Genomic DNA, 115343 nt, shown 5'->3' with positions numbered 1-115343 from the left:
CCGCGTGACCTCGGCCCCGCGGCTCCTCAGGTACCGCTCGACCGCGATCGACACCGCCGTCAGACCCACCACCGTCACAGTGAGACCGGGTACTCGGAACTCGCTCGCCGGCCACACCAGCATTTGCACGCTATGGCCCGTGACCTCGGCGGGCCGGTTCAGCGGACCGGACGGATATCCGCCCCCGGGCCGGGGCACCCGGCCCGCCGCGGTGAGCGCGTCGAGTTCACGGCGCGCCCGCGCGGCGCCGATGCCTCGCCGCACGGTGCGAACCATCCCGACCGGAAGTGCGGCGGCGGCACCCAGCGAACGGAGCGGGGAAGCGGCGGCCGGCGCGGCCGCACGTGCCATGCGTCCGGTCGCTGCCCCCTCGGCGGCAAGGTCTCCGGCGGAGCGCACGGGTTGCGTGAACAATGCGCGGGCGATCCGGGCGGCGCCGCGACCGTCGACCAGGGCGTGCGATATCTGCAGCACGACCACTGTCACCTGCGCATCGGGTGCCGGGCTGTCGCAGATGCCGCGGAAAATATGCAGCAGCCAGGGATATTGCGTCGCGTCGACCCCGGTCCCGGCCGATCGCCCGACGGCGGCGAGCAGTTCCGGCCAACTGGGTGCAGCGAGCTGGTGTCGTACGACCTGCGCGGGATCGGGCTCGGCGGGGATCCACGCCGGATAGGTCAGGCCCGTGGGATCGTCGCGCAACCGAACCCGCAGTTCGGGGATGCCCGCGCAGCGGTCCAGAATTTCGGTGCGCAGTTCGGAGTCATCGCGGGTGGATTCCGCGAAGCAGTAGAGAAGGAACTGGTCGTTGCGTGTCCGCCGCGACAGCCAGTACATGGTCGCGTCCGGAGCTGACAGCGAAATCACCGGCCGACCCTAATCGACGTACCTGCACCGACAGGCAAAGGCCCCGGACCGCCCGGGTCCGGGGCCGTACTGCCTGATATCGGGAAAACCTCAGGCGCCGCGGAAATCTCCTGCCGACACTCCGGACAGGAACTCGGCCCAATCGCCGGGCGCAAAGGCCAGCACCGGCCCGTTTCCGCGGTCCTTCGTATCCCGGACCGCGACGTTGCCGTCTACGAGAAATGCCACCTCCACGCAGTTCCCGTCCGGGCCGCTGTATGTGCTCTTCCGCCACACAGCACCCGTCATATCCACCTTCACGGCACTGCACTCCTTCGCTGCGTCGATAACGATATTGATTCCTGCATAGTTCCTGACTAGCTGGTATCCGGTGGAAGACACCGAATACTCGATGCACGCGCAGATAGCGAGCAAATATCCGGTTTGCCAGGATCGGACTCGCACTGTCCGCGAACACATCTGACGCGATGGCTCAAACCCCTTGTGAGCGGCCCCGCACCCCGAACACTAGCAGGTTCGTCCCGGATTTGCCGACCTCTTGCCAACTGAGCCAATACCGTTGCCAATCCCGCTAACGTGGCCCATTGCTACACAATTGCGGACTTATAAGGACGACTTTGCTCAAAAATCTCCGAAATGCATAGGAATGGACCAATGTGATTATTACGTGATCCGCAGTTCACCCTTTGTCAATCCCCCTGACGCAAGCTCCAACGGGGTGGAGCGCGATGATGGCTTCATGCCCGAACGCGATCGCGACGACCAGGGACGCGCCACCAATGCCAGGCCCCGCGACCGGCTGGGACGTCCGCTACCCCCGGGTTCGCCCGGCATCCCGCGCATACCCGACGACCTGGACCTCGAACCAGCCGAAGCGCTCGCCTACGCTCAGCGCCTCCTGGACCAGGGCTTGGCCTTCAACGCCCACGAAGTACTGGAATCGGTCTGGAAGAACGGACCGGATACCGAGCGGATGCTGTGGCAGGGGCTCGCGCAGTACGCGGTCGGCCTGACCCATATCCAGCGCGGGAACAACAAAGGGGCCCGGACGCTGCTGCGGCGCGCAGTCGAGCGGATCCGCGCATTCGACCCCGCGGCGGCCGGCCATCCGAGCGGCAGGCTCCCCTACGGACTCGACGGCCCCGGTCTCATCGCCCACGCCGAGTCCTTGCTGGCCCAACTCGGCGAAACCTCCCCGGCACCCGCCACCACAGCGGCAGCCGAATCGTCCGCACTCATGCCCCGGCTCACCCGCGACCTACCATGACGGTGATGCCCATAGACCGCGCGACCACCCCGCTCACGGCCGGGGCCGGCCGGTACGCCCCGAGCCCTTCGGGCGATCTACACCTCGGGAACCTGCGGACCGCACTGCTGGCGTGGCTGTTCGCCCGCACCACCGGCCGCCGCTTCGTGCTCCGGATCGACGATCTGGACCGGGTCCGTCCCGGCGCCGAAGAACGCCAGCTCAGCGATCTCGCCGCCCTCGGCCTCGACTGGGACGGCCCCGTCCTGCACCAGTCCGACCGGCTGCAGCGCTACGACGCGGCCGTCGATCGGCTCACCGCGGCGGGCCTGACCTACGAATGCTTCTGTACCCGGCGGGAGATCCAGCAGGCCGCCGCCGCACCGCACGGACCACAGGGCGCCTATCCCGGCACCTGCCGCGATCTCACCCCCGCCGAACGCGACCGGCGCCGGGCCACCGGACGTCCCGCCGCGCTGCGGCTGCGCTCGGCCCGGACAGATTTCGAGATCACCGATCGGCTGCACGGAAAGTACCGCGGCCCGGTCGACGACCTGGTTCTGCGGCGCGGCGACGGGATCCCGGCCTACAACCTGACGGTCGTGATCGACGATGCCGAACACGGTGTGGACCAGGTGGTCCGCGGTGACGATCTGCTGCCCTCCACACCGCGGCAGGCCTATCTGGCCACCTTGCTGGACCTGCCCGTCCCCGAATACGCCCACGTCCCGCTGGTGCTGAACACGACGGGACAACGCCTGGCCAAACGCGACGGCGCGGTCACTCTCGCCGACCGGCGCGACCGCGGCGATTCCGCTCGGGACGTGGTCGGCATACTGGCGGACTCACTGGGTCTGTCGGGCGGTAGCGCGGACGAACTGCGCGCCGGATTCGATCCCGGCCGGCTTCCGCGTACTGCCTGGGTCTTGGCGCCCGACAGCTTGGTGTCCACGGCCGACGGTCCGTAACCTGGCCTGCGACCGGGTCTTTACGATTTTCGAGTTCAGGCAGGCGAGATGACCAGTGGCGGGTACCACCCCAGCAACCACCCCCAAGCCGGGCAACCGTACGGGCAGCCGCCCCAGTACGGCGCCCCGGGACCTTACGCACCACCGCCCGGCCCATCGCAGCCTCCCGGACAGCACCAGCCCCCTGGACAGCAGCCCCCGCCCCAGAAACCGCCCCGGCCCGCCTACCAGCAAACCATTCATCCGCAGCCGCAGTACGGCGGAAGCCGGTACGGACAGTTCGATCCCGCGTTCGGCGTCCCGGGCAAGGTCTGGCCCCGCTTCGCGGCGCGGCTGATCGACAACCTCATCATCGCGCTCCCCCTGGCGATCCTGCTGAATTTCCTCGTCATGCCGACGATGGGCGGCGGCTTGTCCGGGATGTCGGTCAGCTACGCGATCGTCTTCGCCGCCACCCTGGTGTACTTCGTGCTGATGGAGAGCCGGACCGGGTCGACACTGGGCAAGAAGATTGTCGGCCTCAAGGTCGTGGCACCGAACGGCGCACCCACGGTGCCGCCGCTGGTCTCCCTGAAACGCAATGTCTACCTGGCGGTATCGATTATCCCCTGCCTGGGCTGGCTGGCCGGATTCGCCCTGATGGTCTATATGGCCGCCACCATGGACAAGGACCCGAACAAACAGGGCTGGCACGACAAACTCGCCGGCGGCACCCAGGTTCTCGAAGCCTGAACGGCCGCCTGCTAATACGACGATGTGACGAACATCAGCACAACGTAGAGCACCCAGATCACGATCACGCCGACACCGGCCCAGATCCCGCCCAGCGCAAGACCGCGGCCTTCCTGACCGCTGTCACGAATCTGGCCGAGTGCGATCACGCCCATGATGATTCCGGCGATGGCGCCGATTCCACACCCGCAACCCGCCAGCGAGCTGATCAGCGAAGCGATCGCCAATCCGTTCGTGCCCCGGCCGGCCGGATAGCCGTACGGCTGATAGCCGGCCGGGTATCCGGCACCGTAGGGCGTCGCCGGAGGATATGAAGGATTCGCGGGGTAGGGGTTGGATGGGGGCACGGCCGGGGAGGGCGTCGCGGGCGACGGCACGGAATACGACGGATTCGCGGGCGGCGGAGTAGCCGGCATCGGGGACGGTGCCGGACTCGACGGGTACGACGGATAGTTGGAAGGTTCGCCCGCGGACGGCTGCGCGTTCGCGGGGTCCGACGAGACGCCCGACCCCCCGTACTGCTTCCACCATTCGTCGGAGTTACCGGGGTTCGTCATGCCTACACCCTATTCGAGAGTCTGATTGGATAGCCGGGTGGAAGATTCGAACAAGCCCCCGTTACCCGGCAAGTCTGGACACCCCGCGCCCGTTCACGCGGCCTACGCCCAGGTGGCGCGGGGGTACTACACACCGATCGTCGTATTGTTCACCGCAACGCTGCTCATCTCCAATATCTGTGCCACCAAGGGGGTGCAGTTCTTCTCCGAGAGCTCCCTGAAGCTGGGCCCACTGGAGATACTGCCCATCACCACCGACGCCGCGTTCTTCTTGTTCCCCCTGGCCTATGTGCTGGGTGATGTGCTCAGCGAAGTCTACGGTTTCCGCGCCACCCGGCACGCCGTGTTCTACGGGTTCAGCGCACTGCTGGTGATGGTCGTCTGTTTCGCCATCGCGATCCAGCTGCCGCCGGCCGTCTTCTACGAGAACCAGGAGGCGTTCCGCAGCGTTATCGGCACCACCCCGCAACTGGTGGCGGCCGGGCTGGCGGGGTATGTCGTCGGCCAGCTGCTGAACTCCGCGACCCTGGTGCTGATCAAAGAGCGGACCCGCGAGAAGCACCTGTGGGCCCGGTTGATCGGGTCGACCGTGGTCGGCGAACTCGCCGATACCCTGATCTTCTGCTCGATCGCCGCGACCGCCATCGGTATCGACAGCTGGAGCCAGTTCGTCAACTACGTGATCATCGGTTTCCTGTGGAAAACCCTGGTCGAGGTGCTGATGCTCCCGGTCACCTATCGGGTCATCGGTCTCCTGAAAAAACATGAGCCGACCTACGCCCCCACCGAGGTCACCCCCCTGCGCTCCTGACTCTCCGGTGTCCTCAGCCCCGCGCTGGGGACACCGGATCATCCCTCTGTGCCGCCACGTGGAACATCCCACGGCGCGGAGCCTACGAGGTACGCACCCTCATGTCCGGATGGTCCACGGGTGGGGCCGCCCCTGGGCTGCCCCGAGACCGCGGTCACCGAACTCAGGGCGCGGTGATCCGGCCCTTCCAACGCCCCAGCGCCTCCGCCCGGAACTCGTCGAAATATCCCCCGTCGATACTCGCCCGGATCCGATCGACCAGCCGGATCGTGAACCGCTCGTTGTGGATGGTGCACAGGGTCGAGGCCAGCATCTCCTTGGCCTTGAACAAGTGGTGGATATAGGCGCGGGTGTAGTGCCCGCAGGTGTAGCAGTCGCAGGTTTCGTCGATCGGCGTGAAATCCCGTTTGAACCGCAGCGTATCGATATTGAAGCGGCCGGCCTCCACATAGATCCCGCCGTTGCGGCCCACCCGGGACGGGTTCACACAGTCGAAGGTGTCCGCACCCGCCTCGATCGCGGCGAACATATCCTCCGGTTCGCTGATCCCCAGCATATGCCGCGGTTTGTCCTCGGGCAGTTCGTCGCAGCACCAGCCGACGATGGTGCCGAGGTTGTGCTTCTCCAGCGCACCACCGATCCCGTACCCGTCGAACTCGGTGCCCCCGGCACCGCGGATCTCGGCGAGCTCACGGGACGCTTTGCGCCGCAGGTCCTCGTACTGCGCGCCCTGCACCACCGCGAACAGCGCCTGATACGGCCGGTGCGTACGGTCGGCGGTGAGCCGTTCGTGCTCGTCGATACACCGCTGCGCCCAGTGATGCGTGCGCTGCACCGATTTCTCCTGGTAGCCACGGGTGTTCATCAGAGTCGTGAGCTCATCGAAGGCGAACATGATGTCCGCACCCAGCTGATGCTGGATCCCCATGGACACCTCCGGCGTGAACCGGTGCTTCGACCCGTTCAGATGCGACCGGAAGGTGACCCCCTCGTCGTCCACGGTGGCCAGCCGTTCCTTACCTTTGGCGATCACATCATCGTTCTGCACATCGACGGTTTCCATCGCCAGCACCTTCTTGAACCCGACACCCAGCGACATCACCTGGAAACCGCCACTGTCGGTAAAGGTGGGTCCGGGCCAGTTCATGAACGCCGCCAGCCCACCGGCTTCGTCGACGATATCCGGGCCGGGCTGCAGATACAGGTGGTAGGCGTTGGCGAGCAGCGCCTGCGCCCCGAGCTCACCCATCGCCTCGGGGAGCACCGCCTTCACGGTCGCCTTGGTTCCCACCGGGACGAACGCGGGCGTGGCGACGGTTCCGTGCGGGGTCTCGATGGTCCCCGTCCGGCCGTGCCGGCCGCCGTCGAGGCGGGTACCTATGCTGAAAGAGAAACCGGCGCTGTCGGACACGCCCGCCATCCTCGCAGGCAGTGTCAACAGGGCACGAGCGAGGGCCGACGATCGGTCCATCAACCGACGCGGAGGCCGGAGCGGAGGCGAAGGTATCGCGCTGCCGCCTCCGGGCCCGACCGGCTCATGCTGTGTCGATAGGCATGAGCCGGGGCCCTGCGTGGTGACGCTGCGCTGCCGCCTCCGGGCCCGACCGGCTCATGCCTCGACCGCGGCCGCCGCGAACTGCGCGCTGTAGAGGCGGTAGTACGCGGCCTCCCGCGCCAGCAGTTCCTCGTGGGTGCCCTGTTCGACGATATGGCCGTCCTCCATCACCACGATGAGGTCGGCGTCGCGGATGGTGGAGAGCCGGTGGGCGATGACGAAACTGGTCCGGTCCCGGCGCAGTTCGGCGGTGGCCTGCTGCACCAGCAGCTCGGTCCGGGTGTCCACCGAACTGGTGGCCTCGTCCAGTACCAGGATCGTGGGTTTGGCGAGGAACGCCCGGGCGATGGTGATCAACTGTTTCTCACCGGCGCTGACCCCGGTGCCCTCTTCGTCGATCACGGTGTCGTACCCGGCGGGCAGCGAGTGCACGAACCGGTCCACATAGGCGGCGCGGGCGGCGGCGAGGAGATCGCCCTCGCTCGCCTCCGGGTCGCCGTAGGCGATGTTCTCCCGGATAGTGCCCTTGAACAGCCAGGTGTCCTGCAGCACCATTCCGATCCGGGAGCGCAACTGATCCCGGCTGAGCGCGGTGATATCGACCCCGTCGATGCTGATCGTGCCGGAATCCAGTTCGTAGAACCGCAGCAGCAGATTGACCAGGGTGGTCTTCCCCGCGCCCGTGGGCCCGACGATCGCCACGACATGACCCGGTTCAGCGACGAGCGAAAGCTGCTCGATCACCGGTTGCTCCGGCTTGTAGCGGAACGAGACATCATCGAATTCGACCTGCCCACGTCCGGGCGGCCGGATGACCTCCTTCGCCGGGTCCGGGCTCTGCTCGTCGGCATCGAGGATCTCGAAGATCCGCTCGGCCGAGGCCACCCCCGACTGCAGCAGATTCGCCATGGCGCCGATCTGCGTGAGCGGCTGGCTGAACTGGCGCGAGTACTGGATGAACGCCTGGACCTCGCCCAGCGACAGCTGGCCGGAGGCCACCCGCAGGCCACCGATCAAGGCGACCAGCACGTAGTTCAGGTTCCCCAGGAACATCGAGGCGGGCATGATCAGGCCGGAGATGAACTGGGCCTTGAAACTGGACTGGTACAGATGCTCGTTGCGCTCGTCGAATTCGGCGCCCACCTGGCGGCTGCGACCGAACGCGGTCACCACCTCATGCCCGGTGTAAGCCTCTTCCACCTGGGCGTTCACCAGCCCGGTGTACTTCCATTGGTCCCCGAAATGCGGTTTGGAGCGCTTGGCGATCTGCGCGGTCACCACGATCACCGCGGGCACGGTCAGCAGGGCGATCAGCGCGAGCAGCGGCGATATCCAGAACATCATCCCGAGAATGCCGAGCACCGAGAGCAGCGAGATCAGCAGCTGACTCATCGTCTGCTGCAGGCTCTGCGAGATATTGTCCACATCGTTGGTGACCCGGCTGAGCACATCACCGCGGGGGGCGGAATCGAAGTAGCTCAGCGGCAGCCGGTGGATCTTGTCCTCCACATCGGACCGCAACCGCTTGATCGTCCGGTTGATCAGATCGTTGAGCAGGTAGGCCTGTAACCAGCCGAACAGCGCCGCACCCAGGTACAAGACGAGAACCAAGATCAGCACCCGGCCGACCGCCGAGAAGTCGATCCCGACCCCCGGCACGACATCCATTCCGGAGAGCATGTCGGCGAAGGTGTCCTGCCCCTGCGCCCGCAGCCCCGCGATGGCGTCGTCTTTGCTCACTCCCGCCGGCAGCTGCCGGCCGACCACTCCGTCGAAGATCAGGTTGGTGGCCTTGCCGAGCAGGTACGGCCCGGCGATATTGAGCACCACCGAGATGACACCGAGCGCGACGACCACAATCACCAGCCGCCGTTCCGGCGCGAGCCGCCCACCCAGCCGCTTCAGCGACGATTTGAACGATCTGGGCTTCGCGTCGGGCGCACCCGCCATCCCCGGTCTCATCTAGCCTCCCTCGAAGCGGGTACATGCGGTCGGCGGAGGCCGCAGCAAGTACGACGAATCGCACCTACTCGGAGCGGAAACATGCGGTCAGCGGAGGCCGCGGCGAAGGCGGAGGTATCGCAGTATCGCATCACTTGGCCTCCTCCACGCTCAACTGGGATTCGACGATCTCCCGGTACTCCGCGCAGTCGCGGACCAGCTGCTCATGTGTTCCGAGGCCCACCATCGCACCGTCCTCCAGCACCACGATCTGGTCGGCGTCCCGGATCGTCGCGATCCGCTGCGCCACGATGATCACCGCGGCGTTCGCCGTCACCGGCCGCAACGCTTCGCGCAGCCGCGCATCGGTGGCGACGTCGAGCGCGGAGAAGGAGTCGTCGAACAGGTACACCCGCGGCGAGCGCACCAGGGCCCGGGCGATGGCGAGCCGCTGCCGCTGCCCGCCCGAGACGGTGGTCCCGCCCTGCGCGACCGGTGTTTCCAGCCCCTGCGGCATCGCGCGCACGAAGTCGGCGGCCTGGGCGATCTCCAGGCAGCGCCACAGGTCTTCGTCGGTGGCCTCGGGGTCGCCGTAGCGCAGGTTGCTCGCCACGGTGCCGGAGAACAGGTACCCCTTCTGCGGCACCAGCCCGATCCGGGAACGGAGTTCGTTCAGGTCCAGGTCGCGCACATCGGTGCCGCCGAGTAGAACGGCGCCTTCGGTGGCGTCCATGAGCCGCGGGATCAGGTTGAGCAGTGTGGTCTTCCCCGCGCCCGTCGATCCCACGATCGCGGTGGTCTGCCCGGGTTCCACCCGGAAGTCGATACCGCGCAGGATCGGTTCTTCGGCTCCCGGGAAGCTGAACCCGGCGGCACGCACCCACACCTGTCCCGGGTCGCCCTGGAACGGCTGGGGTTGCCCGGGTGAGCGCACCGACGATTCGGTGTCCAGCACCTCCGTGATCCGGTCCGCCGAGACCGCGGCCCGCGGCGCCATCATGGCTAGGAACGAGGCCATCATGACCGCCATCAGGATCTGCATGATGTAGGAGAGCAGCGCAGTCAGCGACCCGATCTGCATATCGCCGGCATCGATCGCCTTACCGCCGAACCAGATCACGGCGACGGAGGTCACGTTGCTGATCAGCATGACCGCCGGGAACATCAGCGCCATCAACCGGCCCACCCGCACCGAGATATCGGTGAGCTCGGTATTGGCCACATCGAAACGCCAGACCTCGAGCCGCTCCCGGACGAAGGCGCGCACCACCCGGATACCGGTGATCTGCTCCCGCAGCACCCGGTTGACCTCGTCCAGACGGGTCTGCATCAGGCGGAACGCGGGCACCATCCGGGCGATGATCAAACCCATGCTCAGCGCCAGGGCCGGTACCGCGATGAGCAACAGCCAGGACAGGCCCAGATCTTCGCGCAAGGCCATGAAAATGCCGCCGACGCACATGATCGGGGCCATCACCGCCACGGTCGACGCCATCACGATGAGCAACTGCACCTGCTGCACATCGTTGGTGTTGCGGGTGATCAGCGAGGGCGCGCCGAACACCCCGACCTCGCGGGCCGAGAAGGTGTTCACCCGGTGCAGCAGCGCCGCCCGCAGGTCCCGTCCGGCGCCCATCGCGGCCTGCGCGGCCAGCAGTACCGAGGACGCGGACGCCACGATCTGGACACCCGACACCGCCAGCATCCGCAGGCCGGCGGTCCAGATGTAGCCGATATCGCCCTTGGTGATGCCTTCGTCGATCAGGTCGGCGTTGAGACTCGGTAGATACAGCATGGCGATCACCGAGATCAGCTGCAGCACCACGATCCCGGCCAGCTGTTTCCGGTAAGGAACGAGGAAACTTCGGAGCAGTCGGATCAGCATGATGATCGAACGCTACCGTCCGGATCCGCGGAGCGCGCCATAATTTCCGGTGGGTCCGGCGGCGCAGTGCCGGCGGGTTCGCGGCGGGCCCAGGCGCCCGGATCGGCAGTCAGCGTTTCCACGAATTCCGGCAATCCACCGGAAGCGATATCGGCCAGGGTGACGTTCTCGAGAACTGTGCGGATATTCACCCGTAACGCGATCCACACCTGCTGCAACGGCTCGGCGGCACCGGGATAGCGCACTTCCTCGGGTCGCATCCCACGCACCGAGGCGAGGGGCCCCTCGATCGCTCGGATGATATCGGCGATGGAGATATCAGCGGCCGGACGTGCCAGCCGGTATCCCCCGTCGGGTCCGCGGCGGCTCGTCACCAGGGCGGCGCGGCGCAGGTCGGCGAGCACGCTCTCCAGAACTTTGGGCGCGATCTGCTGGGCGGCCGCGATCGCTTCCGCTTTCACGGCCGCGGCCTGATCAGCTGCCGTGATCTCGAGCAGTGTGCGCACGGCATGATCCACCTTCGCGGTGATGTGCACGACGTACCTGACCTTTCCGCTGTGCTATCGCACGTCCGGTTGCAGAGCCGCGATCGCCGCTTCCAGCAGCGTCGACTCCACCACATCATCCCCCGCCTCGGGTGCTACTTCGTTCGAAATCAGGGCGACGGTCAGAATCTCCATGGCCGCGCTGGCCCGCAGCAGCCGTACCGGTGTGGGCTCGGGCCCGGCCAGCCAGTTCCGCAAGGCCTTGTTGGCGTCGACGATCACCGGGTATTGGTCGGCCACGGCGTTGACGATGGCCACCGCGTTGCGCACCATCATCTCCCCCGCGTCCCGGTGCCGGATCATGGCCCGGATATAGGTGCGCAGCACCGTCCGGCGGCCCTCCGCATCCGGTGCGGCCATGGCCTCGACCTCGTCGGCCAGTGCGCGCAGATCGTCCAGCAGTGGATTGATGACGGCGACCAGCAGTTCCAGTTTCGACGAAAAGTGATAGTAGAGCGACGGCTTTGTGATTCCCACCGCATCGGCGATCTCGCGCAGGCTGGTCTGTTCGAAACCTTTACTCACGAACAGCTGTACGGCGGCGTCCAGGATGGCCTGCTTGGTGTCCCGACCTGCGGTAACGTGGTCTTCAGTTCGCCGATTCGCCATTCTCGGTCCTCTCGTTCTCCCGGCGTCGCGCCCGGTGTGCCGCCGGAAGTCGAGCTTGTTCCTCCGTTTAACCTCCCGGTAGTCTACCTACCGTACGGTAGATACATTGGCGTCCACCGTGTAGGCGGGTCCACACGATTTTCGCGCACCGAGGCACCGGTCTCACCGCGCGATCCGGTCCGCGAAAGCGACGTCGGCCGTCAGTTCGTCACAGCACATATGACCAAACCGTCTCGGCCTCGCCAAGGAGAAATCCCTCGTGTCCGTATTCCTGTACAGATGGGGAAAGTTCGCTTTCCGCCGGAAGTGGATAGTGCTGCCCGTATGGGCGCTGATACTGGTGTTACTCGGCGGGGCGGCCGCCACCCTGGCCAAACCGTTCCAGGACAGTTTCGAAATGCCGGGTCTGCCGTCGGAAAAGGCCACCGGCATCCTCGAGGAACATATGCCGCAGATGGCCTCGATGTTCAGTATCGACGCCATCACCGGCACGTATGTGATCGCCGCGCAGAACGGCACACTGGCCGACGAACCCAATATGACGGCGCTGGACGCCCTGGTCCAGCGGCTGAACGAGCTGGACATCGTCGATCACACCGAGCCGATCGTCAACCCGGTCACCGCCACCTCGATGATGCCCGCGAGCCAGGAGGCCGCGAAGGAACAGGCCGAGGCGGCGGCGAACCTCGCACCCGGTGAGGCACCGCCGACGCCGGAGCCGAACTGCCTCGACGGTCGGAACTCCCCCGAGTTCAAGGGTCTGTGCGGTGGCGCGCCCCTGAACGTCTTGAACGAGAACAACCCGCAGACGGTCGCCGTGATCGACGCGAAGTTCACCATGCCGACCTTCTCCGATATCACCGAGGAGAACCGGCAGGCCGCCGAAGCCATCGCCCAGGAGGGCCGCAACGCGGGTCTCACCGTCGAAATGACCGGCGCCATCGTGCAGACCCAGCCCGAATCCGGGCAGGCCGAGATGATCGGTATCGGGGTCGCGCTGATCGTCATGATCATTGCCTTCGGCGCCATCGTCGCGGCCTTCGTGCCGATCATCACCGGGATCGTCGGCGTCGCCTGCGCCGGTGCCCTGCTGCTGACCGGCACCTCGCTGACCGAGGTCCCGACGTTCACGCCGATCCTGGCGTCGATGATCGGCCTGGCGCTGTCCATCGACTACGCCCTGTTCATCGTGTCCCGGTACAAACACGAACTGGTCGTCCAGGACTCGCCGGAAGAGGCCGCGGGAGTCGCGGTGGGCACCGCCGGTTCGGCGGTTGTCTTCGCCGGCCTCACCGTGGTGATCGCGCTACTCGGCCTGTCCGTTGTGGGCATCAGCTTCCTCACCGCGATGGGTATCGGCGGCGCCATCGCCGCCGGGTTCGCCGTGCTGGCGGCCATCACCCTGATGCCCGCCCTGCTCGGGGCGCTGGGCAAGTCGCTGTTCAAGCCGAAGATCCCGTTCGTGGCCAAGCACGATCCCGAGGACGACAACTCCGTCACCAACGGTATGCGCTTCGCCCGGTTCATCGCCCGGGTGCCGGTGCTGACGCTGATCGCCAGCGCGATCGTGCTGGGCGCCCTCGCCGCCCCGGCTACCCAACTGAACCTCGGACTGCCCGGCGGCGACAGCATGCCCGAGGATTCCTCGGTCCGTAAGGCCTACGAACTGCAGACCGAAGGCTTCGGCGAAGGTAAGAACGGTGCCCTGGTGGTGGCGGTCGATCTGTCCGAGACCCCCGAGGGTGAGCGCGACGCCGCACTGGCCGCCCTGCGCGACCAACTGGCCGGCTACGAAGGCGTGGACTACCTGAGCGTCGCCCAGCCCAGCCCGGACGGCCGGGCGGCACTGTTCCAGGTGGTACCCGAATCCGGCCCGAACAGTGCCGAAACGCAAGACCTGGTCGAGCACGCCCGGGACGCCGAAGCCGCACTGCAATCCCAGTACGGCATGGAGTACGGCATCACCGGCCAGACCGCCATCTACGCGGATGTGAACAGTGTGCTGCTGACCAGCATCATCCCGTACCTGGCCATCGTCGCCGCGGCCGCGTTCGTCCTGCTGCTGCTGGTGTTCCGGTCCATCCTGGTCCCGCTCACCGCCGCGCTCGGCTTCCTGCTGTCGATGGCCGCGACCTTCGGTGTCACGGTGCTGATCTTCCAGGAGGGTGCCTTCGGCCTGGTGAAGGACACCCATCCGATCATCAGCTTCCTACCCATCGTGCTGATCGGCCTGGTGTTCGGCCTGGCGATGGACTACCAGGTCTTCCTGGTGACCCGGATGCGCGAGGAATTCGTGCGCGGCAAGGACCCGAAGGAGGCGATGATCAGCGGCTATCACCATGGAGCGCGCGTGGTCACCGCGGCCGCCGTCATCATGATCTCGGTCTTCGGCGGTTTCATGCTCTCGCCCGATATCACCTCCAAATCCATGGGCTTCGCCCTGGCGGCGGGTGTTTTCTTCGACGCCTTCCTGGTCCGGATGGTCCTGATCCCGTCACTGCTGGTGTTGTTGGGCAAATGGGCCTGGTGGATGCCGGCCTGGCTGGACCGGATCCTGCCGGATATCGACGTCGAGGGTGCGAAACTGCGCGAACTGCAGAAGCGTGAGAAGCCCGCGGCTGTCGAAACGGAACCCGCCGGGGTCTGAATCCCGCGAATCGAAAACCGGCCGGCGCCCACTCGGGCGTCGGCCGGTTTCGTTCATCCGGGGCCGCTCAACGCCATGCGGGCACTTCCGGCAACTCCCGGGGCAGATTCTCGTCCACGCCACGCCCGAGCAGCCAGGCCAGCAGCGACGCGGCCGGTGCCGCCACGGTCCGAGCCGGATCACCGGACCCGATCACAGCCCGGAACCCGGTATCGGTCGCGTGGATCTCGAAGGGCTCCGCGAGCTCACGCCCACTCAGATCGGCCGCGACCTCGGCGACCAGGTCCGCCACGAAATCCGCCGGCCACTGCGCGGGGGTGTAACCGGCACCGAGATCGACATGGTGAATCCGCAACTCCTGCAACCGCATCCAGGGGATCCGGTCCGCCCCGACCGGCCGTCCCTGCCGGGTCCGGACCTCGGCCTGCCACTGCTCCGCGGTCAGCACCCGAGCCATTCCGGTCAACCGATCCGCCGACTCCACGAGGTCGGATCGCTGTTCGGCGAGCGAGCGCGGCGCCCCGAGTTCGATATCCGCGTCACGCAGCGCCGTGCTGGCGTACTGCGGCGTCTCCACCCCGGTATGCGCCCAGAGCAGCAGATTGACCAGACTGTCGGCATTGCGCGAAATATGCGCGAGTACATGACCCCGGGTCCAGCCCGGCAACGCGGACGCGGCCGCGACCGCCGAATCGTCCAGAGTGTCTACGGTGGCGAGCAAGTCGGTGGTCGCTTCGGCAACCTCCCCCATGCGCCTGGTGAGTACTTCGATGAAATCGCTGGGCACGCCACCGACCCTAATCGGCTGAGCCGCTCGAGGACCATCACAGACCCGCACGCGGCCGCGGCGAAGCCGCGGTACGCCCGGCACCGGGAACCCACTGGACTCCAGGGTTTTCGGGCCCGGACCGGTCCAGCCAACAGCGAGCCTGTCAGCGTCCCAGCGCCGCCTGTACCCGGTCGGCCGCGCACACCGGGTCCTCGTGTTCCCAGACCCGGACCACCTGCCAGCCCGCCGCGACCAAAGCCGCGTCGGTGGCCCGGTCGCGTGCGACATTGCCGGCCAGCTTCTCCGCCCACCAGTCCGCGTTGTTCTTCGGATCGGTCGCGTGCACCGGGCAGCGATGCCAGAAACACCCGTCGACATACACCGCCACCCGCAGCCGGGGAAATACCAGATCGGCCCTGCGGCGCTGACCGCGCAACGGCGCCCGGTCGACGAAATACCGGATCCCACGCCGGTGCAGCTCCCGCCGCAGCGCCAGCTCCGGTTCCGTATGTGCCCGCCGCTGCCGCGACATCCGTGCGCTGGTAACCGGGTCGGTGGCCGGGCGATCGCTGCTGCGGCCGGGTTCGCCGGTCATGCCGCCCAGCCACCCATCCGGTCCAGGTGCGCCTCGACATCGTCGAGGAAACCGGCCGGGAACCGCAGTTTCCCCATCCCCGTACGACGCAGGAATCCGGCCGTGGCGCGGGCCGAGAGCAGTTGGGTGTCGGTGAGGAAGAACCGCAGATCCTCATAGGGCTCGTGGACGGGCCACGGGGAGATCGGCACTTCGAACACCTGGCTGGAATGCCCCCAGGCCGCACCGGGCCACGGGCTGCCGGGCGGCAGCGGGATATGCCCCGGGATCGGGTCCGCCGGCGCTCGCAACCGCGACCCCACCCAGGACGCCATCCGCACACTCACCGCATTACCCACCAGCTTCCAGCGCTGCCCGGGCCGGAACCCCGGCGCCGCCAAAGCCGGCTCGGTCCAGCCCGGTGCGAACCCCTGCAGTCGCTCCCCGTCGGTGATACCCGGGGTCACGATCTCCCCGGACGGCAGCAGCACCGCGGGCGCGCTCGGGATACCCAGCCCGGACCCACCCTTGAGAGTGGGTATCGCATTCACCACCCAGCCCAGGCCGCGCACACCCTCGGTCCAGTAGAAACCGCACGGATCGCTGTCGACGGACCCCAGCAGACGCGGGCCCGCGTCGTCGGCGAACAGGACGGTGCGCGGATCCTCGGTCCGCGAAGCCAGCATGAGCACCCGGTTGCGCCGCTGCGGCAGGCCGAAGGCCCGGGCGTCCACCACCCGGTACGCCCAGGTGTAGCCGAGATCGTCGAGGGCCTCGGTGATATGACGCATGGCCGCCCCGCGCCCGAGTTGCAGCATGAACGGCACATTCTCGATCAGCAGCCAGCGCGGGCCGCGTTTCCGGCGCACCAACCGGAACACGTGATCGACCAGGCTGGATCGGGTCCCGGTGATACCGGCGGTACGCCCCGCCTGGGACAGGTCCTGACACGGGAAACCCGCGGCCACCAGCTCGGTTTCCGCCGGTAACGCCCGCAACCGGGTGATATCGGCATGTAGTTCGGCGTCGGGGAAGCGCGCCGCCAGCACTTTCTGAGCGCCGGGGTCGATCTCGCACAGCAGGGTGCTGTGCCAGCCGTGGGCTGCCAGCCCGAGCTCCAGGCCTCCGATCCCGGCGAAAAGCCCCACCATCCGCGCGCCCGCCACGAGGTCCTCTCTCCATCCGGTCCGGCTCCGGAAGCGAGATTACTCTGCGCATTCCACGGGGCCGGCAGTGTCCGGCGGGCCCCACCCCCGGCAGACCCGGGTCGATCGAGTCACGCCCCGGCCCTCGGCCGGCAGAGTCGCGCCCCCACCCCGCGCCACCTGCCCGGACACATCCGCTGCTTCCGCGAGTCGATCATCACTCCGGTGAGTTCCATTCCGCGGCAAGACCATCGAAACCGCTGGTCAGAGCGGTTGGATGGGTGGCTTTCGGTCCGCTGCGCCGGCCGCCTCGTCTGGCAGGATGGGCGCCATGAAGTATCGCGTCGGACTGGCCGCCGTCGTATCGGGCGCTGTCGCCCTGTGCGGCGCCGTCGCGCCGAGCGCCGCGCAGGCGGGACCTGAAGAACTGCACCCCGCACCCACTCGACCCGGTACCGGCTCCGCCGAGGATCCCGGTCCGGTCGAGCAGGCCGAACCGGTCCCGGCGCCGCGGGCCGCCATCGTGGGTGTGGAACCGGTACACGAACGCCTGATGCGCGTTTTCATCGACTCCCCCGCCATGCACCGCACGGTCCAAGTCCTCGTCCTGCTGCCCGCCGACCGCAACACCCCCCGGCCCACCGTCTACATGCTCGACGGCCGCAGCACCCAGCCCGACAGCAACAACTGGCTCGACCGCGGCAATGCCGCACAGTTCTACGCCGACAAACCGGTGAACGTGGTCTTCACCGTCGGTGGCCCGGCCAGTTTCTACACCGACTGGCAGCGCCCCGACCCGGTGCTGGGCGTCAACAAATGGGAAACCTTCCTCACCGAGGAACTACCGCCGCTGCTCGACGCCCAATTCTCCGGAAACGGCCGCAATGCGGTGGTCGGGACGTCCATGGGCGCCGAGGCGGCCATGATGCTGGCCATCCGGAAACCGGAACTCTATTCGGCCGTCGGCGCGCACAGCGGATGTTTCTCCACCGGCACCGACCTCGGCCAGGCGCAGGCCCGCATGGTCATCTCGACCTACAAGGGCGACCCCGAGAACATGTTCGGCACCCCCGACGACCCGGCGTGGCTGGCCCACGATGTCACCCTGCATGCGGCCGCGTTGCGCGGCAAGAAGCTGTATCTCTCCTCCGGGAGCGGGACCCCGGGAGTTCACGATGTGCTCACCAACCCGGAGACCCCGTCCAGCGTGCTGATGGGCGGTCCATTGGAAGCCGCCACCGATTTCTGCACGCGCCGATTGGCTCAGCGCCTCGACGCTCTCGGCGTCGATTACACCGCCCACTTCCGACCGCAGGGCACCCACTCCTGGCCGTACTGGGCCGACGAGCTGGTCGCATCGTGGCCGACCATCGCCGACGGGCTCGGCATCGACTGATCGGCGGTTGCGCGCCGCCCACCCGCGACCCGGCGGATGGGCTTCGCAAGATGTGCGGCCCCTACGCTTTCGAGAAACGCGCAGCCGTTTCCGGAGCGGTGGCGAACCGCAAGAACAGATCGTTCTCGTGCGCGTCACCGGCAGTCACGCGCACCCCCTCACCCGCGAACGGGCGGATCAGCACCCCCGCCTCCGCACTCGCCTCGGCGAACTCCACGGTGGCCGCGCCCAGGTCGATCCAGACGAAATTCGATTCGCTCGGCGGCACCCGGTACCCCGCGGCCAGCAAACCGTCGCGCATCCGCTCCCGCTCGACGATCACCGTCTCGGTCCGGTCCAGCAGTTCGTGCCGGGCCTGCAACGAGGCGATGGCCGCCGCCTGCGCCACCCGGCTCACGCTGAACGGGATATGCACCTTGAGCAGCGCCTCGATCACCTCCGGTGCCCCGACCGCATACCCCACCCGCAGCCCGGCCAGCCCGTACGCCTTCGAGAAGGTCCGCAGCACCACCACATTCGGCCGCGACCGGCCCAGCTCCACCCCATCGGGATGATCCCCGGGCAGCCGCAGATACTCGTAGTACGCCTCGTCCAGCGCCACCAGGACATGCGCCGGCACCCGGTCCAGGAACCGCTCCAGCTCGGCCTTGCCCACCGCGGTACCGGTCGGATTGTTCGGGTTGCAGAGGAACACCAGCCGGGTCCGGTCGGTGATCGCCGCGGCCAGCGCATCCAGATCGTGCACATTATCGGTGAGCGGCACGGTCACCTCGGTCGCGTTACCGACCTGCGTGATGATGGGATACGCCTCGAACGAACGCCAGGCGTAGAGCACCTCGTCGGCCGGGCCGGCGCAGGTGATCTGCACCAACTCCTGGCACAGCGCCACACTCCCGCAGCCGACCGCGATATTCGCCGGCGTGACGCCGAGGAACTCCGCCAGCGCTGCCCGCAGTTCGCCGGACTGATTGTCCGGATAGCGGTTGGCCAGCTCCACCGCCTCGGCGATGGCTTTGCTCGCGGCAGGCAACGGACCGATGGTGGTTTCGTTGCTCGCCAGTTTGACCGCGCCGGGATGGCTGCGGCCGGGAACGTACGCCGGAATGGAATCGAGGTCCGGCCGGATGTGCGCGGTCACGTAACGAGCTTAGTTCCGATCTCGATCGCGCCACGTTCGGGCTGTTCACCTGCCAATTCTTCCCGCTCCGGGGATATCGCCCTACGCTGGGAACATGTCGGGCACTTATGACGATATTGCGCCGTTGCGGCGTCACGAGCCGGGGACCGCCGGAAACGATCAGGAACCGACATCGGCCACGACCGGGCCCGAAACCGGCGAACACGTACCCATCACGGTGATCGAACCGGACGGGTTCGCCCGCGGCGGAATCGTGCTGCTGCACGAGTCGCAGGCGTTCACCGGATCATTGCTGGCGCTGATGCACGCCCTGGCCGGCGAGGGCTGGCTGGTGATCGCACCGAATCTCTTCCACCGCGCCACCGCCTCCACCGCCGGAGTTTTCGGCGACGAACTGTTCGAGGATTTCGACGCCTGCTTCGACTGGCTCACCCACCGCGGGGTCTTCCCCGACTGCATCGGCGCCCTGGGTTTCGACACGGCCGGCACCGCGGCCTTCCTCGTAGCGACCAACCGTCCCATCGGCGCCGCGGTCAGCGTGGCCGCCTCCGGAATAACCTCTCCCCTGACCGATCAGGCCGAAGCCCTTGTGACCGCTGCCCCTCGCCTGCAGGCCCCCTGGCTCGGCCTGTTCGGCGCGGAATCGACCACGCCCGCCGACGAGGTGGACCAACTCCGCGACGCCACCGCCCGCGCGGCGGTCGCCAGCCTCGTCGTGAGCTACCCGGGCCTCCTGCACCGCGCCGACCAACCCGGCGACAACGAAGACGACACCGACGAACTGATCGACTCCCAAACCCGCATTTTCGACTGGTTCGACAGCCACCTACGCTGATCAACCAGCCGTTTTGCAGTTTCATACCAGGCTCGGGTAGCCTTTCTGCTCGGCGGTTCGAAAGGACCGGTGCCCTCGAAGAGAAGGCTCCAGGAGGCGTGCCAGAGCGGCCGAATGGGACTCACTGCTAATGAGTTGTCCCTTCACGGGGACCGGAGGTTCAAATCCTCTCGCCTCCGCCACGCCCGGTTCACCGGGCGACAACTGAATACGAGCATGCGCCCGTAGCTCAACGGATAGAGCATCTGACTACGGATCAGAAGGTTAGGGGTTCGAATCCCTTCGGGCGCACTTCACTCGAGACCAGGCCCATGCCCACGGGGGCGTGGGCCTGGTCTCGTTTCGTCATTTTTTGCGGGGGCGAAGCCCCCGCGCCCCACCCGGAGGGCTTCGCCCCCGGACCCCCTCTGTGGATGGTTGCGTTTGTGGGGTCAGTTGCGGAGCGCAAGTGTGGTCTGTTCGGAAACGAAGTCGTTTCCTGATCCGCTGGCGCAGATGGGTCCCGCTGTATGCACAGGCGGACCTGTACGCACAGCAAGCCTCTGCGCCCTGGCCCGCCCTACTGCGCCCGGGTTGCCGCTCGTTACCGATGGTGGGATCGGCCTTGCGGTCCGCTGCGGGGGAGAGTCACCGAGCGTAGGCGTTTCAACGCTTGCGGGCCCGCGCCTGCCTGGTGAGTTCGGTTATCCGGTCGGGGCGGTGGGAATTGTTCAGCTCGGCCACCAGCTCGTCGGGGCACAACTCGTAAAGGTCGCCCCACCAACGGCAAGCCTTGTTGTCCCATACGCGGTATCCGCCCGGCACGCCGCGTGCCACGTACCGTCGCCGAGCCATACCGGAATTCTAACGGCGCATCCACAGTCCTTGGGATCACTCATCCAGGTGCAGACCACGAACCGTTCACGAGACAGCTTTGCGCGACCTCCGGCCACGTGGCCCGGGACGGTCTTGCCCGTCGACAAAATGGAAGTTACTCTCAAAAAACAGTAACTTCCAATGAAGAGAGACTGTCATGTCAGCTCTGCTCTATCGGATCGGGCGGTTCAGTTTTCGCGCTCGACGACTCGTCCTCCTGTCCTGGGTGCTCCTCGTGGTCGTCCTGGGGGTCGGTGCCGCCTCCCTGGCCGCCCCCTCCGCGACGACCTTCAACCTGCCCGGCACGGAATCCCAGGAAGCTTTCGACCTCCTCGAAGAGCGGTTCTCCGAAGTGCCCCTCGACGGCGGCTCCGCTCAGATCGTGTTCATCGCCGAGGACGGCACGGTGAACGATCCCGCGCAGCGCCGGAAGATCACCGAGGTCGTGCAGGCGGCTGCCGGAGCGTCCGAGGTCGCGGCCGTGACGGGGCCGTTCGACAACGGGCTGATCTCGCCGGATCAGCGGATCGCCGTCGCCGAGGTGACCTATGCGGTCTCCTTCGAAACGGTGCGCGATTCGAGCCGGCAAGAGCTGATGGACCTGGTCGAACGGAGTGGTTCGGCGGAGCTGCGCGTCGCTGTGGGCGGGGACGTGATGGAGCTGATGCCGGACGTGAGCAAGGAACTCATCGGATTGCTCATCGCCGCCGTGGTGCTCGTGATAACCCTGGGTTCCCTGGTTGCCGCGGGGATGTCGTTGATCGCCGGGGTCACCGGCGTCATGGCCGGACTTCTGGGAATCCTCACGGCCACAGCATTCATGGACCTCGGAGTCACCACCCCGATCCTCGCGCTCATGCTGGGGCTCGCCGTCGGTATCGACTACGCGCTGTTCATCGTCTCCCGCTACACCCATGAGCTGTCCCGGAACCCGGACCCCGAGGATGCCATCGGCCGAGCCGTGGCGACAGCCGGATCCGCGGTGCTCTTCGCCGGGATGACCGTGGTGATCGCGCTCGCCGGGCTCAGCGTGGTCGGTATCGGACTACTCACCGAAATGGGTCTCGCCGCGGCGGTGACCGTAGCCATCGCCGTGCTGGTGGCGATCACGCTGCTACCGGCCCTCCTCGGATTCGCCGGACGCCGAGTACTGCGGCGCGGTCTGCGACGGCAGTCGGCCGAGGGTGTCACGGGAGCCACGCCCGGCCGGTTCACCCTGGCACCCCGCTGGGCGGCGCTGACGACGCGGCGACCGGTGACGACCCTGATCGTCGCGCTGATCGGGCTCGGCATCCTGGCACTTCCCGCGCTGGACCTGCGGCTCGGCGTCCCGGACCAGGGCACCTACCCGGAACACACCACGCAGCGCCAGGCCTACGACGCGATCTCCGCGGGCTTCGGTCCGGGGTTCAACGGCCCCCTGCTGGTGGTAGTCGACCTGGCCGGTGCGCAGCAGCCGGCGGACACCGCGCAGCGGGTGCATACGGAATTGGCCGGGACCGAAGGGGTCGTCCTGGCCGCGCCACCGGAATTCAACCCCGCCGGAGATACGGCGATTATCGGACTCGTCCCGCGCGGCGGCCCCGACAGCGAGGAGACCGAGCAGCTGGTGCAACTGCTGCGCGGCAGCGTCGCCGACACGGTCGGCCAGTTCGGCGCCCGGATCGCCGTCACCGGAACCGCGGCCATCATCATCGATTTCAGCGACCGGATGGCCGAGGCGTTGTGGACCTATCTCCTGGTGGCCATCGGCCTGTCGTTCCTGCTGCTGATGGCCGTATTCCGCTCTGTCGTCGTCCCGCTCAAGGCGACCGCGGGTTTCCTGCTCAGCCTCGGCGCGACCTTCGGCGTCCTGGTGGCCACCTTCCAGTGGGGTTGGCTGGAATGGCTGGGAATTCACCCCACCGACGTCGTGGTGAGCATGCTGCCGATTTTCATCATCGGTGTGGTGTTCGGGCTGGCGATGGATTACGAGGTGTTCCTCGTGACCCGGATGCGGGAGGAATACGTGCACGGCGCGTCGGCGACCTCGGCGATCCGGACCGGTTTCGGTCACGGGGCACGCGTGGTCTCCGCGGCCGCGATCATCATGGTGAGTGTGTTCGCCGGGTTCGCCTCCGGTGACGCCAGCGATATCGTGCAGATCGGTGTGGCGCTGGCCGCCGCGGTCGCCGTCGATGCGTTCGTGGTCCGGATGACCATCGTCCCGGCGGTTCTCGCACTGGTCGGGGACAAAGCATGGTGGCTGCCGAAGTGGCTGGACCGGATACTGCCGGACCTGGATGTCGAAGGCCGGAACATCCACGGGCAACCGGCGCCGGACACTACCGCCGACGAAGACTCCGGTTCGTTTGTCCGGTCGGTCGAGGGTTCGGCAAGATGATGTTATGAGTACCGGCGGCCTGCGAGAACTCAAGAAGAAGCGCACCCGCGAAGCCATCCAGGATCACGCTTTGCGCCTCTACCGGGAGCAGGGGTACGCCAAAACCACGCTGGAGGAAGTAGCCGCCGCCGCCGAGGTTTCGCCGAGCACGCTGTTCCGCTACTTCCCCACCAAGCCGGATACGGTGCTGTTCGACCGGGTGGACCCCATCTTCCTCGAGAAGTTCCTCGCAGAGCCCGCCAACCTCCCACCGATCCAGGCCGCACGCAACGCCCTCCTCGCCGTACTCAACAGCACCGAGGTAGACATCGCGACGGTAGAAACCACCCGGATGCGACTTATCGCCACCGTGCCGGAACTCCGCGCGGCCGTCCTGCAGAAAGTGGAGACGGACCTACCGCCGTTCATGGAAGCCTTCGCTCAACGCGTCGGCCGGGAACCGGACGATCCACGCGTCCGCTACTGGACCGGCGCGGTGGCGGGCGTAGCCCTGATGGCCTACCTGCGTGCGGTCGACAACGGCGAGGACATCTACACCGTCGTCAACGAGGCGCTGGAATTCCTGGAGAACGGCATGCCCCTCTGACACAGCCGGGTCCGTCCACGGCAAGCCCCATCGGCCCCCGATGGCCATAAACCTGATCGGTTTTGCACGGTTCAGATCAAGAACCAGTAAGAAGCATGGTGAATCCTCGGCTGCGAGAGGTGAGAACTAATCCCCGGTAGGCGCTGTAGGTGTCGAATGGACGGATGACAGGCAGCATGACAGCGCAACCCTTTGCCGGGTCTACGCGCGCGGGGATCGGGGGCGGATATTGACCGACGAGAAGAGCACTTCGGCCGAGCCCGCCGCCGGCGGAGAGTCGATGCTGGAGAGCCGGCGGCGGTCCCCCGCTCCCTACCTCAATCCCTACCTCGACGATCTCATGTGTGAGGGCGCGACTGTTCTTCTGGCGGGGGCCCGCTCCCGCATTGTGGCGCACAGCTCACGGGGCAAGCTCGATATGCCGACAGGACACGTGGTTGCCTGCGAGCCCACGCGGTTCTTCGACGGCATACCGTTCACCGAAACGATCGCACCTGGCCGGTACGAGGTCCAGGAAATCGTTTTGCGTGATCCGGACTCGGGGAATGAATGGACTCCGGTGGTAGCAGTTCTGCTGCGCGTCTCCGAGGCCCCGGCGGTGTCATGGGAGATGGCCGTTCGCGCCGGACAAGATCCACGAGCGCTGGAAGACGGCGGGTTCTATGGATTCGATGGGGTGCTGTCGCCCGGGGATCCTTCGTCGACGCCGAACCGTTCAGTGCGGCAGGACAGTTGATCAACCCCGTCAGAGAGCAGTCGGCGCCCCTCCGGGAATGGGCCAGGGCGGTGGCGCGGGGCGAGGAGGACCAGCTACCCAGCTATCAGTGGCGCCGGACGGTAGAACGCGGTTTGCAGGATCCGGGCGGGATTCGCGTGCCCGGCACGGACCACAACATGATCGCCTACCAGTGTCCGTACGTCGATGAGAGCTACCCGACGTGGATCGGCCGTGATTCCGAAGGTGCGATCGTCTGTTTCCTCACCGACATGCTCACCACGGCGCCCGACGACCTCGGCCGAGTGAGGGCATGACCGCAACAGTGGCGAACATCGCCGGCCAGCGGCAGAAAGTGGCCTCATGAACGGGCACGTCAAGCTATAACTGCGACCGATATCTGGGATCGCGGTGACCAGCACCGCCCTTATCGTGGATCGGTTGCATCGGTCAAGCAGGTCCAGATCACGTTCGACTACGCAGAACCCGAGCGCGTCGCCCGCTTCTGGTGCGAGGTACTGGGCTACGTCGTACCGCCGCCGCCGGAGGGTTTCGCTACCTGGGACGATTTCGATCGCTCACAGCCGCCGCAGCGTCAGGGTTCGTCGTTCGCTTGCGTCGACCCCTCGGGAGTGGGTCCGCGCCTGTACTTCCAGCGCGTGCCCGAAGGCAAGGTCGTCAAGAATCGGGTGCACCTCGACGTGCGGGCCGGCACCGGTCTGGTAGGTGAAAAGCGCCTCGCCACACTCGAAACCGAATGCGCACGACTGATCGCCCTCGACGCTGTGCGCGTACGGCTACTGACCGCCGATGGCTACCACGAGTCGTGCATCGTCATGCAGGACATCGAGGGCAACGAGTTCTGCCTCGATTGAACCGGTCCATTCTTGACCAGAAGCGGACCCTGTTATCGCTGGTCATCGATCTCTAGGGGTCCGATCTGTTCATGACCACCCCTTTATAGGCGGCCGATGGACCGTCCCAGTCGCCCCGGAGGGGGTGTTCACCGGCTGTTCGTTTGCGAATGGGATCGACAATTGTCAATATCGATGCATGTCTAAGTCGCAGTTGCCGGTGGGGCCGGTCGAGGCGTGCAATCCGTCTCCGCGGGTGCGGGAGCCGTTGTCGGCGGATGCCGCCGGGGAGTTAGCGGTGGTGTTCAAGGCACTGTCGGACCCGATACGGCTGCGGCTGCTGAGCTCGATCGCATCGCGGTCCGGGCAGGAAGCCTGCGTGTGTGACCTGTCCGAAGGTATCGATCTGACCCAGCCGACGATCTCCCACCACCTGAAGGTCTTGCGGAGTGCCGGCCTGTTGACCAGTGAGCGCCGCGCGTCGTGGGTGTACTACCGGGTCGTCCCGGAAGCCCTGCGACAACTGTCGGATGCGCTGTCGCTGGAGGCCGGCGCGCTCGCCGAGGTGAACGCATGAGTACCGAGATCACCACCACGACCAGCGGCCGGCCGGGCGTGGTGGGAAAGCTCTCGACACTGGATCGGTTCCTGCCGGTGTGGATCGGTGTGGCCATGGGCGCGGGTCTGCTGCTGGGCCGGGTGATTCCGGGGCTCGGGGACGGGCTGGCGGCGGTGGAGATCGACGGGATCTCGCTGCCGATCGCGATCGGGCTGTTGATCATGATGTACCCGGTGCTGGCGAAGGTGCGCTATGACCGCCTCGACACCGTGACCGGCGACCGGCGGCTGCTCATCGGGTCTCTGGTGCTGAATTGGCTGCTCGGGCCCGCGCTGATGTTCGCCTTGGCGTGGCTGCTGTTGCCGGATTTGCCGGAATACCGCACCGGCTTGATCATCGTCGGGTTGGCGCGGTGTATCGCGATGGTGATCATCTGGAACGACCTGGCCTGCGGGGACCGGGAGGCCGCCGCGGTGCTGGTGGCGCTGAACTCGATCTTCCAGGTGATCATGTTCGCCGGTCTCGGCTGGTTCTATCTGTCGGTGCTGCCCGGCTGGCTGGGCTTGGAGCAGACCACGATCGACACTTCCCCGTGGGAGATCGCGAAGTCGGTGCTGATCTTCCTCGGGATCCCACTGCTCGCGGGCTATCTGACCCGCAGGTTCGGGGAGCGAGCGAAGGGCCGTGACTGGTACGAGTCGACGCTGATCCCGCGGATCGGGCCGTGGGCCCTGTACGGGTTGTTGTTCACCATCGTGGTGCTGTTCGCCCTGCAGGGCGATCGGATCACCTCCCAACCCCTGGATGTGGTGCGGATCGCGGTGCCGCTGCTGGCGTATTTCGCGGTCATGTGGGGCGGCGGATACCTGCTGGGCGCGGTGATGGGACTGGGATACGAGCGCACCACCACGCTGGCGTTCACCGCGGCGGGCAACAATTTCGAGCTCGCCATCGCGGTCGCGATCGCCACCTACGGTGCCACCTCCGGCCAGGCCCTCGCCGGTGTCGTCGGCCCATTGATCGAAGTCCCGGTCCTGGTCGGGCTGGTTTATGTGTCCCTGGCACTACGCAACCGGTTCCGCGATACCGCGACCCCGCACGAGGCACGCTCCCGGTGACCACGGCAGTGAAGGTGTTGTTCGTGTGTGTCCGCAACAGCGGTAAATCACAGATGGCGGCAGGGCTGCTGCGCGCCGCGGCCGGTGATCGCATCGAGGTGCATTCGGCCGGCACCGATCCCGGCGTACGGCTGAACGCACTATCGGTGGCCTCGCTGCGGGAGGTCGGGGTCGATATCGGCGGTGAAGTCCCGAAGCCGGTCGATCCGCCACTGCTCGCGGTGGTGGATCTGGTGGTGGTCCTGGGCCGCGAAGCCGAACTCGACGCCCCTGCGGGTGTGCGGGTGCTCCGGTGGGACACCGACGAGCCCTCGGCGCGCGGGATCGAGGGGATCGAGCGGATGCGGCTGGTCCGTGACGATATCACCGCCCGCATCCGTGCTCTGGCCGCCGAATTCGACTCAACTATCCAGCTTTGACCGTCCTTCTGGAGCATCGGATCCTGATATGACCGAATCCCCCATCCCGGTATCCGCGTTGCGCGCGGATTTGAGTATCGACCAGCATGTGGCGTTGAAAACCGCCGCGACCCGGTTGCAGCGGGAGTTCGACGGCACTTTCGGTGTCGAGACGATCGAGCGGTTCCTGCACTCCTCCTATGAGCAGTTCGCCGGCCGCGCCACGATCGTGAACTTCCTGCCCCTGCTGGCCGAGCGGTTCGCGCGCCAACGCCTGCATGCTTTGGCCAAAGTCGAAGGCCTCACCCACACCGGCACTCCGACCGTGCTGTTTTTGTGCACCCACAACGCCGGCCGCTCCCAGATCGCCCTGGGCCTGTTCACCCATCTCGCCGGTGGGCATGCGATCGCCTGGTCCGGTGGCAGCGAGCCGGGCGATGAGATCAATCCGGCCGCGGTCGAGGCGATGGCCGAGATCGGGATCGATATCACTGGTGAGTATCCGAAGCCGTGGACCGAGGAAATCCTGAAAGCCGCCGACATCATCATCACCATGGGCTGCGGGGATGCCTGCCCGGTGTATCCGGGTCGTCGCTATGAGGATTGGGATCTGCCCGATCCCGCTGGTCTCGATGTCGCCGCGATCCGCCCGATCCGCGCCGAGATCGAAATCCGTGTCCGCGCCCTGCTCGCCGAGCTCGACGTCCCTACCGCGTGAAAGAGGCCGACCCATGACCACTGCACCAAGTGTGTTGTTCGTCTGTGTCCACAATGCCGGGCGCTCCCAGATGGCCGCCGGATTCCTGGCCCACCTCGCCACCGGAGCAATCGAAGTCCGCTCCGCCGGCAGTGCTCCGGCCGAGACCCTGAATCCCGCCGCAGTAGCGGCGATGGCCGAGGTCGGTATCGATATTGCCGGGCAGACCCCGAAGGTCCTGACCCCCGATGCGGTGGAGTCCTCCACGGTCGTGATCACCATGGGCTGCGGCGACAGCTGTCCGGTATTTCCCGGGATCAGCTACCGCGACTGGGATCTGCCCGACCCGGCGGGGAAGGGGATCGAGGCGGTGCGCCCGATCCGCGACGAGATCCGTTCCCGGGTCGAGGCATTGATCGCCGAACTGGCGCCCACCCGCACCTGACCGCGGGCGCTGTCCCCAGAGATTTCCGGTCATCGCAGCCGGACGGTGGCCTCACCGGTGGCTTCCAGGACCGCGGTCCGCAGACCGCGCCGTGCGAGGTGGTGGGCGCCGGCCAGGCCGGATTGACCGCCGCCGATGATGACGGCGTCGTAGTCGTATTCGTACGTCACAACGTCTCTTTCTTCGTGATGGTGAGTCCGGTGCGAGTCGCGATGACCGCGGCGAGGGCCGCGATACCGCCGAGGACGAGGTAGGCATGGGCGTAGCTGCCGGTCCAAGCCGAAAGCACCGTGCCCGCCCACGGCGCCAGCGCGGAGATGATCACCACCGGGGCGGACAGCAGCCCGTTCAACCGGCCGTAATGGGTTGCGCCCCATCGGTCGGTGATCGCGGTGGCCTGGATCAGAGTGAAGATGCCGCGCACCAACCCGGCGCCGATCGCGACCGCGATCAGCGCCACCACCCCCGACACCACCCCGAGCAGCGCTGTGGTGACGGCGAGCGCGGCGAGGACCACCACGGTGCGGACGGTGACACCGGTGTAGCGGGACAGCGGCAGATACCCGAGACGGCCCAGCACCTGCCCGGCACCTCCGAGCCCGAGTGCCCACGCGGCTAACGAGGGGCTGAACCCTTGTTCTTGTACGAGGGCGACGAGGTTGAAGATCCCGGCGAAGCTCGCGAACGCCGCCAGGCACATCGTCACGACCAGCACAGCGAAGCGCGGGCTGCGCGCGATCCCGGAATGATCGGCATGCGCTGCCTCCGCCGGTGGCGGCGGGGCGGGCCACGGAGCCCGCAACCCCAGCCAGTGCACCGGAATGGTCAGCACCGCCAAGACGGCGGCGAGCACGAGATAGGTGGCGCGCCAGTGGGTGTGACCGTCCAGGGCGGCGGTGACCGGCGCGAACACACTGGACGCCAGGCCCCCGGCGAGGGTGAGGACCATAAGCGCGGTTACACGCTCAGCACCCCACCAGCGGGTCAACGCCGCGAATGCCGGCGGATACAACACCGCCCCCATCGCCACCCCAGCCGCCAGCCAGCCGAGATAGAACACGGCCAGGTTCGGGGCAGTCGCGATCGCGATCAGGGCGACGACACCAAGCAGCGATCCGGCGGTCATCACCCGGCGCGGACCGACGCGGTCGATGACCGCACCGACCGGGATCCCGGTGAGGGCGGTGGCTAGTTGGCCGAGCGAGAAGGCAGCAGTGATCACCGGCGCCGACCAGCCGGTATCACGGGTGATCGACCCCGACAACACGGGGAACGCGTAATACAGGATCCCCCAACTGGATATCTGGGTCAGGCACAGCACCGCCAACACCCGGCGGCGCCCCGCCCGCGGCAACCCCACCGCCGCGGGCGCGGTATCGATCTCGGTCACCTCCGGCAACCGGGCCCTACTGGGCGGCGGCCGGCGTGCAGCACGCCACCCCGGGCTCCGACTCCCGGGCGGATTCGGTATCGGTGGGAGCGTCGGTGCCGCAGCACGCCTGCACCGCCGCACCATCGGTCATCTCGGCGAACACCGGAGCCGCACCGAAATGCTCGGTATCGGCAAGGACGGTGTAGACCTCCCACCTCTCCTGGTTCGGGCCGGTTACCCAGACCTTGTCCTGGGTGGCGAAGCAACACGTGGTCGCGATCTGCTCCTCGGTGAACAATCCGGCATCGGACAGACGCGCGATCTCGGCGTGCACCTTCTCCGAGGAATCGACCTCCACCCCGAGGTGGTTGACACTGCCGCCCTGGCCCAGGTTCTCGATCAGCACCAGCTTCAGCGGCGGTTCGTCGATCGCGAAATTCGCATACCCCGGCTTGCGCTTCGCGGGCTGCGCACCGAACAGGGTCGAGTAGAACCCGACCGCTGCTTCCAGATCATCGACATTCAGAGCGAGCTGCACACGAGACATGATGACCTCCAGTAATGTTACATATATCGAAGAGCCGACAGGGTCGAGTGTGCCACCTTTTCGACATATGTCAATATTCCGGTAGGATCAGGACATGCCCAAAGCACTGCCCGTCATCGACACCACCGCACCCGTCTGCTGCGCCCCCGTGGCCGCCGGCCCGGTCGACGACGAAGCAGCCCTGCACGTCGCCCTCCGCTTGAAGGCACTGGCCGACCCGGTGCGCGTGAAGCTCATGTCGCTACTGCTGGCCAACCCGGCCACCGGCGCCAACGGCGGCGACCTCGCTGAAGCGGTCGGTCTCAGCGAATCCACCGTCAGCCACCACCTCGGTCAGCTCCGCAAAGCGGGCCTGGTCCAATCAGAGCGCCACGGCATGAGCGTCACACACCGCGCCCACCGCGATGCCCTCTCCGCGCTGTGTGTGGTACTCGACCCCAACTGCTGTCGGTAACCACCGCCATCCGGCGCAGGCGCGTGCGATCGAGAGGGCCGGACCGGTGCGGATAGTTTCGGGGTTGCATCCCACACCGGGGTTGCACGCTCGCGCCGCGGCGAAGCTGGCCGAGGTCGATGCCGAGTTCGCCGCGGTACGTGACAGGTTGCGTGCGGCTTCGGCCGCCGGGTGCGACGACCTGTTCACGTGCAGTGAAAGCCCGGGCTGTCCGGTGCCTTTCGATATCGACGCCGCCTACGGCGGCACCGGCGGATCGCTGTGAGTGCTGAGCCGAGGCAGCGTCGTCAGGGCGACCAGGCGTCGGGTAGGTGGTCCTCGACCTCGAGTCGTGTCAGTGGCAGGACGGCGTCGTCCGGGCTGTCGACCAGCATGGCCAGCTCATGATCCGGTAGTGGTCCGTGGCCCGGGTCCGCCGGCACCACCTGTCCGGTGAACGGGAGGCAGCGGCCGATCCAACGCCAGCCGTCCGCATCCCGCGACCAGTAGTCACCGTGTGCGTCCCGATAAATGCCGGGTTCCTTCGGGACATACATCTGTCAGTCCTGAATGCCCGCTGAGTTCGCCAGCGACCGCAGCCCTTTACTGGCGTAGCGCTGCTGCTGGGCCGCAGTCTGGATCGCGGCCTTCACTGTGCCCGAAGCCCGGAAATGCTGGGGCGCCAGCGCGCGCGCCGCGTACAGCTCTTCGATCGCCTCGTCCGGTCGCCGGTTCAGTAGGTGCGCGCGGGCGATATCGAGGTGAAAGTATGTCTCGCGCTCGGCTGCCATACCCTGCGGGATCGCCACCGTCTCGGCGATTTTCAACGCCTTACCAGGCTGGACCAGGTCTACAGCAGCGGCGATCGCGTACAGCTTTACGTTGGTGGGCCCGACCACCGTCTCGTACACGACACGCTCGCCCACCGATTCTGCGACCTTCGCAGCCTCAGCCAGATGTTCATCCGATGCGGAGCCGTCCGCCTGCGACGCGGCGATCACGCCCGCCCGCATGTGCAAGGCGGTCCACACCGCGGCCGCATTGGGGTCCTGGTGGATCATCGGTTCGATCTCGCTCATCGTCCGGTCCAGCAGGCGCAGCGCATGTTTGCCCGCGCCTATGCGGGTGAGCGCCGCGGCCCGCAAGTAATGGCACGTCGCCATCAGCAATGGGTCGCCGCTACGGTCGGCCGCCCATTCCATTCGATCCATCGCCGTCAAAGACAGGTCGGCGTATCCGAGCTTGTGCGCCAGCGTGTTTCCGGCGCGATAAGCGTCGGCAAGCAGGGCGTATGCAGGCTCCCCGTATTCTGCGCCGGCCGCCAACAGCTGGTCCACGAGCCCGGGCAAGGTCGCGCCGATCTTGTCGTACTTCGTGTCGCGCCGCCACTTCCCGAGCTGAACCACCTGGGCACCGAGTGCTTCCAGCGGTTGAGATTCCATCTCGTCGTTCCACAAATCGGTGGAGGCGAGTGCCATATAGCTACGATTGCGTAGCTACGTAGCCGTAGCTATGCTGACGGCATGGCCACCGAAGCTGATCAACCGGGACGCCGCCGTTCGCTCGAGGATGTACTCGAAGCCTGCCGGGCGGCGGTGATAGCCGAAGTCACCGAAAAGGGGCTGGGCCGCCTTGCGATCGAGGGGGTGGCCCGGCGGGCCGGGGTGGCGAAGACCTCGATCTATCGGCATTGGCCGACGGTCGAGGATTTGCTGCTCGATGCCCTCGCCCATGCCCACCCGGTGGAGCAGGTCGCTGTCGAGGGAGGTGGGTTGCGGTCGGATCTGCTGGTTTCCATAGGACAGTTGGCCGGGTGGCTCGGCGCTCCTACCGCGCCTGCCGTCGCGGCGATACTCGCGGAGCGGCAGCGCCGGCCGGACCTCGTCGAAGCTCTCTACACCCGGGTTTTCGACAGCCACGGCCGCCGCTTCACCCGCACCGTCATCGAGCACTACGCCGAGCGCGGTGATATCGATCCCCGCCTGGTCACCCCTGTTGTCGTCGATATCGGCGAAGCGCTGGTGATCAAACACCAACTCGACACCGGGCAGCTACCCGACGCCGAAACACGCGCCGCAATCGTGGATCAGGCAATCCTGCCTGCGCTCGGCCGGCCGCGCATTCCCGAGGAAGGAACCACCACATGACGACCATCGAGCCCCCACCCGCCGCCGTGCAGGTGAACTGGGCGGAGCCGACGGGGACATCCCGGACCACGCTCACGACGCATCTGTGGACCGCCCCGCCGCTGCGTCGTGGATCCCCGATCCACGACAAAGCGTTCGACGCCCTGCGTGAACTGCGCGCCGATCTTGCGCGCTTTCTGCCCTGGTACAGCCAACCCCGGGTCGCGGTCCCCGAGCTCATCCCGCCGACCGCCGATTCCACCTCATGGAATTTCGACCTGCTCGACCCCTTCGTCGAGGACTTCGTCGAAGCCGCCGAGGGCCGGCCCGTCGTGGCGAACTTCGCGACCATCCCGACTTGGATGTTCGTCACGCCCGAACCCGTAGAGGTGTCCGACGACCCCGACGAAATCCATTGGGACTACGAACAAGGCACCGAATTGCGTGACCCGACCTTCCGGGAGGTCGCCGACTACTTCTACCGGCTTGCGAGCTGGTACATCGCCGGCGGTTTCACCGACGAGCTGGGCCGATGGCACGAATCGGGTCATCGCTACCGCTTCGCCTACTGGGAAGTGCTCTGCGAGCCCGATATAGGCCACCGGCTGCCGCCCGCGACCTACACCGCGCTCTACGACGCCGTGGTCGCACGACTGGCTCCGCTGGACCCCGAGATGAAATTCATCGGGCTGTCCTTGAGCCACATCCACCACGAGCCGGAGTACTTCTGGCATTTCCTCGACCCGGCCAACCACGCCGCAGGAATCCCGATCGACGCGTTCTCGTACCACTTCTACGCCCAACCCGAGATCGTCAACCCCTTCTCCGCGGTAGGCAACGCACCGAGCGACCACTGGCGCAATCTCTTCTTCTCCCAGGCCGACGCGTTCCTCGATCAGGTCCGGTTCATCGACTCCATCCGCAAGCGCCTGGCCCCCGGAACGGCCACCTTCATCAACGAGTTGGGTTCCTACCCAGCCGATGTCATGAACCCGGATCCCGATATCCCGGACACCTACTGGGCGCTGAGTGCCTCGCTCCAGTCCTATCTCTGGTCGAACCTCACCGCACTCGGCATCGACCTGGTCGGCATCGCCGAATTCATGGACTATCCCGGCATGATTCCCGGGGTCAGTCTCATCGACTGGGAGACGGGCGCACCCAATGCCCGGTATCACGCACTCGCTCTGCTGCTACGCAACTTCGGCAAGGGAGACGCACTGGTGACCACCACCACCGGAGCCCCCGGTTACCCCGACCCGCGGCTCCACGCCCAAGCATTCCTGACCGCCACCGGCGACCGAAAACTTCTCCTCGTCAACAAAACCGCCTACCCCGTCGCGGTCGCGCTACCCGACGACCACGGAAAGCCCGAACTCGAACAGGTCGCCGCCGCCGCGGGACACACGAACGTTTGCAGCGATGGCGTCGCCCAGCTCGATGCCTACGCCACTGCGGTCGTCTCCTATTGAGGCAACACGCCGTTCCCGTCGAGACCGGGGCTCGTGAATGACGTGCGATAACACTCGTTGCGGCCCCGGCACATCCCTCGAACCACGCGGTCTCAACCGGTGACCATGGGAACGACGTAGGTGCGGGCGAATTCGTCGAGTTGCTCGTCGGAGTCCAGGGGCACCAGGCCCGTGGGGCAGAGGATGAACGAGTGGACCAGGCGGCACACCAGTTCGGCGCGAGTGAGGAGGTCGGCGGGCTCGACGAGGAGGCCGGAGTCCGCGGCGCGGCACAGGGCGGTGTGCGTGGCGGCGACCGACATCGCGAATACCGGGGCACCCTCGGTGGTCAGTTTCTCCAGGAGACGTTCCGGTTCGACGACCAGCATGCGGTTGACCAGGGCGTGTTCCCGCCAGCGGGTGATCACCGTGACGAAGATGTCGGCAATCAGGTCGTCCAGGCGTTCGTGGCGGGTGGAGATCGCGTCGACCTCGGTGAGGACCGCGGCGACCTCGCGGCTCACCACCGCCTGGACCACATCGTCTCGGGAGCCGACGCGGCGGTATATGGTGACCCGGTCGACCCCGGCTTGGCGGGCGATGTCCTCGATGGTGGTCTTCTTGACACCGAACTCGCCGAATCTGATCAACGCCGCGTCCAGAATGCGGGCTTCGATACCATCCTGCAGCCCAGGGGACGATGTGTACGCGGCGGACATGAGATAACGCTAGCAAGTGCTCGCTCGGCACAGACACCTATCGGTCAGTACCAAACACCATCTGGCAGACGCAATATTGCAACATTGCCATTAATTATGTTGCCATGTACATTCGGCAAATGGTGCAGACCAGCCAAGCATCCGCTTGTTTTCCTCTGGTATGGCGTCCCGCGATCCGACTACTACCCGGGATCTGCTGATGGGTACCCAGGTGCCGGCTCGCGGCTTCCAGATGTTCGGTGCGGCGGTGGACGTATGCCGTTCGATCTTCGTCACGCACCGGCCCGCATCGGTGTTACCGCGATCGAAGATGCTCTGGCACAACGGTTTCAATCGCCGGCTCGTCGTCGCCGCGATCCAGCGCGAAGCGGTCGATGTGGTCGCGGTGATCCTGGTCGACCCCGACGGCGATCCGCTACCGGCCTGGCTGCCCGGCGCCCATCTCGACGTATTCCTTCCCTCTGGACGGCAACGCCAATATTCGTTGTGCGGGGATCCGCGCGACAGGTCGGCCTACCGGATCGCCGTCCGGCTCATGCCGCACGGTAAAGGCGGGTCGATCGAAATCCACGAGAACCTGCGCAGCGGAGACCTTCTCCGGGTCCACGGACCCCGCCACACCTACCCCTTCCTCGATGCCGGCGAATACTTCTTCGTCGCCGGCGGAATGGGAATCACCGCGCTCCTGCCCATGGTGCGGGCGGCCGGCCCACGCGGCACGCTGATCTACACCGGTCGATCCGCGGATTCGATGCCGTTCCTCGACCAAGTGCCCGGCGCCGTGATCCGGCCCGATGACGAGTTCGGCGCACCCGAAATGGCAGATCTTCTCGCCTATGCGAATCCAGGCGCGGCCGTCTATGTCTGCGGACCCCCGCTGATGCTGGACGCGGCGATCCGCGCCCTACCGCGCGTGAACCCGACATGTTCGCTGCACCTGGAACGCAGTCCTGGGGCCCGCACGGCCGCGCCGCATACAGCGACGGTCCACCCGGCCCCCTGATTTCGGCGGCACGGCGTACGTCGGCTGCGTCCACAGTCGTCCATACGACCACCCGGGCTAACGCGTGAGTGCCCGGCTGATCTCGGCCAATTCCGCATATTTCGATGTCCCGGCGTCGTCGCGGAATCGGGTATTCGGGCCGACATCACACGTCCACACGCCCGCGTCATCCACCGTCCAGGTCTCGTCACCGCAGAACTCTCGCTCCGTCAGCAGCGCTACCGCCTGTCGCTCGGGGTCGGTGGCGCCCTGTTCACGCAACGCGCTCGCCACGATCTCGGCGGCATCAACCGGCCGGTCCGCATCCGCCAGCATCGGCAGCAGCGCCAGCAGCCGCGCCCCGGGCCGCTGGATCCCATCGGTTCCGGCCGGCGTGGCGGCATCGACGAGCTCCGCCCAGCGCAACCCACCGTAGGTGCCCTCCATCTCCGCCGCGCCCAGCACGATCGTCCGCTCCTGACCAGCGGGACGGAGCAGGTACCGCACCGAATACTCGTACTCTTCGCCCGGCGTCAGCGTGTATGTCTCGTACACGATGAAGATCTCGTGCTCCCCGGCGAGTGGGATGCGCAACACCGGCCAGCGCGTGGGACGGGTGAGCCGCTCGTCGCGCATCCGGAGAAACTCCTGGTAGGGCACACCGAAGAATTCGTACGCGTCGAGGACCGTCCCACACAGGTGGTATGACCAGAATGCGGGGTCATCGGTCAACGCGGTCGCGTTGTACAACTCGGCGCCGGGGTCCGGCTCATACGCGGGAATATGCACGCTGCCATCTTGACCCGAAAACACAACACGGACGACCGGAGGTGTAGCACCAAAGGAAAGGCCCCTCATCTGCCGGAGCAGTGAGGGGCCGAAGCGGTGGCGGAGGGATTTGAACCCTCGGAGGGGGGTTACCCCTCACACGCTTTCGAGGCGTGCTCCTTAGGCCGCTCGGACACGCCACCGCCCGACACATTACCGGACCAGCCCCCGATCCCCGAAATCGGGCGTCGACCTGCGCATCCGTACCCGGGTCAGCGCTGGGAGCGGAAGAAGTCGTCCAGGATCGCCGCGCACTCCGGCTCGAGAATTCCGCCGCGAACCTGCGGGCGGTGGTTGAGGCGGCGGTCGCGGACCACATCCCACAGCGAACCGACCGCACCCGTCTTCGGCTCCCACGCGCCGAACAGCAGCCGGTCCACCCGGGCCGCGACCAGGGCGCCGGCGCACATCGTGCACGGTTCGAGAGTCACCGCCAGGGTGGTTCCGGTGAGGCGCCAGCCGTCGCCGTGCACCTCCGCGGCGCGACGCAGGGCCAAGACCTCGGCGTGGGCCGTGGGGTCGCCGGTGGCTTCCCGCGCGTTGGCCGCACGGGCCAGCTCCTGGCCCATGCTGTCGAACACCACCGCGCCGACCGGGACGTCCCGCGGGTCGGCGGTGCGGGCGGCGGCCAGCGCCGCCCGCACCATCTCGGTATCGGAGAGCGGGCCGCTCACCTCAGCGGGGCAGTTTGTCGAGTACCGCGGAGAATTCCGAGGCGAAACCGAGCCGCTCGGCGATCATCGCAAGCTGCTCGTCGGGGTAGAGGTCGGTTTCCGCGAGGATCACACTGAACACCGGTTCGGGCAGACCCAGGTCCGCCAGGATGCCGAGGTCACCCTCCTCCCACGGTTCCGTATCGTCCAGATCGTCCGGATCGATATCGGGGATCTCGATATGCAGTTCCTCCAGGACATCGGCCGCGATGTCGTAGTCGATCGCCGCGGTCGCGTCCGATACCAGAAGCCGGGTTCCGCTGGGGGCGGGCCGGACCACGATGAAGAACTCGTCATCGACGTCCAGGAGTCCGAAAACCGCCCCGGCGGAACGAAGTGCTTTGAGCTCGTTCTCCGCGGCGGACAGTGTGGTGAGCGCGGCCGGTGTCAGCGGACTGCATTTCCATGTACCGTCTTCCCGGACAACGGCCACCGCGAACCCTTCGACGTCGTCGTAATCGTCCGACGTCGCCCTGTTCGTGCCCGAGCGCTGTGCTGCCATGGGCGCAACGGTAGTCGGCCCGGGGCGGTTAGATGAACTCGTATGCGAATCTGTTCCGGTGACTGCTGATGACCATAGGTCGCTCTGTGTTCTCGGGACAGGTTTGATCGGCGGATCGCTGCTGCGTGCGGTGTCCGCGGCCGGATATACCGCGTGGGGATACAACCGGTCGGCCCCGGGCGTGGCGGCCGCCCAGAACGCCGGTTTCGACGTGACCGGCGACCTCGCCGCGGCACTCGAGCGCGCCGCCGAGACCGATGCGCTGATCGTGGTGGCGGTGCCGATGCCGGCAGTGAACCCGATGCTGGACGCCATCTCGCAGTACGCGCCGCGCTGCCCGCTGACCGATGTGGTGAGTGTGAAATCGCCGGTGGCGGTCGCGGTGCGCCGGTATGGCCTGGAAGAACGCTATGTGGGCGGGCACCCGATGGCAGGCACCGCCGAATCGGGCTGGCAGGCAACCGATCCCGACCTGTTCCGCGGTGCCGCCTGGGCGGTGGGGGTGGACCCCGGCACCGATCCAGAGGCCTGGACACGGATCACTCGTCTCGCCCTTGACTGCGGATCGGTGGTGGTCCCGGTGATCGCCTCGGAGCACGACCGCGCCGTGGCCCGGATATCGCACCTGCCGCATGTACTGGCCGAGGCACTGGCGGTGGCCGGGGCGCGGGGCGGGGACCTCGCACTGGGGCTGGCGGCGGGGTCGTTCCGCGACGGCACCCGGGTCGCCGGAACCGCACCCGACCTGGTGCGCGCAATCTGCGAACCGAACTCCGACGCCCTGCTGGCGGTACTGGACGAAACGCTCACCGCGCTGACCGAGGCGCGGGAGGCACTGAGCGCGCACACCTCCCTCGACGAACTCACCGCCGCCGGGCACGCGGCCCGGGAGCGTTACGAGTCCGCGCAGCGCTGGGAGATCACCGGTATCGAGCCGGGTGCGCCGGGCTGGCTGGAGAAATTGCAGGAAGCGGGGCGCGCCGGTGGGGTGATCACCGGCCTCGATAACGAGCCGGGCCCGGGGTAACCGGTCCGGATTCGTTCGGCCAGGCCCGGGTAGGCGAGGACTCCGCAACCGGCCACGCCCGATCCGGGCCGTGCGACCGGATCCGGAATCGCTGCCCCGGCTCAGATCCGTGCGGCCAGCCCCGGGTAATCGAGGACGAAGCCGTCGGGGTCGACGGTGAGTGTCGCACTGGACACCGGTGAGAGCACGCTGATCCCGTCACCGGCGCTGCTGTAGGTGAGATCGGCTTCCTGCACCGTCAGGTCGGGCAGACCTACGTAGACCACGGGGACCTGCACATCCTCCATCGCGTGCTGCAGACCGAAACGACGGATGGGCAGCGTGTTGAAGAACGGACTGAGCACCACATCGGCGTCCAGCGCACCACCGAACGCCGAACGGACGTGGGCGCCGGTCGCGTCCACCAGCCAGTAATTCTCTTCGTCGCGGGCGATCGAGGCGTGCCGCTCCCCGGCCGCGGTCGTACTGCGCAGCGATAACCGGGTGGTCGCCCCGTTCTCGTCGGTGACCAGATCGTAGGAGGCACTGAACGCCGGATGTTCGCCGCAACCGCCACCGATGATGCGCCCGCTCGCCCGGATACGGTTGCCGTTGAGCGTTACCCGGACCGATTCCATCCGCGAGCCGTCGTGAGAGCGCCAGGTCAGCACAGCGGGCCACCGCGCCGGCTCCGGCACGGCGTCCGGACCAGGGGTTCCGTCGCTCGTTTCTGTCACGTGTCCACCGTACGCAACCGCCCGGCCGACGCAGCTGAAGATTCCGGCCGTGCCGGGCAAGGCCACCGCATTACTCCCGGTTCGAAGGCCATCGGTTCCGACGGGCCACCGCAGTCTCCGGACCCCGTCGAGCCAGGTACCAGCGGTCGTCAGCGCGACCCGGCACGCCGCTGATCGATAGCCGTGGCGAAGTCCGGGTGTGCCGACACGATCAAGTGATCGGTGGCGTCCGACAACCAGACGTCCGCGAAGTAGCCGGACCTCGTCCACGCAACCACGGCAACAGCCAGCGCGACAGGAAAACATCCCGGCACGGCCGCGAGACCCAGCGGCACATAGAGCTGTTCGATCCCGAGAACGATCGCGGCCGCCAGTGCCGCGCCCGTGAGCACGACCGCCAGCATCGCTAGCAATGCAATTCGCCGGAACCGCCTGACTTCACGCATGCAGAGCTCACAGGTTGGGCACTCGAACCGGAGGCGTGCCTGGACCCCGTAATTTCGCCGAGGCTGTGTGGGCAGCCTGAAGGACCTCAGGAACACCCGCATGGTCGGCAGCTCCGAACCCGGCAGTCCCATGGAGTTCACAACGAAAGACCGGCTTCCGACGGAAGGCAGCCCGTGCTCACTGCATACATCGGGCAATGCCTCGACCAGGATCAGCTCCAGCGGAGCGTGGGAGACAGCCGACACCCGGTCCGCGTCCACCGCTGTCTCGAACAGCACCTTCGGCCGTCCGGTCACTGCAGCCACCCGTTCTTCCGACGCTCGCTGAAGTAGAGATCGTCCTCGTCGGGTTCGTCGGGTGTGACGACTTGGTCCTTGTAGGACTTCCGTCGCACCGAGGGCGCGGCCGTGACCGGGGGAGGCGGCAGTTGCGGCGCAACCGGAGGTGCTGGTGTCGGCGGCGGCTCGACCGGCCGGAACGGCGAGAACAGCCCCGGCGGCTGATCACGGAGTTGGTCGAGCTCGGCTCGCCCCTGCGCGGCGAGCCGCTGTCGCTCGTCCTCCGGCATATCTGCGAACTGCTGCATTGCCGCGGGCATGGTCTGATCGAGGACCACATTGAACGCGTCACTGCGCATCAATTCCCGGGCACTGCCCTGTCCGTCCAGGATGGCGCGGATCTGGTTCTTCAACTGCGGATCCGCCGTCCCGGCCAGGATGACCCGGAGGGCCTTCGAGAGTTGGCGCGATACCGCGACGTCGCCCCGCGCGAGATCATGTATCGGCTCCGGTGAACTCACATCACGCTCCGGGGTGGTCGTAAGTCTGCTGGGGCAGCGCGGTCAGGTCGGCGGATTGGATGGCACCTGCACCTGCGTAGACCAGCCCGGCTATGCCTTCCAGGCCGATATAGATCGATGAGAACGCCGCCACGATAAGACCGAATTCCTCGATGACTTTGAGGGTGGTCAACGTAGCGGCCGCGACCAGTGCCGCCGTCGCGACAGCCCCGACGCCCGTGGCCGCGGAAATCTTCACCGCGGCCCATTCGATAATGGCGACGGCCGCCAGATCCAAGAGGGTCTGCACCGAATCGCCGATCGTCTTGGCACCGTAGTACGCCGCGTTCGCCAAGTTCTTGATCTCGTCGGCGATGGTGTTCAGCGAATCGACCTGCGCCGCGACGGCGGTGGACAACTCCGAGAAGTAGGTCTGAGCGCTGATCGCTGCGTTGCCGTCCCAGGTGGTATCCACGGCCTTGGCCGCATTCCCGATCTCGTCCGAAAAACCCGAACTGTAGGCGGCAAGATTCTCAACGGCCTTACCCGCTTTCTGAAGGGCCTCCCAGTCGCCGGAGATCTTCTGCGCGAACCACTCCACCGGATCGACACCGAGCACGTTCTTGCTCCAAGTGCACGCCCAATAGGTCGGTGAGATCTCGTTGGCGGTGACGAGGAACTCGAACTTGTCGTTCATCGGATCTTCGAGCGCGGGCTCGACCAGCTTCTCAGCGGGCGCGCCGGCCATTATTTGCCCCCCGGATAGGTGCGATCCAATGCCGCGGCGTTCGTTTTGTCCGTGGTCCGGTACATCTGCGCCACGGCCGTCAGTTCGGTCGCAGCGGCCTCGGCCAATCTGCCCAGCGCCTCATAATTCGGTCTGAGCTTGTGGTGTGCCTCACTGACGGCACCGAGACCGACGCGGATCAGCCCACCGTCGCCCCACACAGTGTTGTCGACCTTCAGCCACTTATCGATGTACGCGATGGCATTTGCGTTTTCGTCCGCCAGCTTCTTCAAACTCGCCGCGAACTTGTCGACCTCATCAGGATTGACCTCGAGCTCTTCGGCCATCGGAACCCCTCCCTTCCACGGCTCCCACACCGCGCTTTGCGTCGGTATACCCTGACACATCCGGGTATACCGGGCAATCGGTCGTTCGACGGTCCCGACCGCCGTGGCCCCAGCAAGTCATGCTGAGCAACCCCCGCAGCGGTCGACCGCAGCTGGCCATCGGGCCAGCCCCTAGCTGCGATTTCTGGCGGAGACGGAGGGATTTGAACCCCCGGTCGCTCTCACGACTCTCGCTTTCAAGGCGAGTGCATTCGGCCGCTCTGCCACGTCTCCAGGGCCTTGATGTTAACCGATCCCCCCGGCCGCGCCCGAAATCCGGCCGTCGGCCACCGGCGGACCGGCGGCCTCGGCGTCAGCGCGGGACGGCGAGCAGGTCGCGGGTTATTCCGGCGAGGTCGGCGCAGCCGGAAAGACCCATGGCCGAGTCGAAATCGGCGAGCAGCAGGCGCAGGGCGTGGCGCACACCGGGCGCCCCGGCGATGCCGAGGGCGTAGGCCCAGGGGCGGCCGTAGCAGACAGCTTTGGCGCCGAGGGCCAGCGCGGTCAGGACATCGGAGCCGGTGCGGATACCGGAGTCGAACAGCACATCGGCGCGGTCGCCGACCGCGGAGACGATCGGGCCCAGGGCGTCGAGGGCGGCGATGGAGTTGTCGACCTGGCGGCCGCCGTGGTTGCTCACCAGCACGCCGTCGGCGCCGGCGTCGACCACGAGGCGGGCGTCGTCGGGGTGCAGAATCCCCTTCACCGCGATCGGCAGATCCGTCCATTCCCGCAATTTGGCGAGGTCGGCGGGCCGCAGCATGTGGTTGCCGAACAGGCCGACCCAGGTGAGGATCGCCACCTGCATGGCCTCCGTGCTCTCCTCCGGCGCGGCGGGGAGCTTGGCACGGAAAACCGGGTCGGAGAGGTAGTTCGCGATGCCCTTGCCCAGCAGGAAGGGCAGATGGGCGAGTTCCAGGTCGCGGGGGCGCCAGCCCAGCGCTGGGGTATCGACGGTGACCACGATCGCCTGCGCGCCCGCCCGCTCCGCGCGCCGGACGAACGATTCCGCCAGCTCGTCGTCGGCCGGCCAGTACAGCTGATACCACCAGTCCCCGGCCACCTCGCCGACTTCTTCGATGGTGGCCGACGAGGCGGTGGACAGGATGGTGCCGACCGCGAGTTCCTTCGCCACCCGAGCTACCTCTACCTCGCCTTTCTCGTGGAGTAACTCCAGCACCCCGACCGGCGCCGTGAGCACGGGAGCGGCGAGCTTGGTCCCCAGCACCTCGACCGAGGTGTCGCGGGCACCGGGCCCACTGGTACCGCGGAGCATGCGCGGAATCAGGCGGTGCCGCTCGAACGCCGACCGGTTGGCCACAGCAGTGCGTTCGCTGGAGGCGCTACCGGCCACGTAGGCGAAGGCGCGCGCGTCGAGCAACTCCCGGGCCCGGTCCTCGAAACCGTCCGCGGTCATCGGCAGTTCGGGCACCGCCCCACCCATGCCCTGCAGGTAGATCTCGTTCTGGAAGTCGATGAAGCTGCTCACCGCGCTCACGCTAGCCCTGCCGGGCGTGTCCATGGGGCATATCCCCTGGGCCGGACTCGCCCATACCCCGCGCCGGGGGCTCCGCGGTGATTTGTGTTGCAGTATGGACCGGTGCGCGCGATCAACTTGAACGGTTTCGGTGGCCCCGAGGTGATGGAGTGGTCGGACGCTCCCGACCCGGTACCGGGCCACGGCGAAGTGCTGATCGAGGTGGCGGCGGCCGGGGTGAACCGGGCCGATCTGCTGCAGCGGCGTGGCTTCTACGCCCCGCCGGACGGAACGACGCCGATCCCTGGGCTGGAATGTTCCGGTGTCATCGCGCAGATCGGCGACGGCGTGCGCGACTGGTCGGTGGGCGACCGGGTGTGCGCGCTGCTCTCCGGTGGTGGATATGCCGAGAAGGTCGTGGTGCCGGCCGGCCAGGTGCTGCCGGTGCCGGACGGCCTGGATCTGGCGGCGGCGGCCGGACTACCCGAGGTGGCCGCAACGGTCTGGTCGAACCTGGTGATGACCGCCGGCCTGCACTCGGGCCAGTTGCTGCTCATCCACGGCGGGGGCAGCGGTATCGGCACACACGCGATCCAGGTCGCGGTGCAGCTGGGTGCCCGGGTCGCGGTGACGGCGGGGTCGGCCCCCAAACTCGCGCGCTGCGCGGAACTCGGGGCGAGCGTGCTGATCAATTACCGGGAACACGATTTCGTGGACCTGGTCCGCGCCGAACACGGTCTGGGCGGTCCGGGCGCCGATATCATCCTCGACAACATGGGCGCCGCCTACCTGGGCCGCAATATCGACGCGCTGGCGCAGGACGGTCAGATAGTGGTGATCGGTATGCAGGGCGGGGTGAGCGCAGAACTGAACCTGGCCGCGCTGATGGCCAAACGAGGCACGGTCCGCGCGATCAAACTGCGGGACCGCCCGGCCACCGGACGCGGCAGCAAAGCCGACATCATCACCGAGGTACGGACCCATGTCTGGCCGCTGCTCGAGAAAGGTGCGATCGCGCCGGTCATCCATGCCGAGGTGCCCGTTGCCGAGGCGGGCCGGGCGCACGAAATGCTCGACGAGCACGAGACCTTCGGCAAGGTGATCCTGCAGATCGGGGATTACTGACCCGGCTCAGCCGAGGGCCGACAGTGCCCGGCCGAACATATCGATCTCGCGCCGGGTCGTGTACGGCGCGAGACCGATGGTCACCGCGCCGCCCTCGTCGTTGACTCCCAGCGCGTCCAGTAACCGGCTGCCACCGTGGGATCCGGCCAGCACGGTGATCCGCTTATCGGCCAGTTCGGCCGCGATCTTCTCCGCCTGCATACCGTCGACGGTGAAGCTGACGGTCGGGATCCGGGTGGACGCCCGGCCGATCACGGTCAGCCCGGTGATCTTGTCCAGGGTGCTCATCAGATGTTCGAACAGCTGGTCGTGGTAATCCTGCAGGGAGGTCACCGAAAGCTCCAGCCGCTCGCGCCGGGTGCCCTCGGCCCGCTCGTCCAGGCCGGCCAGATAGTCGATCGAGGTGGTGAGACCGGCGAGCAACGCGTACTGGTGACCACCCACCTCCAGCCGTTCGGGCCCCTTCGCGTACGGGTTCAACGCCATGGACGGGATCCGGTCCAGGAACGCCGGGTCCCGGAAAACCAGCGCTCCGACCTGCGGTCCGCCCCAGCTCGGCGCGCTCAGCGCGACCACATCGGCGTTCAGGTCCTCGATATCGATCATCGCGTACGGCGCGGCCCCTACAGCATCGGCGACCAGCAGTCCGCCCACCTCGTGCACCCGTTCCGCCGCGACCCGCACCGACGGCGCCGATCCGACGATCGGCGAGGCCGCGGTCAGCGCGACCAGCCGCGCGGTGGGCCCGATCAGCTCCTCGAACTGCCAGGCCGGCATCTCGCAGGTCTCGATCTCCACCTCGGCCCAGCGCACATGCGCGCCGTACCGGTTCGCGATACGCAGCCACGGCGCCACATTCGCCTCGTCGTCCAGCCGCGACAGCACGATGCCCGTACCCAGCCCCAGCCGGGAGCTCAGCGCTTCGGCCAGCCAGGACAGCAGCACCGCGCGGTCCGGGCCCAGGACGACACCGCTCGGGTCGGCGCCGACCAGATCCGCGACTGCCACGCGTGCGTCCTGCAAGATTTCGGCGCTGCGTTTGGCGGCCCCGTGGCGGCCGATATGGGTGAACGACGACGTGCGGAAACCGATCGACACCGCGCGCGAGACAGAATCCGGAACCAGCATGCCCGCCTGCGGAGCCAGGTTGATCCAGCCGTCGGCCAGGGCGGGGATCAGTCCCCGGACCCGCGCGACGTCGTAAGTCATGCAGGTCACTTTAAGGCCAGGGGCCGCGGCGCGGTAACCCTGGTCCGGCCCAGTGCGGGGACTATCACTCCTGCTACCACCACCAGCTTTAGCGCGTTCGCGGCGAACACGACATGATGGGGACCATGACGCAATCGGATGACGCATCGGATCCCGTTGTCGTGATCGGCCCCGAGGGCCGCCCGCTGGTGCTGCCCGCGGGTGCCGCGGGCGCGTCGTATCCGGACCGGGACGACGACCGGAACGACGCCGCGGACCGCGACAACACCGAATCGCTGGCCGATATGGTCGAACAACCGGCCAAGGTCATGCGGATCGGCACCATGATCAAACAGCTGCTGGAGGAGGTCCGGGCGGCTCCGCTCGACGACGCCAGCCGCACCCGTCTCGCCGAGATCCACAAATCCTCGATCCGGGAGCTGGAACAGGGTCTGGCACCGGAACTGCGCGACGAACTGGAACGGCTGGCGCTGCCGTTCGGCGCGGACGCCGTCCCGTCGGACGCGGAACTGCGGGTAGCCCAGGCGCAGCTGGTGGGCTGGCTGGAGGGTTTGTTCCACGGTATCCAGACCGCGCTGTTCGCCCAGCAGATGGCGGCGCGGGCACAGCTCGAGCAGATGCGCCAGGGCGCCCTGCCGCCGGGTATCCACGCCGGCGAGGGCCGCGCCGGTCAGCAGGGGCATTCGATCGGCGGCACGGGGCAATACCTCTGAACGAGGTGGTGTATACGGCCAGCCGGTACCGGGACGCGCTGTCGGGGTAGTGTCGTGCACCGTGCCTGCAGCTTCCGCTCGCTCCGACCTGGTAAACACCGAAATCCCGGAGCGCACCGACGAGGGCTCGGTGCGCGCCGACGACACTCCCGCCGCAGATGAGACGCCCGTGAGTTCCGAGCAAACCCCGGTAGCCGATACCGATACCGCCCCGGCGCCGATCGAGCCCGATTCGCAGTCCTGGGCCCGCGCCTGGCGCGATATCCGCAACGGCTTCGGACAGCGCGAACTATGGCTCTCGCTCGGCTGGCAGGACATCAAGCAGCGCTACCGGCGTTCGGTGATCGGCCCGTTCTGGATCACCATCGCGACCGGCGTCCAAGCCGCCGCCATCGGCATTCTGTACGCGGCGCTACTCGGCCAGCCGCTGCGCGAATATCTGCCATATGTGGCCGTGGGCCTCATTGTGTGGAACGTCATCAACGCCTCGATCCTCGAGGGCGCGGACGTGTTCATCGCGAACGAGGGCCTGATCAAACAGTTGCCCTCCGCGTTGAGCGTGCACGTCTACCGGCTGGTCTGGCGGCAGATGCTGTTCTTCGCGCACAACCTGCTGATCTATGTGGTGGTGCTGGCGGCGTTCGGGGTCTGGCAGAACCTGCACTGGACCGCGATCTTCGCGCTACCGGCGCTGGCACTGCTGTTCCTGAACGCCATGTGGGTATCTGTGCTGTTCGGCATCATCAGCACCCGCTACCGCGATATCGCGCCGATTCTCGGCAGCATGACGCTGATGCTGTTCGTGCTGACCCCGGTCATGTGGAGCACCAAGAGCCTGCAGGCCCAGGGCGGCGAGGTCGCCGAACGGGCCCGGATCGCCGAGGTGGTGCCCACCTACCACTATCTGGAGATCGTCCGCGCCCCCCTGCTCGGCGACGACCAGAAGCTGTATCACTGGGCGATCGTGGGCGGGATCACCGTGGTGGGCTGGCTCGCCGCCGCGATCGCCCTGAAGAAGTACCGTTCGCGCGTGCCCTACTGGGTTTAGGAGTCAGCCGGTCATGACCGATCAGGTGAGTATCGAAACCCGCGACGCGTGGGTGGAGTTCCCGATCTTCGACGCGAAATCGCGGTCGCTGAAAAAGGCCTTCCTGGGCAAAGCGGGCGGTTCGATCGGGCGCAACCAGTCCGATGTAGTGGTCGTGGAGGCCCTGCGCGACATCACCCTGTCGCTGAAAGAGGGCGACCGGGTGGGTCTGGTCGGCCACAACGGTGCCGGTAAGTCCACGCTGCTGCGGCTACTGTCGGGAATCTACGAGCCCTCGCGCGGTACCGCGCGGATCCAGGGCCGGGTGGCACCGGTTTTCGATCTGGGCGTCGGGATGGACCCGGAGATCTCCGGCTACGAAAACATCATCATCCGCGGGCTGTTCCTCGGGCAGACCCGGAAACAGATGATGGCCAAGATCGACGAGATCGCCGATTTCACCGAACTCGGCGAATACCTGTCCATGCCGCTGCGCACCTATTCGACCGGTATGCGGGTACGCCTGGCGATGGGTGTGGTCACCTCCATCGACCCCGAGATCCTGCTGCTGGACGAGGGGATCGGCGCGGTCGACGCGGAGTTCATGAAGAAGGCCCGGATCCGGCTGCAGGAGCTGGTCGCCCGCTCGGGCCTGCTGGTATTCGCCAGCCATTCCAACGAATTCCTGGCGCAACTCTGCGATACCGCGCTGTGGATCGACCACGGCCAGATCCGGTTGCACGGCGGGATCGAAGAAGTGGTCCGCGCCTACGAGGGCCCCGACGCCGGCAATCACGTCGCGACAGTATTGCGAGAGCTCGAAGCCGAGAAGGCCGCGAAGCCCGCGGCCGGATCCGGCGAGCCGGCGCCACAGCCGGCGGACAGTGAACGAGAACTGGAGAGAAATCAGGTATGAGCGAGTCAGGCCCGGAGGCGGAAGCGGAGCGTGACCACGGAGGGCCCTCGCTCGTACCCGATGGACACAGCATGAGCGAGTCAGGCCCGGCGGACGATCCATCGCGGACGGACGACACGCCCGCGACAGCATCGGAACCGGCCGCGGCCACACGGCCCGAACCGCCCGCAACTGCGTCACCGGAGTCGCCCGTAGCGGCACGAACGGAGCCGGCCGCGGCGGTGCTGCCCGAGGTCGACTACCGCGCGGACGCCACCATCGTCGCTGTGGTGGTCACGCACAAGCGGCGTGAGCTGCTTGCCGAATCGCTGAAAGCCGTGGCCACCCAGTCGCGGCCGGTCGATCATCTGATCGTGGTCGACAACGGCAACGAAGCCGAGGTGGCCGAACTCGTCGCGGAACAACCGCTGCAGACCACCTATCTCGGGTCCGCGCACAATCTCGGCGGGGCCGGTGGTTTCGCGCTGGGGATGCTGCACGCGCTGAGCCTGGGCGCCGACTGGGTGTGGCTGGCCGATGACGACGGCCGGCCCGACGGCCCCGAAGTGCTGGCCACCCTGTTCGATTGCGCCCGCCGCCACGAACTGGTGGAGGTTTCGCCGGTGGTGTGCGATATCGATGAACCGGACCGGCTGGCGTTCCCGCTGCGCCGCGGCGTGGTGTGGCGGCGGTTGCGCTCCGAGCTCGGCGCCGACGAATTCCTGCCCGGCATCGCCTCCCTTTTCAACGGTGCGCTGATCTCGGCGCAGGCGGTGGATGTGATCGGCGTACCGGATCTGCGGCTGTTCGTCCGCGGTGACGAGGTGGAGGTGCATCGGCGTCTGGTGCGCTCCGGATTACCCTTCGGAACCTGCCTGCAAACGGCGTATCTGCACCCCAACGGCGCCGCCGAGTTCAAGCCGATCCTCGGCGGGCGGATGCACACCCAGTACCCGGACGATCCGGTGAAGCGCTATTTCACCTACCGCAACCGCGGCTATCTGATGTCCCAGCCGGGTATGCGAAAACTGCTGCCGCAGGAATGGATTCGTTTCTCCTGGTTCTTCCTGGTGACCCGCCGCGATCCGGCCGGGTTGCGCGAGTGGTTCCGGCTGCGCAGCCTCGGCCGCAACGAGCAGTTCCAGAAACCGGATTGATCCGGTAACACCCATACGACCCATACCGGTCACCCGATTTTCCATGGGGGTTGACGGCCGATGCGAGAGTTTCCTCCCGGGCAGGTAAGTTCGGCTGGCAATCAGCTTGATTCGGGAGGAGATCGATGAGTTACCCCGGCGGTCAGCCGCCACAGGGCATGCCCGCACCCGGCCAGTACCCGGCGCCGCAACCACAGTTCGCGCCACCGGCACCACATCCGGGTGGGCAGCCACAGTATCCAGGGGGACCACAGGGGCAGCAGTGGGGCGCGCCGCCGCAACAGGGCGGTTTCGGGCAGCCTCCCGGGCAACCGCAATTCCCGAGCAGCCCACACGCCCAGCAGCCGGGACAACCACAGTTCCAGAGCGGACCGTACGCCCAGCCGGCCGGGCAACCGCCGGCGCAGTTCGGGCCGGGTGGTCAGCCCGGACCCTACGGTCAGCCGGGGCAGCCGGCGCCGAACGATCCGCCGGGAATCACGGTGGACTGCTCATACACCCCGCTGGCCTTCCTGTTGATGATCACCAAACCGAAGATCCTGGTGAACGGGCAGCAGGTGCCGAACACCCGCTGGGGCGCGAACCATATTCCGGTCGGCGCGGGCCAGTACCACCTGAAGGTCTCGACCCCCTGGCTGTTCGATATGGGTCCGGCTCAGACCCCGGTCCCGGTCCAGCCCGGCCAGGCGGTGCGCTACTACTACCGGGCTCCCGCGGTGATCTTCCTCAACGGCGCGCTCGGCCCCGGCCCGCAGAAGACACCCGGCATCATTTTCACCTACATAGGTTTCGGGCTGGCGGCGTTGATCCTCCTGCTGAACTTCGTCATGCTCCTGGCGATGGCCTGATTCCCAACTCGTCCGATGTTCGGCGGGATCGGTAGTGACCGATCCCGCCGTTCGTCAGCCCTACCAGCGATGATCGCGCGCCCTCTGGGCAACGAACAGCCGCTTGCCTACGCTCGGAACGCATGCGTCGTCTGCGTGATCACCGCGCGGCGGCGACCGCGACAACAGAAGGGCAGGCTATGACGGCAACCGGAGACAAACCGCTGAGCGGGCGGACGATGATCATGTCCGGCGGCAGCCGTGGCATCGGCCTGGAGATCGCCAAGCGAGCCGGCGCCGACGGCGCGAACGTCACACTGATCGCCAAGACCGATCAGCCCCATCCCAAACTGCCCGGCACCATTCACACCGCGGCGGCGGAGATCGAGGCCGCGGGCGGGACGGTGCTGCCGTTCGTCGGCGATATCCGGCTCGACGAATCGGTGGCCGAAGCCGTCCGGCAGACCACCGAACGTTTCGGCGGTATCGATATCGTGGTGAACAACGCCTCCGCCATCGACCTGTCGCCCACCGATGCGCTGGCGATGAAGAAATACGATCTGATGCAGGACATCAACTGCCGCGGCAGTTTCCTGCTGTCCAAGCTCTGCATTCCGGAGCTACGCAAATCCGCGGCGGCCGGCCACAATCCGCATATCCTGACCCTGTCGCCGCCGCTGAACCTGGACCCCAAATGGGCCGGTTCGTCGCTGGGCTACACGATCGCCAAGTACGGAATGTCGCTGACCACACTGGGTTTGGCCGAGGAACTGAAAGCCGACGGTATCGGCGTGAATTCGCTCTGGCCGCGCACCACCATCGCCACCGCGGCGGTGCGCAATCTGCTCGGCGGCGAGGAGATGGTGAGCAACTCGCGGACCCCGGACATCTACGCGGACGCCGCCTACCTGGTGCTCACTTCGCCGGCCACCGAGACCACCGGCAATTTCTTCATCGACGACGAGGTCCTGGCCGCGCACGGAATCACGGACCTGGACAAATACCGGGTGACGCCGGGCGACGGGCCGCTCACCACCGACCTGTTCCTCTGAAACCGTACCTACCGGGCGCCCCCGGCGCGTGAACCGTGCCGGTGAGCACGGTACGGGAACCGCACCGTGCTCACCGGCGTGCGAGTCGTCCTGGGTCGCCACCTGCGACCGGTCCAGCGCCTGAGCGGCCGCCGGCGCCGAGATGCCGTGTGCCGGACTGTGCCCGCCCGGTCCGGCGGGCGCGGATCGTCGGCCCCGGCCGGGCCGACGATCCGAATGACGCCCCGACGAGCGCGGGTAGCGGACACGAGTAGCGGAACCGGCCCGCCACCCGGCATCTGTCAGCCCTTGCCGTCGATCCCGTACAGCCGCTCCCAGTTCTCACGGCTGGTGAGCTCGGCGTGGGCGCTGCGGTAGCGCTCCTGCAGGGCCGGCAGTTCCTTGTACAAGCGGCGCAGCGTGCGCAGGGTACGCAGCAGCAGCGCCCGGGCGGTCGCCTTGTCCCGTTTCCGCACCCGGACACCGGCTTGCGACGCATCGGTGACGACCACATGGTCGAACAGCGAGACATGCCACCAGTGCGCGTCCTCGCGGGTCACCCCGACCAGTCCGGGCTGCACCCGGCCGGTCCACTGCTGGATCGCCCGTTTGACCAGTACCAAGAGCAGCCGGCTCGGTTCACCGCCCGCCCGGCGCACCCGGATATCCGCGGACGGCACCGGCGGGGTGGCGGCGGGATGCTTCACCGTTTCCGTGTAGTCGGCGCGGCTGGTCCGGGCCCGGCGCAGCACCTCGGTACCGCCGTCACGCAGGATCTTCGGCCCGGCCAGGAAATCCTCGATCCCCTGCAGGGTGGTGTGCGCGAGGCCGTACTGCATCCCGACCAGGTACTCCGAGATATTGCGGAACAGCTGCCGCGTGACAGTGCTCGGATCCAGATCGGTGTGCATGGCGCTGACGATCAGCGAATTGCGGGTGCTGAAGTACCGCGCCCAGTCGTCGAAATCTTTCCAGTAGAAGTCCGCGTGCCAGACCGCGGCGTTCGGCAGGGTGACCGTGACGAACCCGTGCTCACGGGCCCGCACCCCGTACTCGACGTCGTCCCACTGGAAGAAGATCGGCAACGGCAGCCCGATCTTCTTGACCACCTCGGCCGGGATGAGACAGGTCCACCAGGCGTTGTAGCCGGCGTCGACACGCCGCTCCTGGTTCTTCTTCAGCATGCTGGTATTGCGCAGCGCCTTGGGCACCTTCTGCCCGTGCATCAGCTTGTCCAGATGAACATCCTCGGCCCCGACGTTCAGGTAGTCGGGGTTGAGCAGGAAGAGCATCTGCGCGCCGACCAGGGTCGGCTCCACGGTGAGGTTGGCGAAGGCCTGCAACCGGAGCACGGTTTCGGGTTCGCAGAGAATATCGTCGTCCATGAGGATGACGTCGGCGTGTTCGTTGGCCGCGGACACCTCGTACAGCCCGCGGGTGAAACCGCCGGCGCCGCCGAGGTTGGGCTGGCGGATATAGCGCAGTTTATCGCCGAGACCGGGCCGGATCCGCTGGAACAGCGGCCGGTCCTCCACCAGGTCGGTGCCCTGGTCCACCACGTACACCGCGTCGATCGCGCCGAGCACGGTCTGGTCCGTGGCCAGCGCTGCCACGGTCTCGGCACAGTCCTGGGCGCGGTTGAAGGTGCAGATAGCGATGGCGACCGGGCGCACGGTGCCGGGCGCCGGTGCGGTCCAGGTGAGTTCGGAGACGGCGAGGTCGCCGCCGACGGCCTCGAATTCGAGCCAGAGGGCCCCGCCGTCGACGAACTGGTCCAGCGGGGCGGTCAGGGTCAGCGGGCCGCTGGCGGTGACCTCGGCGGTGCCGACGATCCGGCGGTGCCCGGCGATATCGGAGGCCACGATCCGGACTCTGGCCAGTTTGCCGACGTGCAGGTTCATGGTGGCCTGCACCTCGGTGACCACGGTCCAGCGCTGCCAGTAGCTGGCGGCGAACCGACCGAAGTAGGTGTTGGTATGCGCGGTCGCCCCCTTTTCCAGGTGCAGGCTCATCCGGTCGCCGGTGGCCCGGCCCTTGACCACCACATACAGCTCATCGCTGATCTTCGCCGACGGTCCGGTGAAAATGCCCCGTGCCAGCACCAGCCGGTCCGGCGCCCGGTGGTGTTCGGCGCGCAGCGACTCCGGTGCGACCGCAGAGCGTTCGTTCGTCTCGGTAACGGCCTGCATAGCCGACTGATCCATGAAGTCCTCGAAATCCTTATTTAGCCGACGGGACCGACATGTCCCTGAATACGGTTCGCGGCGGGCCCGAGGATATCAATCAGCCACGCCGGTCGCCCGTTCGGTCGTTTCCCGATCGCCTTCACCCGTAAACACGAACTTGTCATAAGCCCAATACCGGAAGACCACCGCAACTATCTGACCTACAAGTGTTCCAGAAATATTGTCGGCAAGCGGAGTGGACAGATCCAGCACATAGCGCGAAAAACCCAGACAGCCCAGCTGCAGGCCGATCGCGACCACATTGATCACCGCGTACAGCAGGTACTCCCGCGCCGGACTCCCCGACTGCTTGTGGGAGAAGGTCCACCATTTGTTGCCGAAGTAGGTGACGACCGTGGCCACCGCGATGGCGATGATCTTGGCGGGCAACGGGACGTCGTACATGAGCCCCTCGCCGCCCCAGGCGCCGAAGTTGAACACCAGCAGGTTGTAGGTCCCGGCGTCCACCAGGAACCCGACCACACCGACAACCAGGAACGCCGCACTCTGCCGCAGCCCGGCGCGCACCCGTTCGATCAGCGAACGGGGGGCCGGTGCGCCGGTGTCGACCACGGCCGACGACTCACCAGATGACACGCGCCGACGGTACCGCAGTGACCTGAGCCATCGAACCCTCCACCGACCCGGTACTCTCCCGGTGTTCCCATATCCGTCGATTCCGAGGATTTGACCAGGTGGACTCCACCGATTTCCGCACGGGCGAGTCAGGCCCGGAGGCGGTAGCGCAGCGTAACCACGCAGGGCCCTCGCCCGTGCGAGATGTACACAGCACGGGCGAGTCAGGCCCGGAGGCGGTAGCGCAGCGTAATGAGCTCCGCGTTGCTGCCGTGGTTCCGTGCCACAACGAAGAAGCGTCGGTCGCGAAGGTCGTCAGCGACCTGAAGGCCGCGGTGCCCGGAATTGTCGTGTACGTGTACGACAACCTCAGCACCGACGCCACCGTCGAGAAGGCGCGTGCCGCCGGGGCGATCGTGCGCCGGGAACTCGCCAAGGGCAAGGGCAATGTCGTGCGCCGCGCCTTCGCTGATATCGAGGCCGACGTCTACCTCATGATCGACGGCGACGACACCTACGAGGCGTCCGCGGCCCCGGAAATGATCGAAACCCTGGTCTCCGGCCCGTTCGACCATGTACTCGGCGTGCGCAGACAGGATGCGAGTGGATCGGCCTACCGTGCCGGCCACGAAACCGGGAACAAAGTGCTCAACGGCGTGGTCGGAAAGGTTTTCGGCGAAAACGTCGAGGATATGCTGAGCGGATTCCGGGTGTTCTCCCGCCGCTTCGTGAAAAGTTTTCCCGCGGTTTCCCGCGAATTCGAGATCGAAACCGAACTCACCGTGCACTCACTGCATCTGCGCGTCCCGCGCACCGCGGTCCCGGTCGGATTCCGCGACCGCCCCGCCGGCAGCGAGAGCAAACTGCGCACCTACCACGACGGATTCAAAATCCTCGCGCTGATCTTCGGCTTGGCCCGGCACGAACGGCCGGTGGCGTTCTACGGCCTGTTCGGCACGCTGAGCTGGATAATCTCGGTGGTGCTGACCATCCCGATCATCGCGGAGTACTACGACTCGCACACCGTGCCTCGCTTCCCCACCCTGTTCCTCGCGTTCACCTTGCTGCTGATCGGCGTCCTGGCCTGGACGGCGGGCCTGATCCTGGACGGCATCCGCCGTTCCCGCCACGAAGCCGCGCGGCTGATCTACCTGCGCTACGCAGCACCGGTCGCCGCGATCGACCCGGCCCCAGCCGCCGGCGAACCCCAGCCGGATCCTGTGGCCGGGGATATCCGTTGACCGCCGATACCGAGACCCGCCCCGCCGATACCGAGCGGGCCGCGGGCCGCAAGGCCCTGTCCGGAACCGCTCGCGCCGGCCGTGCCGTGATTCACCGGGCCGGCCCCGCGACCGTCGCGTTCGTCCTGCTGGCCGGCGTCTTCGGCCTCGTGTTCGCGGTGATGAGCCCGCCCTTCTGGGGCCACGACGAGCTGACCCAGTTCGGCCGCGCCTACCAGGTATCGCAGGGCGGCCTGACCCCCACCGAGATCGAGGACGGTCGCGGTGTCGCCTACGGCGGCGAGGTACCGGCGGCGGTCGAAGCGCTGATGGGTTTCGCGCTCGACGATTACACGCACAACCCGGGCGAACCGTTTCCGCACGTTGCCGAGCCCGGTACCTACCAGCGGCTGAGCGACGCCCCGATCACCGATGACCGGAAAACCGTCTGGTTCACCAATACCGCCGCCTATTCGGCGGTCCCCTACCTGCCCAGCGCGGTCGGTATCTGGTTCGCCGACCTGATCGACGCGGACGCGGGCACGCTGGTGCGCCTCACCCGGCTGGCCGGGCTGGCCGCCTACCTGCTGGTGGTGGGTTTCGCGCTGTGGTCGCTGCGCGCGCACCGGATCCAGTGGCTGGCCTTCACCGTCGCCGTCCTGCCGATCGCGGTGTTCCAGGCCGGCACCATCACCGCCGACACCCTCACCAACGCACTCGCCCTACTGGTTTCGGCACTGCTGGTGAAGGGTCTGTTCCTCGGTGACCGGCTGGGGCGCACCGAAACCGTCGCGGTCATGGCCACCGCGATCCTGCTGCCGCTGTGTAAACCGACCTATGTCCTGCTGGCCATGCTGGTGGTGCTGATCCCGGCCGAGCGGATGGGCCTGACCGCCTGGCGGCGCTGGATCACCTGGGCCTGCGCGGGACTCGGTGCCCTCGGGTTCGCGGTGTGGATGAAGATCGCCGCGCCGACGGGCGAGGGTACGAGCCTGATGCGGCCGCAGCACCAGTGGTACACGGTCGATACCGGCGAACAGCTGACCGGAATCCTGACCGATCCGTTCGGCTTCCTGCGCACCTTCTGGGAAAGTATCCTGCGCCGCGACCACGAATGGTTCACCGAATTCTTCGGTGAACTCGGCTTCGCGTACATCAATGTACCGGCCACGGCAATCGTGACCTGCCTGCTCGCGTTCGCTGTCAGTGTCGGGACGGCCGAACGTTTCTCGCGCCCGGATTTCCGGCGGACCCTGATCGTCGCGCTGACCATGGCGGCCAGTGTCGCGATGATCTACGTCACGCTCTACATGTCGTTCACGCCGGTCGGCTACTACATCATCGACGGCGTCCAGGGCCGGTACTTCATCCCGCTGGCCATCGTGGCGTTCGCGGTCCTGCTGCGCTGGATGCCCTTCCGGCTCCGCGGTCCCGGCGACCGCGAACCCGGCCGCGGTGCGGAACTGACGATTATCGCCGCAACGACGATCGCCCTGATCACCACGGTCGCGAAATACCACATCTACGTCTGGGGCTGATCGGGAACCGGGGCGCGACCGGGTCGTACCGTCCGGTGACAGCGGGCCCGGCACCTGCGTCCGTCACCGGTATCGAGAACCGCCCCGCCGCCCCGCCGCTCACGGAGCGGCGATCGTCCGTTCTCCCGACTCGGCGTAGGCACGTTCGGTGGCGCCTTTGACCGGGCGCCACCAGGATTCGTTGTCCCGGTACCAGGCGATCGTCGCGACCAGACCCGCCCGGAAATCCGCGTAGCGGGGCGTCCAGCCGAGTTCGTCGCGCAGCAGGCTCGCATCGATCGCGTAGCGCTGATCATGTCCGGCACGGTCGGTGACATGATCGAAATCATCGGGGTCACGGCCGAATTCGGCGAGCAGCAATTCGACGACGGTCCGGTTGTCGAGTTCACCGTCGGCACCGATCAGATAGGTCTGCCCGATTCGGCCCCGCTCCAGGACATCCCAGACGGCCCGGTTGTGGTCGTGCACATGAATCCAGTCACGGACCTGATGTCCGCCGCCGTACACCCGCGGCCGCATCCCGTCGATCAGATTGGTGATCTGGCGCGGGATGAACTTCTCGACGTGCTGATACGGCCCGTAGTTGTTCGAGCAATTCGACAGGGTCGCGCGGATCCCGAAGGACCGGACCCAGGCGCGGACCAACATATCGCTGGCGGCCTTGGTCGCCGAATAGGGGCTGGAGGGGTTGTAGGGGGTGCGCTCGGTGAATGCGGGATCGGCGGCCGTGAGATCGCCGTAGACCTCGTCGGTGGACACATGGTGGTATCGCACATCGTGGCGGCGCACGGCCTGCAACAGCGAGTACGTGCCGACGATATTGGTCTGCACGAACGGCCACGGCTCGGCCAGCGAATTGTCGTTGTGCGATTCGGCGGCGAAATGGACCACCGCGTCGACCCCGCTGACCAGCTCGTCGACCAGGTCCAGGTCCGCGATATCACCGTGCACGAAGTCGATCCGATCGGCGACCGGATCCAGCGAGGCGCGGTTCCCGGCATAGGTGAGGGCATCGAGCACAGTGACCGTCACCTCCGGCCGTTCGGTGACGGTCTGCTGCACGAAGTTGGCTCCGATGAACCCGGCTCCGCCGGTCACGAGAAGGCGCACCGGTCCACTCTACGTCCCGGACCCGGCCCTCGGCCCCCTGTATAGAGCACGTTCGGCCGGCGAAATACCGGGGACGGACACGTCGTTCACCGTGCCGCCGGAGTCGAAGCCGGCACCCGGACGATGCGGGGCACCGAACGAATCAGCGGAACCGGTGCGGCGATACACGAACTGAGCCGGACTCACGCCGGCAAGCGGTCCGCGCCCCAGCTGCGGTGGACATAGCCGACGACGCGGTCCAGTTCTTCGCGGTCGACCGAGGCCAGCTCGCCGGGCTCCAGCGGGTCGAAATGGAAGATGTAGAGCCGCGACGCGAACTGTTCGAACGGCAGCGACGCCTCACCGAAGCGTTCACCGTGACCCGCCGTCCCGACCACGACACCGTCACCCCAGTCCTGGCCGCTGTCGTTGTTCGGGTTGTAGAAGTAGACCCGCATTCGTTCCTGCGGATCCAGCGCGACCCGCAGGATCGTGATCGCATGCCATCCGACGAACCGGGCGGCACTGTCGGTGACCGCGACACCGGCCGGCTGCGGATGGATCAGCGGCTGGTTGCCGTTGTGGAACGGGTGGTAGCTCGCGTAGAAGTGCTGCAGGAATTCGTCCAGGTCGGTGAGCTGCCCGGTGGCCACCTCGACATTGATCCGGAAACCCCGGCCCGACCACCAGCCGTGGAATTCCGGATTCACCCAGCGGTGCGGGTCGCCTTCACGGTCGGCGCACTGCCGGCCCATCTCCGCGTAGATCCGATCCAGATGCGGGACGACCAGCAGCGATACCGGGTCCAGATCGACCGGCAGCTTGGTGGCGACACCGGAGGCGCTTTCCCGCGAGGAGATCGGCCGGCCCTCGAAATGCATGACGACCTCGTCGTCGCGCGCCGCCCACGCCAGGGTTTGCAAGAGGTAGTCGGGATCGTTGTAGGCCCACATCGACAGCGCGCGCGCCGATTGGCAGGTCGGGTTGTCGCCCTGTCCGACACCCAGGGGCAAGCCCAGGATGGACAGCATCCCCGCGAGCAGTCGGGTGCGCGGATCCGGGTCCGGCCCGAAGGCCTGGGTCAGGCGATCCCGCGAATACGGCGACAATCGCAAGGCCAGCTGCCGCCACAGAGCGGGCGCGACCGGCGGCTGGTACAGAATCCCGCGTTCCAGCAGCAGCGCTATTCCGTAGATGCACTGGGCCGTCTCGACGTGCACGGCCTCGGCGATGAGGCGGCGCACCAGTTCGTGGTAGCAGAGCAGGCATTCACGACCGGTACTGGACAGGCCCAGCGCCTCCCCGAGCAGATACTCACCTTTGCCCAGCAGGAAGCGCAGCAGCACCGCGTGGTAGGGGGAAACCAGGCCGGTGTCGTGCATGGACCGGGCGAATCCCGCGGTCTCGAACTGCAGCGCACTGTCGTCCATCGTTTCCAGGCGCGCGCGATAGACCTCGACGCCCGGATCCTCCCGGCACGCGTCGGTGGTGCCGTACAGGCTGCTGATCAGCCGGTCCGCGCCGAGCCCGGCTGCCCCCAGATCGATATCGGGGTTGGTCCGGGCGACCGCGATCTGGGTGATCATCTGTTTGACCGGCTCCACCTGGATCGGCCGCTGCCGCAGGATCCGCCAGATCTCGTCGACCAGATTCTCCAGGACCTTCTCGTACCCGATCTCCTCGACGAGATGACGCAGCAGTTCCCGCGACACCTGCGCCATCCGGCCCTGCTGTTCACGCTCGGCCTCGGTCGGCGGCGTGAACAGCAGGGACAGATTGATCGCCAGCACCTGGGACAGGTGGTGATTCGCCTGTTCGGCGGAGATCATCGGGTGCACGTACTCACCCTTGGCCACCGCGAGCAACCGCAGATCGCTCACCGTTTCCAGCACCACAGTGTCGGCATTCGCACTGCGCAGCGAGCCGGTACTGAGCGACGGGATCAGGATCTGCGGTTGCGCCCAATCCGTCCCGCCGAACAGCCCGGCCGCTTCCAGCCGCGCCGCGCGCGACCGCACGGCCGCACAGCCGCCGGGCAGGAGCAGGACGCGGCGCAACGCCGCGAGAACCCTCGACAGTTTGAGGTGCTTGCCGAAATCGCTGGCGGCCGCGAGCAGCTGCGTCGCGTCGTCCAACGTGGCAAGGCGTCTGTCGAGAGTTGCCCCGTCGCCGCTGAGTGGGGTCAAATGAGGATCCTCCCCGTGATCAGTGTCCATGGCGTATGAGCGAGGGCCCTGCGTGGTTACGCTTCACTGCCGCCTCCGGGCCTGACTCGCTCATACGCGAATACTGCCGAACGAATCAGATGTAGAAATCGAGCTCTTCCTGTCGCTTCAGCAGATCCCGCAGAGTGTACGGGTCGTCACCGAAGAAATACAAGAGTCCCCAGTGGTTGCCGAACGCGGTGCGTTTGGTCACTTTTTCCGTCAGCGGCTCCGTCAGCTCGTGCGATTCGAAGTAGTCGTGGTCCTCGGTCTCGTCGGGTACCGACAACTGACTGACCACCCGCCGCCGCGGATAAACCCCGAAGCAGCCGGCATGCCCTTTCGCGTCCACGACTTCACGCGGGAAGAAATCCTTGATCTCGTCGTCGGTTGTCTTCGGATCGAAGGCCAGGACCAGCGCATGGTAGGCGTTGAACCCGTACGACCGTTCCAACAGCTCGAACACCTTGAAGCCCGGGGGCCGGTAGGCGACTTCACCGAAGTACATCTCCCCGTCACTGGTGACGAAGTATTCCGGATGCACGAACCCGAACTCGATATCGAACGTTTTCACCAGCCGTTCCACCTGGCGAACTATCTCGGGACGATACTTTTCCAGCTCCGGTGTCGCCGGAACGAACACCGAATACCCGAGTGTGACGTACTCGGAAATATTCAGGAAGCAAATCCGGCCATTGTGGATCCACGCCTCAACCGCGAATTCCCACCCGTCCAGATGTGATTCCATGAGCACCGGAAACTCGTCGTCGGGAATCGTATCGATCTCGTCGGGGGTGCGGATCACCCGATGGCCGAGGCACCCTGCCTTGTCGAATGCCTTGACGTGAATGGGGTCGTTGGGGTCGCCGTCGAGTTTCAGCAGCGTCTGGTTCACCCGCTTCAAGAAACGGATTACGTCATCGCGCTCGTGGGCTTCCTCGAAAATACCGACACGAATACCACCGAGTTGGGCACGCCGCTTCATCAGGGCTTTGTCGCGGAGCAGCATGGCCTGTCCGAAAAGGCGTGGATTGTCCATCAGGACCGAGTTGATGGCGCCCGCCCATTCGACCGTTTCCTCGAATATCGGAATCGCGACATCGACTCCCATGTCCTGGAGCGTCTCCGCGATTTCCATGGAGCGGTCGTTGAGTCGTTCGAAATTCCAGGGGAGATAGGGTATACCGTTTTCGGCGCAATAATCCGCCACCCATTCGGGCGCCACCACCACGTACCGCCTGTCGAAACGATCCACCGCCTCGACAGCGTTCAAGCTCCAGCCCAGTAACGCCACATACCCTTTGTCCGGGTTCTTAGTTCTAGATTCTGATGCCGAAATCGACAAAACCTGTCCCCTCTCAACCTCTTTTTCGAGCTCGTCGAGCTCGTTGAATCACGAGGGCGCCGGTTCACATGCGGGTGGTCCGGCCACAACGCCGGGCACAGATATCGGGCCGCTACCGAATCCGCGCCGAATTCTCGAAATTGCTGTGGACCGGACCGTGTAACGCCCTCATTTCCTTCGGGTACCCCGCCGTTGCCGAACCGAAACGCCGCCACCGGTCCGCGCGCCGGATACCGGGTGCGAAACCGCGGCTCGTGCACCCGAGCAGAACAGTCGATACCGCCGCCACCGTGTGGCACCGGCTGCCGGGCGCGCAGCGGCCCGCCCCTGCTGGCACACTGATCGAACATGCGCGGAATCATTCTGGCGGGCGGCACCGGGTCGCGTTTGCATCCGATCACGCGCGGAGTGAGCAAACAGCTGGTCCCGGTCTACGACAAGCCGATGGTCTACTACCCGCTGTCCACTCTGATGCTGGCCGGTATCCGGGACATCCTGGTGATCACCACACCGGAGGACGTCGAATCCTTCACCCGGCTGCTCGGCGACGGGTCGCAGTTCGGTATCTCGATCACGTATGTGGTGCAGCCGGTTCCCGACGGTATCGCCCGCGCGTTCGTGCTCGGCGCCGGCCATATCGGCGACGATTCCGCCGCCCTGGTGCTGGGCGACAATATCTTCCACGGCCCCGGCCTGGGCACCAGCCTGCACCGGTTCGCCGAGATCGACGGCGGCGCCATCTTCGCCTACCGCGTCTCCGACCCGACGGCCTACGGTGTCGTCGAATTCGCCGACGGCAAGGCGATTTCCATCGAAGAGAAACCGAAGGTCCCGCGCTCGAACTACGTAGTGCCGGGGCTGTACTTCTACGACAACGATGTGGTGGAGATCGCCCGCGGCCTCACCCCGTCGGCGCGCGGGGAATACGAGATCAGCGATATCAACCGCGCCTATCTGGAGGCCGGCCGGCTCGGTGTCGATGTGCTGGCCCGCGGTACCGCCTGGCTGGATACCGGCACCTTCGACTCCCTGCTGGATGCCGCCAACTACGTCCGCACCATCGAACAACGCCAGGGTCTGAAGATCGGCGTGCCGGAGGAGGTCGCGTGGCGGATGGGCTATATCGACGACGAGCAGCTGTGCCTGCTCGCCGACCCCCTCACCCGCTCCGGTTACGGTAAGTATCTGCTCGATCTGCTCGAGCACGGACGAAGTTGGTGAGTGTGTAGATGCGGATCACTGAGATGTCGGTCCCCGGCGCCTGGATCTTCAGCCCGAAGATCCACGGCGACGATCGCGGCACGTTCACCGAGACCTTCCGCGCCTCGGAGTTCGAGAAGGCCACCGGCCGGTCGTTCGACCTGCTGCAGGCCAATACCTCGATTTCTGCGGCCGGAGTGCTGCGCGGTATCCACTACACCGACGACCCGCCCGGCCAGGCGAAGTACGTCACCTGCGTCCGCGGCGCGTTCCTGGACGTGGTGGTCGATCTGCGGCCCGGATCCCCCACCTTCGGCCGGTGGGACAGTGTGCTGCTGGACGATCTCGACCGGCGGTCGGTCTTCCTGTCCGAGGGGCTCGGGCACGCCGTACTGTCCCTCGCCGACGATTCCACTCTCACCTATCTGTGTTCCCTCGAGTACAGCCCCGAATACGACCACGATCTGGACGCTTTCGACCCGGATCTGGCGATCGACTGGCCGTCCACCGACCGCGACGGGCAGCGGCTCACCTACCTCCGGTCCCCGAAGGACGCGGCAGCACCACGGCTGCGCGACCGCTGACCGCCGCTGGAGCGAGTCAGGCCCGGATGCGGCAGTGAAGTGAACCACGCAGGGCCCTCGCTCACGCGCACTGGAGAGAGCAGGAGCAAGACCCCGCTATTTGCGCGAGCCCCGGCGGAAGCGCCAGAACTGCACGGCCCGTACATCCTCGGAGAGCTGGTTCATCGGTTCCGCCACTTCTGATAGCGCCTGGAACAGATCGTCGGCCATATCACTGATGTGCTCCACCCGCGTCGCCAGCCGCGACGCGTTCACCAGGAACTCCAGCAGCAAGCGCACCGCGGCCGCGATCGTCAGCGCGAGCGGTATCGCCAGGACCGCCGCGACCACTCCGAGCAGCGCCGATACCCGCCACGCGGCGACGGTAACCACAATCGGCGCCGTGACCGCGAACGCCAGCCCGAGGAGATAGACCAGCGGCAGCAGTGTCCGTGTCGCGGGCCGGCGGAACCGCAGGTCGACCAGCCCGCGCGCGGCATCGCCGGCCCATTCCCGGAAGCTCCCCGCACCGTCCGCGGGGCCGGCCCGGGCCTCGTCGGCGGCGGCCGCGGCCGCGAAACGCTGGGCGGCATCGGCCTTCCCGGTCAGTCTCCGCCGGATTCGCCGAGTCGCGGGTTCGGCGGTAAAGTCCTCGCCCGGCGGTTCCATCGCTGAACCGCCGTTCGGTGGGGGAACCTCCGGCCCAGGTGTTCCGGCTGCCGCCGGGCCGGTTCTCGGGGACTCGTCCGCTGACTCACTGGCCATACCGGGATCTTCCTCGGATCGTCTCCGGGAAGCCAACCGTGACCACGGAAAATGCCTTGTATCACTACACAAAGCCCGGCGCCAGGAATGAGAGGAACCCGACAGTTGAAAAAATTCGCTGGAACGGCGTAACGCCACGGGGACCTGCCACCGATACGACCCATGAAAGCCGGAGCTGATCAATACCGGGGAATGGAGACAACAGTGCGTACGACGTTTTCGACTTCCGTCTCGGCGGACGCCAAGTCCGCGGCCGCGCGGGACTACGTCCAGCGTGGCTGGACGGTCGCCGAAACGACCAACGGTCTGTGCCTGATCACCGATGCCGACCTGTCCGCCGTCGAGGTCACCGGGGAGTTGGCCGCGTCGGTACGCCGGTACCTGCGCGCGAACAACCTGACCGGTCCGATCATCGAGATCCCGGGCGCCGAGCGCCGGGAGATCCACTTGGTCACCGGGATGCGCAAGGCCCAGCGTGCCGTCGAGGCGCTCCGGGAGGCCGGCGCGGTCGTGCACACCGACGGCGCGGGGATCCCGCTGCCGCCCACCCACCTGTCGGCCGGTTCGGCCAGCTGGGCTGTGTCCCCGGACGAGGCCCGCTGGGTGCCGCCGGTGGTCGCGCTCGGCGCGGCGGTCCGTACCGCGCTGGCCCGCCGTTCGCGGCGGCTGACCAGCGTCGCCTGCTGACGCAACACAACAGAACCCGATAGTAAAAAGCCCGGTCGTAATCACGACCGGGCTCTTACTGTGCGCTTCAGCGGATGCGGAAGATCACCAGACGCTGCACCACGAAGTTGATGACGGTCGCCGTACCCTGCGCGATCACATAGGCCACCGGTACCCGCCACCACAGACCCTCGTCGAAGGCCTGGTAGAAGACCCAGTTGATCCCGACTTGCACGCAAAAGGTCACGGCGTAGAGCACGACCACGGCGATGAACCGGGCCCGGCTGGGCGCCGCGTTGAAGGTCCACCGGCGGTTGATCAGATAAGCGGTCGTGGTGCCCGCGATGAAACCGATCGCCTTGGCAAGGTTCACCGGCAGCCCGGCCGCCTCGAGCAGCAGCCAGTACAGCCCGAAGTCGACCACCGCCGACAGCGCGCCGGTGGCCACGAACCGCACCAGCTGCGTCTTCAGCCCGATCTGCGCACTCGCGTCTTCGACACCGGCCGGCGCGAGCCCGGCGGTCACCTGCTCCCCGGACGACAACGAGAGATCCCCGGTCTCCCCCGGCGCTACCCGAGGTCCCCGGCTGACGGCATTACTTTCAGGGGCCACCGACGGAAATCTACTTGCCCGGCCCCGGACGTGGGGCCTCGGGTGGCGACCCGCCACACATTCCACCCCCCGGTGGCAATGTCATGGATACAGCCTCGCGCCGCCAAGGCGGCGCTATAGAGGTAGCCTCTATGCCGATGTCCACGAAAGCTCCGACCTCGACTCCGTCGTCCGGCACCGAAGCCCCGGCGACCGGCGAACCAGATACCGCCGGTACAGGGTTCGCGCTACCGACCCGCACCCGCACACTCACCGGATGGGCTCGTACCGCGGCGACCACCGCCGAGGTGCTCTCGACCAGCGACCCCGAAGCCATCGCCCAGGCGGTGGCCATGGTCGCCGAGGACAACGACGGCAAACCGGCGCATCTGCGGCGCGGTGTGATCGCCCGCGGCCTCGGCCGCTCGTACGGCGACAACGCGCAGAACGCGGGCGGCCTGGTGATCGATATGACCGCGCTGAACAAGATCCACCGGATCGACCAGGACACCCGGCTGGTGGACGTCGACGCGGGCGTGAATCTCGATCAGCTGATGAAGGCCGCGCTGCCGTTCGGCCTGTGGGTGCCGGTGCTACCGGGTACCCGGCAGGTCACCGTGGGTGGCGCGATCGGGTCCGATATCCACGGTAAGAACCATCACAGTGCCGGCAGCTTCGGCAACCATGTGCGCTCGATCCAGCTGCTCACCGCCGACGGCCAGGTACAGACGATCGGCCCGAAGAAGAACGCCAAACTGTTCTGGGCGACCGTCGGCGGCTGCGGTCTGACCGGCATCATCCTGCGGGCCACCATCGAGATGACCCCGACCGAGACCGCGTACTTCATCGCCGACGGTGATGTGACCTCGGGTCTGGACGAAACCATCGCGTTCCACAGCGACGGGTCGGAGGACGACTACGAGTACAGCTCGGCCTGGTTCGACGCGCTGAGCCCGATGCCCAAGCTGGGCCGGGCGGTGATCTCGCGGGGGTCGCTGGCCAAGCTGGATCAGCTGCCGAAGAAGCTGCAGAAGAACCCGCTGGGCTTCACCGGGAAAACCTTCCTCACGTTCCCGGACGTCTTCCCGAACGGTCTGCTCAACAACAAGACCTTCACCCTGGCGACCGAGATCTGGTACCGCAAGGGCGCAACCTACCGGCAGAAGCCGCAGGACCTGACCGCCTTCTACCATCCGCTGGATATGCTCGGCGAGTGGAACCGCGCCTACGGTTCCCGCGGCTTTCTGCAGTACCAGTTCGTGGTGCCGCCGGAGGCGGTCGCGGAGTTCAAGCAGATCCTGATCGATATCCAGGCCAGCGGGCACTATTCGTTCCTGAACGTGTTCAAGTACTTCGGCGAGGGCAATCAGGCGCCGTTGAGTTTCCCGATGCCGGGCTGGAACGTCTGCCTGGACTTCCCGATCGCACCGGGCCTCAACGATTTCGTCACCGAACTCGACCGGCGGGTGCTGGAATTCGGTGGCCGTCTCTACACCGGGAAGGATTCGCGCACCACGGCCGAAGCCTTCCATCAGATGTATCCCCGGATCGACGAGTGGATCAAGGTGCGCCGCAGCGTCGACCCGACAGGCGTATTCATGTCCGATATGGCGAGAAGGCTGGAGCTTCAGTGATCAACGCGGTAGGCAATCCGCAGTCCATTCTGCTGTTCGGCGGGACCTCGGAAATCGGCCTCGCGATCTGTGCGGAGTACCTGAAGAAGGGCCCGGCCCGGGTGGTGCTGGCCGCGCTGCCCGGTGATCCGCTCCGCGATACCGCCGTCGCGCAGATGAAGGCCGCCGGCGCGAGCCAGGTCGAGGTGGTCGATTTCGACGCGCTCGATACCGGCAGTCATGCCGAGGTGGTCGAGAAGGCGTGGGCCGAGGGCGATATCGATGTCGCGATTGTCGCTTTCGGGCTGCTCGGTAATGCCGAGGAACTATGGCAGGACCAGCGTAAAGCGGTGCAGATCGCGCAGATCAACTACACCGCCGCGGTATCGGTGGGTGTGCTGATCGGCGAGAAGATGAAGGCGCAGGGTTTCGGCCGGATCATCGCCATGTCCTCGGCGGCCGGCGAGCGGGTGCGCCGCTCGAATTTCGTGTACGGCTCCACCAAGGCCGGTTTGGACGGGTTCTACCTGGGGCTCGGCGAGGCGCTGCGACCGTTCGGGCCGCGGGTCCTGGTGATCCGGCCCGGCCAGGTGCGCACCACGACCACCATCGAGCACTGGAAGGCCACCGGCGCCAAAGAGGCCCCGTTCACGGTGGACAAGGAAGAGGTGGCCGCGCTGGCGGTCGACGCCTCGGAGAAGGGCAAGGAACTCATCTGGGCACCGGGCGTGTTCCGGTACGTGATGATGATCCTGCGCCATATTCCGCGCCCGATCTTCCGCAAACTTCCCGTCTGACCGGTCCGTCCGGGACCGGCTGTCCGCAGTCCACGCAAGCCGTGGACGCGGAGGTCCAGTCGGTCCTGGATGTACGGACCGGTATGTGCAGTCGGTAGCAAAGCTCAAGGGCCGTCGCGGCCGGATCTGATCCGGTTCACGACGGCCCTTGTCGTATTCGGTTCGCGCGACGCACGGTTGCCGTGGTTGCGCTCGCTCTCACACGCGTGTCATCCGCTGGCCCAATTCCCGGCGCAGCACCTCCTGAGACGGCAGGCGCCCGAGGACGCGTAACACCGTGGGTCGTAGTTCTCGCTGCTCCTCATCGGTGAGCAAGCCGACGAGATCGCGCAGTTCCATATCGTCGAAGGCCGAGTTCATGCGATCCAGCGTACGGCGTCACTCCGCGTTCGTCATCCATTCGGCCATTCCCTCACCTGGAAATAAACCAACATGTGAGCCAACGCACATGATTGACGAGTTTCGATGTAGCACAACCTCGTTCAACTCACCCGGATCGGATCATCGGTCGCCAGACCGCTCCGATTCTCCTGTGTGACCGTCAATTCCGCCGGTCGCGCATCGGGCCGGTACGGGGTGTAACGCTCCAGCGAGCCCCAATCCCGGGCCCAGTCGTCGGAGAGATAGGTCGCCACCGAATCCGCTTGCAGGAGTAGTTCCGTCCAGCCCAGCGGACCGCCGCCGATATGGTCCTGCCAGGCGTTGGACGCATCGGAACCGACCCGGTCGGGCAGGATCCGCCAGCGCGGGACCTCCGCGACGCCGTTGCTGTGGTCGAACGGCCGCTGACAGCCGAAGGCCAGCCCGACATGCCAGTCCAAGAGGACCGGGTCCGTGTGCCCGACAACGGAATCCAGGGTCGCCAGGCGCGGCAACCGGGGAGGGGTGACGGCCAGCCACTGCCGGCTGGTGATGTCGTTGTCCACCGCGACCAGCCGGACCGCGTTCACCTCGCGGGGCAACTGGTCCAGCGGGACCCGCAGATTGCGCCACGACGGGTTGGGGCCGATATCGAGCGGGGTCACCGATCCCAGGACCTGCATCGAGCCGTCGGCGGCGCGCGTTCCGTATTCGACGGTCAGGTCCTGGCCGTAGGTGAGAACACCGTCGGCGTCGATCGATTTGATCCGCCCGGCGGCGGTGAGCGCCAGCACGCGGTAGGCCGGGTCGGCACGCATTTCGTCGGTCAGGTCCAGGCGGTACCACTGGGTGGTCAGTGTCGCCTGCTGCTGGTCGCCGGTCTGGTAACTGCCCAGCACCGGGGTGCGGGCGGGGTCGAGGCCGAACGGCAGGGTGACGGTCGAACCGTTGATTCCGGGCTGTTCCTCGGTGCCGCCACCGGTACCGGCGCCGGTGGTGTCGGTGGTTTTGTTCTCGGTATCCGATTCGACGGTGTTGGCACCGCCGGACGTGGTCTCCTCCGCATCCGCGGTCAGATCCTCGGCGACCCCGTCGGGGGTGAAACCGGTTGTCTCCGTCTCGGGATCGGTGGAAATCAGGCCGTTCGCCGGATCGCCTTCGTACGGTTGCAGCAGCGAATCGGCGGTATCGGTCTCTACCAGCACCTCGTCGGCCAGACCGCACGGATCACCGGCCAGGGACCGGAAATTCGACTTGGCGATCGAGTACGCGGGGTACTGGTCGATGGCTGCCTTGGTCAGCGACGCGATCTCGAAAAGCACCAGCAGCGCCGCGGCGATGGTCAGGGGCGCGGACGCGAAGCGGGCGGACCGGGACGGCGGGCCGCTGCGATAAGGGGCCCGGTAATGGAACCAGAGCGCGGCCAGCAGGGCGAGCACGCTGAGCCCGAGGAACAGGGTGGACAAGCCCTTACCGGCGATCAGGGGCGCCTTGTCCCACCACGGGACACCGTAGCTGGACACGTACCACCAGCCGTTCGAACCGGTGAACGTGATTGCCAGCAGGAACAGCACGGCGGCGGCGAACAGCGCCCGGTTGCGCGGCGCGCGAATACCGTTGGTACCCACGGCGACCGCGGCCAGCGCGGCCAGCGAACCCGCCAGGCCCGCGTAGACGCCGAAATGGTGGGTCCACTTGGTGGGGGTGAACATCATCAGCAGCAGCGAGGCGAACACGATGCCGAGAATGCGTACCGACGGGCCGCGTGACGTGCCCGGTATGCGGCCTTTGCGAAGTACCTGCAGCACGCAGACCAGCAGGCAGAGCAGCATCAGCAGCACACCGAACCGCCGGGCCAGCGAACCGTCCGGTGAGAGCATGAGCAGCGAATCCCAGCGGGTGCGCTCGTCGAACCACGCCACGTTCGGGCCGACCGCGGTCCGCACCCTGGTGGCTTCCATGACGGTCGACAGGGTCTGATCGGCGAAGATCACCACCAGTACCAGCGTTCCCGCCGCCAGCCCGGGCAGGACGACACTCGCATACCGCCACATCGCGCCCGCTCCGGTGTCGCTACCGCGGGCCCGTTTGATGATGATCTGCAGGATGGGACGCGAACCCGCGATCAGCGCGGCGATGCAGATGAGCCCGGTGGGGCCCGCGGCCAGCGAGAACGCCGCGATGAGAATCGCCACCGCGGCCGGCAGCAAACGTGCGGTGGCGATCGCGCGTTCGATCGAACACCAGGTGAGCAGCGCCCCGGCGGCGATCAGCGGTTCCGGGCGCAGGCCGTTGTCGTAGGGCAGCCAGAACGCCAGGAACACCAGGCCCGCGGTCCACAGCGCGACCTGGTTACCGCGTACCCGCGCACCGAGCCGGGGCAGCACCTCCCGGCTGATCACCAGCCAGCAGACGATCCCGGCGAGCAAAGTGGGCAACCGCATCCACACACTCGAATCCGAGATACGCGTCATCCAGGCGAGTACCTCGTACGACCAGCCGAACGGCGCTTCCGGGACCCCGAACCAGCGGTAATAGTTCGCCAGATAGCCGGCCTTCTCCGAGGACCGCGCCATATTCAGGATGTAACCGTCGTCGGAGGTGTTGGCGCCGATCACATGCCAGCCCACCAGGACACCGAGCACCACGCCGTCCGCGAGCCGGAACCGCCACCAGTGCGCGGGCAGGAACCGGCGGGCCCGCCGGCCGTCGGTGGTGTCGAGCAGATGCAGGGCGAACAGGGCGAGCGCGGTGAACACGACGGCGCCGATGATCGCGGCGATCTTCAGCGGGGTCGGCGAGGAGGTGAACCGGGAGTCGATATCGGCGTGCAACCGGATACCGCCGAGCTGCTCCTGGCCGAGGTCGGTGAACACCCCGACGATCTGCGGGCGGATATCCCGGCCCACCTCGGCGCGGAACGGTGTCCCGTCGGCACGTGCGGCCCCGGTGAGTTCCGCCGTGGTCGCGCCCGCGGCCGAGACGACCGACAGCGATTCACAACCGCTCAGCTCCGCGCGTTCGGCCGACAGCAGCGGGACATCCCGCAGTACCACGGACAGGGTGTCCCCGGAGACGGTGACCCGCAGCCCCTTCGCCGAGGACTGACCCGATTCGTCCGGCACCGTCGACACCACGGTGCCCTCGGCCGGGCTCAGCACGGGACACGGCACGGTCAGCTCCAGCCGCAGCGGTTGATAACTCACCAGCGGAGCCTCGACATCGGTGACACCCGCCTGCGGCCACTCCAGCGCCGTACGGTCCTGCCGGACCGGCAGAACCGGGGCCAGAATCGCCAGCACGAACCCGAGTAGCCCGGAAACCAGGGCCAGCAGGCGGATACGGTTCAACGCTCGGGGAGATCGCTGCGGTCGCACGGGGCTCGACTCTAATGGGCGTAGTGGGACGAAGCCCATCCGCAACCCGCGCACGGCTGGAGCGAATGCAGGTATGCACGATGGGTGCCGCTGGGCGGGCCTGCCGGCGGACCGATCAGGGCCAGTGCAGGCAGCGCGCGAGCGCAGACTGCGGGCGCAAAGGCGGAGGTACGCCCAGGGTTAGCACGCCGCGGCACCGGAATCGCTCAGCGCTTCACCACTACCAGGGAGAACGGTCCGATATCGGTGGTGGTGAACCGGGTGTCGTCGAACAGCGCCGCTGGGAACGTGACCGTGTAGCGGCGGACATTCGGGTCGTTCGGGTAGGTGTCCGCGGCCAGCCGCAGGGTGTAATCGTCGCCGCTGCGGCGGAACAGGAACGCATCCGGTGCGCGCCAGGGCGCGGCGGCCATGGCGTCGAGGAGCTCCTGGGGGGTCTCCAGTTCGCTCCATGCCTCGATGGTCGCGGACCGGTCCGCGTAATCGGCCAGCGGATTCGCGTAATGCGAGGTCAGCCCCTGGAAACCGAAATACGGGTAGTAGGCGAGGAAGGTGGTGTCGCCGGTGAGCACCACATTGTCCGATGGTTCGCGGCCGGTCTGCGCCCGCAGCGCGTCGTCGATGTGGTGGTAGTGCCGGACCGCGGCGGGGTCGCGCTGATCGGCCCGGACACCGTCGCCATCGGTATCCGTGTAGGCGGTGGTGATCTCCGGGGCGAGTACGTGCGGAATGTCCTGGCAGTAGGCCAGCGCACCTACCGTCGCCAGGACTATGGCCACCCAGCGGAACCGCGCCGGTTCGTTCAGCGCCTGGTACACGGCCCGGGCGCCTTCCACGAACCCGAAGCCGCCCGCCGCGGCGAGCAGTACCAGCAGCACGGGTTCCAACCGGAAGGACAGCAGAGTCTGGCCCGCCAAGGTGGCCACCATCGACAGCAGCGACCACAGATAGACCGCGAGCACCCCGAGCCCGAGTGATTGCGCCCGCCGCGACGAGTTCGCCCGCACCACCAGCCAGACCACGCCGACCAGGCACAAGCCGCCGAGCAGCGAGAAATGCGCCATCGGCAGCGGCAGTTCGGATCCCGCTTCGGGCAGATAGTGGAACGCCCCACCCGACTCGAGCTTCGGCCGGTCCAGCATCCGCAGCAGGAACGGCAGGAACACCGGCAGCGCGACCACCGCCGACACCAGTCCCATCACGACCAGTCGCAGCAGCGGCGCGCCGATCGCCCGCCCGACACCGTGCACCGGTTCGCGCTCCGCACCGGACCGGGCCGCGATCCGGCGCGGGGTCCGGGCGGCGTAACGCCTCCGCACCCCCAGGCCGGCCGCGACAACCGCCATGAACACAACGGTGAAAACCGCGAAGGCGAAGTAGAGCGTGTAGAAGGTGGCCGCCAGGCCGAGGAACAGACCCGTACCCAGTACAGCCGCCCAGCCACCTGCCGTAGGCGTACCGGTCGCGACAGTCTCCGGAGCAGCCGGATGACGGTTATCGGTCGTCTTCTCGGTGAGATCGCTGTCCGGGGCCGCCGCCTGGCCCTGCCCCGCATTCGAGGACGTGGCGGGTACTGCGGGGCGCCCGAGCTCGGCCGGCCGGTACAGCGCGCCCCAAGCCATCACGAGAACCGGCGGGATCAGGATGGCGATCACCGCGCCGTAGGCCTCGGGCGCGGCGTAGGTGACCGCTACGGCGGTCGTCGCCGCAGCGACCCCCACCGCCCAGTCCGCGCGGATCAGCCGGGACCACAGCACCAGCGCGACCACCGCCGCGACCGCGATCGAGCCGATCGCGTACGGCTTGAAGACCTCCCAGCCGTCCATCCCCAGCACATTCGCGACCCGCCCGCCGAACCAGAACCAGCCCGCCGGATAGAACGGCGGCAGATCCGCGTAGGTCATATCCCGCAGTGCCGCGCTGTCGGTGAGCCGGGTCAGGTATTCGGTGCGGAATTCCTGATCCACCGAAACGCCGAACAGGTACAGCTTCGTCGCCGCCAGCGGCATCCCCAGGGTGACCGTGACGAACGTCGAGATCCCGGCCCAGGACAGCAGTTTCGCCCACCGCCGGGAGCGCCGCAGCCGCAGCAGGGCAATCGAGCCCGCCAGCAGTACCGCCGCGCCCACCTGACCCACGGTGGTCAGCGCCCGGAGCACATTGGAGGAGTTGAACGCCGGCCAGTTCACCAGCGAGAACGCGAACAGCCCCACCGCGACAACCAGCACGGCGACCACCGTCGCCAGTACTGCCTCGCCGACTCCGGCCCCGACCTGACGCACCCACCGCGCGCCGCGACTAGACGTCATCGGCGTAACTACCTCCGGCTCCTGTCCACCTACTGGCCGTCGGTCAGCCTAGTAGAGACCGGCTCGGTGCCCGCGGTCGCCGAACCGGACGTGCACCACACTCGTATCCCGACGAGCTCGGTCCGTTCCGGAACGACCCGGGCAGTAGCCGGATCACCACCACCGCTCCGATTGTCAGTAGACCCGCAGCATGCCCGGATCCCACAACCCGGACCTGGTCGCCGACCCGGTCTGCAGCTGCGCGGGGACCGCGTTGTAGTACTGGTCGTAGCGTTCCAGCGTGCCCCAATCGCGACCCCAGTCGTTCTTCAGATAAGTCGGGATCGTGGTGGATTTCGCGAGCATCTGGGAGAACCCGAGCGGGCCGCCGAATTCCTGGGCCTGCCAGGTGTTCGTGGAGCTCACCGCCAGCGGGCGGTCCGGCAGGACGCGGAACTTCGGTACCTCGGCCACCCCGTTCTCGTGCCGGAACGGGCGCTGGCACGGGAACTGCAGTCCGACCGCCCAGTCGAGCAGGATGGGCTGCTCCGAACCGAGGTAGTCGTTGGCCGTTTCCAGTTTGGGGACCCGGGGCGGCGTGAAGGCCAGCCACTGGTCGCCGATGAGGATGGGGTCGTTGGCAACGATCCGCACCGCGTCGGCTTCGGGAGCGATCTCGTCCAGCGGGACCCGCAGGTTGCGCCAGGACGGGAAGGGGCCGATATCGCGCGGCAGATAGGTCCCGAGGTAGCTGACCGAGCCGTCCGGCTGCCGTTTGCCGTAGTCGACGGTCAGCGACTGGCCGTACTGCATGGCGCCGGTGTCGTCGTAGGAGAGAATGCGCCCGGCCGCGGTGATCACCACCAGCGGGTGGTCCGGGGAGCGCTGCGGCAGTTCGTACCAGCTGGAGGTGACCAGCGCGGGCTGCTGCACACCCTCCTGGTAGCTGCCCAGGATCGGCGTGGTGGCGGGATCGAGCCCGAAGGGCAGCGCCACCGTGGAACCGTTGACACCCACCGCGCCCTGACCACCACCGGTACCGGCGTTCTGGCCCTCGGCGAAGGCCGCACCCACCGACTGGCTGGACGTGTTGCCCGTACCGGGCTTCACCTCGACCGCGTCCGCGGACAGATCGTCGGGGACCCCGTTGGGATCGAAGCCGACCGGGTCGACACCCGCCAGCGGATCGTTCGGGTTGGTGGGCGGGTTCGCGGGATCGGCGAGCGCGTTCAACCGGCCGGCGTTCGCGTTCACCTCCACCAGCACATCGTTGGCCAGACCGCAGGTCTCGCCGGTGAGGGCGTCGATATTGCCTCGGGCCAGCGAGTATCCCGGGTACTGCGAGTACGCGCCCTTGGCCAGGGAGAGCACCTCGAACAGGACCATGGCCGCGGCCACCAGCGTGAGCGGGATGGCGGCGAACTTACGGACGCGCCTGCCGCGCACCGTCTTCGTGGAGTTCGGCGGTTTCGCGTACCCCTCGCGCAGGACATGCCAGCCGACCAGCAGCAGCGACAGCCCGAACAGCAGCAACATCACGGTGTTCGACGAGATCCCGAACAAGGTCACCCGCTTGTCGAACCAGGGCACACCGTAACTGGACACGTACCAGTAGCCGTTGATCCCGGAGAAGGCCAGCGCGAGGGTGAACATCAACCCAGCCAGGAAGATCGCCCGGTTCTTGCGCGCACGCAGCGCCGATGCCGACACCGCGACCGCGGTCACCGCGGCCAGCGAACCGGCGATACCGGCGTAGGCGCCGAAGTGGTGGGTCCACTTGGTCGGGTTGAACATCATGAAGAAGATCGTCCCGAACACCACACCCATCAACCGCCAGGTCGGACCGGCGGCGATACCGGGAACCCGGCGGCGGCGCAGCAGCACCAGCATGGTGGTGAACAGGCACAGCAGCATCACCAGGAACGCGAACCGGCGCGCCAGCGACCCGTCGACGGTTTCGACGAACAGGTAGTAGTAGCGCAGGTAGTCCTCGTACCAGGCCAGGTTGGGTCCGGCCAGCTGCCGGACGCGGTTGGCCTCCTGGATACCGGAGAAGGTCTGATCGCTGTAGACCACCGTGAGCACCAGGAAACCGGCGGCGGCCAGCGGCGCCAGCAGGGCCGCGGTCCCGTGGACCCGGTGCCGTTTGACGATGATGCGGGTGATGGGCCGGATACCGGCGAGCAGCGCGGCCACACACATGAGGCCGGTCGGGGCCGCGGCCAGGGTGAACGCCGCGACCACGACCGCGACGGCGGCGGGCAGCAGGCGTGCGGTGGCAATGGCCCGTTCGATGGACACCCAGGTGAGCAGCGCACCGAGCGCGACGATGGTTTCCGAACGCAGACCGTTGTCGTAGGGCAGCCAGAACGCCAGGAACACCAGGCCGCCGGTCCACAGCGGCACACTGCCGAACCGGGCTCGGGCACGGGCGCCGCGCAGGCCATTACCCAGCCGCGGTACCACCTCGCGGCTGATCACCATCCAGCAGAGGATCCCGCAGGCCAGGGCGGGCAGCCGGACCCACGGGCTGGCCGTGGAGACCTCACTGAACAGCTGGATCACGTAGTAGTACCAGCCGAACGGCGCCTCGGGGACGCCGTACCAGCGGAAATAGTTGGCCATATAGCCGGCGTCCGGCGCCACCCGGACCATGTTGAGGATGTAGCCGTCGTCGGAGGTGTTGGCGCCGAGGAAATGCCACACCACCAGGGTGCCGATGACGCCGCCGTCGGCGAGGGTCGGTTTCAGCCAGTGCGCCGGCAGGAACCGCCGGTGCCCGCGCCCGTCACTCGTGTCCAGCCGGGCCAATGCCGCCAGTGACAGCAGAGTGCACAGCACCGCGGCGACAATCGCGGCGAGTTTGATCCAGGTCGGGCTCGAGCTGAACCGGGTGTCGATGGTCGACTCGAGAGTCAGGCCGGCCGGGATACCGCCGGTCATATCGGTGAACACCCCGACCATCTGCGGCCGCAGATCACCGACCAGCTGCCCCGCGTTCGGTTCCCCGGTGTCGGAGACGAGCCCCTCGAACGCGGCACTGGTGCGTTCGTTGTCGGAACTGATGGTGATGGCCGAACAGTTCGCCATTTCCGCCCGGTCGGCGGTGGCCACCACGGCGTTGCGGTCCACCACATCGACCGAGGTGTCCGATACGCGGACGAACAACGCCTCGAGGGCCGCCCGATCGCCCTGCGGCGGCGCGGTGGCCAGCAGCATCCCACCTTCGGGCGGCAGCTGGTTCACCGCCGAACACGGGATACTCGCGGTGAGGTCGAGCGGCACCTGCGACATCAGCGGCGCCTGCACATTGGCCAGGCTGTCGTTCTGCGGCCAGGTCAGTGTCGCCGTTGTCTGGGTGACCGGCAGGAACGGCGTGGCTATCGCGAACAGCGCGCCGAGCACACCGGTGACGATCGCGACGAGACGCGCGACCCGGAAATCCCTCGGCGCAACCCTCGGCTCCGGCTCCGGCGGCGTCTTCGTCAGTACTGCGGTGGCGACTTCTGGCACGGTGGCATGCTACTTGGGCAGAACGCGCCCGGCCCGCTGGTGCCCCGGCGCGTACCCACCCGGAACAAAAACACTCCCGGCGAACTGGGCATAAAAACCATCGGAACGGGGTAAAGAGGGGCGGCTGGCACAATCGGCCCGGAAACACCCCCTTAAGCGCGGGGTATAGCGGCGGTAATGGAAAGGTAGGGGCATGACCAAGGTGAATCTCGAGACGAACTACGGAACCATCGGCCTCCAGCTGGACGAGGCGAAGGCGCCGGACACCGTCCGTAACTTCGTCGAATACGTCCAGTCCGGACACTACAACGGCACGATTTTCCATCGCGTGATCCCGGGCTTCATGGTTCAGGGCGGCGGCTTCGACGGCCAGATGCAGCAGAAACCGACGAAGGCGCCCATCCAGAACGAGGCCGGCAACGGCCTCAAGAACGACAAGTACACGGTCGCGATGGCGCGCACCAACGACCCGCATTCGGCGACGGCGCAGTTCTTCATCAATGTCGCCGACAACGAATTCCTGAACCACACCCAGCCGGCGGGTCAGGGCTGGGGTTACGCCGTGTTCGGCGCCGTCACCGACGGCACCGAGGTGGTCGACAAGATCGCCGCGGTATCCACCTCGTCGCAGGGTATGCACCAGGACGTTCCGGTGGACAATGTGGTGATCGAATCCGCGTCGATCAGCTGAAACGGATCATTCGGCGGTTCGGGTTGTTCCGGTAGGACGTAGTTCCCGGAACAACCCGAACCGAGCGCCTACAGCGGCAGCAGGTGGTGTTTGCGCGGGTTGCGGATCACCGTCTTGTCCCGCAGCAGGTGGAGGGCGCGGCGCAGTTCCAGCCGGGTCTGCGACGGCTCGATCACCGCGTCGATGAACCCGCGTTCGGCCGCCACCCACGGCGTGGCCACGGTGGCGTTGTAGAAATCGACCAGCTGCTTGCGGACGGCGTCTTTCTGGTCCTCCGGCGCCGCGGCGATCTGGGCCGCACCGATCAGGCTCACCGCGCTCTCGGCGCCCATCACCGCGATACGGGCGGTCGGCCAGGCCAGGTTCACATCGGCACCGCACTGCTTGGAGCCCATCACGGCATAGCCACCGCCGTATGCCTTACGCACGACCACGGTCACCTTCGGCACCGTGGCCTCCACGAACGCGAACAGGAAGCGGCCGCCACGTTTGATGACGCCGATCTTCTCCTGTTCCACACCGGGCATGAAACCGGGCGTATCCACCACGAGCACCAGCGGGATCTCGTAGGCGTCGCAGAGCCGGATGAAATGGGAGGCCTTGTCCGAGGCGCGGGCATCGAGCGCGCCCGCGTACACCATCGGCTGGTTGGCCACCACGCCCACGCTGTGACCGTCCACCCGGGCGAACCCGGTGATGATGTTCTTCCCGGCTTCCGCGCCGTATTCGTGGAAATTGCCGTCGTCGAAGATCCGCAGCAGGACATCGTGCATGTCGTAGCCGGCATTGTCGGAGTCCGGAACGAGGGAATCCAGTTCCCGATCGGAATCGGTGACCTCCGGCTCCAGGCCCGGGTTGATGACCGGCGGCAGTTCCTGGCAGCTGGTCGGCATATACGACAGATACTCGCGCACCCAGGCAAAGGCCGCGGTCTCGTCCTTGGCGATGTGGTGGATATTGCCGTACTGGGCCTGCGCGTGCGCACCGCCGAGTTCTTCCAAGCTCACATCTTCACCGGTGACCTCGCGGATCACCTTGGGCCCGGTGACGAACATATGGGCGGATTCGATCGCCACCACGACATCGGTGTTGATCGGCGAATACACCGCCCCACCCGCGCAGTTGCCCAGGATCATCGAAATCGTCGGCACCATCCCCGACAGCGGTTCCTGCCGGGTACTCAGCTCGGCGTACCAGGCCAGCGAGGACACCGCCTCCTGCACCCGGGCGCCACCGGAATCGTTGATACCGATCATCGGGCAGCCGACCTTGGCCGCGTACTCCATGATGGCGGCGACCTTCCGGCCGAACATCTCGCCCACCGACCCGCCGTAGACGGTCTGATCGTGCGAGAACACCGCCACCGGGCGACCGTCGACCAAGCCGTGCCCGGTCACCACACCGTCCCCGTACAGCGAGGACTCGTCACCGGGCCGGCGCACCAGCGCACCGATCTCCATGAAGGTGCCCGGGTCGAGCAGCATATTGATCCGGTCACGGGCGCTGGGAATGCCCTTGCGCGCCCGCTTCGCCACGCCGGCCTCGCCTGCCGGTTCCTGAGCGAGCTCCAGTCGCTTCCGCAGGTCGGCGAGTTTTTCGGCGGTAGTGCTCACTTGCTCCCTTTCACGCCCGTTACGTCGATCTGGGCGAGTTTAGCGGTGAGGTCTTCGCCGATCCTTCCGATCCTGGGTTCATCGATGATCTGCAGGTGATCGCCGGGAATACGGACGACCTCCAGGTTCGGCACGTACTCGTCCCAGCCCCCGTTCGGGCGACGCTCCGCATAGCGCGGCTCGAGCTCGATCGCACCGTCGTGGTAGCGGTCGGCCAGATAGAGCACCACGGTGCCGTCGTAGTTCGAGGGCTCGACCTCTGCCAGCGCCCGATGCTCGATCCATGAGGTCTTCTGATGTTCGAGAACCCCACCCGGGATCTTCGCGCCGGTCATCTTGATGAGGTCGGCGATCATCGTGAACTGCTGATCGTCTGAGGATTCGGCGAGCTCCCGCAACTGGTCGTCGTCCAGCTCACCGTCGATGTTGTAGGTCTTCTTGGCGAACGCCTGGTAGCGCTGCATCCGCCGGAACCGTTCCTCGGGGCTGTCATCAGCCGGTTCCGCGGGAATGGCGAGGTCGATGAGACCGACCACCCGGACATCGGCGCCCTCGCGGCGCAGGATCTGCGCGACACCCATCGCCAGCACCGCGCCCAGCGACCAGCCGTAGAGGACGTACGGTCCGTCCCCCTGCAGCTTGCGCAGTTCGGGAACGTACTCCCGGGCCCGCTCCTCGATCGAGCCCTCGACCCGTTCGAGCCCGTACATCGGCGTGCCCTCGGGGAGCCGCTTCAGCAGCGGTTCATAGACCAGGGTGTTACCGCCCGCCGGATGGAAAACGAAGACCGGCACCTCGTCCGAGCCCTCGGTGCGGGCACGGATCGGACGGACGAACCCGTCCACGTCGGCACCGCTGTCCTGCAGGTTGCGCACGATATCGGCCAGCTGCTCGATGGTTTCGCAGTCGAAAATATCGTCGACGGAGACCTCGGCGCCCACCCGGTCGGTGAGCCGGGCCGCGAGCTTCTCGGCGGTGTCCTCGTCCAGGATCGGCAGGGTGTTGAAGATCCCGCCCGCCGATTCGCCGGTGATCGTCGCCCAGGCCGCGTAAGTCAGCCGTTCCGCGGCGTCACGTGGCGGAACGTTCTCCTCGTCGGAGCCTGTGTTCGCACCACCCCCGAACACCGCGGCACCGGCGGCCGGAGCCGGTTTCGCCGCAGCCGCGGGCGCATCCTGTCCGGCGGTCACCGGCTCGTTTGCGACGTCTCCGGTTACGGCATCCGCGACAGCGCGATCCGATTCTGTTCTGGTAGCGGCCCCCGCGGATTTCGCGGCCGCGGCAGCGCTGTCCGATGCCGAAACGGCGGTACCGGACGCCGATTCGGTTGCGGCGTTGGTCGAATCCAGTTGCGCCGGAGATCCGTCGGTTACCGGAACCGCGGCGGTCCCGGTGCCTGCCGTCGCCTGATCCAGGGCGGCGACCGGATCCGCACCCGACTCCATGGCTGCCTTGGCCGCGGCGACGAAATTATCGTCCACGTTCAGCGCGCCGGATTCCCCGGACGCCTGCTTCTCGGCCATATCCCGCACCTCGTCGCGGTGCTCGATCGCGTAGTGCAGCACCTTGCCGACCTCGTGCAGGCTGGCGTCGCGCACCGCCGAAATCTGCAGCTGCGGGATATCGAATTCGTATTCGACCCGGTTCTTGATCCGCATCGCCATCAGCGAATCCAGCCCGAGTTCCATGAGCGGGATCTCCATCGGCAGATCCTCGACCGCGTAACCCATCGATTCGGCGACGATCAGCGCCAGCCGCTCCTCGACGGTCTGGCCGCTGTCCGGGCTCCACCGGTCCCCGAAACCCGCGGTATCCACCGCGTCGAGAACTTCCGGTTCGGCGGTGACCGCCGCCGGTTCCACCGCGGCCGATACCGCGGGCGTCGCGCCGGAGGTGACGACCGCGTCGAAAAGCAACCGGAACTGTGCGCCGTCACGGGCGTGCACCTGCACCGAGGCACCGCCCGGATGCGGAGTGAGGGTGGTGGTGAGCGTCCCGGTCGCCGGTAGCGGTGCGTGCGCGATACTCGCGCCCAGGTTCGCGTCGGCGAGCACCTGTGCGGCCGCCGACTGCACCAGCGCGGGGAGACCGTCGACCGCCGCGGCCTGCACTTCCCACACGTGCCGTCCGTCCGGCAACGCGACCGAGGCGCCCGGCACCCGGGAACTGCCGCCGGTCGAGAAAGCGCTCACCTTCGGCCAGTAGTGCTTACGCAGGAAGGCGGTCCGGGGAACATCGGCGTAAGGGCCGGCCGGGAGCAGCGAACTCAGGTCCACCGCGTGTCCGTGCACGTACAGCTGTGCCAGTGCCGTGATGACCGCCGCCGATTCGTCTTCCTTGCGTTTGAGCGTCGGAATCAGCTGGGCGTCGTGCACGCCGGCGGCGAAGGTGGTGCCCATGACCTGCATGAGCGCCACCGAATTCGGGGCCAGTTCGAGGAAGGTCGTGACCCCGGCGTCGACCGCGCGCCGCACCGCGTTGGTGAAGTACACGCTCTCGCGCATGTTCCGCACCCAGTAGGTTTCCGTGTGCACCGGGTCGTGACCGGGCGCGTAGTACTGCTCCTTGTCGACTGTCGAGTACAGCCCGACCGTGGGTTTCGTCGGTTCGATCCCCGCCAGTTCGGCGGCGAGTTCGCCGAGCAGCGGATCCATCTGGGACGTGTGCCCGGCGCCCTTGGTCTGCAGCACCCGGCTGAACTTCCCGGCTTCCTCGACCCGCGCGACGATCGCCGCGACCTGATCCACCGGACCACCGATCACCGTGTTGGTGGGCGCGGCGTACACAGCCACCTCGACATCGGGGAATTCCGGCAGCATGGCGGCGATATCGTCGGCGCTCAACTCCACCAGCGCCATATTCCGGACATCGGCGTCGGTGAGCATCTGCTCGCCCTCGTGCATGAGCCGGGAGCGCGCGCAGATCACCCGGACCGCGTCCTCCAGCGGGAGCCCGCCGCTGATGTACGCGCCGGCCACCTCACCCTGGGAGTGTCCGACCACCGCGGTGGGTTCGGCCCCGTGCGCGCGCAGCACCGCGGCGAGCCCGAGCTGAATGGTGAAGGTCCCGACCTGGGACGTGCCGATATTCCAGTCCTGGGCGTCGTCCAGCATCAGCTCGCGCACCGAGTAACCGGCCTCGTCCTGCACGAGCTCATCGACCTCGTCGACGGTACGCCGGAAGATCGAGTTCTCCTGGTAGAGCTGTTTGCCCATCTTCCGGTGCTGGGCACCGAACCCGGCCATCACCCACATCGGCCCCTGCGCGGCAGGCGCGTCGGCGGTGAAAACACCCGGCCCGGGTTTACCCGCGGCGATCGCTCGCAGACCGGCGACGGCCGCGGCGTGATCCTTGGCCAGCACCACACCGCGTGACCGCCAGTGACTGCGTTTGGCCAGGGCACGGGCGACGTCGGCGAGCGGGGTGCGCTGTCCCGCTTCGCTTTCCAGCCAATCGGCCAGGTCGGTGGCCGCACGGCGGCGACGCGAGGGCAGATAGGCGGAGACGGCCAGGATCACCGGCAGTGGTTCGTCCCGGTCGGTCGACCATTCGGGTTCGGGGGCGGCCTCCGCGGTGACGGCCTCCGCCTCGGCCACCACATCGGTGCTCTCCACCTCGAGCGCCTCGGCACCCGCCGCGTCGTCGACCGGCTCTTCGGCCGCGGCGGCCGGGGCCACGTACTCCTGAACGACGAGGTGCGCGTTGGTGCCGCCGAACCCGAAACCGGAGATACCGACGGTCGCGGTCCCGCTGTAGCGCGGGAACGGGGTCGGTTCGTCGACGACCTTCAGTCGTGCCTGCTCGAACGGGATATACGGGTTCGGCCCCGCGTAGTTGATATTGGCCGGCAGCACATCGTTCTGGAACGCCATGATCACTTTGGCGAGACCGGCCGCGCCCGCGCCCGATTCCAGATGCCCGAAATTGGTTTTCGCCGAACCCAGCAGAGCCGGAGCGTCGGCGGCACGACCGGCACCGACGACCTGGCCCAGCGCCTGGGCCTCGATCGGATCACCGATCAAGGTGCCGGTGCCGTGGGCCTCGATGTAGTCGACGGTGGAGGGCACGATCCCGGCGTCGCGATAGGCGCGGCGCAGCACATCGGCCTGGGCATCGGGATTGGGGGCGAGAAGTCCGTTGGACCGGCCGTCGCTGTTGACTGCCGAACCCTTGACCACCGCGAGAATATTGTCGCCGTCGCGTTCGGCGTCGGCGAGCCGTTTCAGCACGACCAGGCCGGCGCCCTCGGAGCGGACCATCCCGTCCGCGTCGGCGGAGAACGCCTTGATCCGGCCATCCTTGGCGACCGCGCCGATCTTGTCGAAGCCGAGCGTGGTCATCGGGATGAGCAGCATGTTCACGCCACCGGCCAAGGCCACGTCGGCGTCGCCCGCGCGCAGCGCCTGCACCGCTTGGTGCACCGCAACCAGGGTCGAGGAGCAGGCGGTATCCACTGCGACCGACGGGCCGCGGAAATCGTAGAAGTAGGACACACGGTTGGAGATGATGCTGCTGGCGCTGCCCGTGATCTTGTAACCCTCGGCCGATGCCGGGACATTCGGATCGGTTTCGCCCAGGCTCATCGCCGCGATCAGCTGGAAGTCGGTGGTCGAGGTGCCGATGTACACCCCGACCGGTTCGCCGCGCAGATCACTGGCCGGGATCCGGGCGTGCTCCAGCGCCTCCCAGGTCAGTTCCATCATCAGTCGCTGCTGCGGGTCGATCCGCTCGACCTCGACCGGCGACATCGCGAAGAATTCGGCATCGAAACCCGTGACCACGTCCTGGTCCAGGTAGCCACCGCGGGTATTGCCCTCTGCCACGGCCTCCGCCAGCTGCGGTTCGCCGAGGAACTCCGCCCAGCGGCCCGCCGGGCGCTCCCGGATGGCATCTCCACCGTTGATCAGGAATTCCCAGGTCGATTCCGGGGTGTCACCCGCACCGGGCAACCGGGTCGACAGACCGACGATCGCGATATCGTGCGCGTCGCCCGGGGCGTATCCGGCGGTATAGAACTGGTCATCGGAGGCCTCGAGGGCGGTCTCCGACGGACCGTTGACGATCACTTCGGCGAGCGAGGCAATGGTCGGATGCTGGTAGATGACGGTCGGGTTGAGCACGACCCCGGTGAGATCCTCGATCTCGCCGCCGAGTGCCAGCGCATCGCGCGAGGCGAGGCCGAACTCCTCCATCGGCCGGTCGACGGTAATCTTCTCGACCGGCTGGCCGGTGGCCTCGGCGACCCAGCGCTGCAGCCAGTCCCGCAGTTCCGCGACCGACATCTCGGTGGCCGCGGCGCCCTCCCCCGCGGTACCACCCTCCGGTGCGGTGGGAAGGTTCTCGGTCGTATCCGGCGACGTGCCCTCGTTATCAGCCATCAGTCCTCAAGCTACCTGTCTGTACGCGGTGCTGGGCAACAGCCTGCATCGCAGGGATGGGTGGTCGGCAACCGCCGGCGCCGTGGCGGTCACGCGGGGCCCCACCGCCGCTGCGTTACCTCCTCCGGCACTTCGCTCAGCCGCCTATTTTCCCGGACGCCACATCGAAGCCGCGACCGGGCTCATTCCTCAGGTGCATCGGGGAACGCCTGCTGCGTGTAACCGCCGCGCAGCGTGCCCTCGACATAGGCGGTCTTGCAGGCGCGGCGCGCGATCTTTCCGCTGGACGTGCGCGGAATCGAACCCGCGGGCACCAGGAGCAGATCGCGCACGGTCACCCCGTGCCGCTGGGAGATCGCCGCCCGGACCGCGTCCGCGATCGGCAGCGGATCGGCCTTCCCGGCACCCGGGCCCCGCTCGGCCACGACGACGAGCTGCTCGGACGCATCGTCGGCGTCGAACTTGAGGCCCGAATGGCTACCCTGCGCGAACACCTCGGCCGGCAGCTGATTGGCCGGAACCGAGAACGCCGCGACGAACCCGGGCCGCAGCGCGGTGCTGGCTTCCTGCGCGGAGAATTCGAGATCCTGCGGGTAGTGGTTGCGGCCGTCGACGATCACCAGATCCTTCACCCGGCCGGTGATGTAGAGCTCGCCGTCGAAGTACACGCCGTAGTCGCCGGTGCGCATCCAGTTCGCGTCCGCGTCCGCGCCCTCGGCATGGCTGCCGTCCGCGAGCCGCTCGGCGACCTTGTTCCGGAACGTCGCCTTGGTTTCGTCCTCCCGGCCCCAGTACCCGATGCCCATATTGTTGCCGTGCAGCCAGATCTCACCCACGTGGCCGTCGGGCTGTTCCCGCGGGGCGCCGTCGACCGATTCCGGATCGACGATCACGGCCCACTGCGAACGCGCGACATAGCCGCAGCTCACCTGAGCGATCGCGTTCTCGGAGCCCGGCTCGACCTTGACCATTCGTCCGGCGTTCAGCTCGTTGCGGTCGACGTAGGTGACCTTGGCTTCGTCCTCGGACTTGGTCGCCGAGACGAACAACGTGGCCTCGGCCATGCCGTAGCACGGCTTGATGGCGGTCTTCGGCAGCCCGTACGGGGCGAAAGCGTCGTTGAACTTCTTCATCGACGACGTGGTCACCGGCTCGCTGCCGTTGATCAGGCCGATGACATTGGACAGATCCAGCGATTCGCCGTTCTTCGGCAGACCACGCACCGCGGCATGCTCGAAAGCGAAGTTCGGCGCGGCCGCGAAGGTACCCGCGCCGTCGGAGGCGGCGGCCAGCTCCTTGATCCAGCGGTGCGGCCGCCGCACGAAGGAAGCCGGCGACATGATGGTGATGAACTTGCCGCCCACCGCGGGCAGGATCACCGTGAGCAGACCCATATCGTGGAACAGCGGCAGCCAGGTGACACCGCGCGAGTTCCAGTCCAGGTTGATGGCGTCGACCATCTGCAGCAGGTTGGTGCCGACCGCGCGATGGGTGATCTCGACACCGGCGGGGGTCCGGGTGGAACCCGAGGTGTACTGCAGGTAGGCGATATCGTCCACCGCGATATCCGGGCGCACCCAGCTCTCTCCGACACTGTCGGGGATGGCGTCCACGGCGATGATGCGCGGCCGCTGCGCGGCGGGTAGCGCGCGGAAGAACTGGCGCACCCCGGCCGCGGCCGAACTGGCGGTGAGAATGGCCGACGGTGTGCAGTCGCCGAGCACCGCGTGCAGCCGATCGGTGTGACCGGGCTCGTCGGGATCGAACAGCGGCACGGCGATCGTGCCCGCGTAGATGGCGGCGAAGAAGGAGATCACGTAGTCGAGCCCCTGCGGTGCGAGCACCGCCACCCGGTCACCGGGCTTGGTGACCTGCTGGAGTCGACCTGCCACCGCGCGCAGCCGGACACCGAATTGCTGCCACGTCAGCTCGTGTACCTCGCCGTCGCGCTCGCGCGAGTAGTCGATGTAGCGGTACGCCAGCGTGTTCGCGTCGTTGCGGGTGTGCATCTCGACGTGATCGACCAGGGTCCGACCATCGGGAATGGTGATGTTCCCGTGCTCGTCCAGGTAGTCGTCGAAAGTCTCGTCCATTCCTTCTTCTCCTCCGAGGCGCACGCGGCAACGGCACGATAACCGTTATTTACTGTGTGGGCCCCGACTCGCTTCCGCCGCGGTGCTCGCCATCCGGGAGCAGTTCCCGCGGGTTCGGTGTGCGGCCTGCGCGGTGACCGCTATCGGCTAAATGTTCTCAAACCAGAGACATGTTACAGAGAATGAGCTAGTCACTCCTCCCGGAGCAAGGGAATCACCGGCGCGAACGCATCCATCTGGGTGGGATATATCCCGATATAGGACATTCCCGTGAGTTGACGCACCCGCCGCATCTGCTCGGCGATCTCCTCGAACGTGCCGATGGCCACATACGGGGAATTCAGGATCTGCTCGACAGTGAGCTGGACATCCACCTCGAGGTCGGGAAGCTGGCCGCGGTCCAGGGCCGCGAGCGCCATTTCCGCCATCTTCTCCCGGTCGTCGGTGACGACGATCGCGGTAACCGCCCAGTTCAGCTCGATCTGGGGGAACCGATCCCCGGCGGCGTCCTTGATCAGGTTCACCTTCTCGATCGTCTTCTCGAGGGTGATGCTGGAGAGCAGGCCCTTACCGTTCGGCGTGGTGACCGGCACCACCGAGATGATGTCGGCGTGTTTGGCGGCCAGCTTCAGCATCCGCGGCCCGCCACCACCGGTGCACAGCGGCGGACGCGGACCCTGCCGCGGCCGTGGGGTCCCCTTGACGCCGTGCACCTGGTAGTACTTGCCCTCGAAGGTGCATTCCTGCCCACGCAGCAGCACATCGAGAATGGTCAGCGTCTCGTCGAGCTTGGCCAGGCGGATCCCCGGGCGGTCGTAGTCCAGCCCGGCGGCGGCGAACTCGTCGGCCTTCCATCCTGCCCCGATACCCACCTCGAGCCGGCCCTTGGACAGGACATCGATGGTGGCCAGATCCTTGGCCAGCACGACCGGATGGCGGAACCCGTTGGCCAGCACCGAGGTCCCAAGCCGGATCTTGTCGGTGGCCTGGGTCAGCGCGCCGAGTGCGGCAATGGGACCGATCTGGTCACCGAGATGGTCCGGCACCACGAAGGTGTCGTAGCCGTACTCCTCGGCCTGCTGCGCCGTCTGGATGAACTTGCGGGCGCCGCCTTCCTGCTTGTTCCCTTCGCCCGCGGCCGCGAATCGGAACTTTCGCAGCGGAGTGCCCAGCGCGCTCAACTCATCCACCGATGCGGCGGCTTCTGTCATGAACTCATGCTCCTGGATATCGGAAGTCCCTGCGTATCCCGGCCGGCGCAGGGTCGGGATACGCGATCACCAGCGCACTTTACAGCGTGCTGCGGGTAAGGGAGCACGCTGCGTGCGGTGAATTGTCACAACGGGTCGCTGGTGCCCCGCCGTACCGCGCTACCAGGCACAACCGCGCCGCGTGCCTGGACCGCCCAGTCGTCCGCAGGTGTCTGGGCCGGTGCGCGCCCGCATCCCCGGACACCGATCGGCGACCGTTCGAGCCCCGGCAGGCCGGGTCACGAATGGGGCGGGACCGGTGCGCTGTCGACCAGGCCGATCGCCCAGTTCGCGGCCCACTGAGTGGCCGTCGTACCGTCGGAATCCACCACGAACCCGTGGTAGAGGCTGTGTACCGGATTACCCACGGCCTGGGCGAGCGTGCCCAGACTGCCGAAGATATTGCCGGGACTCAGGGCATTGCGCGGCGCGTCACAGATCAGATCGCCGGGCGCGCAAATGGTGTACACCCGGTCGGCGAGATCGCCGAAACCTTCCTCACGTGGTCCGGTCATGGTGATCCCGGGCACGCTCAGACCGCCCAGCGCGATCTCCGCGCCGATCCCCGGTGGCGGTGTTCCCACCTGGATCGGCTGTCCCGGCCCGGGCTCACCGGACCGGCGGCCGTCGGCGATCAGGGTCACGCCGAGCACGCGGTCCGCCGGGACCGGGCCGTTGCCCTTACCGATCTGCTCGGCGATATCCCCGGCGATCACCGCACCCTGCGAGAACCCGGCCAGCACATAGGTGGTGAGCGGGCACTCCTTGTGACGCTCGGTCAGGAAATCGAACGTCCGACGCATACCCTCGGTCCGCGAGACGTTGTAGGAAGCCTGACCGTCCGGCGGGAACGCCACCGGATTCGAGAACTGCGCCACATACGGGACGGTGTACACATCCACCCGTTCGGCCGGGAACTGCTCACGCACCGGGTTGCTGATGTTCAGCATGAGCGACGCCGGGTTGGCGGCCGGGTTGTAGGGGTCGTCGGTACTGCTCGACTCCCAGGTACCGGGCACCGAAACCATCTGCACATCCGGACAGCTCGCCGGCTGGCTGGTCGGCTCCTCCGGGCCCGGCCCCGGACCGGGCGGCGTCGGCTCCCGCAGACACCCGGCCAGCATGTACCAGAGCACCACCACGATGACGAGCCCGGCAACCGCGACCGCGAGCAGCGTCAGACAGCCCGCCGGCCGCGACCGACGGGATCCGCTACGTCCCCTACTCACCGGCAGCCACTAGCAGTAGTGCGCTTTGGCGGTATCGATATAGATGCGTCCCGCCTGTTCGACCGGCATCTTCGCCGGATCGAAGGTCGAATCCGACCCCGCCATCGCGGACACCCAGGTGAGCAGATCCGCGTCCGAGACGCCCTGCGCGACAGCGTCGCAGACGAACCCACCGGTACTGAGCGCGACATCCGGGCTGGACGGCGTAACGCCCTGTTTCACCAATTCGTCGATAAAGGTCTGTTCCTTGGGACCGAGTTCCGCCGCTTCGGTTTCCTGCGGCGGCACCGGTTCGGGCCGCTCCGGCTCCTCGGCCGGAGCCTCGGGCGCGGCGCTCTCCTCCGGGGCGGGAGCGGGCGCCGGGGACTGCTCCTCGGGTGCGGGAGCCGGCGCCGAACTCACGGACGGTGCGGCGGCCGGGGTCGAGAGCGTGGGCGTGCTGGTCGCGGTCGATTCCTCGTCACCGCAGCCGGCGAGCAGTCCGGCGGCCGCCACGGCCGCCACCACACCGAGCAACGTGCCTCGGGTCCGATACATACATTCCATCCTGTGTTCCGGCGCGCGGTTGCGCGCGGGTCCACGGCCACCCGCCTGGGGTGCCGCCGAACCGTTGGTTTGGCCGTCGGGTTGCGTCCGGGCCCGGCAGGTTACTGCGGGCCGCGATCACCGAGGGTAATACCTGTGTTTTCGGCGCGCTGGCGCGCGCGGGGTTTCGCCCCCCTCGGACCCTGCTTTCAGCCCTCGCGACTCGCGGTCATCGCGGGACCCGGCAGCATCGGTCCTCGTGCCGATCGCCGGTGTCTTTCGCCTTGCTCACCCGGTGTCTGTCACAGACCGTGCAGTTCCGCACGGTTGTCCCGGACAGTGATGAATCCGTGCTGGAAGTTCTGTTGTGATCCGCCCGGGATGGCGAATTCGTCACTGATCGGGAAACCCAGCCGGCCGTTCTCGAAACCCGCGTCGCGCCACACGTCCATGATCGGGCCGTTGCGCACCGCCCAGGCACCCGACAAGGGGCTCCAATAGATATTGCCGCCCTCGAATCTGCTGTACCGGCCGAGATCCTTCAGCGGGAATTCCGGGGCGGCCGGGAATCCGAGCCAGCTGTTCTCGAAGCCCAGTTCGGCGTATTTGCCCAGGATGAGGCCTTCGACGCGGTGTGCTCCGGTGGCGGGACTGAAATAGAACGGGCCACCTTCGAACGATTGCACCGCGCCGTCGCGGTTCGGTGTCTTCACCTCTGGACCCACCGGGTACTTCGCCGGCCCGCCCTCGAACCCCTGACGACCCCATTCCGCCAGGATGGCACCGCGCACCATTTGCGCGCCGGTTTCCGGAGTCCAGTACAGCGCGCCCTGCTGGAACGGCTGGAAGCGACCGCGGCCGTCCGGCAGGGGTGCTTCACCGCCGACCGGCAATCCGAGACCTCCCTGCGGGCCGGCGGCCGCCTGGTAGCCGCCGCCGATGCGGCCCGCCACCGGGTGCGCGCCGCCTTCGGGGGTGTAGAAAACACGCCCGTGCCGGAAATCCTGAGCGAGCCCGCCGGGTACCCGGTATTCACCGGTGAGGCAGTCCCCGAGCCAGCCGTTGCCCGCGACGACCACGTCGATGGCACCGCCGGATACGCATGCCGGTTTCGCGGCGGGGACGCCGAGCGCGCTCGCCGCTTGCGCCCAGGACTGGCGCATTTCGAAATCCCAGTACGGCCAGGTGTGGGTTCCCGCGGATCGATAATTGACGGTCGCGGGAATGTGCAGTTCATGGAGTTTTCCGATGAAATTCTGCGAGGTGATCAGCGACAGTGTCTCCAGACCTGTCCCGAACATATTCGTGCTCACTCCGGGGATCTCGGAACCTTCGTCGTGTTTGCCGGAGGCGCCGGTCCCGCTGGAAATATAGAGGGATTTACCTTTCAGGCGGTCGGCCAAGTACAGCGGGTCGTGCTCCTCCCACTGCGGGCTGCCCGGCGGCCCCCACATCGCCTCGGCGTCGAATCCGCCGGCGTCGGCCATCGCGAGCTGGATCGCCTGGGGCATACCGGTGCTGGTGGTGGTGAGGAATCCGGAATAGGAGGCGGCGAACTTCGCGAAATCGGGGTTGCGGGCGGCCAGGAACATCGCGGCGGTTCCGCCCATCGACAGTCCGGCGATACCGCGGGTCGAGGTGGCCCGCCATTGGCTTTCCAGCAGCGGCGGAAGTTCCTTGGTGAGGAAGGTTTCCCACTTGTAGTTCTTGCCGTTGTTGGGTTGCAACCAGTCCGAATAGAAGCTGGCCTGCCCGCCGACCGGCAGCACCGTGGTGACATTCTTGTCGGCGAAGAAGTCGACCGCGCCGGTTTCCTTGATCCAGCCACTGTCGTCGTCGGTGGCGCGCAGGCCGTCGAGCATGTACAGCACCGGGAACTTCGCGTTCGGCTGGGTGTTCCAGTCCCGGGCCAGCAGTAGCCGCACCTGGATCGGGGCGCCCATGGCGGGCGAGTTCACCCAGACCTCGACATGACGGTCGGAATGCCAGACGACATTACGGATCGTCGCCGGCGCCGCGGCCGCGGTGGGCTGGGCGGGCGCCGGGACCTGAGCGGCGGCGAAGGGCAGCACCAGTGCGGCCGCCAGAACGGCGAGGCCGCGCCGGGTACGTCGACCGGACCGGCCGGTTGTCCCCCCTCGTGCGCGATTCTTCCCTGCCACACACTGTTTGTACCGCCGCGAGGCGCGGATACCCGGTAGACGCGCGGGCAGCAAATCAGTTGTTCGCCCTGGCCACCCGGGAATGCAAACGGCGCCACCTTCTTCGATACGAAGCACGTGGCGCCGTTGCGGGGTGCTATCGGTTCAGCGGCAACCGATCAGCGTGTCTTTCGATCACCAGCCGTTGGTGGAATCCAGGAACATCTTGCGGGAAGCGAAGAGCTGGCTCTCCCAGTACTTCCAGGAGTGCGTGCCCACGTTCGGGAAGTCGAAGTGGGCGTCGATTCCCAGCGAACGCAGCCGCGCCTGGAAGGCCCGGGTGTTCACCAGCGACAGGGCTTCCAGCGCCATGGCGTTACCGGTATTGAACAGCCCGACCGCACCGGCCGGCTTATCGTACGGGCCCGGCAGGCCGCTGGCGGCCGAGATGTACATCGGCAGGCCGCGCAGCTGCGGCGCGAACACGAACGGATCCATCCGCAGCCACTGCGGGCTCCACGGGGCGGCCATCGAGTCGACGTTGAAGCGGCCCGCGTCCAGCATGGCGATCCGGATGGCTTCCCGCATACCCGGCGCCGAGATGTTCAGGTAGCCGGAGTAGGCGGCGGCGGACCTGAACTGATCGCGGTGGTAGGCGGCCAGGGTCAGCGCAGCGCTGCCACCCATGGACAGGCCCGCGATCGCGTTGTTGGTGCGCGATACGCCGTGGCCTTCGAGGAAGGCGGGCAGTTCCTGGGTGAGGAAGGTCTCCCACTTGTAGGTGAACTTCTGGCCGTTGGTGTTGCTGGGCGAGTACCAGTTGGCGTAGAAGCTGGACTGTCCGCCGACCGGCATGATCAGCGTGATGTTGTCGTTCGCGAACTGCTCGAGCGCGTTTGTCTCGAACGACCAGGCATTGCGGTCCTCGCGAGCACGCAGGCCGTCGAGCAGGTAGAGCCCGGCGTTACCGCCACGCGCCGCCCACTGCACCTGAACCTTGATCGGGCCCATGCTGGAGGGAACCATGAGTTCCTCCAGGCCGGCGCGATGCACCGGTGACGCGGGTGCGGCCAGCGCGGTGGTCGGAGCCGCGATACCCGCAGCGACCGGTAGCGCGAATGCTGCCGCACCGATAGCCAGAATCCGGTTACGCCAACCGCGAGGTGCCCGTGACCGCCCCATACTTCTCTTCGGGCCGGCTGCCCTGCCGAAACGCATGAATTCTGCTCTCTTTCTGCTGTTGTGGTGTTGTCCGCCACCGCTGCGTGGACAACACCCCGTTATTCCTCGGCGGCGCCGGCGACCGGTCCCGACCAACCTCTGGCCGACAGCGCTACAACGATCTGGTCACAGATGTGCTCGCTGGACCTTATTCGACCTCATCCGGCCCAAGCAAGGCCGTGGTGATCGGATGGTCGAAATCCGCCGTGAGAACGCTGTGATCGTCCCGTGACGATACCTTGCCGGGGCGTTGATGTCTCGGCGGGCCGGGATATTCGTCCGTTATGGAAATCGGGCCTCGACCGGGGGTTGTGTAACGGAATACCAACCACGGACGAATTCCTATCGACAGCAGTGTGCCCGCCCCCGCGGCAACCCGGGGAGCGGGCACAATGCGGTGGTCGCGGAGGTCCCTGACGCGACCCCGCGACCGCCGGTTATCCGATATTCGCGGACAAATCCGGAATCATCCGGTACACCTCGGCTTGCCAGTACGTCCAGGAGTGGATACCGGTGCCCGGGAACGAGTAGGTGACATTGTTCGCACCGAGCGACATCATCCGCAGCTGGAACGACCGGGTATTGGCCAGGGCCAGGGTCTCCAACGCCATCCCGTTGATCGTGTTGCCGTTGAACCCGTCGACCGGGATATCAGGAAGCCCGCTACCAGCGGATATCCAGAGCCGGGTGTTGTGATCGCGCAGTAGTGGCGCAAAGACGAAGGGGTCCATCCGCAGCCATTGCGGACCCCACGGCGGTGCCATCGAATCCACGTTGTAGCCGCCGGCGTCGATCATGGCCATCCGGATCGCCTCGCGCATACCCGGTGCGGAGATGTTCAGGTAGCCGGAGTACGAACCGGCGAAACTGAACTGGTCGGGGTGGTAGGCGGCCATGGTGAGAGCACCGCTGCCACCCATCGACAATCCGAATACACCGTTGCGATACGGGTTGAATCCGAGCCGGTCACGCAATGCCCAGCGCAGATGCTGGGTTACGAACGTCTCCCAGGCGTAGCGATAGCTTTTACCCGGCCCCTCGGAAATCACGTTGAGCGCGCCCGATCCGGACGAGGAACCGGTCGGCGGGGCCCCGAAGAACGAACTCGGCGCATTCCAGTCGGCGTAGAAGCTGGACATACCGCCGACCGGCATTACGACGTTGATATTCCAGTCGGTGAGCGCATCGGCGACATTGGTGTCGAACTCCCAGCCGCTGTGCGTTTCCGGGGCGCGCATCCCGTCCAGGGCGTAGACCACGCGATTGGTATTACCGTCCTTGGCCCGGAAGATCCTCGACCTGATCGGACCCATCTCCGGGGAGTTCACCACGAAATCGAATCCCCGTGGGTTGGGCGCCGCCTGGACCGGGCCGGTCGCATCGGACAGCGCCACCGCGAGTGGGGCCAGCAGTGCCACCGTGATCCCCAGCGCCCAACGTCCGACCCACCGCCGGGGTCGTGCCGATCTGAGCCTTCGCGCACTTCGCATTCGACTAGACCTTTCGCCTGGACAGCCGGACAGCAAATCACGAGCTACGCTACCGGCCCCATCTCGGATACATAGACCATGACTACCGCGAGAACTCGGAAGTCGTTATCTGGATACATGTTCCTGGTGTATCAATCGACCAGATGCAGGTTCATGTTGCCAGATAGTGTCGCAGGTCACATGCATCTTCGTGGCGGGTATGCGTTTCCGTTTCCGGATACCCGCGCGGGCGACTCCGGCAACGGTTGCGCAATGTGGCCGGGCGAGTCCGGTCCCAGGCCTGACTTCGTTCAGGCGGTATCCATCGCGGCTGAGCGAGGCCCGACGAAGGGCCGACATCCTGAGGCGGAGGCCGAAGCGCGGGCGAAGGTATCGCACTACCGCCTCCGGGCCTGACTCGCTCAGGCTGTATCTAACGCGGCTGAGCGAGGGCCCTGCGTGGTGACGCTGCGCTACTGCCTCCGGGCCTGACTCGCTCAGCCGATATTCGCCGACAGGTCCGGAATCATCCGGTACACCTCGTCGGTCCAGTAGTGCCAGTTGTGCACGCCGACGGCCGGGAAGTCGTAGGTGATATTGGATGCGCCCAGCGTCATCATGCGGGCTTGGAAAGCCCGGCTGTTGGCCAGCGCCAGCGCTTCCAGCCCCATGGCGTTCACGGTGTGCATGTCCAGCCCGTCGGCCGCCCCGGGCAACCCACTCCCGGCCGAGATCCACAACCGGGTGTTGTGGGCGCGGAGCAGCGGCGCGAACACGAACGGGTCCATCCGCAGCCACTGCGGGCTCCACGGCGGCGCCATCGCGTCGATATTGAAACCGCCGGCGTCCAGCATGGCCACCCGCAGGGCCTCACGCATACCGGGGGCCGATACGTTCAGGTATCCGGAATAGGAAGCCGCGTAACGGAACTGATCGGGATGGTAGGCGGCCAGCGAGAGCGCCGCGCTACCGCCCATGGACAACCCGAATACGCCGTTTCCGTTGGGATTGAAGCCGAGCCGGTCGCGCAGCGCCCAGCGCAGGTCGCGCGTCAGGAAGGTTTCCCACTTGTAGGTGTTCGACCGTCCCAGGCCGGCCGCCGAGCCCGAAGCCAGCCCCGAACCCGAATCCGCTGCCGAGCCGGTTTGGTCGCCGGCACTACCGGAACTGCCCAGGCCGAAGAAGTTGCTCGGCGCGTTCCAATCTGCGTAGAAACTGGAACGGCCGCCGACCGGCATGACCACGTTGATATTCCATTTGGTCAGCTCACGCGCGACATCGGTGTCGATTTCCCAGCCGCTGAGGTCGTCCCGGGCGCGCATACCGTCCAGGGCGTAGACAACCCGGCCGGTATTCCCGTCCGCGGCGCGGAAGACCCGGGATTTGATCGGGCCCATCTGCGAATCGACCCAGAAGTCGAACCCGAAACCGGGGTCGTACCGCGCGGATGCCGGGGCATCGGGTCCGGCGACCGAACCGCCCACCGGTAGCAGAATCGCCAGGGACAGCAGGGCCGCTCGTTTCAGCCGGTCACCCAGCCGCGCCGGGCTGCCGGTCCGCCGGCCGCGGCCGATAACGCCTCGCATTGCTCCCACCCTCCGTCGTGCGATCCGCCGATCGCGAAGTCCGACACCGGTCCCCGGCTCCCTAGCGAGCGGGGACCACCAGACGCCAGCACCATAGCGTGACGGGGTATCACACGCCTGCCAGGAGTGCGAACCTTCCGTCTCGGTGCCGAAAGGCTATCAGCGAACAGGCAGCTCAGCGCACAGGCGGCACCGGGTCGATCAGACCGCAGCGTTGTATCTCATACTCCGGGACACGATCGATTCGGTACGAGGCGAAATCGAACGCGTGCAACAGGTTGTGCTTGAAACGCTCGAACGTCAACGGCCCCTTGTAGGACAGCATCAGGGCGTGGGTCTGCGGGCAGGACATGGCGACATGGGCCTGTTTCACCCAATCCTCGTCCATGTACCAGGGCAGCCACGGTTTACGGTCCACCATGCCGGTTTCCACGATCACCCAGTCCGGGTAGAGGCTCTTGTCGTGGCCGATACGTCCGTCGGTGAGCCGTTCGGTATGCGCGGCCAGCGGGAAGGCCAAGCCCATCGGATCGATGACGCGGACATCCAGCGGGACATTCATACTGGTCATCCCCAAGTTGAGGAAGTAGACCGTATGTCCCGCGCCGCCCGGCGGGATCGGAATCGGCGGCGGGGCGATGTACCAGAACATGAACGAGGGCGAATTCAGCAGCAGCCCGCCGTCCGGCGTGTTCTCGATGCCCTCCACCATGGGCCGCATCCGCGCGTAGTCGAGGTAGTCCTCGGCCAGAATCGGGTGATCGTGGCCGGTGTTGAGCACGTAGTAGATACGTTCGTCCACGATCCCGGATTTGTTGATCGTGGTTCCGGTCTTGATCGCGGTGGTACCCGAGGCCAGCAAGGCCCACGCGATCGTGCCGGCCAGTGCGACCACCAGAATCCCGAAGGCCGGTGCCTCCCGGCGCGTCAGGGCACGGACGCCGCCCTCCGGCAGGCGCAGCGGAATCACCGCGACCGGCAGCAGGAACAGGAACAACTGCGGCAGCAACATCCGGCCGTGCATGAAATCGCCGCCGACCCGCAACGCGTACACGGTGAGGATCACCGCGGCGCTCAGCACCAGCGTGACCACCGCGGCGGGGGTGCGCAGCCATTCGCGCAACCGCCGGATCCGGCCGGGCCGTTCGCGTTCCGGGTTCTGTTCCGCGGCCGGGTCCACGACAACCGGTGTGACGCTGCGCACCCGCGCCGCCACCAGGCCCGCGATCAGCAGGACGACGAGCGGTACGTAGAGGTAGTAGGGCCCGGCCAGGTCCCAGAGATAGGTGAAACCCTGCCCCCATTTGGCCCCGCCCGCGTCCTTAGCGACCGCGGTGTTCGGGTACGGCAGCCCGTAGTAGCCCATTCGCCAGATCTGGTAGCCCAGCGGTACGGCCCCGGCCACCGCGATGACGATCCCGCGCAGCAACCACGGGCGCAGGCGGGAGGCGGGCATCGGGGCGAAGAAGATCAGCAGCAGGGCCAGGCCGCCGACCACCGTCATCTCGGGCCGGATCAGCGGTGCCAGCCCGGCGAGGAAAGCCAGCCCGAGCAGCCCGGGCACGCCCGGCCGCTCCGCCTTGCTCCAGCGGATCAGCAGCAACCACAGCAGCGCCAGCCAGCAGATGACCAGGCAGTTCTCCAGCCCGGAGGTCACATAGTCGCGGGCCGGGGGCACGGCGATATAGGCGAGCGCGCCGGCCGGTAGCAGGAGCACCGACGATGCCGGGCCCCACAGCTTGCCGGTGCCGAGCATGGCGAACAGCACGGCGAGCAGCGACAGGGTCAGCGCGACCCCCAGGACCACGTACTCGAGCCGGGCCTGCGTCAGCCAACTGAAGAACCACACGATGTAGGTCCACGCCGTGCTGGTGTTGGTCTCCACCCGTTCGCCCACGTTGAACACCGGGCCGTTGCCGGCCAGCAGGTTACGCACGGTGCGCAGGACGATGAGACCGTCGTCGGCGATCCAGCGCCGCTGCCAGCCGCCGTAGGCGAACAGCGCGAGGGTCACCACGATTCCGCCGGCGAACACCAGACGCGGTGTTCGGGCGGCACGCGCCGACGAGCGCGGCTGCTCGGTGGCAGCCCGCTCGTCGGGCTTTTCTTTTTCGGCTACCGCAATCTCGTCAGAAGAGATAGACAGCGACACCTACCGCTCCGATCCAGGCGATGGCAAGCAACTGCAGGACGCGGTCTCCGAGAGCGATCTCTTCCGGTTCCCCGGCCTCACCACCGTCGACATCCACGGCGTACCGCAGGATCGCGATGGTGAACGGGATCATCGAGAGAGCGAACCATTCGGTGTCCTTGGCGGCACCCTGTTCGAAGGCCCACAATCCGTAGAAGACCACGACCGCCGTGGCGGCCAGGCTCCACGCGAATCGTAGATAGGTCGGGGTGTAGTACTCCAGCGATTTGCGAATTTTCGCACCGGTGGACAGTGCCAGCTGTAGCTCGGCATACCGTTTGCCGGCCGCCATGAACAGCGATCCGAACGCCATGATCAGCAGGAACCACTGCGACAGCGGGATACCGGAGGCCACACCGCCGGCGATCGCGCGGAGCAGGAAGCCCGAGGACACGATGCAGATATCCAGGACCGCCTGGTGTTTGAGCCCGAAGCAGTAGGCCAGCTGGACACCGACGTACACACCGATGGTGACGGCCAGCTGCCAGTTCGCCAGGAAGGAGAGCCCGACCGACCCCAGCAGCAGGAGCGCTGACAACCCGAAGGCCAGGTTCACCGGAACCACGCCGGCCGCGATCGGCCGGAACCGCTTGGTCGGATGTGCCCGATCGGCCTCGACGTCCATCGCGTCGTTGGTCAGGTAGATACCCGAGGCCGCCATGCAGAAGACCACGAACGCGATCGCGACATTGCCGAGCACGTCCAGATCGGTGACCGATCCCGCCGCCAGCGGAGCCGCCAGCACCAGGACGTTCTTGACCCACTGCCGCGGCCGGACCGCCTTGACCAGGCCGCCGGCCAGCGTCTTCGGAGGGCCCTTGACCTCGGCTTCGGCCAGATCGGCGCCGGTGGGCTCTTCACTCATATCAGGCAGCGCCTTTTCGTCTTGTACGGTCACTGTCGAGTCTCTTTTCGGCGGCCAGCAGGACGGCGGCGGACGCGGCACCGAGAGCGGAACCGGCGAGCACATCGGAGGGGTAATGGACCCCTAGCACGACCCTGGACAGCAACATCGGCGGTACGAGCACCGCTGGCAAGGGTAGCCCGGTCAATTTTCCGAGCAGCACCGCCGCCGCTGTTGTCGAGGTCGCGTGCGAGGACGGAAAGCTCAACTTGCTCGGCGTACTCACGTTGACCTGCACCGATGGTGCGTTCGGTCGCGGCCGGCGAACAATGCGCTTGATCACGATGGAGGCGGCGTGGGCCCCCACGGCGCCGACCGCGACACCGGCCCACTGCCGCCGGCGTGGCTTATCGGCGAGCGCCCCCGCCGCGGCGATCGCGACCCAGCCGAGCGCATGCTCCCCGAAATGGGACATACCGCGCGCGGCGGAGATCACCGGCGGAGTCGCGATGGCGCCCTGGACCGCCTCCAGGATCTTCACCTCGGGTGGCGTACGCACGGCGCTCGAGTCCTGCAGGCTCGGATTCATCGCGTTCACCGCTGCGCCTCCGCGTCACCGTCGATACCGAAAACCTTCTCCCAGGCGGCGGTGCCGGTGAGTTCCGCGTGCGCGGCCCGGTAGCGCTGCCGCATCTCCGGCATCCGGTCGGCGAGCTCCTTGCGCAACCGCAGCGCCTCCCGCAACAGCCCGTAGGCCTGCCGCGGATCACGTTTGCGGTACACCACACCACGCCCGTCGGCGGTGGTCACGGTGACACCGTCGACCTGGGAGAGCAGGAACCAGCGCGCGTCCAGCGTCGGAACATTCAGCTGCGGGCGTTCGTGATGCTCCGGGTGGGCCGGGCGCAGATTGTTCAGCAGGCCCTTGCCCAGCCGCACGATCTTGGCGATCGGATTGGCGGGTTCGGCCACCGCACCGACACCGATCCCGCTGGCCAGCGGCAGTTCGGTCGACGACGGCAAGATCACCGCGTCCGGATACTGCTTGCGCAGTTCGTGTACCGCGCCCAGGGCGCTGGGCAGCAGCTCGAACAGGCGCTGCGGCCCTGCCAGGAAATCGCGGATCGCGAGATTCTGGATGGCGACCGTCGAATATTCCAGACAGAGCAGATGTTTGAGAGTGGCCTTGACGGTGTGCGCGATCATCGCGCGGCCGTTACCCGGCTGGTGCAACGAGGCCACAACCAGGCGGTTGCGCAGATGGAAGTACGCCTGCCAGTCGATGGCGTCGTCTTTATCGCTCCACGCCATATGCCAGACGGCGGCGCCCGGCAGGGTGACCGTGGGATAGCCGGCCTCCCGGGCCCGCAGCCCGTATTCGACGTCGTCCCATTTCAGGAACAGCGGTAGCGGCTGACCGAGCTGCTCGGCGACCTGCCGCGGAATCACACACGTCCACCAGCCGTTGAAATCGCCGTCGATCCGCCGGTGTAGCAGTTTCGAATTGTCCCGGTCGCGCAGGGGGTACTTGGCGAAATCGTGGTCGTAGTCGACATTCGGCGCCGCCGACCACATGAAGACATTGCGATCGACCACCTCGCCCATCACATGCAGGTGTGACCGTTCCTGCAGGTTGAGCATCTGGCCACCCACCAGCACCGGTGATTTGGCGAACCGGGCGAAGGCCAGCGCGCGCAGGATCGAATCGGGTTCGATCTCGATATCGTCGTCCATGTAGACGATGTATTCGGCGCTGGTGGTTTTGAGCGCCTCGTACATGACCCGGCTGTAGCCGCCGGAACCGCCGAGGTTGGGCTGGTTGTGAATGGCGAGCCGGTCACCGAGCACGGCCGCGGCCTCGTCGAAACCGGGTTCGTCGACGACCTTGCGGGTGCCCTGGTCCGGAATGATCACCGCGTCGATCTGCGCCAGCACGAGCGGATCGGCGCCGAGCGCGTTCAGGGTCTTCACGGCGTCGGTCGGGCGGTTGAAGGTCGGCATGCCGACGGCGATCCGGCCGTCACCCGGCGCCTCGATCGGCGCGTACCAGCCGCCGGAGACCAGCGTCACCGCGGTATCGGTGGTGATATCGAACCAGAGCCAGCCGCCGTCCTCGAACGGCCCGAGATCGGTCTCCAGCTCGACGGACACGGTTTCGGTGCCGGGCGCGACCGCGAACTCGCCACCCTGGACATGGATCCGGGACCCGTCGGCCTTGGACCGGTACAGGTCGACCCGCCCGTGCCCGGCCAGTTCCAGCCGCAACACCACCGAATCGAGCATGCTCCAGCGCCGCCAGTAGCTGGCCGGCAGCGCATTGAAGTAGGTGCAGAACGACACCTCGGACTCCGCGCCCACCGAGAGCGAGGTCCGGGTGGTGGCGTGCGCGCGCCGCGCGTTGGTCGCCGACTCTTCCAAGTACAGGGTGCGCACATCCAGCGGCTCCCCCGGGCGGGGCAGGATAACCCGCTGCAGGAGCGATTTCGCACGGGTGGCGGACGCGCTGCGCGCCAGTGATGCGGAGGTCATACGTCGTTGTTCTCCTCGGCCAGCGGTGCACCCGTTTCCAGGTGCGGCCGCAGCACATTGTCGAACATGTTCAGTGCACTCGCGATGGCCATATGCATATCCAGGTACTGATAGGTACCGAGGCGGCCGCCGAACAGGACCTTCGCCGTGGCGGTCTCCTGCTTGGCCAGCTCGCGGTAGGCGGTCAGTTTGGCTCGGTCATCCGGGGTGTTGATCGGATAGTACGGTTCGTCACCGGTCTTGGCGAAACGCGAGTACTCGCGCATGATGACCGTCTTGTCCGTCGGGTAGTCCCGTTCCGGGTGGAAATGCCGCGGTTCGATGATCCGGGTGTAGGGCGGATCCGCGTCGTTGTAGTTCATCACCGAGGTGCCCTGGAAGTCGCCGGTGGGCAGGACCTCGGTCTCGAAGTCGATGGTTCGCCAGCCCAGCTCACCCTCGGTGTAATCGAAGTAGCGGTCCAGCGGGCCGGTGTAGACGACCGGGGCGTCCGGGTTCTGTGCGCGCAACTCGTCGCGGACGTCGAACCAGTCGGTGTCCACCCGGACCTCGATCAGCTCACTGGCCGCCATGTTCTCCAGCCACTTCGTGTACCCCTCCTTGGGCAGGCCCTCGTAGGTGTCGTTGAAGTAGCGGTTGTCGAAGGTGTAGCGAACCGGGAGGCGGGTGATATTGCCGGCGGGCAGTTCCTTGGGATCGGTCTGCCACTGCTTGGCGGTGTAATTGCGGAAGAAAGCCTCATAGAGCGGGCGGCCGATCAGCGAGATGGCCTTTTCCTCGAGGTTCTGTGCGTCCTTGGTCTCGATCTCCGAGGCCTGCTCGGCGATCAGCGCACGCGCTTCCTCCGGGGTGAAATACCGGCCGAAGAATTGGGAGACCAGGCCCAGGCCCATCGGGAACTGGTAGGCCTGACCTTTGTGCAGGGCGAAAACGCGGTGTTGGTAGCCGGTGAACTCGGTGAACTGAGTGACATAGTCCCAGACTCGTTTGTTCGAAGTGTGGAACAGATGTGCACCATATTTGTGGATTTCGATCCCGGTTTCCGGTTCCGGCTCCGAATAGGCGTTACCACCGATATGCGGACGGCGGTCCAGCACGAGGACTCTTTTGCCGAGTAGGTTCGCGCTGCGCTCGGCGACGGTCAGCCCGAAGAACCCGGAGCCGACGACGATCAGGTCGAACTGTGCGTTGTTATCTGAGTTACCCGGAGACGATGCGGCGGTCACGGGAGCCCAGCGTATCGGAAGCGTTTCCAGGCGCCAGTCGGGATCAGCGGGTGAGCGGTAACACCAGGTGGGGCGGTCGGCACCCAGGGGGTAGTCGAAAAAACGTTCGCCGGGGCCGGTACGTGACCGGCCCCGGCGAACGGGTGCGATTATCGACCGCGTCAGTAGCCGTACGGGGCGGGGCCGTAGCCGCCGGCCATCGCGGGCATCCGGGCCGCATCGATCCACTGCTTGGTGGAACCGAGCGCGGCCAGGACCAGGGTCAGGATGGCGAAGAAACCACCGACAATGCCGCCGAGGAGCCCGAGCCCGAAGATCGAGACGACGATGAAGGCGACACAGGCGACGATGACCGTGGTCCGTCCGGCGCTGCTGCGCCGCAGCAGCATGATGCCGCCGATCAGCAGCGCGAGGGCCACGATGATGTAGGCGATACCCCAGACGATACCGACACCTTCGAAGTCGATGTCCACATCGGTCCCACTGCTGCTGCTACTGCTGCTGGAGGAGGAACTGCTGCGGCGCCGTGCACCGGTGGCCAGGACCGCCCCGCTGGTCAGCGAGCTCTCGGAGGTGGCAGCGGCCAGAATGAACATGGAGATCGCCATGCCCACACTGGACAACGCGCCGAGTAGGGCGAGGATGCCCGCCGTGATACCGGTGCCCCCGCTGGGCGCGGGCCGATATCCGTATGGATTGGGTGTGGCGTAGGCCGGGGCCGGGGCCGGGTATCCCGGCTGATGCGGCGGCTGACCATACGGGTAACTCATGGGACCTCCCCCTCGACAAGATTTTCGGGAACTCTACCGCGTCACAGCGGGGTTCGCCGAGGGTATATCCCACCGCATGGTGAAACACAAGGGCCAGACTATTTTTCGCGTGCGAGCCTCTGCGCGGTCCCGATCGGTCAGTGGATGTTCTTGCCGGCGTATACCTTCATCGCATCGCGAACCAGCGCCATCGTCCCCGCCCCGTGCCGGTCGTCGATCTCGAAACATCCGTCGGCGACATACATTTCACCGGGACCCGCGAAGTATTGCGGACGGTCGAATTCCTCGAAAACTTCTGCCGCCACGAGTCGTTCACCTCGTTCCAACCTGCCCGATGTGATGTATACCGACTCGATCCGGCGGCGGATCCGGTCCTGTTCGCCGCGCAGCAGGTCCAGTTGCGCGCGCAGCGCGGCCGCGGCGTCCCATTCCGCGGCCCGGCCCCGCACCCACGACCACCCCCCTTCCGTATCGCGTCGGTACCACCAGCGTGCAAGTTGACGCAACGTCAAGGTCGAGTGGTCGCGGGCCGCGCTACGAACCGTCGGCCAGATCGGTCACCTCCAGATCCATCGGGATCTTCGGCGCGCCCGGCACCGCCGCCGGCCGATCACCCTCCACCAATGGGCCACCGGGCCGGGATTGCGGCACCGAACTGTCGGGCCGGGATTGCGGCGCGTCCGCGGTCCCGGCCCGCCCGGCCGGCACGCGGCCTGGTGCTACGCCGGGGTCACCGGAATCGCCCGCATCCGTCCCCGAGCGGCCGGGTTCGGTCGCTCCCGAGGCCGGGCCGCCGGATTCAGCCGGTCCCGATTCGGTGCCGTTGGGTCCGGTCGCGCCAGGTTCGGTGGTTCCGGAGTCGGTTCCCGGTTCGGCACTGCCCGACGTGGGGTCGTCGAGATCCGGGACCAATTGCATCAGCGTGGTGAAGTCCACCACCTGCGCGCCCAGGTCCGGGGTGTAGACGATGACGCCGTTCTCGAACAGCCGGTAGCTGCCGGCGTCGTCGGGCAGCGGCATCTCCGGTGTGACGGGCAGGCCGACCGCACTGCGCGCACCACCCATTTCCGCGTAGGCGGTATCGATCGGCGAGGGAGTCGCGCCCGGGGCCACGCCGGGCATACCCGGCGTCGTACCGTTCGGCGACACCGGCAGGCTGCCTTCCGGGGTCCGCGGCACCGGTGCCGAACCGGATTTGTTGCCTTCCGGGGAAGCCGGGACGGGTGGTACGGAATCCGCGGGCAAGCCGGGCGAGGATCCGTGCGGCAGCGAGGTCGCGGTATCCGGGTTCACCGGCGGGGCCGGCATCGGCGTGGCGACCGTCAATTCTGCGGGCGTCGGGCCCACCTCGAAAGTCTGGATGTCGGCGGGGCTGCCGCCGTCCGGTGCGGCCGAATACTCTGCCCGCAGAATCCGCCCGTCGCGCAACAGCACCCGGCCCACGGTGGAGTCCACGGCGGCGGTGGTGCGCGTGTCTTCCTGCGCGGTTCCGCTGTAGACCTGGCAATCGGTGGTGTCGCAGGTCTGTGCGTACGGCCAGCGGGCCTCGGCCAGGGCGTAGGAGCGCGCCGCGATGGCCTGCGCCTCCAGCGCTGCGGGGGCCCAATCGGCGGGCATCTCCGCCGGTACCACGCCGAGCAGATAGTCCTGGACGTCCACCCGGTTGACCGTGCGCGGTTCGCCGTTCTCGGCGGCCACGCCCAGCGATCCGCGGTACGCACCGCCGCCGCACAGAGTCAGGTGCTCGTTCGCCGGACGGTTGGGATTCGGGTCGATCGGATAGACCCACGGGTCACCGACCGAGGTTTCCCAGAGCACCGCGCCGTCACATCCGTCGGTGACCACGACATGCGCACCACCGTCGGGCAGCGGTATCAAGCGGGCGGCCTCGCCCGGGCTCAGCTCGCGGCCCGCGACGCGGGCACCCGCGTCCGAGAAGATGACCGGTTCGGCGCCGTCGTAACCCTGCAGCCGGACCGACACCGAAGCAGGTCCGATGGTGCCGATCTCCGCCCCCGGGTAATAGTGGCCGAGGATCTGCTCGACATTCTGGCCGCCGCGGGCGTTCTGCAGGGCGCCGTGCTGGCTCAGCCCCCGGCCGTGACCCGGACCGGACTCGGCAATCATCCGGTACACGTCCCCGGCCGAGGGCGCCAGTAAGGCTCCGCCGATCAGCAGTGCCGTCGCGCCACAGACGAAAAACGGCCCCGGCCGAATCCGCCGACCTCGCATCGATTGCGGCAATCGGCCCACAACCAGCGGATTCGCCAGTCGCAGCGGCACTTTCGGGCGAGTTATGTTCTTTCGGTATGGCATACACGCACTCCCATCGTTTTGCCCGGACGTTTGCCTCGACACGACGTCGGCATGTCGTTTCGACCGGCCACGATCCGGGAGCTACATTCGAGCGACCAGGTAAGCCTCAACCTCAGGTTTAGATTTGTGACGAATGTGGCTAGTGTGGTCCGTGAGTCTCGAGTTCGCAAGCATGACTTGCTCACCGATCACTGGTTGCAACCCTGATTGGAGACGCTCGTGCCCTACCGCAAACCGAAGCGTTCCTACGTCCTGCCGGTTGTCGCGCTAGTTGCGGTCGCGGGCCCGATCCTGGTCCCCACGGTCATCGGCCCCGGCAAACCGGCCGACCAGGTGGAACTCACCGCCGTACCGCCACTGCTCACCGAGCTGGCGCTGAAGAGCGCACCCGATATCGTCCTGCCGCTGGCCGAACTCACCGGCCTCGACCTCCCCGACCTGCACCTGTCCGATCTGCAGGCACTGGACCTGCCGGGCCTCACCCCCGCGCCGACCAATGCCGGACCGGGCGGGCGGATGCCCGGTCGCCGGCCCGGGCTCGGATTCGTCACCGAAGCCCCCGGCGGCACACCGTCCGCCGACACCCCGGCCCTCACCCCGGGTGTCATCCCCCCTGAATTCATGAACGCCGTCGGCGCCCAGGTCAAGGAACTCACCCGGGAAGAGCCGTTCAGCATGGTCGCGCTGACCGCCCCGGACCTGGCGAACACCACGGTGATGGTCCGGGCCAAACAGCCCGACGGCGCCTGGGGCCAGTGGTACGAGGCCAGCCCGATCGACGGCGCCGACGGTGTGGCCGACGGCGCGCCCGCGGGCACCGACCCGATCTACGTCGGCAACACCACCGCGGTACAGGTCCTGGTCACCCGGAAACCGCACCAGAACCCGGGCGGGCCGCTCGAGCCCACCCCCGCCGCGGCCGGGGAACAAGCACCTCCCGACCTCACGGCCGTCCTGATCGACCCCGGCCGCGGCGCCGTCGACGACCATCTCCAGGACATCGCCGCCGCCCTGCCCGGCGGCGGCCCGCGCGTGATCACCCGCAACCAATGGGGCGCCGACGAATCGATCCGCTGCCAGGAACCCACCTACGACGACGGACTCGGCGGGATCACCGTGCACCACACGGCCGGCCGCAACGACTACAGCCAGGGCGAATCCGCCGGCATCGTGCGTGCCGTCTACGCCTACCATTCGCAGACCCTGGGCTGGTGCGATATCGGCTACAACGCGCTGGTCGACAAGTACGGCCAGATCTTCGAGGGCCGCTACGGCGGACTCAACGAGCCGGTACAGGGCGCACACGCGGGCGGTTTCAACGAAAACACCTCCGGGGTCGCGATCATGGGCGACTACCAGGCCGAACAACCCACCGACGCCTCGATCGAAGCCACCGGCAAGTTCATCGGCTGGCGGGCCAAGATCGCCGGGCTGGACCCCAAGGGCCAGACCACCATGTACTCCGAGGGCACCGAATTCACCCGGTACGCCCGGGGCGAGGAGGTGAAGTTGCCGGTGGTCTTCGCGCACCGCGACGTCGGCAACACCAGCTGCCCCGGCGACGCCGCGTACGCGCAGATGGACCGCATCCGCACGATCGCGGCCGGTGAAGCCGGCGGAACCCAGTCTCAGTCGCAAACGCCCCGCAGCCAGGCCTCCCGCTCGGACCTGGCCGCACTCGCCGATCTCACCGCGAAACTGCTGACCATGGTCAACGACAACCTGATCGCCAAATACTGGGTGTCCAAGGGCGGCCCCGACGGCCCGCTCGGCCAGGCCGCCTCCGAACCGCTGCCCGCGGCCCACGGCCAGCAGTACGCGAAATTCGTGAACGGCTACGTCTACACCGCACCCGACGGGCAGGCCCACGAAGTGGTCGGCAAGATCCTGGACAGCTTCCTGGCACTGGGCGGCGACACCGGCGCGCTCGGTCTGCCGCTGACCAGCCCCTACCCCGTCCCCGAAGGCCTGCGCGCCGATTTCCAGAACGGTTCGCTGATCCTGAACCAGGCCACCGATATCGTCACCACGCTCTGGAAGGCCTACAACGAGACCAACCAGCCGCAGGTCCAGGGAGCTCCCGACCCGCAGGCCGCCCCGATCCCGGCTCCCACCCCACCCGGCGCGGTTGCCCCGGGACAGCTGCAGGGCCAGGGCGCACCGGCGAACCCGCAGCCAGCCCGGCTCCCGGCCCCGGGAGCACCTGCCGTAGTTCCCTCGCCGTCGCCGGCCCTCGGTGACCCGGGACACCAGCCCGCACCGGCCATCGCGGCACCGGTTCCCGGACACCAACAGGTACCGGCGGCACCGGAACCGGCACAACAACCACCGCAAGCGCCCGCGCAGACTTCGCCGTCGTACGGCCCCACAGTGGGTGCCGTAGAGGCAGCACCACCGGCGGCCGCGCCGCTGCAAGATTCGGCCGCCACGCCGATCGACACACCCCCACCGCTTCGAACGACGACCGACGGCGCTGCTTCGGTGCCATCCGCACCGGCTTTCGGCACCCCGGCGCGGCAGCCGCAAACACCCGCTACCCCGACGACACCGCACCCAGCTCCCACAACCCCCGAGATCCTCCCGCCGACACCGGCCCCCACCAGCGAGTCGGCAGCGCCACCTGCTCCGACGGCCTGAACAGAACAGAATCGAGCCGCGCCGACTGTGCCTCACAGTCGGCGCGGTTTTCTGTCCGCCGATGATCCCCACGGCGCACAAGCGGCCGGGTTCCAGCAACATCGCCCGTGCCACGAGCGCCACTAAGTCCAAGCCAGGACTGCCCTGGTCAGTACATACTCCGGCCGGCCCTGCCCCAGGGTGCGCCAGCAGTCGCGCACCCGCCGACCACGGCGAGGCCGTTCCGCAATTCCTCGACACAGAGACCGGCACCGCGAGGCCGGCGTCGCCTCGGCCATGACGCCGGACAGTAATGGTCACCGCCGCTCCCCGCATCGGCCTACCTGGTGAGCCGACCCGAGCGGTCCGGTTCAGGAACGCTCCGGCTCCTGCGGCCACCAGCGCTCCAGCACCCGCGCCACCCCGTCCTCGCTGTTGGTCCCCGTCACCTCGTCCGCCGCCGCAAGCGCCTCCGGGTGCGCATGCCCCATGGCCACTCCCAGCCCGGCCATCCGCAGCATCGGGATGTCATTGGGCATATCACCGAACGCAACCATCTCCGCCGGCGCGATTCCGGACTGCTCACCGATGAGGCGCAACCCGTGCGCCTTCGTGACCCCGGGGGCGGAGATCTCGACCAGCCCGTGATCGGTCGAATAAGTGATATCCGCGCGATCACCGATATGCCCCGCCAGAGTGGCCGCCATATCACCGCTGCGCGCACCCGGCAGCCGGATCAGCATTTTGATCGCCGGGGAATCGATGACCTCGTCGCGCGCCACCGCGGTGTCGTCCGGGTTCAGCCAGGCGTGCTCGTACTGGGGCGAACTCACGAACTGCGGCGTCGCCGCATCATGCGCACTGGAGCCCACCCGTTCGGCCGCCAACCCACAGCCCGGGAGCACCTTCTCCGCGAGATCGGCCAGCCAGGCCAGCGTCGGCACATCCAGTGTTCTGGTGCCGAACACCCGATCCGTCTCGGCGTCGTAGAGCACGGCCCCGTTCCCGCATACACACAGCGGCGCGAAACCGAGACCGGCCACGACCGGCGCTATCCAGCGCGGTGGCCGCCCCGTCGCCAGCACGAACTGCGCTCCGTCGGCCACCAGCGACTCGACCACGGCCCTGGTCCGCGCGGTCACCTGCTCGTAGGGGTCGATCAAGGTGCCGTCCACATCGGAGGCCACAAGTTTCGGTTTGGGCAGCTGCGTTGCGGTCACCCGCTCCATTCTGCTGTGTCCTCGCGCGGCCGGACCGGCGCGTCCCCGCACGGCCGGTTCGCGGTGCCGCCACACGGCCGGGCGGCAGAGACGCCCGCGGGTGAACACGCAGCGAGCCGTCCGCCGCGCAGTGCGCGGCAACGCTCCCTATGATCAGGGGCTACACCTGATATCGAGGGGAACGATGGCCGGCTTTCTGTTGCGACGCGCACTCAACTACGTCGTGCTGTTGCTGCTGGCGTCATTCCTGACCTTCAGTCTCGCCTCGCTGACCTTCCGCCCGCTGGACAGCCTGGAACAGCGCAACCCGCGGCCTCCGCAGTCGGTGATCGATGCCAAAGCCGAGCAACTGCATCTGAACGAGCCGATCCCACAGCGCTACGTCATCTGGATGCAAGGGGTTGTGCGTGGCGATTTCGGCGAGACCCTCGGCGGACAACCGGTGAGCGAGGAGCTCGGCCGCCGGGTCGCGGTGAGTCTGCGGCTGCTCATCCTCGGCTCGATCATCGGCACCGTACTGGGCGTGCTGATCGGCGCGGCGGGCGCGATCCGCCAGTACAGATTCAGCGACTACTTCACCACGATCGTCTCGCTGCTGATCCTGTCCACTCCGGTGTTCCTGCTCGCCACGCTCCTCAAATTCGGTGCGCTGGAAATCAACTCGATGACCGGCCAGCAGATCTTCCTGTACACCGGCGAGACATCCGCGACCCAGATCGAGGGTTTCGGCGCGCAACTCGTCGACCGCCTGCAACACCTGGTCCTACCGACCCTGACCCTCGCACTCGGCGGTATGGCCGGATACAGCCGCTACCAGCGCAATGCCATGCTCGACGTCCTGCAGAGCGATTTCATCCGCACCGCGCGCGCCAAGGGCCTGACCCGGAACAAGGCCCTCTACAAACACGGTCTGCGCACCGCGCTGATCCCGATGGCCACTCTGTTCGCCTACAGCCTGGGTGGGCTGATCACGGGAGCGACCTTCACCGAGAAGATCTTCGGCTGGCACGGAGTCGGGGAGTGGCTGGTCGATTCGATCAACGCACAGGACATCTACGTGGTCGCCACTGTCACCGCGTTCGCCGGCTTGGTGGTCCTGGTCTCCGGGCTGCTCTCCGATATCGTCTACGCCCTCCTCGACCCCCGGGTGCGGGTGGCATGAGCGAGTCAGGCCCGGAGGCGGCAGCGAAGCGTCACCACGCAGGGCCCTCGCTCATGCTGCATCGACACAGCATGAACGGGATCGGCCCGATGCCGGATGGGCAGAGCATGAGCAGGTCAGGTCCCCGCGAATCCACCGAGGGCGCATCGTGAGTATCAACGAAACCGAGATCCTGGTCCAGGGAGCGCCGGAGCCGGCAGCGACCGGGCGACGCAAACTGGTTTTGCGCCGTTTCCTGCGCAACAAGCCCGCGCTGTTCGGGGCGGCGATGCTGGTCCTGCTGTTCCTCGCCAGTTTCGTGCTGCCCTCCTTCCTGCCCTACGACCACCAGGAACTCGACTACACCGCGCTACTGCAGCCGCCCAGTCCACAGCATCCCTTCGGCACCAACGAGATCGGCCAGGACGTGCTCGCGCAGACCCTGCGCGGCCTGCAGAAATCGCTCATCATCGGCTTCTGTGTGGCACTGGCTTCCACCACCCTCGCGGCCCTCGTCGGAGCGATCTCGGGGCTGTTGGGCGGCTGGACCGACCGAGTCTTCATGTGGCTGGTCGATCTCCTGCTGGTGGTCCCGAGCTTCATCGTCGTCGCCCTTTTCGCGCCCCGCACGAAGGGCAGCGGTTCGATCCTGCTGCTGATCGTGCTGCTCAGTGTGTTCGGCTGGATGATCAGCGCGCGGATCGTGCGCGGGCTGACCATGAGCCTGCGCGAACGCGAATTCGTCCGGGCCGCCCGCTATATGGGCGCACCCACCCATACGGTCATCCTGACCCATATCGTGCCCAATATCGCCTCGATCCTGATCATCGATACGACACTCACGGTCGGCGCCTCGATCATGGCCGAAACCGGTCTGAGCTTCCTCGGTTTCGGTGTGCAACCGCCGGATGTCTCGCTGGGCACTCTCATCGCCAACGGCACCAGTTCCGCCATGACCTACCCGTGGCTGTTCATGTTCGCGGGCGGACTGCTGATCATCACCGTGCTCTGCGCGAACCTGGTCGGTGACGGGTTGCGCGACGCCTTCGATCCGGGCGCGAAACATGCGCGGTCCCGTCCGCCGCGCAAAGCGCGGAAGGCGCAGCGAGCGCTGGAAGCTCAGCAGGCAGAGGACGCACGGAAATGACCGGAGAAACCACCATGACGGAATCGGCGGCGAACCGGTCCGGCGGATCCGGCGCCGGGCAACCGGCGGCACCCCTGCTCGAGGTATCGGACCTGCGAGTGTCCTTCCCCAGCGAGGAAGGCCGCATCGACGCGGTGCGCGGGGTGGACTACACGCTCGCCGACGGCGAAGTCCTGGCCATCGTCGGTGAATCGGGGTCTGGTAAATCGGTGTCCTCGCTGGCGGTGATGGGCCTGCTGCCGGAGCAGGCGCGGGTCAGCGGGTCGATCCGGTTACGCGGCCGGGAACTGGTCGGGCTGGGCGATAAGGAACTGTCGAAACTGCGCGGCAGCACGGTGAGCATGGTGTTCCAGGACCCGCTCTCGGCACTCACCCCCGTATTCCGGGTGGGCGAACAGATAGCCGAGGCGCTGCTCGCCCACGGGTCGATGAGCAAGGACGCGGCCGCGAAACGCGCCGTGGAACTGCTGGATCTGGTCGGTATCCCCGACCCGGAGTTGCGCGCCCGGGCTTTTCCGCACGAATTCTCCGGTGGGATGCGTCAGCGGGTGGTGATCGCCATGGCCATCGCGAACGACCCGGCCCTGATCATCTGCGACGAACCGACCACCGCGCTCGATGTGACGGTGCAGAAACAGATCCTGAATCTGTTGCGCAAGGCGCGCGATATCACCGGCGCCGGCGTCATCATGATCACCCACGATCTGGGTATCGCGGCCACGATCGCCGACCGCGTGGCGGTGATGTATGCCGGCCGGATCGTGGAGACCGCGAGCACCGCGGCGCTGTTCCGGAACCCGCGGATGCCCTACACCGTGGGCCTGCTCGGCTCCATCCCCCGGATGGACGGTCCGCCGCGCACCCCACTGATCCCGATAGTCGGCGCCCCGCCAGCCATGCACGCGCTGCCGCCGGGATGCTCGTTCGCCCCGCGCTGCCCCGTCGCGATCGACGAATGCCGCGGCGCCGAACCTCCACTCGCCGAAACCGGCCCGGGTCAGCGCGCGGCCTGCATTCGCACGGCCGAACTCGACTCCCGCGCGCTGTTCGACGCCTACCGGCAGGAGGTGGGTGCCGCAGCGGCCGTGCCGGAAGCCGATTCGCCGGTGGTGCTGAAGGTCACCGACCTGGTGAAAACGTTCCCGATCACCTCCGGTGTGCTGCTGCGGCGCCGCAAAGGCGAAGTACGCGCGGTGGACGGGATCAGTTTCGAGATCCGGGCGGGACGCACGCTCGCTCTCGTCGGTGAATCGGGTTCCGGGAAGTCGACCACGCTCACCCAGATCCTGGACATGGTGAAACCACAGTCCGGGACCATCGAGGTCATGGGCCGGGATGTCGCGACGTTGACCAGGTCCGAACGCCGCGACCTGCGCCGGAAGCTGCAGATCGTATTTCAGGATCCCACCGCCTCGCTCGATCCCCGCCTGCCTGTCGCCGATGCGATCGCGCAGCCGATGCGGATCGCCGGACGGCCGAAATCCGAGATCGCCCAGCGGGTGCCGGAACTGCTGCGGCAGGTGGGTTTACGCCCCGAGCATGCCGATCGATATCCGGGAGATTTCTCGGGCGGTCAGAAACAGCGCATCTGCGTCGCCCGCGCCCTCGCGCTCGACCCGGAGGTACTGGTGCTCGACGAACCGGTGTCCTCGCTGGATGTCTCCATCCAGGCCGGAGTGCTGAATCTGCTGCGCGACCTGCAAGCCGATCGCGGACTGTCGTACCTTTTCGTCTCGCACGATCTGTCGGTGGTGCGGAATCTGGCGCATGATATCGCCGTGATGTACCGGGGCGAGATCGTCGAAGCGGGTCCGGCCGAGCAGATCTTCGAGGCCCCGGAACACGCGTATACGCGGTCGCTCATCGAAGCGGTACCCGTGCCCGTGGTACAGGGTTGACAGACGTGCTCTCCGGACCCACCGGCAGGAAGGAAGTATCGGCCATGAGGATTCGATCTGTGGGGAGAAGGCTCGCGGTGCCGCTGTGCGCTGTGGCCTTACTCGCCGGATGTGCCGCGAACGACAGTGGCGCGCCGGAAGGAGCAGTCGCCGAGCTCGGTTCGGTCAACGACATCAACCCGCACGACGTGAGCGAACTGCGTGATGGCGGAAACCTGCGGTTGGCCATGTCGTCGTATCCGGAACAGTGGAATCCGCTGCAACTGGACGCCG

General features: G+C 67.0%; 102 protein-coding genes and 4 tRNA genes (2 of these 106 only partly in view). 45 read left to right on the top strand and 61 right to left on the bottom strand.

The genetic code is table 11. The annotated features are described in order from the left end of the window. Together ACIA75_RS04555 and ACIA75_RS04550 are read right to left on the bottom strand one after the other, a co-directional pair. Nucleotides 1–867 carry the 5' portion of a wax ester/triacylglycerol synthase domain-containing protein gene (locus tag ACIA75_RS04555; RefSeq protein ID WP_397099851.1) on the bottom strand. The gene continues 510 nt to the left of window position 1, outside the view, so 867 of the gene's 1377 nt are visible here — the first part of the coding sequence; the start codon lies at nt 865–867; its stop codon lies beyond the left edge, outside the window. Between the two features lie 90 nt (nt 868–957). After that, on the bottom strand, nt 958–1155 hold the full coding sequence (locus tag ACIA75_RS04550) for a DUF397 domain-containing protein (protein WP_397099849.1): 198 nt from the start codon (nt 1153–1155) through the stop codon (nt 958–960). A 451-nt stretch (nt 1156–1606) separates the two neighbouring features. Between ACIA75_RS04550 and ACIA75_RS04545 the strand changes: the two genes are divergently transcribed. The 3 genes from ACIA75_RS04545 to ACIA75_RS04535 are packed head-to-tail and all read left to right on the top strand — an operon-like array spanning nt 1607 to nt 3813. After that, complete coding sequence (locus ACIA75_RS04545) at nt 1607–2134, top strand: DUF309 domain-containing protein (RefSeq protein WP_397099847.1); 528 nt, start codon at nt 1607–1609, stop codon at nt 2132–2134. Further along, the gene (gluQRS, locus tag ACIA75_RS04540) at nt 2131–3081 is read left to right on the top strand and encodes a tRNA glutamyl-Q(34) synthetase GluQRS (RefSeq protein WP_397099845.1); all 951 of its coding nucleotides are present in this window, start codon (nt 2131–2133) and stop codon (nt 3079–3081) included. Before ACIA75_RS04545 ends, gluQRS begins: the two co-directional genes overlap by 4 nt. Nucleotides 3082–3129: 48 nt before the next feature. Further along, nucleotides 3130–3813, top strand: a complete 684-nt coding sequence (locus ACIA75_RS04535) for an RDD family protein (RefSeq protein ID WP_397099843.1) — start codon at nt 3130–3132, stop codon at nt 3811–3813. Between the two features lie 11 nt (nt 3814–3824). On the opposite strand, the gene ACIA75_RS04530 is transcribed toward ACIA75_RS04535, so the two are convergent. Next, on the bottom strand, nt 3825–4370 hold the full coding sequence (locus ACIA75_RS04530) for a DUF4190 domain-containing protein (RefSeq protein ID WP_397099841.1): 546 nt from the start codon (nt 4368–4370) through the stop codon (nt 3825–3827). A gap of 37 nt (nt 4371–4407) precedes the next feature. Between ACIA75_RS04530 and ACIA75_RS04525 the strand changes: the two genes are divergently transcribed. Further along, nucleotides 4408–5181, top strand: a complete 774-nt coding sequence (locus ACIA75_RS04525) for a queuosine precursor transporter (RefSeq protein ID WP_397099839.1) — start codon at nt 4408–4410, stop codon at nt 5179–5181. 163 nt (nt 5182–5344) lie between these two features. On the opposite strand, the gene tgt is transcribed toward ACIA75_RS04525, so the two are convergent. The 5 genes from tgt to ACIA75_RS04500 form a co-directional block, all read right to left on the bottom strand. Further along, complete coding sequence (gene tgt / locus ACIA75_RS04520) at nt 5345–6601, bottom strand: tRNA guanosine(34) transglycosylase Tgt (protein ID WP_397099837.1); 1257 nt, start codon at nt 6599–6601, stop codon at nt 5345–5347. A 189-nt stretch (nt 6602–6790) separates the two neighbouring features. Further along, entirely contained in the window at nt 6791–8698 is a 1908-nt protein-coding gene (locus tag ACIA75_RS04515; RefSeq protein WP_397099835.1) for an ABC transporter ATP-binding protein, read from the bottom strand. A gap of 130 nt (nt 8699–8828) precedes the next feature. Continuing rightward, nucleotides 8829–10562, bottom strand: coding sequence for an ABC transporter ATP-binding protein (locus ACIA75_RS04510; RefSeq protein WP_397099833.1), 1734 nt, complete (start codon nt 10560–10562; stop codon nt 8829–8831). Beyond that, nucleotides 10556–11098 (bottom strand): RrF2 family transcriptional regulator, encoded by a 543-nt coding sequence (locus ACIA75_RS04505; RefSeq protein WP_397099831.1) that lies wholly within the window; start codon nt 11096–11098, stop codon nt 10556–10558. Before ACIA75_RS04505 ends, ACIA75_RS04510 begins: the two co-directional genes overlap by 7 nt. 24 nt (nt 11099–11122) lie before the next feature. Further along, entirely contained in the window at nt 11123–11716 is a 594-nt protein-coding gene (locus tag ACIA75_RS04500; RefSeq protein WP_397099829.1) for a TetR/AcrR family transcriptional regulator, read from the bottom strand. Between the two features lie 259 nt (nt 11717–11975). On the opposite strand from ACIA75_RS04500, the gene ACIA75_RS04495 reads away from it, so the two are divergent. Beyond that, nucleotides 11976–14363, top strand: a complete 2388-nt coding sequence (locus ACIA75_RS04495; protein WP_397099827.1) for an MMPL family transporter — start codon at nt 11976–11978, stop codon at nt 14361–14363. A 67-nt stretch (nt 14364–14430) separates the two neighbouring features. Here the strand turns inward: ACIA75_RS04495 and ACIA75_RS04490 are convergent, their stop codons facing one another. The 3 genes from ACIA75_RS04490 to ACIA75_RS04480 all read right to left on the bottom strand — a co-directional run bounded on the left by ACIA75_RS04490 (nt 14431) and on the right by ACIA75_RS04480 (nt 16857). Beyond that, complete coding sequence (locus ACIA75_RS04490; protein WP_397099825.1) at nt 14431–15150, bottom strand: maleylpyruvate isomerase family mycothiol-dependent enzyme; 720 nt, start codon at nt 15148–15150, stop codon at nt 14431–14433. Between the two features lie 145 nt (nt 15151–15295). After that, complete coding sequence (locus ACIA75_RS04485; RefSeq protein ID WP_397099823.1) at nt 15296–15727, bottom strand: very short patch repair endonuclease; 432 nt, start codon at nt 15725–15727, stop codon at nt 15296–15298. Then, the gene (locus tag ACIA75_RS04480; protein WP_397100921.1) at nt 15724–16857 is read right to left on the bottom strand and encodes a DNA cytosine methyltransferase; all 1134 of its coding nucleotides are present in this window, start codon (nt 16855–16857) and stop codon (nt 15724–15726) included. The genes ACIA75_RS04485 and ACIA75_RS04480 overlap by 4 nt, the downstream gene beginning before the upstream one ends. Nucleotides 16858–17182: 325 nt before the next feature. Here ACIA75_RS04480 and ACIA75_RS04475 point away from each other — a divergent pair, with 325 nt between their 5' ends. After that, nucleotides 17183–18247: an alpha/beta hydrolase gene (locus ACIA75_RS04475; protein ID WP_397099821.1), complete on the top strand. Its 1065-nt coding sequence runs from the start codon at nt 17183–17185 to the stop codon at nt 18245–18247. 61 nt (nt 18248–18308) lie between these two features. On the opposite strand, the gene hisC is transcribed toward ACIA75_RS04475, so the two are convergent. Beyond that, nucleotides 18309–19385 carry a histidinol-phosphate transaminase gene (hisC, locus tag ACIA75_RS04470; protein WP_397099819.1) on the bottom strand — a complete coding sequence of 359 codons (1077 nt, stop codon included), beginning with the start codon at nt 19383–19385 and terminating at the stop codon, nt 18309–18311. Nucleotides 19386–19479: 94 nt separating this feature from the next. On the opposite strand from hisC, the gene ACIA75_RS04465 reads away from it, so the two are divergent. The 3 genes from ACIA75_RS04465 to ACIA75_RS04455 all read left to right on the top strand — a co-directional run bounded on the left by ACIA75_RS04465 (nt 19480) and on the right by ACIA75_RS04455 (nt 20511). Next, on the top strand, nt 19480–20220 hold the full coding sequence (locus ACIA75_RS04465; protein ID WP_397099817.1) for a dienelactone hydrolase family protein: 741 nt from the start codon (nt 19480–19482) through the stop codon (nt 20218–20220). A 92-nt stretch (nt 20221–20312) separates the two neighbouring features. Continuing rightward, nucleotides 20313–20402, top strand: a tRNA-Ser gene (locus ACIA75_RS04460). A gap of 36 nt (nt 20403–20438) precedes the next feature. After that, a tRNA-Arg gene (locus tag ACIA75_RS04455) sits at nt 20439–20511 on the top strand. A 354-nt stretch (nt 20512–20865) separates the two neighbouring features. Here ACIA75_RS04455 and ACIA75_RS04450 read toward each other — a convergent pair. Next, a complete protein-coding gene (locus ACIA75_RS04450) occupies nt 20866–21054 on the bottom strand; it encodes a hypothetical protein (protein ID WP_327114320.1) in 189 nt (62 codons plus the stop codon). 178 nt (nt 21055–21232) lie between these two features. Between ACIA75_RS04450 and ACIA75_RS04445 the strand changes: the two genes are divergently transcribed. From ACIA75_RS04445 to ACIA75_RS04400, 10 genes are all read left to right on the top strand, one after another. Beyond that, nucleotides 21233–23458, top strand: coding sequence for an MMPL family transporter (locus ACIA75_RS04445; protein WP_397099814.1), 2226 nt, complete (start codon nt 21233–21235; stop codon nt 23456–23458). 4 nt (nt 23459–23462) lie between these two features. Beyond that, entirely contained in the window at nt 23463–24044 is a 582-nt protein-coding gene (locus ACIA75_RS04440; RefSeq protein WP_397099812.1) for a TetR/AcrR family transcriptional regulator, read from the top strand. A 280-nt stretch (nt 24045–24324) separates the two neighbouring features. Next, complete coding sequence (locus tag ACIA75_RS04435; protein ID WP_397099810.1) at nt 24325–24780, top strand: DUF4241 domain-containing protein; 456 nt, start codon at nt 24325–24327, stop codon at nt 24778–24780. Then, complete coding sequence (locus ACIA75_RS04430; RefSeq protein WP_397099808.1) at nt 24777–25076, top strand: DUF4241 domain-containing protein; 300 nt, start codon at nt 24777–24779, stop codon at nt 25074–25076. The genes ACIA75_RS04435 and ACIA75_RS04430 overlap by 4 nt, the downstream gene beginning before the upstream one ends. A gap of 81 nt (nt 25077–25157) precedes the next feature. Next, nucleotides 25158–25634 carry a VOC family protein gene (locus tag ACIA75_RS04425; RefSeq protein ID WP_397100919.1) on the top strand — a complete coding sequence of 159 codons (477 nt, stop codon included), beginning with the start codon at nt 25158–25160 and terminating at the stop codon, nt 25632–25634. Nucleotides 25635–25812: 178 nt separating this feature from the next. Further along, nucleotides 25813–26190, top strand: coding sequence for an ArsR/SmtB family transcription factor (locus tag ACIA75_RS04420; protein WP_397099806.1), 378 nt, complete (start codon nt 25813–25815; stop codon nt 26188–26190). After that, complete coding sequence (gene arsB, locus ACIA75_RS04415; protein ID WP_397099804.1) at nt 26187–27290, top strand: ACR3 family arsenite efflux transporter; 1104 nt, start codon at nt 26187–26189, stop codon at nt 27288–27290. Before ACIA75_RS04420 ends, arsB begins: the two co-directional genes overlap by 4 nt. After that, nucleotides 27287–27709, top strand: a complete 423-nt coding sequence (locus ACIA75_RS04410) for a low molecular weight phosphatase family protein (RefSeq protein ID WP_397099802.1) — start codon at nt 27287–27289, stop codon at nt 27707–27709. The genes arsB and ACIA75_RS04410 overlap by 4 nt, the downstream gene beginning before the upstream one ends. A 28-nt stretch (nt 27710–27737) precedes the next feature. After that, nucleotides 27738–28406: an arsenate reductase ArsC gene (locus ACIA75_RS04405; RefSeq protein ID WP_397099800.1), complete on the top strand. Its 669-nt coding sequence runs from the start codon at nt 27738–27740 to the stop codon at nt 28404–28406. Between the two features lie 13 nt (nt 28407–28419). Next, nucleotides 28420–28830, top strand: coding sequence for an arsenate reductase ArsC (locus ACIA75_RS04400; protein WP_397099798.1), 411 nt, complete (start codon nt 28420–28422; stop codon nt 28828–28830). A 29-nt stretch (nt 28831–28859) separates the two neighbouring features. Here ACIA75_RS04400 and ACIA75_RS04395 read toward each other — a convergent pair whose 3' ends face one another. The 3 genes from ACIA75_RS04395 to ACIA75_RS04385 are packed head-to-tail and all read right to left on the bottom strand — an operon-like array spanning nt 28860 to nt 30749. Continuing rightward, nucleotides 28860–29000 carry an FAD-dependent oxidoreductase gene (locus ACIA75_RS04395; RefSeq protein ID WP_397099796.1) on the bottom strand — a complete coding sequence of 47 codons (141 nt, stop codon included), beginning with the start codon at nt 28998–29000 and terminating at the stop codon, nt 28860–28862. Beyond that, complete coding sequence (locus ACIA75_RS04390) at nt 28997–30220, bottom strand: MFS transporter (RefSeq protein WP_397099794.1); 1224 nt, start codon at nt 30218–30220, stop codon at nt 28997–28999. Before ACIA75_RS04390 ends, ACIA75_RS04395 begins: the two co-directional genes overlap by 4 nt. A 16-nt stretch (nt 30221–30236) precedes the next feature. Further along, nucleotides 30237–30749, bottom strand: coding sequence for an ArsI/CadI family heavy metal resistance metalloenzyme (locus tag ACIA75_RS04385; protein ID WP_397099792.1), 513 nt, complete (start codon nt 30747–30749; stop codon nt 30237–30239). A gap of 94 nt (nt 30750–30843) precedes the next feature. Between ACIA75_RS04385 and ACIA75_RS04380 the strand changes: the two genes are divergently transcribed. Continuing rightward, nucleotides 30844–31203 (top strand): Rv2640c family ArsR-like transcriptional regulator, encoded by a 360-nt coding sequence (locus ACIA75_RS04380; RefSeq protein ID WP_397099790.1) that lies wholly within the window; start codon nt 30844–30846, stop codon nt 31201–31203. 64 nt (nt 31204–31267) lie between these two features. Continuing rightward, entirely contained in the window at nt 31268–31468 is a 201-nt protein-coding gene (locus ACIA75_RS04375; RefSeq protein WP_397099788.1) for a hypothetical protein, read from the top strand. 22 nt (nt 31469–31490) lie between these two features. Here the strand turns inward: ACIA75_RS04375 and ACIA75_RS04370 are convergent, their stop codons facing one another. Continuing rightward, nucleotides 31491–31739 carry a hypothetical protein gene (locus tag ACIA75_RS04370; protein ID WP_397099786.1) on the bottom strand — a complete coding sequence of 83 codons (249 nt, stop codon included), beginning with the start codon at nt 31737–31739 and terminating at the stop codon, nt 31491–31493. A 3-nt stretch (nt 31740–31742) separates the two neighbouring features. Next, on the bottom strand, nt 31743–32660 hold the full coding sequence (locus tag ACIA75_RS04365) for a hypothetical protein (RefSeq protein WP_397099784.1): 918 nt from the start codon (nt 32658–32660) through the stop codon (nt 31743–31745). A gap of 45 nt (nt 32661–32705) precedes the next feature. Here ACIA75_RS04365 and ACIA75_RS04360 point away from each other — a divergent pair, with 45 nt between their 5' ends. Continuing rightward, complete coding sequence (locus ACIA75_RS04360) at nt 32706–33329, top strand: TetR/AcrR family transcriptional regulator (RefSeq protein WP_397099782.1); 624 nt, start codon at nt 32706–32708, stop codon at nt 33327–33329. Next, nucleotides 33326–34780 (top strand): hypothetical protein, encoded by a 1455-nt coding sequence (locus ACIA75_RS04355; RefSeq protein WP_397099780.1) that lies wholly within the window; start codon nt 33326–33328, stop codon nt 34778–34780. Before ACIA75_RS04360 ends, ACIA75_RS04355 begins: the two co-directional genes overlap by 4 nt. Before the next feature lie 92 nt (nt 34781–34872). On the opposite strand, the gene ACIA75_RS04350 is transcribed toward ACIA75_RS04355, so the two are convergent. Further along, nucleotides 34873–35478, bottom strand: coding sequence for a TetR/AcrR family transcriptional regulator (locus ACIA75_RS04350; RefSeq protein ID WP_397099778.1), 606 nt, complete (start codon nt 35476–35478; stop codon nt 34873–34875). Nucleotides 35479–35677: 199 nt separating this feature from the next. Between ACIA75_RS04350 and ACIA75_RS04345 the strand changes: the two genes are divergently transcribed. Next, nucleotides 35678–36481 carry a ferredoxin reductase gene (locus ACIA75_RS04345; protein WP_397099776.1) on the top strand — a complete coding sequence of 268 codons (804 nt, stop codon included), beginning with the start codon at nt 35678–35680 and terminating at the stop codon, nt 36479–36481. Between the two features lie 57 nt (nt 36482–36538). On the opposite strand, the gene ACIA75_RS04340 is transcribed toward ACIA75_RS04345, so the two are convergent. The 4 genes from ACIA75_RS04340 to ACIA75_RS04325 all read right to left on the bottom strand — a co-directional run bounded on the left by ACIA75_RS04340 (nt 36539) and on the right by ACIA75_RS04325 (nt 38503). Next, nucleotides 36539–37249, bottom strand: a complete 711-nt coding sequence (locus tag ACIA75_RS04340; protein ID WP_397099774.1) for a hypothetical protein — start codon at nt 37247–37249, stop codon at nt 36539–36541. Nucleotides 37250–37343: 94 nt separating this feature from the next. Further along, nucleotides 37344–37431 (bottom strand) — tRNA-Ser (locus tag ACIA75_RS04335). 69 nt (nt 37432–37500) lie between these two features. After that, entirely contained in the window at nt 37501–37935 is a 435-nt protein-coding gene (locus ACIA75_RS04330; RefSeq protein ID WP_397100917.1) for a nucleoside deaminase, read from the bottom strand. Nucleotides 37936–37963: 28 nt separating this feature from the next. Beyond that, nucleotides 37964–38503, bottom strand: a complete 540-nt coding sequence (locus ACIA75_RS04325; protein WP_397099772.1) for a tRNA adenosine deaminase-associated protein — start codon at nt 38501–38503, stop codon at nt 37964–37966. Nucleotides 38504–38561: 58 nt separating this feature from the next. Between ACIA75_RS04325 and ACIA75_RS04320 the strand changes: the two genes are divergently transcribed. Continuing rightward, nucleotides 38562–39530 (top strand): prephenate dehydrogenase, encoded by a 969-nt coding sequence (locus tag ACIA75_RS04320; RefSeq protein ID WP_397099770.1) that lies wholly within the window; start codon nt 38562–38564, stop codon nt 39528–39530. 101 nt (nt 39531–39631) lie between these two features. On the opposite strand, the gene ACIA75_RS04315 is transcribed toward ACIA75_RS04320, so the two are convergent. The 7 genes from ACIA75_RS04315 to ACIA75_RS04285 form a co-directional block, all read right to left on the bottom strand. Then, nucleotides 39632–40246 carry a putative glycolipid-binding domain-containing protein gene (locus ACIA75_RS04315; RefSeq protein WP_397099768.1) on the bottom strand — a complete coding sequence of 205 codons (615 nt, stop codon included), beginning with the start codon at nt 40244–40246 and terminating at the stop codon, nt 39632–39634. A gap of 149 nt (nt 40247–40395) precedes the next feature. Further along, a complete protein-coding gene (locus ACIA75_RS04310; RefSeq protein WP_397099766.1) occupies nt 40396–40650 on the bottom strand; it encodes a hypothetical protein in 255 nt (84 codons plus the stop codon). Nucleotides 40651–40985: 335 nt separating this feature from the next. Continuing rightward, nucleotides 40986–41492, bottom strand: coding sequence for a hypothetical protein (locus ACIA75_RS04305; RefSeq protein ID WP_397099764.1), 507 nt, complete (start codon nt 41490–41492; stop codon nt 40986–40988). Between the two features lies 1 nt (nt 41493). Continuing rightward, nucleotides 41494–42219: a WXG100 family type VII secretion target gene (locus tag ACIA75_RS04300; protein ID WP_397099762.1), complete on the bottom strand. Its 726-nt coding sequence runs from the start codon at nt 42217–42219 to the stop codon at nt 41494–41496. Next, nucleotides 42219–42545: a type VII secretion target gene (locus ACIA75_RS04295; protein ID WP_397099760.1), complete on the bottom strand. Its 327-nt coding sequence runs from the start codon at nt 42543–42545 to the stop codon at nt 42219–42221. Before ACIA75_RS04295 ends, ACIA75_RS04300 begins: the two co-directional genes overlap by 1 nt. Nucleotides 42546–42730: 185 nt before the next feature. Next, nucleotides 42731–42818 (bottom strand) — tRNA-Ser (locus ACIA75_RS04290). A gap of 79 nt (nt 42819–42897) precedes the next feature. Beyond that, a complete protein-coding gene (locus ACIA75_RS04285; protein WP_397099758.1) occupies nt 42898–44073 on the bottom strand; it encodes a lactate 2-monooxygenase in 1176 nt (391 codons plus the stop codon). A gap of 111 nt (nt 44074–44184) precedes the next feature. Between ACIA75_RS04285 and ACIA75_RS04280 the strand changes: the two genes are divergently transcribed. After that, a complete protein-coding gene (locus tag ACIA75_RS04280) occupies nt 44185–45186 on the top strand; it encodes an NAD(P)H-quinone oxidoreductase (protein ID WP_397099756.1) in 1002 nt (333 codons plus the stop codon). Between the two features lie 6 nt (nt 45187–45192). On the opposite strand, the gene ACIA75_RS04275 is transcribed toward ACIA75_RS04280, so the two are convergent. Continuing rightward, nucleotides 45193–46395 (bottom strand): cysteine desulfurase-like protein, encoded by a 1203-nt coding sequence (locus ACIA75_RS04275; RefSeq protein ID WP_397099754.1) that lies wholly within the window; start codon nt 46393–46395, stop codon nt 45193–45195. 125 nt (nt 46396–46520) lie between these two features. Between ACIA75_RS04275 and ACIA75_RS04270 the strand changes: the two genes are divergently transcribed. The 6 genes from ACIA75_RS04270 to ACIA75_RS04245 all read left to right on the top strand — a co-directional run bounded on the left by ACIA75_RS04270 (nt 46521) and on the right by ACIA75_RS04245 (nt 52066). After that, the gene (locus ACIA75_RS04270) at nt 46521–47108 is read left to right on the top strand and encodes a bacterial proteasome activator family protein (RefSeq protein WP_397099752.1); all 588 of its coding nucleotides are present in this window, start codon (nt 46521–46523) and stop codon (nt 47106–47108) included. A gap of 169 nt (nt 47109–47277) precedes the next feature. Further along, on the top strand, nt 47278–48156 hold the full coding sequence (locus ACIA75_RS04265; RefSeq protein WP_397100915.1) for an ABC transporter permease: 879 nt from the start codon (nt 47278–47280) through the stop codon (nt 48154–48156). Between the two features lie 13 nt (nt 48157–48169). Then, entirely contained in the window at nt 48170–49051 is an 882-nt protein-coding gene (locus ACIA75_RS04260; protein WP_397099750.1) for an ABC transporter ATP-binding protein, read from the top strand. A gap of 71 nt (nt 49052–49122) precedes the next feature. Beyond that, nucleotides 49123–50187, top strand: a complete 1065-nt coding sequence (locus ACIA75_RS04255; protein WP_397099748.1) for a glycosyltransferase — start codon at nt 49123–49125, stop codon at nt 50185–50187. Nucleotides 50188–50312: 125 nt separating this feature from the next. Next, nucleotides 50313–51035 carry a hypothetical protein gene (locus ACIA75_RS04250; protein ID WP_397099746.1) on the top strand — a complete coding sequence of 241 codons (723 nt, stop codon included), beginning with the start codon at nt 50313–50315 and terminating at the stop codon, nt 51033–51035. Nucleotides 51036–51214: 179 nt separating this feature from the next. Beyond that, a complete protein-coding gene (locus ACIA75_RS04245; RefSeq protein WP_397099744.1) occupies nt 51215–52066 on the top strand; it encodes an SDR family oxidoreductase in 852 nt (283 codons plus the stop codon). A 281-nt stretch (nt 52067–52347) separates the two neighbouring features. Here ACIA75_RS04245 and ACIA75_RS04240 read toward each other — a convergent pair whose 3' ends face one another. Beyond that, nucleotides 52348–54249 (bottom strand): glycosyltransferase, encoded by a 1902-nt coding sequence (locus ACIA75_RS04240; protein ID WP_397099742.1) that lies wholly within the window; start codon nt 54247–54249, stop codon nt 52348–52350. Between the two features lie 75 nt (nt 54250–54324). Beyond that, the gene (locus ACIA75_RS04235; protein ID WP_397099740.1) at nt 54325–54867 is read right to left on the bottom strand and encodes a GtrA family protein; all 543 of its coding nucleotides are present in this window, start codon (nt 54865–54867) and stop codon (nt 54325–54327) included. Nucleotides 54868–54965: 98 nt separating this feature from the next. On the opposite strand from ACIA75_RS04235, the gene ACIA75_RS04230 reads away from it, so the two are divergent. Then, nucleotides 54966–56087: a glycosyltransferase gene (locus ACIA75_RS04230; RefSeq protein WP_397099738.1), complete on the top strand. Its 1122-nt coding sequence runs from the start codon at nt 54966–54968 to the stop codon at nt 56085–56087. Further along, complete coding sequence (locus tag ACIA75_RS04225) at nt 56084–57604, top strand: DUF2142 domain-containing protein (protein ID WP_397099736.1); 1521 nt, start codon at nt 56084–56086, stop codon at nt 57602–57604. The genes ACIA75_RS04230 and ACIA75_RS04225 overlap by 4 nt, the downstream gene beginning before the upstream one ends. A 99-nt stretch (nt 57605–57703) precedes the next feature. Here ACIA75_RS04225 and rfbB read toward each other — a convergent pair whose 3' ends face one another. The 3 genes from rfbB to ACIA75_RS04210 all read right to left on the bottom strand — a co-directional run bounded on the left by rfbB (nt 57704) and on the right by ACIA75_RS04210 (nt 62035). Beyond that, nucleotides 57704–58714 carry a dTDP-glucose 4,6-dehydratase gene (gene rfbB / locus ACIA75_RS04220; RefSeq protein WP_397099734.1) on the bottom strand — a complete coding sequence of 337 codons (1011 nt, stop codon included), beginning with the start codon at nt 58712–58714 and terminating at the stop codon, nt 57704–57706. Nucleotides 58715–58896: 182 nt separating this feature from the next. Next, nucleotides 58897–60909 (bottom strand): hypothetical protein, encoded by a 2013-nt coding sequence (locus tag ACIA75_RS04215; RefSeq protein WP_397099732.1) that lies wholly within the window; start codon nt 60907–60909, stop codon nt 58897–58899. A gap of 85 nt (nt 60910–60994) precedes the next feature. After that, on the bottom strand, nt 60995–62035 hold the full coding sequence (locus tag ACIA75_RS04210) for an acetyl-CoA carboxylase biotin carboxylase subunit family protein (protein WP_397100913.1): 1041 nt from the start codon (nt 62033–62035) through the stop codon (nt 60995–60997). A gap of 555 nt (nt 62036–62590) precedes the next feature. On the opposite strand from ACIA75_RS04210, the gene rfbA reads away from it, so the two are divergent. Both rfbA and ACIA75_RS04200 read left to right on the top strand, forming a co-directional pair. Beyond that, complete coding sequence (gene rfbA / locus ACIA75_RS04205) at nt 62591–63463, top strand: glucose-1-phosphate thymidylyltransferase RfbA (RefSeq protein WP_397099730.1); 873 nt, start codon at nt 62591–62593, stop codon at nt 63461–63463. 8 nt (nt 63464–63471) lie between these two features. Continuing rightward, nucleotides 63472–64026, top strand: a complete 555-nt coding sequence (locus ACIA75_RS04200; protein WP_397099728.1) for a dTDP-4-dehydrorhamnose 3,5-epimerase family protein — start codon at nt 63472–63474, stop codon at nt 64024–64026. A gap of 96 nt (nt 64027–64122) precedes the next feature. On the opposite strand, the gene ACIA75_RS04195 is transcribed toward ACIA75_RS04200, so the two are convergent. Further along, on the bottom strand, nt 64123–64674 hold the full coding sequence (locus tag ACIA75_RS04195) for a DUF4282 domain-containing protein (RefSeq protein WP_397099726.1): 552 nt from the start codon (nt 64672–64674) through the stop codon (nt 64123–64125). Between the two features lie 300 nt (nt 64675–64974). On the opposite strand from ACIA75_RS04195, the gene ACIA75_RS04190 reads away from it, so the two are divergent. Further along, nucleotides 64975–65457, top strand: a complete 483-nt coding sequence (locus ACIA75_RS04190) for a hypothetical protein (RefSeq protein WP_397099724.1) — start codon at nt 64975–64977, stop codon at nt 65455–65457. A gap of 67 nt (nt 65458–65524) precedes the next feature. Here the strand turns inward: ACIA75_RS04190 and ACIA75_RS04185 are convergent, their stop codons facing one another. After that, complete coding sequence (locus tag ACIA75_RS04185; RefSeq protein ID WP_397100911.1) at nt 65525–65962, bottom strand: GtrA family protein; 438 nt, start codon at nt 65960–65962, stop codon at nt 65525–65527. A gap of 218 nt (nt 65963–66180) precedes the next feature. On the opposite strand from ACIA75_RS04185, the gene ACIA75_RS04180 reads away from it, so the two are divergent. Both ACIA75_RS04180 and ACIA75_RS04175 read left to right on the top strand, forming a co-directional pair. After that, a complete protein-coding gene (locus ACIA75_RS04180; protein ID WP_397099722.1) occupies nt 66181–67662 on the top strand; it encodes an FAD-binding protein in 1482 nt (493 codons plus the stop codon). Beyond that, nucleotides 67659–68438, top strand: coding sequence for a decaprenylphospho-beta-D-erythro-pentofuranosid-2-ulose 2-reductase (locus ACIA75_RS04175; protein ID WP_397099720.1), 780 nt, complete (start codon nt 67659–67661; stop codon nt 68436–68438). The genes ACIA75_RS04180 and ACIA75_RS04175 overlap by 4 nt, the downstream gene beginning before the upstream one ends. 198 nt (nt 68439–68636) lie before the next feature. Here ACIA75_RS04175 and ACIA75_RS04170 read toward each other — a convergent pair whose 3' ends face one another. The 4 genes from ACIA75_RS04170 to ACIA75_RS04155 form a co-directional block, all read right to left on the bottom strand. Beyond that, entirely contained in the window at nt 68637–68798 is a 162-nt protein-coding gene (locus tag ACIA75_RS04170) for a hypothetical protein (protein WP_328389885.1), read from the bottom strand. A gap of 122 nt (nt 68799–68920) precedes the next feature. Then, the gene (locus ACIA75_RS04165) at nt 68921–72214 is read right to left on the bottom strand and encodes an arabinosyltransferase domain-containing protein (RefSeq protein ID WP_397100909.1); all 3294 of its coding nucleotides are present in this window, start codon (nt 72212–72214) and stop codon (nt 68921–68923) included. Between the two features lie 167 nt (nt 72215–72381). After that, entirely contained in the window at nt 72382–74484 is a 2103-nt protein-coding gene (locus tag ACIA75_RS04160) for a galactan 5-O-arabinofuranosyltransferase (RefSeq protein ID WP_397099717.1), read from the bottom strand. A gap of 174 nt (nt 74485–74658) precedes the next feature. Beyond that, a complete protein-coding gene (locus tag ACIA75_RS04155; RefSeq protein ID WP_397099715.1) occupies nt 74659–77976 on the bottom strand; it encodes an arabinosyltransferase domain-containing protein in 3318 nt (1105 codons plus the stop codon). A 193-nt stretch (nt 77977–78169) separates the two neighbouring features. On the opposite strand from ACIA75_RS04155, the gene ACIA75_RS04150 reads away from it, so the two are divergent. Further along, the gene (locus tag ACIA75_RS04150) at nt 78170–78667 is read left to right on the top strand and encodes a peptidylprolyl isomerase (RefSeq protein WP_397099713.1); all 498 of its coding nucleotides are present in this window, start codon (nt 78170–78172) and stop codon (nt 78665–78667) included. Nucleotides 78668–78735: 68 nt separating this feature from the next. Here the strand turns inward: ACIA75_RS04150 and ACIA75_RS04145 are convergent, their stop codons facing one another. The 18 genes from ACIA75_RS04145 to ACIA75_RS04060 form a co-directional block, all read right to left on the bottom strand. Next, the gene (locus ACIA75_RS04145; protein WP_397099711.1) at nt 78736–80280 is read right to left on the bottom strand and encodes an acyl-CoA carboxylase subunit beta; all 1545 of its coding nucleotides are present in this window, start codon (nt 80278–80280) and stop codon (nt 78736–78738) included. Next, nucleotides 80277–85658, bottom strand: coding sequence for a polyketide synthase Pks13 (gene pks13 / locus ACIA75_RS04140; protein WP_397099709.1), 5382 nt, complete (start codon nt 85656–85658; stop codon nt 80277–80279). Before pks13 ends, ACIA75_RS04145 begins: the two co-directional genes overlap by 4 nt. A gap of 182 nt (nt 85659–85840) precedes the next feature. Further along, nucleotides 85841–87751: a long-chain-fatty-acid--AMP ligase FadD32 gene (fadD32, locus tag ACIA75_RS04135; protein ID WP_397099707.1), complete on the bottom strand. Its 1911-nt coding sequence runs from the start codon at nt 87749–87751 to the stop codon at nt 85841–85843. A 191-nt stretch (nt 87752–87942) separates the two neighbouring features. Continuing rightward, nucleotides 87943–88962 carry an LLM class F420-dependent oxidoreductase gene (locus ACIA75_RS04130; protein ID WP_397099705.1) on the bottom strand — a complete coding sequence of 340 codons (1020 nt, stop codon included), beginning with the start codon at nt 88960–88962 and terminating at the stop codon, nt 87943–87945. A 278-nt stretch (nt 88963–89240) separates the two neighbouring features. Beyond that, nucleotides 89241–90230 carry a cutinase family protein gene (locus tag ACIA75_RS04125; protein ID WP_397099703.1) on the bottom strand — a complete coding sequence of 330 codons (990 nt, stop codon included), beginning with the start codon at nt 90228–90230 and terminating at the stop codon, nt 89241–89243. 9 nt (nt 90231–90239) lie between these two features. Then, nucleotides 90240–90767, bottom strand: coding sequence for a DUF732 domain-containing protein (locus ACIA75_RS04120; RefSeq protein ID WP_397099701.1), 528 nt, complete (start codon nt 90765–90767; stop codon nt 90240–90242). 290 nt (nt 90768–91057) lie between these two features. Next, nucleotides 91058–92917, bottom strand: coding sequence for an alpha/beta hydrolase-fold protein (locus tag ACIA75_RS04115; RefSeq protein ID WP_397099699.1), 1860 nt, complete (start codon nt 92915–92917; stop codon nt 91058–91060). Between the two features lie 174 nt (nt 92918–93091). Further along, the gene (locus ACIA75_RS04110) at nt 93092–94078 is read right to left on the bottom strand and encodes an alpha/beta hydrolase (protein ID WP_397099697.1); all 987 of its coding nucleotides are present in this window, start codon (nt 94076–94078) and stop codon (nt 93092–93094) included. A gap of 476 nt (nt 94079–94554) precedes the next feature. Then, nucleotides 94555–95607, bottom strand: coding sequence for an alpha/beta hydrolase (locus tag ACIA75_RS04105; RefSeq protein ID WP_397099695.1), 1053 nt, complete (start codon nt 95605–95607; stop codon nt 94555–94557). Between the two features lie 476 nt (nt 95608–96083). Next, nucleotides 96084–97172 carry an alpha/beta hydrolase gene (locus ACIA75_RS04100; RefSeq protein ID WP_397099693.1) on the bottom strand — a complete coding sequence of 363 codons (1089 nt, stop codon included), beginning with the start codon at nt 97170–97172 and terminating at the stop codon, nt 96084–96086. A gap of 175 nt (nt 97173–97347) precedes the next feature. Further along, entirely contained in the window at nt 97348–99324 is a 1977-nt protein-coding gene (zomB, locus tag ACIA75_RS04095) for a flagellar motor control protein ZomB (protein ID WP_397099691.1), read from the bottom strand. Further along, a complete protein-coding gene (locus ACIA75_RS04090; protein WP_397099689.1) occupies nt 99302–100228 on the bottom strand; it encodes a decaprenyl-phosphate phosphoribosyltransferase in 927 nt (308 codons plus the stop codon). The genes zomB and ACIA75_RS04090 overlap by 23 nt, the downstream gene beginning before the upstream one ends. 1 nt (nt 100229) lies before the next feature. Beyond that, nucleotides 100230–100796, bottom strand: a complete 567-nt coding sequence (locus ACIA75_RS04085; RefSeq protein WP_397099687.1) for a phosphatase PAP2 family protein — start codon at nt 100794–100796, stop codon at nt 100230–100232. Between the two features lie 5 nt (nt 100797–100801). Then, entirely contained in the window at nt 100802–102736 is a 1935-nt protein-coding gene (locus ACIA75_RS04080; protein ID WP_397099685.1) for a glycosyltransferase, read from the bottom strand. Beyond that, nucleotides 102733–103962: a UDP-galactopyranose mutase gene (gene glf, locus ACIA75_RS04075; protein WP_397099683.1), complete on the bottom strand. Its 1230-nt coding sequence runs from the start codon at nt 103960–103962 to the stop codon at nt 102733–102735. Before glf ends, ACIA75_RS04080 begins: the two co-directional genes overlap by 4 nt. A 161-nt stretch (nt 103963–104123) precedes the next feature. After that, entirely contained in the window at nt 104124–104732 is a 609-nt protein-coding gene (locus ACIA75_RS04070; protein ID WP_397099681.1) for a hypothetical protein, read from the bottom strand. Nucleotides 104733–104869: 137 nt separating this feature from the next. After that, nucleotides 104870–105181 (bottom strand): hypothetical protein, encoded by a 312-nt coding sequence (locus ACIA75_RS04065; protein WP_397099679.1) that lies wholly within the window; start codon nt 105179–105181, stop codon nt 104870–104872. Nucleotides 105182–105266: 85 nt separating this feature from the next. After that, a complete protein-coding gene (locus tag ACIA75_RS04060) occupies nt 105267–106859 on the bottom strand; it encodes a SpoIID/LytB domain-containing protein (protein WP_397099677.1) in 1593 nt (530 codons plus the stop codon). A gap of 408 nt (nt 106860–107267) precedes the next feature. On the opposite strand from ACIA75_RS04060, the gene ACIA75_RS04055 reads away from it, so the two are divergent. Further along, entirely contained in the window at nt 107268–109685 is a 2418-nt protein-coding gene (locus ACIA75_RS04055; protein ID WP_397099675.1) for an N-acetylmuramoyl-L-alanine amidase, read from the top strand. Between the two features lie 350 nt (nt 109686–110035). Here the strand turns inward: ACIA75_RS04055 and ACIA75_RS04050 are convergent, their stop codons facing one another. Next, nucleotides 110036–110893 carry an HAD family hydrolase gene (locus ACIA75_RS04050; protein ID WP_397099672.1) on the bottom strand — a complete coding sequence of 286 codons (858 nt, stop codon included), beginning with the start codon at nt 110891–110893 and terminating at the stop codon, nt 110036–110038. 175 nt (nt 110894–111068) lie between these two features. On the opposite strand from ACIA75_RS04050, the gene ACIA75_RS04045 reads away from it, so the two are divergent. The 4 genes from ACIA75_RS04045 to ACIA75_RS04030 form a co-directional block, all read left to right on the top strand. After that, nucleotides 111069–112046 carry an ABC transporter permease gene (locus tag ACIA75_RS04045; RefSeq protein ID WP_397099670.1) on the top strand — a complete coding sequence of 326 codons (978 nt, stop codon included), beginning with the start codon at nt 111069–111071 and terminating at the stop codon, nt 112044–112046. Nucleotides 112047–112200: 154 nt separating this feature from the next. Next, a complete protein-coding gene (locus ACIA75_RS04040; RefSeq protein ID WP_397100907.1) occupies nt 112201–113172 on the top strand; it encodes an ABC transporter permease in 972 nt (323 codons plus the stop codon). Between the two features lie 14 nt (nt 113173–113186). After that, nucleotides 113187–115070, top strand: coding sequence for a dipeptide ABC transporter ATP-binding protein (locus tag ACIA75_RS04035; protein ID WP_397100905.1), 1884 nt, complete (start codon nt 113187–113189; stop codon nt 115068–115070). 44 nt (nt 115071–115114) lie between these two features. Continuing rightward, on the top strand, nt 115115–115343 hold the beginning of the coding sequence (locus tag ACIA75_RS04030) for an ABC transporter family substrate-binding protein (RefSeq protein WP_397099668.1). It continues 1445 nt past the right edge of the window; the window shows 229 of its 1674 coding nt (coding positions 1–229); it begins with the start codon at nt 115115–115117; its stop codon lies off the right edge, out of view.

The organism is Nocardia sp. NPDC051750 (assembly GCF_044453135.1).
GTDB lineage: Bacteria > Actinomycetota > Actinomycetes > Mycobacteriales > Mycobacteriaceae > Nocardia.
Note: the sequence above shows the minus strand (reverse complement) of the source record. Positions and strands in the feature narration are given on the sequence as shown.

Bases quoted from the DNA above. Each gene is read 5' to 3' on its own strand.
- ACIA75_RS04275 (WP_397099754.1), bottom strand. From the start codon at position 46,395: ATGACTTACGACGTCGCGCGGGTCCGGGGACTGATCCCCGCCCTGGCC.
- ACIA75_RS04250 (WP_397099746.1), top strand. From the start codon at position 50,313: ATGAGTTACCCCGGCGGTCAGCCGCCACAGGGCATGCCCGCACCCGGC.
- ACIA75_RS04100 (WP_397099693.1), bottom strand. From the start codon at position 97,172: ATGCGAGGCGTTATCGGCCGCGGCCGGCGGACCGGCAGCCCGGCGCGG.
- gluQRS (WP_397099845.1), top strand. From the start codon at position 2,131: ATGACGGTGATGCCCATAGACCGCGCGACCACCCCGCTCACGGCCGGG.
- ACIA75_RS04510 (WP_397099833.1), bottom strand. From the start codon at position 10,562: ATGCTGATCCGACTGCTCCGAAGTTTCCTCGTTCCTTACCGGAAACAG.
- ACIA75_RS04310 (WP_397099766.1), bottom strand. From the start codon at position 40,650: ATGCTGGCGGTCGTGCTCACGGGCGCGGCACTGGCGGCCGCGATCGTT.
- ACIA75_RS04195 (WP_397099726.1), bottom strand. From the start codon at position 64,674: ATGGAACCGCCGGGCGAGGACTTTACCGCCGAACCCGCGACTCGGCGA.
- ACIA75_RS04355 (WP_397099780.1), top strand. From the start codon at position 33,326: ATGACGACCATCGAGCCCCCACCCGCCGCCGTGCAGGTGAACTGGGCG.
- ACIA75_RS04045 (WP_397099670.1), top strand. From the start codon at position 111,069: ATGGCCGGCTTTCTGTTGCGACGCGCACTCAACTACGTCGTGCTGTTG.
- ACIA75_RS04215 (WP_397099732.1), bottom strand. From the start codon at position 60,909: ATGGACACTGATCACGGGGAGGATCCTCATTTGACCCCACTCAGCGGC.
- tgt (WP_397099837.1), bottom strand. From the start codon at position 6,601: ATGGCGGGCGTGTCCGACAGCGCCGGTTTCTCTTTCAGCATAGGTACC.
- ACIA75_RS04380 (WP_397099790.1), top strand. From the start codon at position 30,844: ATGCCCAAAGCACTGCCCGTCATCGACACCACCGCACCCGTCTGCTGC.
- ACIA75_RS04385 (WP_397099792.1), bottom strand. From the start codon at position 30,749: ATGTCTCGTGTGCAGCTCGCTCTGAATGTCGATGATCTGGAAGCAGCG.
- ACIA75_RS04420 (WP_397099806.1), top strand. From the start codon at position 25,813: ATGTCTAAGTCGCAGTTGCCGGTGGGGCCGGTCGAGGCGTGCAATCCG.
- ACIA75_RS04550 (WP_397099849.1), bottom strand. From the start codon at position 1,155: ATGACGGGTGCTGTGTGGCGGAAGAGCACATACAGCGGCCCGGACGGG.
- ACIA75_RS04160 (WP_397099717.1), bottom strand. From the start codon at position 74,484: ATGACGTCTAGTCGCGGCGCGCGGTGGGTGCGTCAGGTCGGGGCCGGA.
- ACIA75_RS04535 (WP_397099843.1), top strand. From the start codon at position 3,130: ATGACCAGTGGCGGGTACCACCCCAGCAACCACCCCCAAGCCGGGCAA.
- ACIA75_RS04515 (WP_397099835.1), bottom strand. From the start codon at position 8,698: ATGAGACCGGGGATGGCGGGTGCGCCCGACGCGAAGCCCAGATCGTTC.
- ACIA75_RS04255 (WP_397099748.1), top strand. From the start codon at position 49,123: ATGAGCGAGTCAGGCCCGGCGGACGATCCATCGCGGACGGACGACACG.
- arsB (WP_397099804.1), top strand. From the start codon at position 26,187: ATGAGTACCGAGATCACCACCACGACCAGCGGCCGGCCGGGCGTGGTG.
- ACIA75_RS04060 (WP_397099677.1), bottom strand. From the start codon at position 106,859: ATGATTGCCGAGTCCGGTCCGGGTCACGGCCGGGGGCTGAGCCAGCAC.
- ACIA75_RS04325 (WP_397099772.1), bottom strand. From the start codon at position 38,503: ATGGCAGCACAGCGCTCGGGCACGAACAGGGCGACGTCGGACGATTAC.
- ACIA75_RS04080 (WP_397099685.1), bottom strand. From the start codon at position 102,736: ATGACCTCCGCATCACTGGCGCGCAGCGCGTCCGCCACCCGTGCGAAA.
- ACIA75_RS04105 (WP_397099695.1), bottom strand. From the start codon at position 95,607: ATGCGAAGTGCGCGAAGGCTCAGATCGGCACGACCCCGGCGGTGGGTC.
- ACIA75_RS04475 (WP_397099821.1), top strand. From the start codon at position 17,183: ATGAAGTATCGCGTCGGACTGGCCGCCGTCGTATCGGGCGCTGTCGCC.
- ACIA75_RS04130 (WP_397099705.1), bottom strand. From the start codon at position 88,962: ATGACAGAAGCCGCCGCATCGGTGGATGAGTTGAGCGCGCTGGGCACT.
- ACIA75_RS04210 (WP_397100913.1), bottom strand. From the start codon at position 62,035: ATGGAAATCGCGGAGACGCTCCAGGACATGGGAGTCGATGTCGCGATT.
- ACIA75_RS04345 (WP_397099776.1), top strand. From the start codon at position 35,678: ATGGGTACCCAGGTGCCGGCTCGCGGCTTCCAGATGTTCGGTGCGGCG.
- ACIA75_RS04360 (WP_397099782.1), top strand. From the start codon at position 32,706: ATGGCCACCGAAGCTGATCAACCGGGACGCCGCCGTTCGCTCGAGGAT.
- ACIA75_RS04150 (WP_397099713.1), top strand. From the start codon at position 78,170: ATGACCAAGGTGAATCTCGAGACGAACTACGGAACCATCGGCCTCCAG.
- ACIA75_RS04435 (WP_397099810.1), top strand. From the start codon at position 24,325: ATGCTGGAGAGCCGGCGGCGGTCCCCCGCTCCCTACCTCAATCCCTAC.
- fadD32 (WP_397099707.1), bottom strand. From the start codon at position 87,751: ATGGACGAGACTTTCGACGACTACCTGGACGAGCACGGGAACATCACC.
- ACIA75_RS04405 (WP_397099800.1), top strand. From the start codon at position 27,738: ATGACCGAATCCCCCATCCCGGTATCCGCGTTGCGCGCGGATTTGAGT.
- ACIA75_RS04090 (WP_397099689.1), bottom strand. From the start codon at position 100,228: ATGAGTGAAGAGCCCACCGGCGCCGATCTGGCCGAAGCCGAGGTCAAG.
- ACIA75_RS04350 (WP_397099778.1), bottom strand. From the start codon at position 35,478: ATGTCCGCCGCGTACACATCGTCCCCTGGGCTGCAGGATGGTATCGAA.
- pks13 (WP_397099709.1), bottom strand. From the start codon at position 85,658: ATGGCTGATAACGAGGGCACGTCGCCGGATACGACCGAGAACCTTCCC.
- ACIA75_RS04260 (WP_397099750.1), top strand. From the start codon at position 48,170: ATGACCGATCAGGTGAGTATCGAAACCCGCGACGCGTGGGTGGAGTTC.
- ACIA75_RS04165 (WP_397100909.1), bottom strand. From the start codon at position 72,214: ATGGGCTTCGTCCCACTACGCCCATTAGAGTCGAGCCCCGTGCGACCG.
- ACIA75_RS04245 (WP_397099744.1), top strand. From the start codon at position 51,215: ATGACGGCAACCGGAGACAAACCGCTGAGCGGGCGGACGATGATCATG.
- ACIA75_RS04270 (WP_397099752.1), top strand. From the start codon at position 46,521: ATGACGCAATCGGATGACGCATCGGATCCCGTTGTCGTGATCGGCCCC.
- ACIA75_RS04500 (WP_397099829.1), bottom strand. From the start codon at position 11,716: ATGGCGAATCGGCGAACTGAAGACCACGTTACCGCAGGTCGGGACACC.
- ACIA75_RS04035 (WP_397100905.1), top strand. From the start codon at position 113,187: ATGACGGAATCGGCGGCGAACCGGTCCGGCGGATCCGGCGCCGGGCAA.
- ACIA75_RS04450 (WP_327114320.1), bottom strand. From the start codon at position 21,054: ATGGCTCGGCGACGGTACGTGGCACGCGGCGTGCCGGGCGGATACCGC.
- ACIA75_RS04110 (WP_397099697.1), bottom strand. From the start codon at position 94,078: ATGGGGCGGTCACGGGCACCTCGCGGTTGGCGTAACCGGATTCTGGCT.
- ACIA75_RS04400 (WP_397099798.1), top strand. From the start codon at position 28,420: ATGACCACTGCACCAAGTGTGTTGTTCGTCTGTGTCCACAATGCCGGG.
- ACIA75_RS04295 (WP_397099760.1), bottom strand. From the start codon at position 42,545: ATGGCCGAAGAGCTCGAGGTCAATCCTGATGAGGTCGACAAGTTCGCG.
- ACIA75_RS04120 (WP_397099701.1), bottom strand. From the start codon at position 90,767: ATGTATCGGACCCGAGGCACGTTGCTCGGTGTGGTGGCGGCCGTGGCG.
- ACIA75_RS04170 (WP_328389885.1), bottom strand. From the start codon at position 68,798: ATGAACTCGGCCTTCGACGATATGGAACTGCGCGATCTCGTCGGCTTG.
- ACIA75_RS04200 (WP_397099728.1), top strand. From the start codon at position 63,472: ATGCGGATCACTGAGATGTCGGTCCCCGGCGCCTGGATCTTCAGCCCG.
- ACIA75_RS04330 (WP_397100917.1), bottom strand. From the start codon at position 37,935: ATGGTGCGGGCGGCGCTGGCCGCCGCCCGCACCGCCGACCCGCGGGAC.
- ACIA75_RS04530 (WP_397099841.1), bottom strand. From the start codon at position 4,370: ATGACGAACCCCGGTAACTCCGACGAATGGTGGAAGCAGTACGGGGGG.
- ACIA75_RS04465 (WP_397099817.1), top strand. From the start codon at position 19,480: ATGTCGGGCACTTATGACGATATTGCGCCGTTGCGGCGTCACGAGCCG.
- ACIA75_RS04085 (WP_397099687.1), bottom strand. From the start codon at position 100,796: ATGAATCCGAGCCTGCAGGACTCGAGCGCCGTGCGTACGCCACCCGAG.
- ACIA75_RS04545 (WP_397099847.1), top strand. From the start codon at position 1,607: ATGCCCGAACGCGATCGCGACGACCAGGGACGCGCCACCAATGCCAGG.
- ACIA75_RS04180 (WP_397099722.1), top strand. From the start codon at position 66,181: ATGCCGATGTCCACGAAAGCTCCGACCTCGACTCCGTCGTCCGGCACC.
- ACIA75_RS04370 (WP_397099786.1), bottom strand. From the start codon at position 31,739: ATGTATGTCCCGAAGGAACCCGGCATTTATCGGGACGCACACGGTGAC.
- ACIA75_RS04070 (WP_397099681.1), bottom strand. From the start codon at position 104,732: ATGAGTTACCCGTATGGTCAGCCGCCGCATCAGCCGGGATACCCGGCC.
- rfbA (WP_397099730.1), top strand. From the start codon at position 62,591: ATGCGCGGAATCATTCTGGCGGGCGGCACCGGGTCGCGTTTGCATCCG.
- ACIA75_RS04480 (WP_397100921.1), bottom strand. From the start codon at position 16,857: ATGGTGGGGCTTTTCGCCGGGATCGGAGGCCTGGAGCTCGGGCTGGCA.
- ACIA75_RS04240 (WP_397099742.1), bottom strand. From the start codon at position 54,249: ATGGATCAGTCGGCTATGCAGGCCGTTACCGAGACGAACGAACGCTCT.
- ACIA75_RS04050 (WP_397099672.1), bottom strand. From the start codon at position 110,893: ATGGAGCGGGTGACCGCAACGCAGCTGCCCAAACCGAAACTTGTGGCC.
- ACIA75_RS04445 (WP_397099814.1), top strand. From the start codon at position 21,233: ATGTCAGCTCTGCTCTATCGGATCGGGCGGTTCAGTTTTCGCGCTCGA.
- ACIA75_RS04440 (WP_397099812.1), top strand. From the start codon at position 23,463: ATGAGTACCGGCGGCCTGCGAGAACTCAAGAAGAAGCGCACCCGCGAA.
- ACIA75_RS04300 (WP_397099762.1), bottom strand. From the start codon at position 42,219: ATGGCCGGCGCGCCCGCTGAGAAGCTGGTCGAGCCCGCGCTCGAAGAT.
- ACIA75_RS04485 (WP_397099823.1), bottom strand. From the start codon at position 15,727: ATGACCGGCGAACCCGGCCGCAGCAGCGATCGCCCGGCCACCGACCCG.
- ACIA75_RS04365 (WP_397099784.1), bottom strand. From the start codon at position 32,660: ATGGCACTCGCCTCCACCGATTTGTGGAACGACGAGATGGAATCTCAA.